The organism is Stenotrophomonas sp. Ste96, from assembly GCF_024519495.1.
GTDB lineage: Bacteria > Pseudomonadota > Gammaproteobacteria > Xanthomonadales > Xanthomonadaceae > Stenotrophomonas > Stenotrophomonas bentonitica_A.
This window is the reverse complement of record NZ_JALJRX010000006.1, coordinates 36193-151535: the sequence shown is the minus strand read 5'-3', so window position 1 is coordinate 151535 and position 115343 is coordinate 36193. Positions and strand designations below refer to the sequence as shown.

Here is a 115343-nt window from a genome sequence, read left to right as displayed (position 1 = left end):
GCGGTAAGATGCGCCGCGCGCCGCTTTCGCCTGGCTGACTCGATGCCCCTGGATTTCCCCACCATTGCCGTGCTCGGCTTCCTGCTGTGCCTGGGCATCGCCATGGGTTTTTCATTGCTGCTGCTGGTGCTGCGCCGGCAGCCGGCGCTGCGGTTGTGGACGGCCAGCCTGTGGATGCTCTCGGTCAGCCTGACCCTGGTCGCGCTGCGGCCGTACCTGCCCCATGTAGCCGGAATCCTGTCCGGTAATGTCGCGGTCGCGCTGTCCGGTGTGCTGATGCTGTACGGCGTGGCGCGTCATCTTGGCCGTCGGCTGCCGGCGTGGCAGCCGGTGGCATTGGCGGCCACCTATCTTGGCGCGATCGCATTATTCCTGGTGGTCCATCCCAGCCTGGTCATCCGGCTGCACGTGTTCAGCGTGTTCGCGGTCCTGCTCAACGGATGGATGACCTGGCTGCTGCTGCGCCACGCACCGCCGGCGCAGCGCACCAGCTGCCGGCTGGCGGCGGTGGTGTTCGCCGCGCAGACCCTGCTGTACCTGGTCCGCCTGTTCCTGCCGGTGGCCCCGGATGCGGGTGACGACCTCCTGCGCGCGGGTGCGCCGGTCTTTGCCACCTACCTGGTCGGGCTGATCCTGGAGCTGGCGCGGTGCTTCGCGCTGGTGCTGCTGCTGGTGGAACGGATGCTGGTGGACCTGCAGCGACTGGCACGCACCGACGTACTGACCGGCCTGCTCAACCGCGGGGCGGTGCTGGCCGACGGCGCCAGCCTGCTGGAGCTCAACCGCCGCCCCGGCCGACCCCTGGCGTTGCTGCTGCTGGACGTGGATCACTTCAAGCAGATCAACGACCGCTGGGGACACCTGGCCGGCGATGCGGTGCTGCGGCATGTCGCCGACGTACTGAGCACCTGCGTCGCCGATCGCGAGCATCTGCTGGGCCGCTATGGCGGGGAAGAGTTCGTCCTGCTGCTGCCGGCGGCCGATCAGGCCCAGGCGCGGCAGTGCGCCGATCGCCTGCGCCAGGCGCTGCGTGAGTCGCCCGCGCGGCTCGACGGCGTGCCGGTGCCGGTGACGGCGAGCATCGGCCTGGCGATCGATCAGGGCACAGGCGACATGGCGCGCCTGCTCGGTGAAGCCGATGCCGCCCTGTACCGGGCCAAGGCCGACGGCCGCGACCGCACCATGAGCGCGGTGGCCTTGACGGTGCAGTGAGGTGTACGGCGACGCCGCCGCCTTCCCCGGCACGGGGCCAGCCGTGTAAGTTGGGTCACATCGGCCACGCCCACGCGTCGTGGTGGCATGATCTTCAACAAGGGGAAGCACGGAAGATGTCTACACACCACCTGAGGCTGGCCGGTGCGCTGGTCGCCGCCCTGTGTGCCGGCTGTGCGCCGGTACCGGACGATGCATCCGGCGCGGCCGCCGCTCAACGCCTGTACGGCACGCTCGCGTTCCAGCCCTGCACCCTGACCAGCGCGCAGGCCAGCGCGAACGTGGAGGCACAGTGCGCCACGCTGCAGGTGCCGGAAAATCCGGCCGAACCCGACGGTCGCAGAATCGGCTTGAACATCGCCTGGCTGGAGGCCGGCAATGACGGCGCCGGCAAGGCCGACCCGGTGTTCTTCCTCGCCGGTGGCCCCGGCCAGGCCGCGACCGAGGTCGCCGCACCGGTGAACATGGCGCTGCGCGATGTGCGCAAGCAGCGCGACATCTTCCTGATCGATCAGCGCGGCACCGGCAAATCCAATCCGCTCACCTGCCTGGATGCGCAGGGCAAGGAGCTGCCGCTGGACGAGAACGCCGCGCCGAGCGCGGGCCTGATCGAAGACTATGCCCGTCGCTGCGCGCAGTCGTTGACCGGCCGCGCCGACACCCGGTTCTACACCACCACCGAGGCCATCGGCGACCTGGATACGGTGCGCAAGGCGCTGGGCGTGGACAAGGTCAACGTGATCGGCGGCTCCTACGGTACGCGTGTGGCACAGCAGTACGCCGCGCATTATCCGCAGCACACCCGCACCGTCGTGATCGATGGCGTGGTGCCGAACGACCTGGTGGTCGGCGGCGATTTCGCCAACACCTTCGAAGATGCGATCACCCTGCAGTCGGCACAGTGCCGCCAGGATCCGATCTGCGCCCAGCGCTTCCCGGTCGATACCCGCACCCAGCTGCGCAACGTCATGGCCACGCTGGCCAAGGCACCGGTCGAGGTCGAGTACCGCAATCCGGGCACCGGCCAGGCCGAACGCGATGTATTGACCGCCGATTCGGTGACCGGACTGGCCTTCATGTTCTCGTATATGCCCGAGCTGTCCTCGCTGCTGCCGGTAATGCTCGATGAAGCCGCGCAGGGCCGCTATGCGCCGCTGATGTCGCTGAGCAAGATGGCCAGCCGTACGCTGGGCGTGCAGATGAACCGTGGCATGCAGTGGTCGGTGCTGTGTGCCGAGGATGCCGACCGCTATCAGGAAAGTGCGCAGGGCGACCGCGTGCTGGGCCCGGAAGTGGCGCGCATGTTCTTCGCGGCGTGCCCGGCGTGGAACGCCGGTTCGCGGCCGAAGGATTTCACCACGCCGTTCGCTTCGTCGCTGCCGGTGCTGCTGCTGTCGGGCCAGTTCGATCCGGTCACGCCGCCGCGCTATGCCGAGCAGGTCGTCAAGCAGCTGCCGAACGGGCGACACCTGCTGGCCAAGGGCCAGGGCCACGGCACGATCAACGCCGGCTGCATGCCGCGCATCCTTGGCCAGTTCATCGACACCGCCGATGCCAAGTCGCTCGATGCCACCTGCCTGGACACCCTCAGCCCGGTGCCGGCGTTCACCTCGTTCAACGGATGGGCCCCATGAACCGTTCCTCCCACCGCACCGGGGAGGTGCGCGCATGATCGTCGCCGAGAACCTGCATAAAGCGTTCAAGACCAAGACCGGCCTGATCCACGCCGTCCAGAACGTCGGCTTCCAGGCCGAAGACGGCCGCATCACCGGCCTGCTCGGGCCGAACGGTGCCGGCAAGACCACCACCATGCGCATGCTGTACACGCTGATGAAGCCCGACCAGGGCCGCGTGCTGGTGGATGGCATCGACGCGGCGGTGGACCCGATCGCCGTGCGCCGCCAGTTGGCGGTGCTGCCCGATGCCCGTGGGGTCTACAAGCGCCTGACCGCGCGCGAGAACATCGCCTACTTCGGCCAGCTGCACGGCCTGAGTGCCGCGCGGATCCGCGAGCGCACCAAGGTGTTGTCCACGGCGCTGGAGATGGAGGACATCCTCGACCGCCAGACCGAAGGGTTCTCGCAGGGCCAGCGCACCAAGACCGCGATCGCCCGCGCCCTGGTGCACGACCCGCGCAACGTGATCCTGGATGAGCCCACCAACGGGCTGGACGTGATGACCACGCGCGCGCTGCGCGGCTTCCTGCGCGGGCTGCGCGACGAGGGGCGCTGCGTGATCTTCTCCAGCCACATCATGCAGGAGGTGGCCGCACTGTGTGACCACGTGGTGATCATCGCGCAGGGCACGGTGATGGCCGCCGGCAGCGCCGATGAGCTGCGCGCACAGACCGGGGAAAGCAACCTGGAAGATGCCTTCGTCAAGGCGATCGGTACCGAAGAAGGATTGCACGCATGAGTTCGTTCGCCACGCTGTTGACCGTGATGCGCAAGGAACTGCGCGATCTCTCCCGCGACCGCCGCACCCTCGCGCTGACCCTGCTGCTGGGGCCACTCCTGTATCCGGTGCTGATCCTGGGCATGAGCAAACTGGCCGAAAGCCGGGTCAAGACGCAGATCGAGCAGCCGCTGGAAATACCGATGATCGGCGGCGAGCATGCCCCCAATCTGGTGCGTTTCCTGGCATCGCAGGGTCTCAATGCGACCGAGGCACCGAAGGACCTCACCGAAGCGATCCGAAGCCAGCGCATTGATGTGGCGCTGCGCATCAGCCCGGACTTCGGCAAGGACTGGGCCGACGGCCGCCCGGCGCTGGTGGAGATCATCAAGGACAGCACCCGCCGCGCTGCCGATATTCCCAGCAGCCGTCTGGAAGCGGCCTTGGGTGGCTACAGCCAGCAGGTCGGTGCCCTGCGCCTGCTGGCGCGCGGGATCGATGCACAGGTAGCGCGCCCGCTGGACGTCGCCGCGCAGGACCTGGCGACCGCCGAAGCCAAGCGCGGGATGATGCTCTCGGTGCTGTTGCCGATCCTGCTCACCATCACCTCGTTCCTGGGCGGTGCCTACCTGGTGATGGATACCACGGCCGGCGAACGTGAGCGGCAATCGCTGGAGCCGCTGCTCGCCACCCCCGCACCGCGCAGCGCGATCGTCAGCGGCAAGATCGCCGCGGCCTGCGCCGTGGGTGTCGCATCGCTGCTGCTGACCCTGGCGGCCTTCAAGATCAGCGCGCAGCTATCCTCCGGCGGGGTAGGCCGGCAGCTCAACATGGGCTTCCTGCCGATGCTGCAGATGCTGCTGATCATGCTGCCGATGCTGTTCATCGGCACCTCGCTGCTGACCTTCCTGTCGGCGGCGGCCAAGAGCATGAAAGAAGCCCAGAGCCACATGACCTGGCTGATGCTGCTACCGATGCTGCCCGGTTACGCGCTGATGGTGTACCCGATCAAGAGTGAGCTGTGGCAGTTCGCGGTGCCGTTCCTGGCGCAGAACCAGATGCTGCTCAAGATCATCCGCCACGAAACGATCAGCGCGCAGATGTGGGCGGTGTATCTGGGCGCGGGCTTCGGTCTGGCGGCGCTGTTCTGGTATGCCGCGGTGCGGCGCTACCATCAGGAACGGTTGGCGATTTCGGGTTGACGGCAGGCGGGCAGGACGCCGAAAGGCGTTCTGCCTCGCGACCGACGAGCTCGGGGCGCGGTAGGGAAGGGCACTCCGGGAGATGAACGCAATGCTCCCTGAGGGGCGGTCGAATAGCGGTTCATCCAACGTCATGCCGCGATGAACCGCTTCCCTGCACGAAGAGGAGTGCGGGGCTCCGCTCAGGGGTCAGGACGTTCCGCTCGATCCGGCGGGACAAAATAGATCCACCAGGTAATCAGGCAGGCCGTGGCGGAGAACGCCATGACCGAGACGTAGCTCCAGCGGATGGAGATGTACGGCGCTGCCGCACCCAGCAGAAGATAGGTCGCCAGGATCAACACGCTGGAGGCGGCATTTCCGGCTGCTTGAACACGCCCCTGCATGGCGGGGTCGGTCAGCTCCTGGGCAGCCGTCGTCACCACCGGCCAGGTGGCCAGTCCACCCCCGATGAGGAAGTACAGGAGCAGGGCACTGGCGAAGGACTCCGCCATCGCGAACAGCGCAAAACAGATGGTCATCGCCAACGTGGCCATGACCAGTGCCGGACCGTAGCCCCAACGTTGCGCCGAGGCCGGAAGAATCGACGCGCCCACCACAACGCCCAGGGACAGTGCCGCTTCGATGGCACCAAACTCGCCGGCGCTGAGATTCAGGACCACCTTGGCGAAGGGGGCCAGCAGAATACTCGTCGTCATCAATGTGACGTACATCAGCGCCTGCACGCTGTACATGAGCAGCAGGCGACGATGGCTGAGGAGATAGCGCAGCCCCTGCACAAATGCGGCGTGCCGCGTCACGTCACGGGTCGGGCTGATCCCGGCGTCATCGCCCAGCCTGACGCCGATCAGGCACATCAACGCCAATCCGAAGAGGCCCGCAGTCACCACCAGTACCACGGGAAGCGGCGCCAGCATCAGCAGCGCTCCGCTGACCGGCATGCCGATGATGAAGCCGATTTCGAAGGCCACATCCACCGCTGCATTGGCGTCCAACAGATGCTTGGCAGGCACGAGGTCGCGCACCATCGCCAGCAGCGCCGGTGTATACAGCGCGGCGCAGGTCCCCATGCAGAAACCGAGCACAAGCAGCGCGGGTACACCGGGGTAGCGTGCATAAATGACTGCGGCCACCAGCAGCACCACGATCCGCACGGCCTTGGTGATCATGACCACGTACCGCCGATCGTATCGATCCACCCATGCACCAATGGCCGGTGCGAAGATGAGCGAGGGAATCCAGTAGCAGGTCATCAGCCATGCCAGTGCGGACACCGAGGCCTGTTGACCCACGACCGTCCAGGACATGGCAAGCAGGATCATGCCTGCGCCGATGTTGGCAAGCAGGCAGCTCAGCACCACGCGCCGCACCGAAGGGATCTTCAGCAGCTCAAGGCGCCGGGCCAAGTGACTCACGTGGGTGGCCTGTGGGCTGCCGCGGCGTGTATGGCCCCGGCTTTTTCAAGAACAGCGATGTCCATGCGAGGACATGCTGCTACAGATTGTTCACGCCGTTAAGAGGCATTGCTGACAGCCTCTCTGAACAACATGTCGTGAGCCATGAGCGAAAGGCAATACTGCGCGCGGTGTAAAGCAAAAAGGCCCGGATCACTCCGGGCCTTTCGTCCTCCCACCTTACGCTGCGATCAACCGCCTTCCGGTGCGAAGGCAAGCGTGCGGCGCGTGGTGACCGGGGCGCCGACCGGCTCGAACTTCCAACGCTTGACGGCGTTGAGCGCTTCGCGGTCGAACACGCGCGCCGGGGTGGCGCGCAGCACGCGGGCGGCGGTCACCGAACCGTCGGTGCCGACGGTGAGCTCGACCAGCACTTCGCCGGAGGTGCCCGAACGCAGCGCGTCGGCCGGGTAACGGGGGGCCGGGGTGCTGACCGGGCGCAGGCTCGGCGCCGCGGCGGCCTGGCGGGTGGCCGCGGCCTGCTGGGCGGCGGCCTGCTGCTGGCGTTGTTCGGCCTCGCGGCGGGCGGTGGCCTGACGCTCGGCATCCTGGCGGTCGGTGTCGCGGCGCGCGGCTTCCTGCTGCGCGGCGATCTGCCGCGCGGCCTCGGCTTCGGTGCTCTGCTGCTGCGCCAGGCGCTGCTGTTCAACCAGCTGCTTGGCGCGGGTCTCGGCGTCTTTCTTGACCTTGTCGGTCTCTTCCTGGGTGCGCTTGAGCGCAGTCTGCATGCTGCCGCTGATGCCTTGTTTCAGGCGCGGCAGTGCGGGGGCGGCCGGGTCGACCTTTTCGATCAGCGCAACCAGGCGCTGGGTTTCGGCGAAATCCTCGCGGCCCAGGTTCTGCTCGGCGGCGATCAGGGTATAGGGCAGCAGATCGGTCAGCGCGCTTTTGACCGAGGCGTCATCCGGGGTCTTGTCGCGCAGCGCCAGGTAGTACTCGATGGCGTTGTCGCCGGCCGGGGCGTACATGCGGTTCTCGCGCAGGGCCTTGCTGGCCAGCTCACGCAGTTCCTCGGTACCCAGCGACTGGACCTTGGCCGAGACCGCCGGTGCGGCCGGCGCAGCAGTGGGGGTGGCGGGTGCCGCAGGCGCGGCCGGTGCGGTGTCGTCCTTGCCCGAGCAGGCGGACAGGGCGACCAGCAGGATCATCGGCGCGAACAGGCGCGCCGGGCCATGAGTCTTGACGTGCGACATCCAACTCCCCTTTGAAGACGACGATACGTAGGGCCTGATGCGGTCAGGCCGACCGAAGGCCATGGACGTTTCCCGACGTCCATGGCGGATCCGCAGGTGTGCAATCTAGCATCACCCCGCCCGGCCCGGGGGCCAGGCGGTCAGGGCAGGGGGCATCCTCACCGATGCCGCCGCTGCCGGGCAAGCGTCAGTGCGACAGCGCCTTGCTCGGCGTGCCGTTCATCAGCTTGTCGGTGTAGGCGATGCCGATCGCCGAGAGGATGAAGGCGCAGTGGATGATGGTCTGCCACATCACCCCGGTCGAGGTCATGGCCGAGCACTTGAAGGCCGCTGCAGCGCTCGGGCCGATGCTGCTGATCGCCGTCTGCACCGCCAGGATGTACTCCGGGCTGTTGCACGATGGCAGCCCATCCAGATTGCCCGCCGCAATGAACGTCTTCAGCAGGTGGATCGAGGAGATGCCGATGATCGACAGCGCCAGCTTCACCTTCAGCACGCTCGCGTTGACGTGGCTCAGCCATTCCGGCTGGTCGGGGTGGTTTTCCAGGCGCAGGCGCGATACGAAGGTCTCATAGCCGCCCACGATCACCATCACCAGCAGGTTGGAGATCATCACCACGTCGATCAGGCCCAGCACCAGCAGCATGATCTCCTGCTCGCCCATGGTGTTGGCCTTGTGCAGCAGGTGCCACAACTCCTTGCCGAACAGGAACACATAAACGCATTGGGCCAGGATCAGGCCCAGGTACAGCGGCAGCTGCAGCCAGCGCGAGGCGAAGATCAGGGAGGACAGGGGACTGATGGGAGTCTGGGTCGAGCTCATGCTGGGATGCTGCGTTGCGGGGACGGCGCAGCGTAACGGTCCGGCTTGACCCTGCCAAGCCGAATGACGGACTAGACTCGGTATTCCCAATCCGCGAGCCGTCGCCATGATCGACCTGTACTACTGGCCCACCCCGAATGGCCACAAAGTCACGCTGATGCTGGAGGAGACCGGCCTGCCATACCGGATCCAGCCGGTGAACATCGGCGCCGGGGACCAGTTCACGCCCGACTTCCTGGCGATTTCGCCCAACAACAAGATGCCAGCGCTGGTCGACCACCAGCCCACCGACGGCGGCGCCCCGCAGAGCGTGTTCGAGTCCGGCGCGATCCTGCTTTACCTGGCCGAGAAGACCGGCCGCTTCCTGCCCGCCGACAGCCGCGGCCGGGTGGCGGTGCTGGAATGGCTGTTCTGGCAGATGGCCGGGCTTGGCCCGATGAGCGGCCAGATGGGCCATTTCAACGTCTACGCGCCCGAAAAGATTCCCTATGCGATCGAGCGCTACGACAACGAAGTGCGCCGCCTGCACGGCGTGATGGACAAGCGCCTGGCGCAGACCGCCTATCTCGGCGGTGAGGCGTACAGCATCGCCGACATGGCCAGCTACCCCTGGATCGGGGCCTACGACAAGCTACCGGTCGATTTCAGCGCCTTCCCGAACCTCAAGCGCTGGCATGACGCGATCGCTGCGCGCCCGGCCACCCAGCGGGCCTACGCCCTGCGCGAGAAGGTGAACCCGCAGGCCGGCAAGCCACTCAGCGAAGAAGAGCGCAGACACCTGTTCGGCCAGCGCTGAACGGATGCTCACCTGCCCGGTAGTGCCGGCCGCTGGCCGGCTCCACGCAGCGGCGCGCGCGGCCGGACGTCCGCCAGCCTCGGCACGATCAAGACGGTTTTGGTTAGGATGAGGCGTTCCCCGTGCCGCGCCAGCGGCCGGGGACTGCCCAGACGCTGCCGGAATCCTTCATGCGCCACCTGTTTGCTTCGCTCGCCCTGATGCTCGCCTCGACCTCGATCGCCCACGCTGAAAAACTGACCCTGGATGCCATCACCGGCCCGCTGCCGTTGTCCGGCCCGACCCTGATGAAGCCCAAGGTGGCCCCGGACGGCTCGCAGGTCAGCTTCCTGCGCGGCAAGGATGCGGACCGCAACCAGCTGGACCTGTGGGCGTATGACATCGCCAGTGGGCAGACCCATCTGCTGGTCGATTCCAAGGTGGTGCTGCCGGGCGAAGAGACCCTGAGCGATGCCGAGAAGGCCCGCCGCGAGCGCCAGCGCATCGCCGCGATGACCGGCATCGTCGATTACCAGTGGTCGCCGGATGCACGCACCCTGCTGTTCCCGCTCGGCGGCGAGCTGTACCTGTACGACCTGAGCAAGCAGGGCAAGGCCGCGGTGCGCCAGCTCACCCACGGCGAAGGCTTCGCCACCGATGCCAAGCTCTCGCCGAAGGGCGGCTTCGTCAGCTTCGTGCGCGCTCGCAACCTGTGGGTCATCGACCTGGCCAGCGGCCAGCAGATCCAGCTCACCGGCGATGGCAGCGACACCATCGGCAACGGCGTGGCCGAGTTCGTGGCCGATGAGGAAATGGACCGCCATACCGGCTACTGGTGGGCGCCGGACGACTCGGCGATCGCCTTCGCCCGCATCGATGAATCCCCGGTGCCGGTGCAGAAACGCTACGAGATGTATGCCGACCGCACCGAGATGATCGAGCAGCGCTACCCGGCCGCCGGCGACCACAACGTCACCGTCAAACTGGCGGTGATCGCGCCGCGCCGGAACGCCGCGCCGCGCTGGATCGACCTGGGCCGCAACCCCGACATCTATCTGGCCCGCGTCGATTGGCGCGACCCGAAACACCTGACCTTCCAGCGCCAGTCGCGCGACCAGAAGACGCTCGAACTGGTCCAGACCGAGCTGGCCAGCGGCCAGCAGCGCACGCTGGTGACCGAGACCTCGCCGACCTGGGTGCCGCTGCACAACAGCCTGCGCTTCCTCAAGCAGGGCGGTTTTGTGTGGTCGTCCGAGCGCAGTGGCTTCGAGCACCTGTACCGCATCTCCGACGACGGCAAGACCGTCACCGCGCTGACCGCCGGCACCTGGCCGGTGGACGAACTGCTCGCCGTGGACGAAGACGCCGGCAAGGTCTACTTCCGCGCCGGCATGGACAGCCCGCGCGAAAGCCAGCTGTATGCCGTGTCGCTGCAGGGTGGCACGCCGCAGCGCCTCTCGCAGGCGCCGGGCATGCACACCGCCAGCTTCGCGCGCAACGCCAGCGTCTACGTGGACAGCTGGTCCAACACCACCACGCCGCCGCAGATCGCGCTGCACCGTGCCAACGGCGAGAAGATCGCGACCCTGGTCGAGAACAATCTTGACGACCCGGCGCATCCGTACGCGCGCTATCTCGATGCGCAGCGCCCGGTCGAGTTCGGCACCCTGACCGCCGCCGATGGCAGGACCGAACTGCACTACAGCCTGATCAAGCCGACCGATTTCGATCCGGCCAAGCGCTACCCGGTGGTGGTGTACGTCTACGGCGGCCCGGCCTCGCAGACGGTCACCAACAGCTGGCCCGGCCGTGGCGATCACCTGTTCAACCAGTACCTGGCCCAGCAGGGTTACGTGGTGTTCTCGCTGGACAACCGTGGCACCCCGCGTCGCGGCCGTGATTTCGGTGGCGCGCTGTATGGCGTGCAGGGCACGGTGGAAGTGGCCGACCAGCTGCGCGGCGTGGCCTGGCTGAAGCAGCAGGCCTGGGTCGACCCGGCGCGCATCGGCGTGCAGGGCTGGTCCAACGGCGGTTACATGACCCTGATGCTGCTGGCCAAGGCGTCCGACAGCTACGCCTGCGGCGTGGCCGGTGCACCGGTGACCGACTGGGGTCTGTATGACACCCACTACACCGAGCGCTACATGAACCTGCCGGGCAACAACCCGAAGGGCTACGAAGAAGCGCGCGTGCTGGCGCACATCGACGGCCTGCGCTCGCGCCTGCTGCTGATCCACGGCATGGCCGATGACAACGTGCTGTTCACCAATTCCACGGTGTTGATGAGCGCCCTGCAGAAGCGCGGCCAGCCGTTCGAACTGATGACCTACCCCGGCGCCAAGCACGGCCTGTCGGGCAGCAATGCGCTGCACCGCTACCGCCTGGCCGAAGATTTCCTGGGGCGTTGCCTGGCGCCCTGATGCCGCGTTTCCGCCACCGGCCTGACAAGGAGTTTGCCGATGACATTGCCGCCCGCGCTTCCTGGTTCGACCGTACCCACCGGCTGGTGGCGTCGCCACTGGCGCTGGGCGATGCCGCTGGCGGTGGTGGTCGGTATGGCGGCGGCAGCGGGCGCGGTAGGGTTCGCGCTGTCCCAGTGGGCGTACTGGAGCAAGTCCAGCACGCCCTACCAGGAAGCCATGCGCCGGGCGCGCTGCAACATCGAACTGGTGGCGGCCCTGGGTGAGCCGCTGCGCGATGGCTACCTGCCCGCCGGCTCGATGCATTCCAACGGGCAGAGCCAGTTCGTGATCGCGGTGTCCGGCCCGCAGGGCAACGGCCGCATCTTCCTCAATGCCAAGCGCGCCGGCGAGCACTGGGACTACCCGATGCTGTACGTGGTGACCGACGGCAAGGAGGCGATCGATCTGGCCGCCCTGGACGACCTCGAAGCCGCGGACAGTTGCGCGCTCGAAGAGTGCCGGGCGAAGGGGGACTGCCCGCCGGCACCGGAAGCCTTGCAGATCTGAGTGGCGCATGACCTCCGGCCAATTGCCCCGGACCCGCCAAGTGCGTAGGGTCGCAGGCATCCTGCCCTGGAGTTCCTGCATGAAGCCGCTTGTCCTCGCTGTCGCGCTTGCGCTGTCCGTTCCCGTCGCGCTGTCGGCTCCCCCGGCCCTGGCCGCGCCGGCAGCCGCCAAGCCCGCCGCTTCGCCGGCCTGGGTGACCCGCAGCAATCAGCTCGCGCAGATCCTGCTGGATGCGCAGGGCCCGTTCCAGCCGGAAGAAACCGGCTTCTTCGGCGTGCCGGGCTACGACGACAAGGTGGCCGACTTCGGCCCGGACAACGGCGCCCGCTACCGCGCGGCGATGGCCAAGGCGCGCAGTGAACTGCAGGCCAAGCTCGCCACCGAGCGCGATCCCAACGTCCGCCAGGACCTGGCGATCATGATCGCCGCCGCCGACCAGAACATCGAAGGCAGCGAACTCAACGAGAAGTACCTGCTGCCGTGGAGCGATACCCCGCAGACCGTGTTCAGCGGACTCAACCTGCTGCTGTCCGACCAGGTGCCCGCCGAACGCCGCGCCAAGGCGCTGGATCGCCTGAAGGCCTACGCCGGGCTTGCCCCGGGCACGCAACCGGTGACCACGCTGTCGCGCCAGCGCTATGAAGAGCGCCTGGGCGACAAGAGCCTGCTGCAGCCGACGAAGATCGAAGTCGAGCAGTCGCTGGCCAATGTGGATACCTACATCAGCGGCATCGAGCAGCTGTTCGGCAAGTACAAGGTGGCCGGTGCCGAGCAGGCGCTGCAGACCATCGCCAGCCAGCTGCGCGAGTACCGCGACTGGACCCGCCGCGACGTGCTGCCCAAGGCCCGCACCGACGCGCGCCTGCCCGAGCCGCTGTATGCCTATCAGCTCAAGCGCGTGGGCATCGACATCGCCCCGGCGCTGCTGATGCAGCGGGCCCAGCTGGAATTCATGGAGACCCGCTCGGCGATGCGCCAGCTGGCACCGCTGGTGGTGCAGGCCAAGGGCCTGAAGGTCACCGATCCCACCGATCCGGTTGCGGTGGTGCGTGCGCTCAAGGGCGACAAGATTGCCGATGACCAGCTGGAGCACCACTACCGTGGCGTGATCGATGCGATCGACCCGATCATCCGCCGCGAGAAGATCGTCGACGTGCCGCAGCGCCCGATGCAGATGCGCCTGGGCTCGGCCGCCGAAAGCGCCGCCTCGCCGGCCCCGCATTTCCTGCCGGCGCCGCTGGTCGGCAACACCGGCCAGCAGGGCACCTTCGTGCTGCCGCTGGGCAACCCGGCGGCGGGCGACAAGGCCGCGCAGTACGACGATTTCAACTTCGGCTCAGCCGCCTGGACGCTGAGCGCGCATGAAGGCCGCCCGGGCCACGAGCTGCAGTTCACCGCGATGGTGGAGCGCGGCATCTCGCTGGCGCGCACCATGTTCGCCTTCAACTCGGTCAACGTGGAAGGCTGGGCGTTGTATGCCGAAGCGGAGATGGTGCCGTACGAGCCGCTGGACGGGCAGCTGATCGCGCTGCAGTTCCGCCTGCTGCGTGCCGCGCGCGCGATGCTGGACCCGATGCTCAACCTGGGCCAGATCGACCGTGCCAACGCCGAGCGCGTGCTGATCGACGAAGTCGGCCTGTCCAAGGCGATGGCCACCCAGGAACTGGACCGCTACATGGTGCGCATGCCCGGCCAGGCCGGCAGCTACTTCTACGGTTACACCCGCATCCTTGAGCTGCGCATGCAGACCGAGCTGGCGCTGGGCGATCGCTTCGACCGGCTGGCGTTCAACAACTTCCTGCTGGACCAGGGCCTGCTGCCGCCGGACCAGCTGGCCAAGGCAGTGAACGAGGTGTTCGTGCCGAAGTACAAAGGCGCGGCCAAGCGCTGACACGGTTCCGGTAGGCGCGGGGCGTTTTCCGCTAGGCACCGACCGTTGGTCGGTGCGCCGGCCCAGCCGCCACGACCCACGGTCGTGGCCTACCGCGGCGCCGGTTAGCGCTGCGGCGTGATCGTCTGCGTGGGCAGGCGCGGCGCCGGCGGCGGGTTGGGTACCCAGATGGCCACGCCGGCCGCGCGCTTCTGCGTGGTCGGAATGCCGATGCCGACGCCACCGCCCACGTGCGAGCCATAGCTGCCCGCACCGACGGACATGCCCACCGGCGAACCGCTGGAGCCGACGCCCATCAGGATCACGCCATTGGCACCGAGGGCGGCCGCTTCACGCTTGAGCCGCATCACGGCCGCATCGGTCTGGCCCTGCGTGCCGAAGCCGACCGCACTGGCCGACTCGAGCTGGGCGATTTCCTGTGAGCCGGCCGGCGGCGTGGAGTAGATCTGGACCGTGGCCGGATCGACCGGCGCACGTGCCTGGCCGAGCATGACCTTGGAGGTGCTGGCACAGCCAGCGCTGAGCAGCGCCAGGCCCAGCAATGCGGCGCATCGGATGTTCATGGCGTTACCCCTGTGTGTGATGGCTGGGATGATCGGCGCTGGCGACTGAATCGGTGCCAACCCCTGCCAGTGCACCCTAGCACCGCCGCGGTGAGGCCCCCGCCAACGGCGTCTCGCTGCCGCTTGCGCCTGCGCCCGGAACCGCTATGGTGGGCCACGCATTCACCTCAAGGAGCCGGGCATGGGATTGATCAGTCTGTTGTGGGGCATCGTGGCGCTGCTCTGGATGATTGTGGCCCTGATCCCGCTGCTGGGCTGGGGCAACTGGTTCCTGATCCCCTTCGCCGCCGTGGGCGCGGTCATCGCCGCCATCGGCATCCTGTTCACCCACGCCAGCAAGCGCGGCCGGGCCTGGACCGGGCTGGTGCTCAACGGCATCGTGGTGGTGGTCGGCATCGTCCGGCTCGGGCTGGGCGGCGGCATCATCTGAGCCATGCGGGTGCGACCGACCGTCGCAGCTCACGGCCGCCCGGCACCATCGGCGTAGAATGACCGGCTGCCGCATCCGGCTCCGCCGGCGGTCCACGCCCGTCCGGGCGCTCTCCCTGCACCGATGATCATTCGTCCTCGTCCCCACGGTTGGCAACTGCTCTACATCCTGCGCGGCTCCATCGTTCCGGCGGTGGCCCCGAAAGTCGTGGCGATCCTGCTGCTGTCCATTGCCGTCGCCGCCCTGGCCGAGCTGTGGCACCCGCCGGGCATCGAGCGCGTCTCGGTAGCGCCGTTCACGCTGCTGGGCCTGGTGCTGTCGATCTTCCTCAGCTTCCGCAACAACGCCTGTTTCGAGCGTTGGTGGGAAGGCCGCAAGCTGTGGGGCCAGCTGATCTATGAATCGCGCAGCCTGGCGCGGCTGTGCCAGGCCGTGCTGGTCGACGATGCGGCGCTGCGTGACCGCGTGTGCCGGCTGTGCATCGGCTTCGCGCATGCCCTGGCCGCACGCCTGCGCGGCCGCGACGTGGCGTTGGCGGCGCTGCCGTGGGTGGCCGAGGCCGACCGCGTGCGTTTCGGCCAGCGCCGCAATGCACCGGATCAACTGCTGGCGATGATCGCCTCCGATCTGGCCCAGGCGCTGCGCGCCGGTCAGCTCGATCCCTACCTGTACACCCAGTTCGAAACACGCCTGCATGCGCTCTCCAGCATCCAGGCCGGTTGCGAGCGCATCCTGACCACCCCGCTGCCGTTCGCCTACACGCTGCTGCTGCACCGCTGCGCGTGGCTGTTCTGCGTGCTGCTGCCGTTCGGCCTGGCCAGCTCGCTGGGCTGGGCCACGCCGGTGGTCTCGGCCGTGTTGGCGTATGCGTTCTTCGGCCTGGACCAGCTTGGTGAAGAAATGGAGGAGCCGTTCGGGCTGGAATCCAACGACCTGCCGCTGGATGCGATGGTGCGCACCATCGAAATCGATCTGCTCGACAGCCTGGGCGTCCAGCCGCTGCCCGAGCCCCTGCAACCGCGGCAGTACCTGCTGCAGTAATTCCTGCCTTCCGTTCCGGAGCACCTCATGGCACACCCCGACTATCGCCCCCGCCGCATGCGTCACGACGAGTTCTCGCGCCGCCTCATGCGCGAAAACACCCTGACCACCGACGACCTGATCTATCCGGTGTTCGTGCACGAGCTGGCCGGCCGCGCGCCGATCGCCTCGATGCCGGGCGTGGAACGGCTCTCGATCGACGAGCTGCTCAAAGTGGCCGAAGAGGCGCTGGAACTGGGCATCCCGGTGATCGACCTGTTCCCGGTGATCGATCCGGCCGGCAAGAGTCTGGACGCGGCGGCGGCGTGGGACGGGAACGGGCTGGCGCAGCGCGCGGTGCGTGCACTCAAGTCGCGCTTCCCCGAGCTGGGCGTGATGACCGATGTCGCGCTGGATCCGTACACCACGCACGGCCAGGACGGCATCATCGATGAGGCCGGCTACGTGCTCAACGACATCACGGTCGAGGCGCTGGTCAAGCAGTCGCTCTCGCATGCCGAAGCGGGCGTGGACATCATTTCGCCGTCGGACATGATGGACGGCCGCATCGGCGCGATCCGCCGCGCGCTGGATGCTGCGGGCCACGTCAACGTGCGCATCATGGCCTACTCGGCCAAGTACGCCTCGGCGTTCTACGGTCCGTTCCGCGATGCGGTGGGCAGCTCGGCCGGCCTCGGCAAGGCGGACAAGAAGACCTACCAGATGGACCCGGCCAACGGCGATGAAGCCATGCGCGAGATCGCGCTGGACCTGGAAGAAGGTGCGGACATGGTCATGGTCAAGCCGGGCATGCCCTACCTGGACCTGGTGCGCCGGGTGAAGCAGCAGTTCGGCGTGCCGACCTTCGCGTATCAGGTCAGTGGCGAGTACGCGATGATGAAGGCGGCCTTCGCCAATGGCTGGCTGGATGAACGGGCCTGTGTGATGGAATCGCTGATCGGCTTCAAGCGTGCCGGCGCCGATGGCGTGCTGACCTATTTCGCCCCGCAGGTGGCGCGTTGGCTGCGCGAGCGCTGACAATACGCGCCCACCCCGATACAGGACGAGGATGATGCAGACGATGGGATGGCTACAGTGGGTGACCTGGACGGCCGGCGTGCTGGCCTTCGCAGCGGTCATCGGGCTGGTGATCCGTGGCGTGCGCCGCGCCGCGCGGCAGGCGCCGGAGCAGCCTTCCGCCGCCGCGCGCATTGCCCGTGAGGCGCAGCTTTCGCCCGCCTTGCAGGCACAGCTGGCGGCGTTGAACCAGCGCAAGGATCACGGCGAGATCAGCGAAGCGCAGTACGAGCAGCTGCGCGCGGAGCTGCTGCAGGGCTATTGACGCTGGGCGGCGCCGCCTCCACGGGTAGAGCCACGCCACGCGTGGCTGCCTTGCGGCCCCGCGGCGTCAACCGCAGCCCATACCCCGCGGCGCTGACGGCGCCTTGATCCGGTACAGATCCAGCCCGCCGGCACGCGGTGCGCGTGCCATGCCAGCCAGCACCATCTCCGTGGGCTTGGACGCGTCCACCACCGGCGCGCCGGTCTGGCCGTCGGCGGTGTTGAACGACAACGTCAATGGCACCGCCGCCTGGCGGTGATCGCAGCTCGCCAGCAACACCTGCGAGCGCCCGTCGCTCGCCCGGGTGAACGCCAGTGCACCCTCGTTATCCAGCCAGGCCGCCCCGAGTTCGTCGGCGGCCGTGTTGAGCGGGGCGGGCAGGGCCTGCGCGGTGCCGAATCCCTCGCCCTGCACGGGCGCCAGGTACAGATCGAAGCCGCCCTGGGTGTGGTTGCCGTTGCGCGAGAACAGCAGCATGCGGCCGTCCGGGCGCAGCGCGGGGGCCCGTTCGTCCGCGCGCGTGTTGAGCGCCCCCGGCAGGGTCTGCGCGGGCCCGACGCTGCCATCGGCGGCCACCGGGGCGCGGTACAGGTCGAATCCACCCTGGCCGCCGCTGCGGTTGGAGGCGAAGTACAGCCAGCGCCCATCGTGGCTGAAGTAGGGGTCGCGCTCGTCGCTGGCGCTGTTGAGCGCGAGCGGGGCAGGGCCCTGCCAGCGGCCGTCGCGCAGCACCGCCTGCCACAGGTCCCAGCCGCCCTGGCCACCGGCGCGGTCGCTGGCCCACACGATGCGCTGGCCGTCCGGCGCGATCGTGGCCTGGGCTTCGTTGGCCTTGGTCGAGACCACGCCCATGCCCTCGATGCCGAATTCGGAAAGCGCCATCGCGGCGGGCGTGCAGAGTAAACTGGCGCTCAGCGCGAGCAGAGACAATGGAATGCGCATCATCGCGTCCGTTGGGGTTTGCGTTCCATTCTAGGCCCGGAGCAGGACAACCCATGACCGACCGTTACGCCGTATTCGGCCAGCCCATCGCGCACTCGCAGTCGCCGCACATCCACGCCACGTTCGGCCGGCAGGAAGGCCTGGCGCTGGACTACCGTGCGATCGAAGCGTCGCCGGCCGAGTTCCTGGCAGCGCTGGAGGCCTTCGCCGCCGAGGGCGGCGTGGGCGCCAACATCACCGCGCCGCACAAGGAAGCCGCCTTCGCACTGTGCACCACGCTGACCTCGCGCGCGCGCCGCGCCGGTGCGGTCAACACGCTGCTGCGCAAGGGCGACCGCTGGCATGGCGACACCACCGATGGCATCGGCCTGGTCCGTGACCTTACCGACCGCCACGGCCTGGACCTGCGTGGCCGCCGCACCCTGCTGATCGGCGCCGGCGGCTCGGCCCGCAGCGTGGCCCCGGCGCTGCTGGATGCCGGCATCCTGGAGCTGGTGGTGGTCAACCGCACTCCGGAGCGCGCCGACGCGCTGATCGATGCGATGGGCGAGCCGGGCCGCGCGATCACCCGCTACTGGGAAGACATCCGCGAGCTGGGCGATTTCGAGTTGATCGTCAACGCCACCTCGGCCGGCCGCGACCGCACCGCGGAATTCAAGCTGCCGCTCTCGCTCGTCAACAGCATGACCACCGCCGTGGACCTCAACTACGGCGAGGCCGCGATCGCCTTCACCGCGTGGGCGCGCTCGGCCGGCTGCCGCAACATCGTCGATGGCCTGGGCATGCTGGTCGAACAGGCCGCCGAGAGCTTCCTGCAGTGGCACGCGGTGCGCCCGCAGACCGACGCGGTCTACACCGAGCTGCGGAACCGGCTGGCGCCGCTGGCCGGCGAGGACTGAGCCGGTGGACATGGACCTGCTGGTCTCGATGCTGACCATGGTGGGCGTGCGCCTGCCGGTGCTGATCGCGCTGGCGGTCGCGGTGGTCTGGGTGGTGGACACCCCGCGCGGGGCGATCCGCAGCGTTGCCCTGGGCGCGCTGGGCCTGCTGGCGCTGACCACGCTGGCCGGCCTGGTGCTCAACCTGGTGCCGATGTGGATGGTGCAGCAGGGCAACTACGAAAACCTGCAGCTGATGTCCAAGCTGCTGGGCGCTGGCCACTTCGCGCTCAACCTGTTCGAGGCGCTCGCGCTGGTCCTGCTGGTCTGGGCGATGACCCGCGCGCTGCGCAGCCGCGCCGTTCCGCCCGCTGCGCCGCTGCCGCCGCGCTGAGCGGATGCAGCAGGCTGTCGCGGTCCACAGTGTTGGCGTGGGTCGCGTCACGGAGATGAACCGGCGCGGAAAATGGCGCCGGTCACGACCGCCGGGTCGTGAGAAAATGGGGACCGTGATCCAGTCAGGCAGTCCTCCGGCGTGACCGAAAAAGTTGAAGCCCCCCGCGCCCTGAACGACGAACTCAAGGCCGGCATCCGCGACGCCTACGCCAAGCTGCAGGCCAATACGCCCGGCTTCAGTACCCGGCGTTCACAGAGCCAGATGATCGGCGTGGTGTCGCGTGCGCTCTCGCACAGCGGCGGCGTGGGCGTGGTTGAAGCCCCGACCGGCGTCGGCAAGTCGCTGGGCTACCTGACCGCCGGCGTGCCGATCGCGCTGGCGACCAAAAAGAAGCTGGTGATCAGCACCGGCACCGTGGCGCTGCAGTCGCAGCTGGTCGAGCGCGACATCCCCAATTTCCTCAAGGCCACCGGTATCGAAGCCACGGTGGCGCTGGCCAAGGGCCGCACCCGCTACCTGTGCACCCGCAATGCCGCCGAAGCGCATGGCGATGGCGCGCAGGAAGGCATGTTCGAAGACGAGCAGCCGCTGTTCGATCGCCCGTTGGCGCCGATCGAGATGGACCTGGCGCAGTCGCTGAGCAAGGCCTTCCTCGAAGGCCGCTGGAACGGCGACCTGGACAACGCCCCGGAGACGATCAGCAACACCCTGCGCTCGCGCATCACCACGCCGGCCTCCGGTTGTGCCGGGCGCAAGTGCGCGTACTCGGCGCAGTGCGCGGTGCTGCGCTCGCGCAATACCGTGCGCGAGGCGCAGATCGTGGTGACCAATCACGCGCTGCTGCTGTCGGCCCTGTCGATCGGTGAGAGCGACAACGGCCAGCCGCTGATCGCCCCACCGTCGGACATGCTGCTGGTGCTCGACGAAGGCCACCATATCGGCAATGTCGCCATCGACCAGGGTGCGGCCAGCCTCGCGCTGGACGAGATGGCCAAGCGCACCGGCCGCCTGCAGATCCTGATCGCCGCCGCCTACCGCGCGGTGGACAAGGACAAGCTGGGCAACCTGCTGCCCAACGAGGCGATCGAGGTCGCCGCCAAGGTCAGCAAGCAGCTCAAGGCCTTCCGCGATGTGATCGACCGCAGCTGGCGGCCGGACCCGTCCGCACAGGAGCCGATGTGGCGCGCCCCGAATGGCCGCCTGCCGGAGATCTGGATGCCGGACATCGAGGCCATCGCCGACGACACCCGCGCACTGTTCAACTGGGCGCATGCCGCGTTGACGCAGGTCGCCAAGGGCAAGCCCGAGGATGCCGCGCGCGAACGCCTGCAGCGCAACCTCGGCATGGCGCTGGAGATGATCGAGCAGCAGCACAACCTGTGGACCGGCTGGCGCCGCGAAGACAAGGACGGCCAGCCGCCCACCGCGCGCTGGATCACCCTCTCGCGCGATGGCGACCTGGTCCTGCACGGCTCGCCGGTGTCGGCCGCCAACGTGCTGCGCAAGCTGCTCTGGGATGAAGTGGATTCGGTGGTGATGACCTCGGCCACGCTGACCGGCGGCGGCGACTTCCAGGCCTTGGCGATCGACAACGGCATTCCGGCCGAGGCCGAGATGGTCTCGCTCGCCTCCCCGTTCGACCTGCCCAACCAGGCCCAGCTGATCGTGCCGGCGTTCCCGGTCACCCCGGATGACAAGGAAGGTCACCCCAAGGAAATCGCCAAGTACCTGGTCAAGGAGCTGGACTGGGGCAAGGGCAGCATCGTGCTGTTCACCTCGCGCTGGAAGATGGAAAAGGTGGCCGAGCTGATGCCGGCCGCGCAGCGCAAACAGGTGCTGGTGCAGGGCGAGACCGCCAAGCAGAAGATGATCGACGAGCACCTGCGGCGTACCTCGGCCGGTGAGGGTTCGGTGTTGTTCGGGCTGAATTCCTTCGGCGAAGGCCTGGATCTGCCCGGCGAAGCCTGCACCACCGTGGTGATCACCCAGGTGCCGTTCGCGGTCCCGACCGACCCGCAGACCTCCACGCTGAGCGAGTGGTTCGAAAGCCGCGGCCTGAACGCCTTCAACCTGATCGCGATCCCGCACGCCCTGCGCACGCTGACCCAGTTCTCCGGCCGGTTGATCCGCACCTCCACCGATACCGGTCGCGTGATCATCCTCGACTCGCGGCTGCTGACCCGCCGCTACGGCAAACGCATCATCGATTCACTGCCGCCGTTCAAGCGGGTGATCGGGTAACACGGGCAGCTCCTGCGACCCGATCAGCGTGTGCGGCCCTCGGGCGTGGTCGTAGTGTCGGGGTGGCGGCAGGACTGAGCGGAATACGCCTGCCGGTAGCTCTGGCCGAAGCACCGGACGAACGCATCAACCACATCGAGGTTGGGCGGCCAGGCGACCTGCACCACCTCGCCGTTCGGCATCGCGAAGCTGAAAAATCCATCCTTGACGTTCACCTCCGGCGGCGCTGGCAGGGCTGCCAGCGCCGTGCGGGCAGCGGCCAGGGCCGGCCGGTCCTTCTCGATGAAGGCGATGCTGGCATCCACGTAGGGATTCCAACCGCCAGCGTCGGGCGCGGGCTTGTAGGTCTGCCGCATCAATGCGACCGCCTGTGCGTCCTGCCCGGCCTGTGCACGCATCTGCGCTTCATGCCAGATCATCGTGGTATTGCCGGCGGCCTTGGGCTGCGCACGATAGGCCGCGATGAGATCGGCGGCCGCCAGCTGGCACTCCGCCTTCTCCGCCATGGGGCGCCAGCCGCCCCCCAGATCCTGATCGAACTGCTCCGGCGTCAACGCCAGCATCGCAGTGAGATCCACCGCGCATTCGTCGGCAACGGCGGGACAGGCGGCGGCCGACAGGGCCAGAGCCAGCAGAGAGCGCGAGCCGTGCATCGTCACATCCTTGTGCAGAGGTCTGGAGCGAGTGTTGGCCTACGGCACATCGCCGGTCAAGCCGGGCGGCGCCTCCAGGCGCTCTCAGTCCTCCAGCTTCGCCAGATCCCGCACCGCGCCCTTGTCGGCACTCGTCGCCAGCAACGCATAGGCTTTCAACGCGCCGGTGACCTTGCGCGGGCGCGCCTCGCGCGGTTTCCAGCCCAGGGCGTCCTGCTCGGCACGGCGTGCCGCCAGCGTGGCGTCATCCAGCAGCAGATCGATGCGCCGCGCCGGGATGTCGATGCGGATGCGGTCGCCGTTGCGCACCAGGCCGATGGTGCCGCCCGAGGCCGCTTCCGGTGAGGCATGGCCGATCGACAGCCCGGAGGTGCCGCCGGAGAAACGACCGTCGGTGAGCAGGGCGCATTGCTTGCCCAGCCCCTTGGATTTCAGATAGCTGGTCGGGTACAGCATTTCCTGCATGCCCGGGCCGCCGCGCGGGCCTTCGTAGCGAATCACGACCACGTCGCCGGCGACGACGTCATCGGCGAGGATGCCCTGCACGGCGGCGTCCTGGCTCTCGAACACCCGCGCGTTGCCTTCGAACACATGGATGGATTCATCCACGCCGGCGGTCTTCACCACGCAGCCATCCACGGCCAGGTTGCCACGCAGCACGGCCAGTCCACCTTCTGCGGAGTACGCATGGGCGACATCGCGGATGCAGCCATCGGCGCGGTCCACGTCCAGCGTCGGCCAGCGCGTGGCCTGGCTGAACGCGATCTGGGTCGGGATGCCTGCCGGCCCGGCGCGGAAGAAATCGTGCACTTTCTCATCGGTGCTCACCGCGACATCCCAACGTGCGATCGCCTCGGCCAGGGTGCGGCTGTGCACGGTCGGCACGTCGGTGTGCAGCAGGCCGCCACGCGCAAGCTCACCGAGGATGCCGAACACGCCGCCGGCGCGATGCACGTCCTCCATGTGGTACTTCGGCGTGTTCGGGGCGACCTTGCACAGCTGCGGCACACGGCGCGAGAGCGCGTCGATGGCATGCAGGTCGAAGTCCACTTCCGCCTCCTGCGCCGCCGCCAGCAGGTGCAGGATGGTGTTGGTCGAGCCGCCCATCGCGATATCCAGCGTCATCGCGTTCTCGAACGCCTGGCGGGTGGCGATGCCGCGGGGCAGCGCACCGATCTCTTCGCCGCCATACCAGCGGTGGCACAGTTCCACGATCAGGCGGCCGGCACGGCGGAACAGCTGCTCGCGGTCGGCGTGCGTGGCCAGGGTGGAGCCGTTGCCCGGCAGCGACAGGCCCAGTGCCTCGGTCAGGCAGTTCATCGAGTTGGCGGTGAACATGCCCGAGCACGAGCCGCAGGTGGGGCAGGCGCTGCGCTCGTATTCGGCGACCTTCTCATCGCTGGCGCTTTCATCGGCGGCGATCACCATGGCATCGACCAGGTCCAGCTTGTGCTCGGACAGGCGCGTCTTGCCCGCTTCCATCGGCCCGCCGGAAACGAACACCACCGGGATGTTCAGGCGCAGCGCAGCCATCAGCATGCCGGGGGTGATCTTGTCGCAGTTGGAGATGCACACCAGCGCATCGGCGCAGTGTGCATTGGCCATGTACTCCACCGAGTCGGCGATGATCTCGCGGCTGGGCAGCGAATACAGCATGCCGTCGTGGCCCATGGCGATGCCGTCATCCACCGCGATGGTGTTGAATTCCTTCGCCACGCCGCCGACCTGCTCGATCTCGCGCGCCACGAGCTGGCCCAGGTCCTTGAGGTGCACGTGGCCGGGCACGAACTGGGTGAACGAGTTGGCGACGGCGATGATCGGCTTGTGGAAGTCGCCATCGGTCATCCCGGTGGCGCGCCACAGGGCGCGTGCGCCAGCCATGTTGCGGCCGGCGGTGGAGGTGCGGGAGCGGTATTCAGGCATGGTGGCTGGCAGGATCTGGCGGGCCGTGGTGGCGCGTTTCGCCTCGATTCTGCCGAAAAATTCCGGTTGCGTTTGCAACCACCTTCGCTGCTGCCGCGCGATCGAATCCTGAAACGCTGTTCATGTTTTCGACTTTGCCGGTTTTGGTTGTTCGCGCCGATCAGGCATGATTGGGGAGATAACCGCATTAGGGGGCATGACGCCATGAAACGTTCCAGGACCACTGCGCTGCTGCTGATGAGCGCTGCGCCGCTGCTGTTCACCGCCTGCCAGAAGAACGAGGCCGTGCAGATGCAGGAAGGGCTCTATACCTCGGTGCAGGCCTGTACCGAAGCCACCGGCGATCCGTCCAGCTGCCGCAATGCCTTTGCCGAAGCGCAGAAGCAGTCGGCCGATGCCGCCCCCAAGTACGCCACGCGCGAAGCCTGTGAGGCCGAGTACAACGCCGAGCAGTGCGTGGAACAGAAGACCTCCACCGGCCACTCGTTCATCGGCCCGATGATGATGGGCTTCTTCATGTCGCAGATGCTCAGCAACCGGGGCGGCGCGGGCCTGGCCCAGCAGCCGGCGGCGGCGCCGGCCTACCAGGACAAGGCCAAGGGCTGGGCCCGTCCGGGCCCGTCCACCGGTGGGCTGAACACCGCCAGCGGCATCGGCGCCGGCAAGGCCGGCCTGGCCCCGGTGACCGCCACCCCGAACCGGGCGGTCACTGCCAGCCGCGGTGGCTTCGGCAACTCCAGCAGCAACCGCAGCAGCGTCGGCGGCTGATCGATGCAGCGCGTGCGTATCGCCGAGCGCAGCCAGTGGCGCGCCCGGGCCGAAGAGTCGGGGTTCCGTTTCCACACCATCGATGGCCTGCCGTACTGGGATGAAACCGCGTATTACGCCTTCACCCTGCGTCAGATCGAGCAGGACATCGAAGATCCCAGCGCCGAGCTGCATGCCATGGCGATGGACCTGGTGGACGAGGTGGTGGGCAGCCAGCAGCTGATGGACCAGCTGGCGATCCCGCCGCAGTTCCGCGACTGGATCGCCGACAGTTGGCGCCGCCGCGAGCCGCACCTGTACGGGCGGCTGGATTTCGCCTACGACGGCAGCGGCCCGGCCAAGCTGTACGAGCTCAATTACGACACGCCCACCTCGCTGTTCGAAGCCTCGTTCTTCCAGTGGCAATGGCTGGAGGACCAGCGCAACCAGAACCGGTTGCCGCCGCACGCCGACCAGTTCAACGCGATCCATGAAGCCCTGGTCGAACGGTTCGGTGAACTGGCCGCGCAGCTGCCGCCGCCGCTGTATTTCAGCGCGGTGGGTGCGTCGGAAGAAGACCAGGGCACGGTCGCCTATCTGCGCGACTGTGCCGCCCAGGCCGGCCTGCGCGGCGAAGCGATCGCGATCGAAGATATCGGCCTGTCCGAAGACGGGCGCTTCACCGCGCTCGACGACACCGTGATCGGCAGCCTGTTCAAGCTGTACCCGTTGGAAGACCTGATGACCGAGTCGTTCGGCCAGGCGCTGCCCGCTTCAGGGGTGCAACTGCTGGAACCGGCATGGAAGGCGATCCTCAGCAACAAGGGCGTGCTGCCGCTGCTGTGGCAGCGCCACCGGGGCCACCCGAACCTGCTCGCCGCCGAGTTCGACGATGGCAGCGAGCTGCCCCGCGGCTGGGTGCGCAAGCCGCTGTTCTCGCGCGAGGGCGCCAACGTGGCCATGCACCTGGCCGATGGCAGCTGGCAGGAAAGCGAAGGCCCGTATACCGGCCCGGCAATCCGCCAGGCCGCGCATCCGCTCACCGCGTTCGATGGCGGGTATCCGCTGATCGGCAGCTGGGTGGTGGGCGACCAGGCCTGTGGCATGGGCATCCGCGAAGACAACAGCCGGATTACCCGCGACAGCGCCCGCTTCGTTCCGCACGCGATCATCGACGAAGCGCCGACGCGTATCTATCTGTAAGGGTTACAGCAAGCCATCCCGCTTGACCGCCAGGTAACGCTCCACCAGCGCGCCGGGCAGAGCCTCGGCGGTGACATCGAGCACCATCACCCGATGGCTGCGCAGCGCATCATGCGCATCGCTGCGCTGCTGCAGGTAACGGGCGATCGCGCCGGCCTGGGTGGCGTCGTGCAGGGTCTCCACCGGCTGGGCCAGCGCATCATCCAGCTCGCGCTCGCGCAAGCTGGCCACGCATACCAGATGCTGGCGCTGCAGCAGGCGTACCGCCGCGAGCAGGTCCTCGATGTCCTCATCGCGCACGTTGGTGACCAGCATCACCAGCGACCGCCGGCGCTGGCGCAGCGAGAGCTCGGTGGCGGCGGCGAGATAGTCGGTGGCGACCGGCTGCGCCTGCAGGTCGTAGCTGGCGCGCAGCAGGGTATCGATCGTGCCCATGCCGCGCTTCGGCGCGACCCAACGGCTCTCGCCCCCGGCCGCGAACAGGCCCACACCGTCGCCCTGGCGCAGCGCCAGGTAGGACACCACCAGCGCCGCATTCAACACATGGTCGAAGTGCGACAGGCCGCCTTCGCTGGCCATCATGCGCCGGCCGGTGTCGATCATCAGCACCAGCTGCTGGTTCTTCTCGTCCTGGTACTCGCGCGACACCAGCTTGCGCGCACGCGCGGTGGCCTTCCAGTCGATCTGGCGCAGGCTGTCGCCGACGCGGTACTCGCGCATCTGGTGGAAGTCGGTGCCTTCGCCGCGGCGGCGCTTGAGGTGCGCACCGACCAGCCGCGAGGCCTGTTCGGCACTGAACAGCGCAAAGCGGGTGAGCGGCACGAAGTTGGGGTACACGCGCACCGTCATCGCCGGCGGCAGCTGCCGCCGCTGGTGCCACAGGCGCCAGGCGCTGTGCATGCGCAGATGCACGCCCTCGAACACAAAGCGGCCACGTGTGGTCGGGGTCAGCCGGTACGCCACGCTGCTGGTCACCATCGGCTTGAGGGCCAGCCTGCGCGGCAGCCCCTGCAGGCTCCACCCACCGGGAATCAGATCAAACACCTCCACGCGCTGGTGGCGGCTCGACTCCAGACGCAGCGTGGCCTCACGCTCGACGTTCAACGCCAGCGACTCGGGCAGTTCGCGATGCACGCTGGGCGAGGGCTGGGCACGCAGGCGCAGCAGGTCCACCAGCGCAATCAGCGCCACGCCGCCGCCGATCGCCCACCAGACTGCGTGCGGCCAGGCACCGAGTACCACCGGCACGCCGAGCAGGCCCCAGCCGGCCAGCAGCGCCAGCAGCAGTAGGCCCGGCCTCATGCCGCCTGCCCGCGATGGAAAACGCGCCCCCTCATTTGCGCGGTGCGTCCACCTTGGCCAGCAGCGCGGTCAAGGCATCGTCGGCGCTTTGTCCTTCGATCTGCAGTTCCGGTGCCAAGGCGATGCGGTGGCGCAGCGCCGGTCTGGCGATGTCGCGCACGTCATCGGGGGTGACGAAATCACGGCCGGACAGCACCGCCTGCGCACGCGCCGCACGCACCAGCGCGATGCTGCCGCGCGGGCCGGCACCGAGCGCGATGCCCGGCCACTGCCGCGTGGCGGCGACGATCCGCACCGCGTAGTCGATCACTTCCGGATCGACCGTGATCGCCGCGGTGGCCTGCTGCAGCGCGACCACCTCGGCCCCGCTCAGCACGCGCGGCACCTGCGAGAGATCGAAGTCGGCCGCGCTGCGGCCGGTGGTGATCGCATCGACCATGCGTTTCTCGTCTTCCAGCGCCGGGTAGTCGATCAGCACCTTGAGCAGGAAGCGGTCCAGCTGCGCTTCCGGCAGCGGGTAGGTGCCTTCCTGCTCGACCGGGTTCTGGGTGGCGAGGGTCAAGAACGGCGGGGTCAGCGCGAACGCCTTGCCTTCGATGGTGACCTGGCCTTCCTGCATCACTTCCAGCAGGGCCGACTGGGTCTTGGCCGGCGCACGGTTGATTTCATCGGCGAGCAGCAGGTTGGTGAACACCGGGCCGCGGCGGATCTTGAAGCTCTCCGTCTTCGGGTCGTACACCGCGTGGCCGCTGACATCGCTGGGCATCAGGTCCGGGGTGAACTGCACGCGGCCGTAGTCCAGCTCCAGGGCCTGGGCGAGGGCGCGCACCAGCAGGGTCTTGCCCAGCCCGGGGACGCCTTCGATCAGCACGTGGCCGCCGGCCAGCAGCGCGATCAGGATCTGGTCGAGTACCTCGGGCTGGCCGATGAAGGCACGGCCCACGGCCTCGCGCACGGCATCGACGCGCTCGGACAACGGCGACGGTGAAGGCGTCAAGGCAGGAGGGGACAGCGGCGGCGGAAGCGTCGGCTCGGTCATAGCAGGTTTCTCATCTGGATCAGCAGGCGGATGCGGTCGCGCAGGCCGGCGACGTCGTGGGAAGCGGGTGGGGTCAACGCGGTCTGCACGCGCTCGTGCGACCACTGCAGCAAGGTGGCGACGGCCTGCACCCGGGCCTCGCCGGTCAGGGCGGCCGCACTCGGCGAACGCCGCCGCAGGCGGGCCAGGAACGCGCGCCGGACCGCGTCGTACAGCAGCGGCGCCTTGCCGAAGCGCAGCAGGTGTTCGCCGCTGGCGCGGATGTGTTCGAGCAGGGAACGGCGTTCGGCCGGCGGCGAAGGCAGTTCGCTGCCCAGGCGCTGCGCGCGCTGCCAGAGCCAGCCGAGCAGGGCCAGCAGCAACGGCGCCCACACCGGCCAGCCGTGGTAGAACACGCGGTTCCACAACGACGGCGGGCGCGAGGCGTAGACCAGCCACATCGTGCCCTTGCCGTAGTTGGGTGCGAGCACGTAGCGGGTCAGGTCGCGATGGGCCTTGTCGTGCAGGCCGTCGATGGCGGGGTTGGCAGCGTTCTGCGCAACGGTCGGATTGGGCCGGCCCTTGCCGTCCATGAAGGCCATGTCCGCCAGCACATCGATGCGGCCCTGGCCGTGGCGCAGGCGGGCGAACACCAGATCGCCCGTGTCGCCCCACTGGCGCTCGACCGCCATGCCCCTGGGCGGTTGGACCGCGAAGCGGCGCCCGTTGCAGAACTCGATGTGCTGCGGATCATCGCGCACGTGGAACGGCTGGCAGTAGTTTCCGTAGTCCTCGCTGTCCACGCCGAGCGCGTCCAGCAGCGGACCATTGCGCGCGGCCTCCTTGCCTACCGGTGGCGTGCGCACGATCAGATGGCCGCCACGCGCCACCCAGGCCATCAGCGCCGTGGCGGCAGGCGCGGGCACTTCCGCGCTGTCCTGCAGCAGCACCAGAGTGTCGCCCGGCTGCAACGGCATCCGGGCCAGGTCCAGGCGCGGCTGCGACTGCACGGTAAGCCCGTCCGCGCGCAGTGCCTGACCGAGCACATACAACGGGTTGTAGCTGGCTTCACCCTGCGGCGGCAGGTGCTCGAGCTGGGTCACCCGCTCGTGCGTGCGCAGGAACAGGATCGCCAGCGGCACCCCGATCACCAGCAGCACGAGGCCGACCAGCAGCCAGCGCAGACGGGTGCTCATGCGCGCCACCCGAACTGGCGCTGCAGGGTGGTGGCCAGCGCTTCGAAATCATCATCGGCCGGCAGCCGGCCGGCATACGCAGCGTACTGCCAGACCCGCACGATGCGTTCGAACAGGCGGCGGTCGGCCTCGACCGGCATCCGTCGCGAGGCCCGCAGGCACTGCGCTTCGGTGGCGCCCGGCGGCAGGCTGATCTGCGCGCGCTCGCTCATGGACTCCACGCTGGCGCGATACAGCAGCGCCAGCGCCTGCCGTGGGCGGCCCTCCTGCCACAGTGCACGCGCACGCGCGGCGGGATCGGGTGGCGCCACGTCCGGTACCCGGATCGGCTCTTCCACGACCGCCACAGCCTTGGCCCGGCGGCGCTGGCCGGAGCCACGCAGCCACGGCAGCCAGCGCGGCGCGGTGATCAGCAGCAGCACCACCAGGACGCCGACCACGGCCCACAGCGCCCACTCGGCGATCTGGGCCGGCAGCAATGGGCCCTTGTTGCCACGTTGCCGGGATCCGTTGGCGGCGGCCGCGCGTTTTGCCTTCTCGGCCTCGGCCGCCTCGCTATCCGTGCGCTTCCACTCAGTGACCTCGCGGGTCGGGCTCTGCAGCGGGTCTTCATACGCGCGCTGCACCGCCTGACGGAAGCCGGCGGTGTCCACCGCCTCGTTGCCGAAGACGCCGACCGCAGTGTTGTCCGGGTCATTGTCGAACGTCCGGGTGGGAGCGTCCGGCGCCTCGTCTTCGGCGTCTTCATCCTCAGGCACATCGGACCCCGCGTCGGCCGCGGGCGCCAGACCGTCCTCCAGCGCCGGCGCGGCAGCCGGTGCAACCACCGCCCCCTTGCTGTTGGACGACGGCGGTGTCTGCTGGGCGTGCAGCGCCGCGCCCGGCCAGATCAGCACCAGGGCCAGCACCAGCAGCGGCGCGGCCTGCTGCAGCCGGGCGTGCAGGCGGCGGAAGGCGATCTCCAGATCCCACGCTTCCATCTGCGTGCGCCGGTCCAGGTACAGGCCGAAGCCGGCGCCGACGTAGAACGGACCGATTAACGTCGCAGCGGCCCAGAACAGCAGGTTCACGCCCAGCTGCATCCACGCCGGCATGTCCTGCTTGGCCAGCTCCCACGCCGCGCGCCAGGACTCGGACAACAGGTCCACCGGGATGAACAGGAACACCGCCGCGATGCCGCCGACCACCAGCACGAGCTCGAAGACCATGCACACCAGCGTCAGCAGCAGCGCGTGGCCGACCGCGCCGCCGGCGATCACACGCCGACGCTGGCGGCGATGCGCAGCGTCCGTGCCCTCGAGCAGATTCACCGGCAGCAGCACCGGGCGCAGCGGGCTCAGGCGCCGCCAGCCGAGGTAGCCCCAGAAGCCCTGCCAGCCCCACGTGCGCTGCGCGCGCAGTGTCTGCGTGGTCGTCGAGGCATCGCCGAACACCCCACGCGAGATCACGTACAACGCGATGCGTTCGAACAACGGCTTGAGCCACCACATCGCCAACCAGGCCCAGCCGAAGCTGTCCGTCCACCAGGCCAGCGCGTTGAGCAGCACGAACACCGGCAGCGACACGCTCACCCACGGCGCCCAGATCGCCGCCGCGTGCCGTCGCACCAGGGCCATCCCCAGCTCCATGGCCTCCCAGCCCGAGCGCGCGCGCAGCACGATGTTGAGCCGATCAATCTGCATCGGCCGCTCCGCGCCCGCCGCGCCACAACCACACGAACACCGCGGTCCACAGCACCGCGGCCACGCTGTATTTGCCCCACGCCGGGATCGCGGCGATCGAGGACCAGAACGCTTCGATGAAGGCGGCCACCAGCAGCATCGCGGCAACGCCCACGCACAGCTTGGCCCCGATCACACCGCCCTCGACCAGCGCATCGATGCGCCGCCGGCGACCGGGCGCAAGCAGTTTCATGCCCAGCTGCAGCCCAGCGCCGCCGGCGATCACGATCGCGGTCAGCTCGAATGCACCATGGCCGGCCACGAAGCGCCAGAACGGATCGCCGTGGCCGATATGCTGCAGATGCCCGGCCACCGACCCGATGCCGACGCCGTTGAACAGCATCACGAACACGGTACCGACGCCGGCGATCAGCCCGAAGGCGAACGTGCGCAGGCCGATGCTGATGTTGTTCATGATGTAGTAGCCGAACATCGTCCAGTTGGTGCCGCTGTCGCGGCCCAGGTTCGGCGAGGCCGGATCGTACATGCGCTCGAACTCGGCGATGCGCGCGTTGTCCAGCAGCAGGTGGATCAGCTCGGGGCGCCACAGGATCAGCGCGAAACTGCCCACCAGCGGCACCACGAACAGCGCCGCAGCGACCCACATGCTGCGTGCCTGGCTGCGCACCAGCTGCGGGAAATCGGCGAACAGGAAGGCGAGCGCGCGCTGCCACTGCGGGCGCGGGGTGCGGTACAGCAGGGTATGGCCCTGCTGCATCAGCTGCTGCAGCCGCGCTACCAGCTGCGGGCTGTAACCGCGCCGGCGCGCCAGCGCGAGCTGCTGGCACAGGCGGCGGTAACGCTGCGGGAAGTCGCCATCGTCCAGGCCCTCGTGTGCTGGCTGCCGGCGCGCCTGCCGCGGGTGCTCACCGCGCTGGGCCAGCCAGTGCTCCAGCGCCTGCCATTCGGCCTGGTAGCGGGCGACGAACTGTTCCTGCCTCATCGCCGCCCCAACAGCCAGTTGGCCATCGCATACAGGCGCAGCACGCCGACCTGGCCGTGGCTTCCGGTGAGCGGCGCGGCGATGTCGGCCAGTTCCTGCTGGCGTGGCGCCGACAGCCGCGGCGCACGCTCGGCGAAAGCGACCACGGCGGCCTGTTCGGCCGGCTGCAGCGGTTGCGGTGGTACCAGCACACTGCCGACCGGCACCGTGCCGCCCAGCGGCGCGGCGCCCTGATGGATCACCACGGTGCCGGCGACCAGATCGCCGAGGCGGCGGCCATGCGCATCGAACAGGCTCGACAGCAGCCCCAGCGCATAGCCGAACGGCAGCATGTCCACGGTGCGCAGCAGGTTGCGGGTGATCGCGCTCATCCAGCCGATCGGCCCACCATCGCGCGCGACCACGCGCAGGCCCATCGCGCGCTTGCCCAGGGTGCGGCCCCAGCACGCCTCCTGGACGATCGTGTAGGCCCACATCAGCAGGAACATCAGGCCGAGGTAGAGACCTTGGCCGAACCCGCCAAGGAAGGCCAGCGGAATACTCAGCATCATCAGTGCGCCGACCCGGATCACGAAGTCGATCGCCCACGCCAGCGCACGCGGCAACGGACCAGCGACGGGCAGGTGCAGGGGCACGCCTTCGGGGGTGATGACCTCCCGGTAGGTATCCAGCATGGGCGCACTCATGGGCGGCGCGTCACGGTGGGCCGTAGGGAAGGCCACAGGGGATGCCGGATTCCTCTCCGGGCTGCCAGCGGGGGCATGCGGGTCTCGACTGCTTCCTGGTCGGCTGAGGACTTTACCGCGCACCGATCCCGATGCACAGCGGCGCGACCACCATCACCCCCGGTACTGGTCCTTCAGGCGCACGTAGTGATCGGCCGAGTAATGCAGCGATTCGATCTCTTTGTCGCTGAGCGTGCGCGCCAGCCGTGCGGGGTTGCCCAGCCACAGCTCGCCTTCGCCGACCACCTTGCCCGGGCCGAGTACTGCACCCGCGCCGAGGAAGCCGTGCGTGCTCACCGTCGCGCCATCGAGAATGCACGCGCCCATGCCGATCAGACAGTAATCGCCGATCGTGCAGGCATGGATGATGGTGCCGTGGCCGACCGTGACGCCCTCACCGATGATGGTGGGGTAGCCGCCCTTGTTGAACGGGCTGTGGTGGCTGACGTGGATGATGGTGCCGTCCTGGATGTTGCTGCGCGCACCGATCCGCACGTGGTTCACATCCCCGCGGATCACCGTGCCCGGCCAGACCGAAACGTCATCGCCCAGCACCACATCGCCGATGATGGTGCTGGCCGGATCGATGTAGACGCGTTCGCCGAGCACCGGCAGTTTGTCGAGGAAGGGGCGGATCGGGGACATGCATGAACTCCGGCAACGCAGGGACTGGGACGCCGCCTGCCGCGGTGCCCCGGCCCCCGATTATAACGCGGGTGTGCCTGCCAACCGCCGCTGGCGCGCAGACCATCGTCCGCACGACTGCACGACTGCGCGACTGCGCGACCGCCGACCGCCGACCGCACGACCGCGCGACGGCGCAACCGCACGGCATCGACGGTAGAGCCGACCGTTGGTCGGCTGCCCCGAATCCCCCGGCGGTGGCTGTGCAGCCGACCAACGGTCGGCTCTACCGGGTTGTCGTGCGGCCGCCCAACGGTCGGCTCTACCGGTGGGGTGCGGCGTTACGCGGCGCGGATGCGGCGCGCGCGTTCCAGATGGACCAGCAGCAGCGAGATTGCCGCCGGGGTCATGCCGGGGATGCGCTGGGCCTGGCCGATGGTCTGCGGCCGCACGCGCTCGAGCTTCTGCTGCACTTCGGCCGAGAGACCGCGCACGCTGGCGTAATCGAAATCGGCGGCGATGGCGGTGTTTTCATGCCGCTGCTGGCGTTCGATCTCGTCGCGCTGGCGGTCCAGGTAGCCGGCGTACTTCACGCCGATCTCGACCTGTTCGGCCACCTTGGCGTCGGCCACGGCGGGGCCGAGCGACGGCACCTGCATCAGCTTGGCGTAGTCCAGTTCCGGGCGCTTGATCAGGTCCAGCACGTTGGTTTCGCGGCTGACCGCCACTCCCAGCGTGGCTTCCACCTCGCGGCCGAGCGCATTGCCCGGCGTGGCCCACAGGGCGCGCAGCCGCGCGGTCTCCTGCGCCACCGCGTCCTGCTTGGTCTGGAATGCGCTCCAGCGGCGGTCATCGACCAGCCCCAGTTCGCGGCCGAGGCCGGTCAGGCGCACGTCGGCATTGTCCTCGCGCAGCTGCAGGCGGTACTCGGCGCGGCTGGTGAACATGCGGTACGGCTCGTTGGTGCCGTGGGTGATCAGGTCGTCGACCAGCACGCCCAGATAAGCCTCGTCGCGGCGCGGGCACCAGCCGGCGTCGTCATGGGTGAAGCGGGCGGCGTTGAGGCCGGCCAGAAGGCCCTGCGCGGCGGCTTCTTCATAACCGGTGGTGCCGTTGATCTGGCCGGCGAAGAACAGGCCGCTGACGGTCTTGGTCTCCAGCGTGTTCTTCAGCCCGCGCGGGTCGAAGAAGTCGTATTCGATCGCATAGCCGGGGCGGGTGATGTGCGCGTTCTCGAAGCCACGCATGCTGCGCACCAGCTCCAGCTGCACATCGAATGGCAGCGAGGTGGAGATGCCGTTGGGATAGATCTCGACCACGTCCAGCCCCTCGGGCTCGACGAAGATCTGGTGGCTGGCTTTTTCGGCGAAGCGCACCACCTTGTCCTCGATGGAGGGGCAGTAGCGCGGGCCGATGCCTTCGATCTGGCCGCTGTACAGCGGCGAGCGGTGCAGCGCGTTGCGGATGATCTCGTGGGTGCGTTCGCTGGTGTGGGTGATCCAGCAGCTGACCTGCGCCGGATGCTCGTCCACGCTGCCCAGGAAGGACATCACCGGGCGCGGGTCGTCGCCGGGCTGTTCTTCCATCAGGCGGTAATCCAGTGATCGGCCGTCGATGCGCGGCGGCGTGCCGGTCTTCAGGCGGTCGATCACGAACGGGCGCTCGCGCAGGCGCGCGGCCAGGGTGGTCGCCGGCGGGTCGCCCATGCGGCCGGCCGCGTACTGGGTCTCACCGACGTGGATCTTGCCGGCCAGGAAGGTTCCGGCGGTCAGCACCACGGCGGTCGCGCTGAAGCGCAGGCCGGTCTGGGTGATCGCGCCACGCACGGCATCGCCCTCGATGACCAGGTCATCGACCGCCGCCTGGAACACGGTCAGGTTGGGCTGGGCCTCGACGATCCGGCGGATCGCCATGCGGTAGAGATTGCGGTCGGCCTGGCAGCGCGTGGCGCGCACGGCCGGGCCCTTGGAGGCGTTGAGCGTGCGCCACTGGATGCCGGCGCGGTCGGCGGCATGGGCCATCGCGCCGCCGAGGGCGTCGATCTCCTTGACCAGGTGGCCCTTGCCGATCCCGCCGATGGCCGGGTTGCAGCTCATCGCACCGATGGTTTCGACGTTGTGGGTCAGCAGCAGGGTGCGCGCACCGCTGCGTGCGGCCGCCAGCGCGGCTTCGGTGCCGGCGTGGCCGCCGCCGATGACGATCACGTCGTAGCGGTAGAAGGAGTCAGTCATGGCGGAGGAGCTCGGGACGGGGCCGGGCGGCCCGGATCAGCCCTGGAGGCAGGGCGCGGGTGGCGATTTTAGCGCCATTCGTCGGGGGCCATGAAATCCACCCTCAAGTTGGCACGTTTTCTGCAGATAACCCAATAGCACCCAGGATGGCATGCGCCTTGTGCGCAACGGACCGGAATTGGAACAGGGGCCGGTCCAAGCGCATCGTGGGGAAGCAGAGGGGCCGGCAGTCGGGGGACTGTCGGCCCTGTTTTTTTGCCGGTTCCAGCGCGAACGCGCCGCCCAAATACAGAAGGCCCCGCCAGTAGCGGGGCCTTCTGCGTTTAAGGTGCCGACATCCGACAGGGCCGGAACAGGGGGGATCCAGATGTTCCTGGCGGATATCGACATAGAGCCGAATGTGACGCCACTTGTCGCTTTTGGCACTTTGTGACCGTGGCTGTCACCGCCCGGCTAGAGTGAACTGCCGGGCGCGTGAAAATCAAGCCATCTCAGGGCTCAACTGTGCGTTGGTTCGCATTGTTGAGATTCCGCCACGGGGAACCGTTCATCCTCGGCGAAGACGGACGCGGCGCCTGGGCCGGGCGTGCCTGCGGCGGCGACGGACGCTGCTGTTGCTGCCGTTGCTGCTGCGGCGGCCGGCGCGGCCCACCGAGCGAATCCATGTTCCGCCACGGCGAGCCGCCGTTGTTCGGCCGCGGGCGATCCGGCGGACGGGTCGGGTTGCCGTTGCCATGGCCGGGGCGCGGCGGTGGGCGATGATTGTGCGGCGGGCGATAGTTCGGATACGGGCGATACACCGGATAGCCGTAGCCACCGCCATAGCCGTAATACCCGCCACCGTAGTAGCCACTGCCGTACCCATAGGGATATCCGGCCGGGTAGCGATACTCGACCGACGGTGCGCCGTGGTAGTAGCCGCTGCCGCCGCCACCGCCGACATAGTCGTACGTCGCGCAGCCGGACAGGGCCAACAACAGGCCACCGGCAAGAACAAGGCGCATTTTCATGATGGGTCCCCCCAACGGGCTGTAGGGCCAGCTTCGGCCCAAGGCATTGAATCAGCCCTTAACTCGGCCCGATCCGAATGAATGGTTGCCATGCTGACACGTTCATCAAGTCGGATGTGGGCAGGGGGCATACGTTAATCTTGCGTCATGAGCGATTCACCCTTGCCCTGTGTTGACGACGTGCTGGCGGCGGCGGCGCGCATTGCCGCGCACGCCTGCGTGACCCCGGTGTTGCGCTCGCGCACCCTGGATGCGCTGACCGGCGCCACCGTGGTCTTCAAGGCCGAACACCTGCAGCGCAGCGGCGCCTTCAAGTTCCGCGGTGCCTGCAATGCCGTGTGGGCGCTGACCGAGGCGCAGGCCCGGCGCGGGGTGGTCACCCACTCCTCGGGCAACCATGGCGCCGCCCTGGCGCTGGCCGCGCGTACCCGTGGGATTGCCTGTCACGTGGTCGTGCCCGAGGGCGCGGTGGCGGCGAAACTGGCCAACATCGGCCGCCACGGGGCCACGCTGTGGCGCTGCGATGCCTCGATCGCCGCGCGCGAAACCATGTGCGCCCAGGTCCAGGCCGAAACCGGGGCGACCCTGGTCCATCCCTATACCGACCCGTGCGTCATTGCCGGCCAGGGTACGGCCGCGCTGGAACTGCTGCATGCCAGCGAAGGGCTGGAGATGATGGTGGTGCCGGTGGGCGGCGGTGGCCTGGCCGCGGGTACGCGGCTGGCACTGCAGGCCGCCGCCCCGCTGGCCGAGCTGGTCCTGGCCGAGCCGCTGGGCGCGGCCGATACCGCGCGCTCGCTGGCCGCTGGCGAGCGCCACATCGATTTCACCCCCCACACCGTCTGCGATGGCCTGCGCGGGACGCTCGGCGCGCCCAACTTCGCGCTGCTGCAGGGCGCGGCCCAGGTCATCACCGTCGCCGATGAGGCGACCGTCGCGGCGATGCGGCTGATCTGGCAGGTGCTCAAGCAGGTGGTGGAACCGTCCTCGGCGATCGCCCTGGCGGCGATCCTCGCCGAACCGGCACGCTTTGCCGGCAAACGGGTGGGCGTGGTGCTTTCCGGGGGCAATGTGGATCTGGATGCGCTGCCGTGGGGCGCGGTATGAGCCGGCACACCGGGGTGGGCGTGTTCGGGTGGCTGTGGCGGCTGTGCATCGTGCTGGCCGTGTGGCTGCTCGGAGTCACGGCGTGGATCGTCTGGATCGGCGAGCGCGACCAGGCGCAGAAGGCCGACGCGATCATCGTGCTCGGCGCGGCAGCCTATGACGCCAAGCCTTCGCCGGTGTTCGAAGAGCGCATCCGCCACGGGCTGGATCTCTACCAGCAGGGCTATGCCCCGCTGCTGATCTTCACCGGTGGCTATGGCGGCACCGGCGCGCGTTTTTCCGAATCGCAGGTGGCGCGTCGCTACGCGCTCAAGCAGGGCGTGCCCGATGACGCGATCCTGATCGAGACCGCCTCACGCACCACCCGGCAGAACCTGATCGAGGCGCGGCGCTTGATGGAGCAGCGCAAGCTGCATCGCGTGATCATCGTCAGCGACCCGCTGCACATGGCGCGCGCGCTGCGCCTGTGCCGCGAACTGGGCATCGATGCGCTGGCCTCGTCCACGCCGAGCACGCGCTTCCGCAGCTTCCACACCAGCTGGCGGTTCCTGGCGCAGGAAATCTATTTCTTCCACCGCGATCTGTTCCCGTCGTAGCGCCGACCGTTGGTCGGCTGGCCAGGGCCGCCGTGCGGCCAGCCGACCAACGGTCGGCTCTACGGGATCACCGTGATCACCGCGGCCGGCGCGATCACCGCGGCCGGCGCGATCACCTCGATCAGCGCGATCGGCTCAGGGCGTTCTGCGGCGGATCGGAATCGCCGACACCGGCACCGTGGCGACATCGTGCCCGCGCTCGCGGATCGGGGCGCCACCTTCCGGCGCCCAAGCGTGTGCGTAGATCACTTCCCAGCTGCTGGGCAACTTGCCGTCGTCGCGTCGCAGCGGCTCGTAGGCGGCACGCGCGGCATCGAAACGCCCGCGCCCGGTCAGTGTGTGGCGGCGGTCCTGGCGCGCGTTGGTGGCGCCGATCGCCTGCAGCTCGCGCATCAGCGCGGTCAGGTCGTCGTAGGTCAGGGTGAACAGGTCGCGGTCCAGCACCGGATCGCGGAAGCCGGACATCATCAGCGCATCGCCGAACTGCGCGATCGGGGCGAAACGACTGACATGCGGCACCGCGTCGGCGGCGGCGAACGCATCGCGCAGTTCGATCAGCGTCTCCGGCCCGAACGTGGAGACCAGCAGCAGGCCGCCCGGCTTGAGTGCACGGCGGAACCCGGCGAACACCGCCGGTAGATCCTCCACCCACTGCAGGCACAGGTTGCTGAAGATCACATCCACGCTCTGGTCCAGCACCGGCAACGCCTGCGCGTCGCCGCACACGCGCGAGAACGGCTTCCACCAGCCGGCCTGCTTCTTTGCTTCGCGCAGCATCGGCTGGGCCAGGTCCAGCGCGATCACCTGCGCCTTGGGCCACCGCTTCTTCATCAGCGCGCTGGCGTGGCCGGTGCCGCTACCGACATCGAGCACCACCTGGGGCTGGCGGTTTTCCAGGTAGTCCAGCGATTCGAGCAGGCGCTTCTCCACCTCGCGCTGCAGCGCGGCGGCGGCGTCGTAACTGCGGGCGGCGCGCGAGAAGGCGCGGCGGACGTGATGCGGATCGAAGCTGGACGTCATGGGGTACTCACGGCTCAAAACGGTGGTGCGGGTGGAATCAGAAGGTGCCCGGGTAAGCGCCGCCATCGATCAGCAGGTTCTGCCCGGTGATGTAGCCGGCCTGCGCGCTGCACAGGAACGCGCACGCGGCGCCGAACTCGTCAGCGGTGCCGAAACGGCCCGCGGGAATGTGGGTGCGTTTGCGTTCGGCCAGCTGGCCGGCGTCGATGCCCTGCTGCTGCGCCAGGTAGGCGAAGTTGCCGCGCAGGCGGTCGGTATCGAACTGGCCCGGCAGCAGATTGTTGAGGGTGACATTGTGCGCGACGGTCTTGCGGGCCAGTCCGGCCACGAACCCGGTCAGTCCGGAGCGTGCGCCGTTGGAGAGCCCGAGGATGTCGATCGGGGCCTTCACCGACGAGGAGGTGATGTTGACCACGCGGCCGAAGCCGCGCTCGATCATGCCGTCCACGGTGGCGCGGATCAGCTCGATCGGGGCCAGCATGTTGGCATCCAGCGCGGCGATCCAGTCTTCGCGGCTGAACTGGCGGAAATCGCCTGCCGGCGGCCCGCCGGCGTTGTTGACCAGGATGTCGATCTGCGGACAGGCGGCCAACGCAGCGTCGCGGCCTTCAGTGGTGGCGATGTCGGCGACGACCCCGATCACCCGGCGCGCACCCGGCAGGGCCTGCAGCTCGAGCACGGCGCGGTCCAGGGCCGCTTCACCGCGCGCGGCGATGACCACGTTGACGCCTTCGCGTGCCAGTGCGCGCGCGCAGCCCAGCCCGAGGCCTTTGCTGGCGGCGCAGACCAGGGCCCAGCGGCCGGCGATTCCAAGATCCATGGGTCAGTCCTGTGGGGAAAGGCAGGCGTACATGATCGGCGATGCGTGGCCGGAACAGGTCAAGACAGTGCGGCAACGAAGTGTTGCAGCTGCGTGGCGACCTCGTCGGTATGGCCCAGGAACGGCGCGTGCCCGCCCTGGGCGACCACGTGGGCCTGCGCGCCCGGCGCCCGTGCCGCGGCGGCCTGCATGGCCCGCGCCGAGACCAGGCGGTCGCGCTGGCCGGCCAGCCACAGGCTCGGTTTGCCCAAGGTGGCCAGGGCGCCGCGCAGGTCGGTGTTCTCCAGCAGGCGCAGGCCTTCCTGCAATGCGCGCGGGGCCGGTTCACCGCGGGCGACCAGCATTTCGCGCAGCGTGCGCAGTTCCTGCCGCGCGTGCTCCGAGCCCATCGCATCCAGCGCCAGGAAGCGCTCCAGCGTGCCGCGGTAGTCCTGCGCGAGATCCTGGCCGAACTGCTCGAACACCGCCGGCTCCACTGCGTGGGGCCAGTCATCGCCGCGCACGAAACGCGGCGTGGCCGCGATCATCGCCAGGCCGCGTACCTGCGGCAGCGTGGCGGCGGCATGCAGGGCGAACAGGCCACCGAGCGACCAGCCGCACCAGACCGCTGGTGGCGTGGCGGCGGCGATGGCATTGACCACGTAGGGCAGGCGCAGTGGCGTGGTGTCGTCACGGCTGGCGCCGTGGCCGGGCAGATCCACCAGGTGCAGCTGGACGTGCGCGGACAGGCGCTCCACCAGCGGCGCGAACACACCGCCATGCAGGGCCCAGCCGTGGATGAGGACCAGTGCCGGGCCCTGGCCGATGACCTCGATATGCATGCTCAACGCTGCGGCATCACGCGGTCAGGGCATTCAGTGCGTGCTGCTGGACCGCAGTGTCGCGTGCATGGGCGATCGCATCGACCAGCGCGTGGACCTGTGCCGGCGCATGCAGCGCGGACAAGGTCACGCGCAGGCGCGCCTTGCCCTCGGGGACGGTCGGCGGGCGGATCGCGCTGACCAGGAAACCGGCTGCTTCCAGCGCGGCCGACATCGCCATCACGGTGGACTCGGCGCCGCACAGCAGGGGTTGGATCGGGGTATCGGATGGCATCAGTTCCAGACCGTGCTGGCGGGCGCCGGTGCGGAAAAGGCCGATCAGTTCGGCGAGCTTCTCGCGGCGCCAGTCATCGCGGCGCGCCAGCTTCACCGCGGCCAATGCGGCGGCGGCCTGGGCCGGCGGCACGGCGGTGGTGTAGATGTAGGGGCGTGCCGTTTCGGCCAGGTGCTGGATCATCGCCTCATCGCCGAGCACGACCGCACCGCTGCCGCCGAGCGCCTTGCCGAGTGTCGCCAGCTGCAGCGGCACATCGTTGACGCCCAGGCCGGCCTCGGCCACGCAGCCGCGGCCGTGTTCACCGACCACGCCGATGCCATGCGCGTCATCGACGTACAGCAGCGCGTCCTGCATGCGCGCCACCAGCGACAACGACCGCAGCGGCGCGATGTCGCCGTCCATGCTGAAGACGCCGTCGGTGGCCAGCATCGCCGCGCCGCTGGGCGCGTGCTTGAGCTGGCGCAGTGCGCCTTCGGTATCCAGATGCGGGTAGCGGCGCAGGCGGCAACCGGCCAGGCGCGAGGCATCAAGCAGGCTGGCGTGGTTGAGGCGGTCCTGCACGCAGACATCGTCCTCCTCGCTGAGCAGCGCCTGTTGCACGGCGAGATTGGCGGCGAAACCACTGCCGAACAGCAGGGCCCGCGGATAGCCGAGCCAGTCGGCCATCTCCCGTTCGAGCGCGTCATGCAGCGCGTGGTGGCCGCAGATCAGGTGCGAGGCGGTCGCGCCGGCGCCTTCGCGCGCGGCGGCATCCTGCAGTGCGCTGACCACGCCGAACTGCTGCGACAGACCCAGGTAGTCATTGCTGCAGAAGTTGGTCAGCCAGTGGCCATCCACTTCCAGCTGCACGCCATCGCGCCGGCTCACCACGCGGCGCACCCGCAGGCGCCCCTGCGCGTCGCGGAGCTTGCGCTGGGCCTGGATGCGGTCGTGCAGATCAGGACGGGCCATGGTCGTCAGGGGGTCCGGGTGGGCCGTTAGCGTACCCGGTTGCCGGGCCCGCTGCTCGGGGCTCAGGCCGCGCGCCCGCAGGGGCCGCCGGCGGTGATGTCGGCATGGACCGTACCCGGGTGGTCGTGCCCGGTGGCATCCACCGTGACCGCCATCGGGCGCAGGCCCAGCCGTTCGAACAGGGCCAGGTCGCGTTCGGTGTCCGGGTTGCCGGTGGTCAGCAGCTTTTCGCCATGGAAGATGGAATTGGCCCCGGCCAGGAAGCACAGCGCCTGCAGCTCATCGCTCATCGCCTCGCGCCCGGCCGAGAGCCGCACCATCGAACGTGGCATGACGATGCGGGCCACTGCGATCATCCGCACGAACTCGAACGGGTCCAGCGCGGCAGTGCCGTGCAGCGGGGTACCGGCCACCTGCACCAGCCGGTTGATCGGCACCGAATCCGGATGGGCGGGCAGGGTGGCCAGCGCCAGCAGCAGGCCGGCGCGATGCTCGCGCGTCTCGCCCATGCCCACGATGCCGCCGCAGCAGGTCTTCAGCCCGGCATCGCGGACATGCGCCAGCGTGTCCAGACGGTCCTGGTACTGGCGCGTGTGGATGATCGAATCGTAATAATCCGGCGCGGTGTCCAGGTTGTGGTTGTAGTAGTCCAGCCCGGCCTCACGCAGCGCGGTGGCCTGCTCGCCGCTGAGCATGCCCAGCGTAGCGCAGGTCTCCAGGCCGAGCGCCTTCACCTCGCGGATCATCGCCGCCACCTTGGGGATGTCGCGGTCCTTGGGCGAGCGCCACGCCGCGCCCATGCAGAACCGCGAGGCGCCGGCCGCCTTGGCCTGGCGCGCCTTGGCGACCACCTCGTCGGTGGCCATCAGCTTCTGTGCGTCCACGCCGGTGCTGTAGCGCTGCGCCTGCGGGCAGTACGCGCAGTCTTCCGGGCAGCCGCCGGTCTTGACCGAGAGCAGGGTCGAGATCTGGACGTCCGCCGGGTCGAACTGCTCGCGGTGCACGCTGGCCGCGCGATGCAGCAGGACCGGGAAGGGCAGCGCGAACAGGGCCAGTACCTCTTCGCGGTGCCAGTCGTGGCGGATGACAGAAGCCATGGGAGTGTCCTGACAGATAGTGGAACGAAAGGGCGGCAGTCTGGTGAGGCTGCCACCATCTGTCAACCATATGATTCTCTCTAAAGTTTACGGTGCGCTGGGTTGGCTGGGCTGGCAGATCCTGCCGTTGCGCTGCCTGGTCTGCGATTGTCCCGGCGAGGACGGCATGGACCTGTGCCGCGCCTGCCATCGGGCGCTGCCGTGGAACGACCGTGCCTGCCGGCGTTGTGCCCTGCCGCTGGCGGTGGACGACCCCGGGGACGTCGACGGCGATCACTGCGAGCGATGTGTGGACGACTGTCCCCGCCAGGCGGCGGCCAGTGCCGCGTTCCTGTACGCGCCGCCGATCGACAGGCTGCTCATCCGGTTCAAGTTCCACCAGGATCTGGCCGCGGGACGGTTGCTCTCGCAGCTCATGCTGCAGCGCGTGCCGTCGTTTCTGGCCGGGCCGCTGCAACCGATGCCACTGCACCGCCGCCGCTTGCGCCAGCGGGGCTACAACCAGGCGCTGGAACTGAGCAAGCCACTGGCACGCGGGCTGTGCTGCCCGCTCTGGAACGGGCTGCAGCGCACCCGCCAGACCGCCGCGCAATCGACGCTGGATGCGGACGCCCGGCGCTGCAACCTGCGCGATGCGTTCGCCGTGCGTGGGCATCCGCCCGCCGGGCTGACCATCGTCGATGATGTGATGACCACCGGGGCGACCACCGATGCCGCGTTGCGCGCGCTGCAGTATGCCGGCGCCGGGCCGATGCAGGTCTGGGTCTGCGCGCGGGTGCCGTAAGCCCCGTTGCCGCGCCCTGCACGGCGCGGGGTCGTACCATCGGCCCGTCATCATCCCCGCAAGGACGTCACATGAACCTGCCGCCGGATTCGCGCACTTCACCTCTTCTCACTGCCATCGGCCGCAGCTGGTGGGTGCTGATGCTGTACGGCGTGGTTGCCGTGGTCTTCGGGCTGATCGCGATCACGCGGCCCCTGTCGGCCGCCACCGCGCTGGCCTGGGCGATTGGCGTGATGGCCCTCGTGGAAGGCCTGATCAGTCTGTTCGCGCTGTTCGGCCGCAGTGGCGTGCCGCGCGGCTGGCTGCTGGTCTATGCGCTGGCTTCGCTGGTGTTCGGCGCGTTGGCTGTGCTCAACCCACTGGCCACGGCCAGCGTGCTGATCCTGCTGCTGGCGGCCTGGCTGATCGTCGCCGGCATCTACCGCATCGTGTTCGCGGTCCGGGTGCGCAAGGAAATCCAGGGCGAGTGGCTGCTGATCCTCAGCGGCGTGCTGGCCATCGTGCTCGGCGCGATGATGGTGGCCAACCCGATGGCGGGCATTGCCGTCACCACGCTGTGGATAGGGATCGGCAGCCTGCTCTATGGCGTACTGCAGATCGTGGTGGCCTGGCGCATCCGCCGCCTGCGCTGAGCACGCGCAGCGGCGATACTCGTGTCCCCACACAAGGAGAAACAGGCATGCGCAGTTGTCTGCTGATCGCCACCATGATGCTGGGTGCCGGACTGAGCGCCTGTACCCAGGCACCTCCTGCGCCGGCGGCGATCGAGACACCGGCGGGCGTCGCACCGCTGGCGAACGCACGCATCCAGATGCGTGAGGTGGCCGAGGATGCCCGCCACCGCGGCGTCACCCCGCTCAAGGACCGCGACGGCAACGTGCTGCCCCTGATCGAGCCGGCCTTCATCACCACGGCCGACATCGCCTCGGTGGCCGTGGGCAGCGACGGGACCACCGGACACGGGACGCTGATCCTGCGCTTCACGGATGCCGCGGCGCCGCGGATCCTCGCCGCGACGGAAGCGCGCGTCGCCAAGCGTGTGGCGTTTACCGTTGGCGATCAGGTCATCAATGTCGCCGTCATCGCCGGCCCCTTCGCACAGTCCATGCAGGTGAGCGGACTGGACAGCACCGGGGAAGCCCACCGGCTGTATACCGAGATCACCGGCAAGGCGCCCTGAGCCTTTCGCGATCCGCCGAGGGGCTCAGCGGAAATTCGCCTCGATCTGCTCCAGCGATTTGCCTTTGGTCTCCGGCAGCCAGAATGCGGCGATGAGGAAGTACAGCAGCGTACAACCGGCCCAGAAGAAGAACATGCTGGCGTAGCCGTGGTGGCCGACCGTGGGCAGGAAGATCGCGGCGATCACGGTGGAAACGAACTGGTTGATCAACAGCGCGATGCTCATGCCGTTGGAGCGGATGCGGGTGGGCATCAGCTCGGACAGCGCGAGCCACACGCACACGCCCGGGCCCACCGCGAAGAACGCCACGAACAGCAGGATGCAGCCGGCGACCAGCCAGCCGTGGGTGGGCGAGGGCACCGGGCCGATCACCGCACGTTCGATCACCAGCGGCGCGTTCGCGGCCTGCGCCGGGTCCGGGAACGGGTTGAGATGCAGCGTGCGGAAGAAGCGGCCGATCACGCTGTCGGCGGAGACCGCATCTTCGCGGCGGATCTGCAGCGTGGCGTCGATCGGGTTGTCGCTGCGCAGTGAGCGCACGTTGCTGAAGCCACCGTAGGCATAGGACACGGTCAGCTGCTGCGGTGCGGTGCCGGCGTTGCCGTCCAGGCGCTGCCATTGCGCGGCATCCAGTGGCAGCGACAAGGTGGTGCCACTCACCTGCTGCTGCAGCGCGGCCTGCACATCCAGCCGCCCGCGTTCGCTCTGCACGAACAGCAGCGCCGCAGCCAGAAGCGACAGCGTGATGCCGCCACTGCCCAGCATCAGCAGGAACTTGCGGCCTTTGCGGTCCACCAGCAGCAGCGCGACCACCGTCATCACGGCATTGAGCAGCTTGATCGCCACATCGGCGCCATTGGCCACCGAGCCGGGCAGGCCGGCCTGGTTGAGGATGTTGACCGCGTAGGCCAGCACCGAATTGATGCCGGTGGCCTGGGTGAAGGCCAGCACCAGGCAGGCCAGCACGAACGGCCACACGTAGCGGCGGCTGAGCAGCGGGTCGCGCTTGCCGTTGCGGCCGGTCTGCATCTCTTCCGGGGCCTGCATGCGCTGCAGGGTCGGCTCCACCTCGTCCGCGGCCACGGTGCGCTGCAGAGCACGGCGCGCCTTGGCGATGCGGCCACGGCGCACGAGCCAGCGGGGGGATTCACTGATCAGCAGCACGCCCCCGGTGAACACCAGCCCAGGCAGCAGGCAGCTCCAGAAAATGGTGCGCCAGGCGTGATCCTTGACGTCGAACAGCAGGCGCTGCTGCTCGGCACCGGGCAGATGGCGCACCGCGGCCGTCGCCGCATCCACTGCATGCGCGTGGTACAGCCCGATCACGGCCGCCAGCACCAGGCCGATGGTCAGCAGCAACTGGAACATCGCCGCGCCACGCCCACGTCGTTCCGGGCTGAGCACTTCGGCCAGGTAGAGCGGCACGACGACACCGATCAGGCCGCCACTGATGCCCTGCAGCAGGCGCCCCATCAACAGCGCGCCATAGCCATCGGACAATGCCATCACCGGAATGCTCGCGGTGAACAGCACGCCGGCCAGCAGCATCGCGCCACGGCGGCCGATCAGGTCGGCGACCATCCCGGCGAACAGCGAGGACAGCACACTGCCCAGCAGCACCGCGGCGACCACGAAACCCAGCTGCTGGCTGGTCAGGTGCCAGCTCGCGGTGGCGGTGGCCTCCAGATAGGGCAGGGCGCCGGCGATGATGCCGATGTCGATGCCGTAGAGCAGCCCGCCCATGCCACCGATGAACAACAGATAGCGTACCGGCCAGCGTGGCGCGGAAGCGCCGGCGTGCACGGGCATGGCTGCGGAAACGTCGTTCATCGTGCCGGTCCTGTCTGCTGCTGCGTGCGCCATGGCGGCGCGGGAGTCCACGCTCAGTCGAGCGCGATGTCGTCGCCTTCCACCACCACGCCGCGCACGCGCAGGTCGTGGTCGAGCACCACAAGGTCCGCCCAGGCACCGGTCGCGATACGGCCGCGGTCATCGATGCCGAGGTAGTCGGCCGGGTAGCGCGACAGCCGGTTGGAGGCATCGGCGATGTCCAGGCCGAGCGAGACCAGGTTGCGCAGCGCCTGGTCCATGGTCAGCGCGCTGCCGGCCAGCGAGCCGCTCGACAGCCGCACGCAGCCCAGGCACTTGTGCACGCGCTGCACGCCGAGCGCGTATTCGCCATCGGGCATGCCGGTAGCGGCGGTCGCATCAGTGACGCAGTACAGGCGCGGAATCGCGCGCAGCGCGGTGCGGATCGCGCCGGGATGCACGTGCTGCAGATCGGGAATGAGTTCGGCGTACTGCGCATGCGCGAGTGCGGCGGTGGCGATGCCCGGGTGGTAGTGGTCCACGCCGGTCATGCCGTTGAACAGATGGGTGAAGCCGGCCGCACCGGCGTTCAATGCGGCCACGCCGTCTTCATAGCTGCCGGCGCTGTGACCGAGCTGCACGCGGATGCCGAGCGCGCTCAGGGCAGGAATCAGCGCGAGGTGCTGGCCGATTTCCGGGGCGAGGGTCAGCACCTTGATCGGGGCGATTGCGTGCAGGCGCTTAACGTCGGCCAGGGTGGCCTCGACCACCAATGGTGGCTGCGCGCCCAGGCGCTGTGCGCTGATGAAGGGGCCTTCCAGGTGGACGCCGAGCACGCGCGCCATGCCGGGTTCGCGCGTGGCGATCGCAGCGGACAGGCCTTCAAGCGCCCGCGTGATGTCGTCTTCCTGCGCGGTCATGGTGGTGCCCAGCAACGCGGTGGTGCCATGCCGGGCGTGCGCACGCGCCACCGTCCGCGCGGTCGCGCCGCCCTGCATGATGTCCACCCCGGCCCCGCCATGCACATGCAGGTCGATGAAGCCGGGCAGGATCAACGGGACCTCCGCATCGTCGCGCGGGTCGGCGTGCTCGGTGTCGATGGCAGTGATGCGCTGGTTGAAATGGAGATCGCCGCGGACCCAACCGGTGTCGGTGAGCAGGCGGCCGTGCAGGGAGCGGGACTCGGTCAAGGCGGGGACTCGGCGATGATCACTTCGACGCCCAGCCGCTGCAGCCCTTCCAGGTACTCGGGCTCGATGCTGGCGTCGGTGATGATGGTATGGACCTGGTCCAGCCGCGCGATGCGGTGCAGGCTGACCCGGCCGAACTTGGAGGCATCGGTCAGCACCACAATGCGGCGCGCGCGCTCGACCATGCGGTGGTTGAGGCTGGCTTCGGCCTCATGGTGGGTGGTCAGGCCGAACTGCAGGTCCAGGCCGTCCACACCAAGGAACAACGTGTCGAAGCTGTAGGTATTGAGGCTGGCTTCGGCCTGGCTGCCATGCAGCGACAGCGACTGCTTGCGCAGCAGCCCGCCGGTGAGCAGCAGCTCCACGCCGGGCGCATTGGCCAGCTCCCAGGCGATGTTGAGCCCGTTGGTCATCACCGTCACCTCGCGATGCCCGCGCAGGTGCCGCGCCAGGGTCATCGTGGTCGAGCCGGAATCGATGATGATGTTGTCGCCGGCCTTGACCAGCTTGGCCGCCTCGATACCGATGCGGTCCTTCATCGGCAGGTTCAGCGCATCCTTCTCGTGGATGTCCTGTTCCTGCGGCGGCGTGCGCACCAGCGTGGCGCCCCCGTGGGTGCGCGTGGCCAGCCCCTGCGACTCGATGTGGGTCAGGTCGGCGCGGATCGTCACTGCCGACACCGCAAAGCGCTCCACCAGCTCGCTGACCTGCACGTTGCCGTGCTCGACCAGGGTCTGGAGGATCTGTTGGCGGCGCTGCCGGGTGTTTCGCATGGGGGCGATTCCGTTCGAAAGGGAAAGCCGAAGCTTACCGTTCCGAAAGCTCCTTGGCCTGCCGGGTTTCGTTATGCGTGCCCGACACGTTGCGATTGCAGGCCCGGGCGTACTCGGCCAGGCGCAGCGCGACCTTGTGCTGGATCAGCGCCAGCGGCTCGGGTTGCAGCTCGCCGGCTTCGATCGCCTTGAGCTGTTCGGGCATGAACTGGCTGAGCAGCATCTGCGGCGGCGCGTGCGCGGTGAGATTGGCGATGAGCGTATCCAGCGCGGCCTGCACCGCCGGCTCGCCCCAGTAATAGCGGCTGCGGTCGCTGAGCGAATACGCGCGCAGCAGGCGCAGTTCGTGTGCATCGCCCTGGTAGTAGCTGCGCCAGCTGCCGGGCTTGTCGACCATGCAGCGGTCCAGCACCTCGATCAGCTGCGAACGCTGCGTGGCCGGCAGCAGCTCGCGCTCGATCATGGCCAGCGCGAACACCGCTTCGCGGAAGGCATAGGTTGCCGCCGGGCCGACTTTCAGGATCGCGAAGTGATCGCGGACCAGCGCGTGCAGGCCGGCTTCGGTCTGGTAATCGGTGGAGTGCGCTTCGAACACGATGCGCGGCTGCTGTTCGACGAAGGCCGACAGGTCCGCGGCGGCGGCAGGGTCGTAGTAGTGCACGCTGCTGTGGTCGAAATCCACGCCGGGCTGCACCACCATCGCGATCACGCGCTCCCAGGCGGGCAGCAGGTCCGGGGCGGAAAATGCTTCGCGGTGGATGGCCAGGGTGGTGGCCGCGGCCGCCGGCGTCGTCACCTGCAGGCCACCGGCCAGCGAGGCCTCGCCGCCGGGAATCGGCACTTCGGTGCCGATCACGTAGACCGGCGGCGGCAGCCCGTGCTCGGCAGCGGTGCGCTCGGCAATCCGCGCCAGCTCGGCCGAGCGCGCCGCGACGATGGCGTCCGGCAACGGGGTCGGGTCATCGGCGCAGGACATGCTGCAGTCCAGGTGGATCTTGTGGAAACCGGCGGCCACATAGGCGGCGATCAGCTCGCGGGCGTTGGCCATTGCGGCCGCTGCGGGGCCTTTCTGCCAGGCATTCGGACCGAGGTGGTCGCCGCCGAGCACCAGCCGCTCGGCCGGGAAGCCCGCATCGCGCGCCAGCTGCAGCACGTAGTCGCGGTACTGCGGTGGGGTCATGCCGGTATAGCCGCCGAACTGATCGACCTGGTTGGAGGTCGCCTCGATCAGCAGCAGGGTGTCGTAACGCTGCGCCACCTGCATCGCGGCCAGCAACACCTGCGCGTTGCTGCAGCAGACGCTGTACAGCCCGACGGGGGCGCCCTGGCGATGGGCGGCGATCAACGATTGGACGGCGGACATGGCAACTCCAGTAACAGCGGTGTTCAGGGGGAGGGATGGTGCTGGCGCGCGAGCAGGGCGGCGCCCCGCGCACCGCCGGCATCGCCGAAGGTGGGCGGCAGGATCGGCGGCACGCGCACGCCGGTGAACAGGTACGGCGCGATCGCGGCCGGCAGATCGCGATACAGCTGCTCCAGCTTGGACAGCCCACCGCCGAGCACGATCACGTGCGGATCGAGCGCGAGAATCAGGCTGGCGAAGCTGTAGCCGAGCAGGTCGCGGTGGATGGCCAGGGCCTGCTGCGCGATCGCATCGCCGGCCTGCGCGCGTGCGACCACCTCGGCAGCATCCAGCGCTGTACCACCGCGCCGCGCATGGATCATCGCCAGGCCGCTGCCGGACACGTAGCGCTCCAGGCAGCCGCGCAGGCCGCAACCGCAGTCCAGCAGCGGCAGATCGTGGCGCTGCTGCAGTGTGGCGGGCAGGCTCCAGTGGCCCCACTCGCCGGCGATGCCGTTGTGCCCGGCGATCAGCCGGCCGCCGACGCAGAAGCCACCGCCCGCACCCGTGCCGAGGATCGCCCCGAACATGCTGGGGTAGCCGGCGGCGGCGCCGTCATGCGCTTCGGACAAGGCAAAGCACTGCAGATCGTTGCCCAGTTCCAGCGGGCGCTGCAGGAGAGCCTGCAGGTCCGCCCCGACTGTGTGACCGGTCAGGCTGGGCACATTGGCACTGAGCTGGCGGCCGCTGGCGCGATCACGCACGCCGGGCAGGCCAAGGCCGACGGCGACCCCGCGCTGGCCGAGCGCGGCATCCGCCGCATCGACCAGATCGACGATCGCCTGCAGGAACGCAGCGTAGTCCCGGGTCGGCGTCGGTACGCGCTGGCGATGATGCACCGCCAGCGCGGCGTCGCACGCGACCAGCTCGATCTTGGTGCCGCCGATGTCGATGCCGTACCAGGTCTGCATGCGTGCTCAGCCGTGGGGGTGGATGGTCACGCCCTGCACCACACGGTTGACCGTGCCGTCGGGGAAGGGATTGTCCGGGGTCATGCCGAGCGCGGCCGAACGCTGCAGCGCATAGCACTGCGGCGCCAGCAACCACAGCGGGGCCAGCCACGGATCGGGCAGTGCAGGTGCGGCGAGGACGAAGTCGCCGTCGGCGCGGTCCGCATCGTCCGGCCCGATCGACAACACCCGCCCGGCGATGCCGTCGCGGCGCAGTTCGTTCAACAGGTCCTCCTCGTAGCTGCGGGCGAGCGGTTGCGCGCTGCGCAGCATCACCACCAGGGTTTCGCCGTTGAGGGTGGACTTGGGACCATGGCGGAACCCCAGCGGGGTATTGGCCAGCGCCAGCACCTGGCCGGCAGTGAGTTCGAGCACCTTCAGCGCGGCCTCGCGGGCGACCGCTTCCAGCGGCCCACTGCCGAGATAGATGACGCGCGCGTATGGCGCCTGGGCCAGCGCGGCCACCGCCGCATCCCAGGCATCCAGCGCACGTTCGCCGTGGGTGGCGAGGGTGCGCAGCCGCTCCAGGCGCTGCGCCCACGGGGCGCTGTCGAACGCACTCAGCGCGGCCAGCAGCATGCAGCTCAGGCTGCTGGTCATCGCGAAGGCGCGGTCGCAGCTGGCCGCCGGCATCAGCAGCGACAGCGTATCGCTGCGGCCGTGACCACGCTTGGCGAGTTCGCCTTCGGCATTGCAGGTGATATCCACGAAGCGTGCGCGGTCGACCTGGTCGCGGACCAGATCCACCGCCGCCACGCTTTCCGGGCTGGAGCCGCTGCGCCCGAACGACACCAGCAGGGTCGGGCGGTCGCGGCGCAGGTACAGCGCCGGATGGGTCAGCAGGCTGGTGGTATGCACGGCGCGGACCTCGGCAGGCCACTGCGCATTGATCTGGTCGGCCACCATCTCGGCAATGAACCCCGAGCTGCCGGCGCCGGTGAAGATCACCAACTGGCCGGGATCGCGCAGGGCTTCCCCGAGGAAGCCGTCGATGCGCGCCCGCGCTGCGTCCAGCTGGCCGGCCAGCGCGGCCCACAGCCGGGGCTGCTGAGCGATTTCTTCGGCGGTATAGGCGCCACCGAGGCGCTGCCACGTGGGCAAATCAGGGAGCAGAGAAGCGTCCATTCGCAATTCCTGTTGGGCGACCGCACCTTCTGCGTTTTCTTTCGAAATGTCAAATATCGAAAGATAAAGAAAAGGTAGTTCGGTCACAGTTTTCGTCGTCTTCTTGGCGGGCTCCCGTCAGCGCTTCACCGGAATGCCGCGCCGCAGCAAGGTTTCGAGCGGTCAAAAACGCGTATTCAGGCGCCGTTTGGAAAGCAGGGCCGCACAGTATCTTTCGTTTTATGTAAATTATCCTTCCTTTTTCTTTGCAATTTGTTGACATCTTTCGAGACCCTGCCCTAGAGTCGGCCGCACTGGTTTCAGTTTCCCGCTGACCGCGGGCTTGGGGGCAAGGTGGACTTCCGGTTACGACGCACTGGTCTGACGATTGCACTGCTTGCCGCAGTGGCGCTGGGCGGCACCACCAGTGCCGCTCCGGTGGGCAACCTGCGTGCGATCAGTGCCACCCCCGCCAACGACGGCACCGCCGGCTGGACGCTCAGCACCGATACCGGCGCCACGGTGCGCGTGGACCTGTTGCGCGATGACGTCCTGCGCGTGCGCGCCGGCCGCAACGGCACGCTCACCGGTGCCGGCGACAAGGCCGCCCCGATCGTGCTGCCGCAGCCGGCCGCGAAGGTTGCCGTCCAACTGGAAGAGGATGCCAACGAGGTGCGCATCCGCACCGATGCGCTGGTCCTGCACATCCAGCGCCAGCCACTGCGCCTGGCGCTGGTCCGCCGCGAGGGCGACCGCGATGTCGCGCTGTGGCGCGAACTGCAGCCGCTGGACCTGGACAGGGACCAGAGCGTGCAGGTGCTCTCCAGCGAAAGCGATGAGCACTTCTACGGCGGTGGCCAGCAGAACGGCCGCTTCGAGTTCAAGGGCCGCGAACTGGAGGTGTCGTACTCCGGTGGCTGGGAAGAAGGCGATCGCGCCAACCCGGCGCCGATGCTGTTGAGCTCGCGGGGCTGGGGCATGCTGCGCAATACGTGGAGCGACGGCACCTACGATCTGCGCCAGGCCGACCAGGCCACGCTGCTGCACCGCGAAGACCGCTTCGATGCGTACTACTTCGTCGGGCCGAGCCTGCATACGCTGCTGGACCGTTACACCACGCTGACCGGCCGCGCCGGCCTGCTGCCGCGCTGGGCGTTCTCCTATGGCGACGCCGACTGCTACAACGATGGCAACAACATCAAAAAGCCGGGCAGCGTGCCCGACGGCTGGAGCGACGGCCCGACCGGCACCACGCCCGACGTGGTGGACAGCGTGGCCAGGCAGTACCGCGAGCACGACATGCCCGGCGGCTGGATCCTCCCCAACGATGGTTACGGCTGCGGCTACAAAAAGCTGCCCGAGACCGTGCAGGGGCTGGCGAAGTACGGCTTCAGGACCGGCCTGTGGACCGAGAACGGCGTCGACAAGATCGCCTGGGAAGTCGGCACCGCCGGCAGCCGCGTGCAGAAGCTGGACGTGGCCTGGACCGGCAAGGGCTATCAGTTCGCCATGGATGCCAACCAGTCCGCGTTCAACGGCATCATGGACAACTCCGATTCGCGCCCGTTCCTGTGGACGGTGATGGGCTGGGGCGGCATCCAGCGCTATGCGGTGGCCTGGACCGGCGACCAGAGCAGCAGCTGGGATTACATCCGCTGGCACATCCCGACCCTGATCGGCTCGGGCCTGTCCGGCATGGCCTACGCCAGTGGCGACGTGGACGCGATCTTCGGCGGCAGCGCCGAGACCTTCACCCGCGACCTGCAGTGGAAAAGCTTCACCCCCGTGCTGATGGGCATGTCTGGCTGGTCGGGCAATGCACGCAAGCACCCGTGGTGGTTCGATGAACCCTACCGCAGCGTCAACCGCGACTACCTCAAGTTGAAAATGCGCATGACCCCGTACATGTACGGACTGGCGCATGACGCGGCCACCACCGGCGCACCGCTGCTGCGCGCGCTGATGTGGGATTACCCGCAGGACCCGCAGGCCTACACCGAGGCGCACAAGTACCAGTTCCTGCTCGGCCGCGAACTGCTGATCGCGCCGGTGTACCGCAGCCAGGCCGCGAGCCGTGGCTGGCGCCGCGACATCCACTTGCCGCAGGGCCGCTGGATCGACTACTGGGATGGCCGCCAGCTGCAGGCCGGGGCCGAGGGACGTTCGCTGGACCGCCCGGTCGACCTGGCCACGATCCCGGTGTTCGTGCGCGCCGGCGCGATCATCCCGATGTACCCGGACATGCTCTACGACGGGCAGAAGCCGCTCGATGAAGTGACCTTCGACCTGTACCCGCAGGGTACCTCGCAGTACACGCTGTACGAAGACGATGGCGCCACCCGCCGCTATGAGAAGGGTGAATCGAGCACGCAGGCGATCACGGTGCAGGCCCCGGCGCAGGGCAGTGGCCCGGTGCAGGTGCGCATCGATCCGGTGCAGGGCAAGTACGCCGGCCAGCTGCCGCAGCGGCGCTATGCGCTGCGCGTGCTCAGCCGCCAGCGCCCCGCCGCCGTGACGCTGGACGGCCGTGCGCTGCCGATGCTGGCCGACCAGGCAGCATGGCAGGGCGCCAACGAAGGCTGGTACTTCGACGCGGCCGAACGCCGCGGCACCCTGCACGTACGCACTGCGCCGACCGACATCCGCCAGCCACTGGCACTCCAGCTGGACCTGCCGGTTGCCGCCGCGCCGGCCGACGATGCCTTCCCGGCCGCACCGGAACTGGGCCGCGCGCTGCCGTCGGACAGCCTGCTGGTGGTGAACCGCCCGGCCGAGGAGCAGGGCTATGAGATGGAGAAGGCGTTCGACGACGATCCGGCGACGTGGTTCCGCACCGTGCGCAACCAGGCGGTCAAGACCGGCGCGCACGAATGGGTGCTCGGCTTCGGCGAACGCAAGCTGATCGACGGCATCGAAATGGCGCCGCGCAACGACCAGCACTGGAAGAACGGCCAGATCCGCGACTACGAAATCTACATGGCCGACAGCAACGGCGAGTGGGGTGAGCCGATCAAGCGCGGTCGTCTGACCCTGCAGCAGGGGATGCAGCAGATCGACTTCCCCGCCCATGCCGGCCGCCTGCTGCGCTTCCGCGTGCTGAGCACGCAGAACCCGGAAGGTGATAGTGCCAGCGGTGCCGATCCGATGGTGACGGCTGCGCAGGGCAGCGTGGCACGTGCGGTGGATGCGCTGCAGCCGCGCGATGTCGGCCCGATCGTACTGTCCACCTTCCACGTGCTGGAGCATCCGCAGCCGGACGGCCCGGCGCAGCAGCTGTACCTGTCCGCGCTGCCGCTGCCGGTACCGTTGCAGGCCAGCGTTGCTGCCGACCACGCCTTCGGTGGGCAGGCGGAAATGCGCATGAACGGCCTGCATTTCCGCCGCGGCCTGGGCGTCAACGCCAGCAGCCGGATCGACCTGAAGCTCAACGGCAGCTGGCGCCTGCTGCGCGCCGATCTGGGTATCGATGATCAGTGCCGGACCGCCGGCGGCATGCAGTTCCAGGTGTGGGGTGACGGTCGGCTGCTGTATGACAGCGGCCTGGTCAACGCACCCGGCGTGGTCAAACCGGAGCTGGACGTGCGCGGCCTGCAGCGGCTGAGCCTGCGCACGCTCGGGGCGCAGGGCGACCACCCCGCGCAGGTCTGTGGCAACTGGGCCAATGCCGCCCTGATCGGACAGGAGGGCGATACCGCCAGCATCGTGTCGCCGTAACCGAAGAAACACGCTTTCAGAAAAACAGCTCTCTCCCGTTTCCCGTCTGCGGCCCTCTGGCCGCGGCACGGGGGACGTTTGCCCGAACACACCCATCCACCGCCAGCCCCACGCTGCGGATCGAACAAGGAGCCCAAGATGTTGACCGAACGCCATCGCCATCGCCGCATCACCGCCACCCCCTTGTCCATCGCACTCGGCCTGGCCGTTGCGGTGGTCGGCAGTGCCGGCGCGCAGGACGCAGCGCCCGATACCAACGCCACCGAGCTGTCGCGCATCGAAGTAACCGGCTCCAACATCCGCCGCAGCGATGTGGAAACCGCCTCGCCGGTGCAGGTGATCAGCAAGCAGGACATCGAGAACATGGGCGCGCGCACGCTGTTGCAGGTGCTCGACAACCTGCCCGCCGCGCGGCCGGGCCAGCAGGACGCACGCTCACTGTTCACCGGCTCGGACGGCGCCTCGCAGGCCAACCTGCGTGGCCTCGGCGCGCAGGGCACGCTGGTGCTGCTCAATGGCCGTCGGCTGTCCTACTACGGCGCGCCCGCCGGCTTCCAGACCCAGTTCGTCAACATCGATGCGATCCCCGCCGCGGCGATCGAACGCATGGAAGTGCTGACCGACGGTGCCTCGGCGGTGTACGGCACCGACGCGGTGGCCGGCGTGATCAACGTGATCACCAAGCGCTCCTACCAGGGTGCGGAGATCAATCTCACCACCGACAAATCCTCGCGGATCAGCTCCTACGGCGAGCACCAGGGCAGCATCACCGCCGGCTTCGGCGACCTCGATGAAGACCGCTACAACGTCTATGCCTCGGTGAACCTGTACCGGCGCGATGCGATTCCGCTGAGCGATTTCTACGACAAGCGCCCCGACCAGTACTACGTCAACAACCCCAACTACCTGCCCAACCTGCGCCTGGGCACCGGCAGCAAGCCGGGTGAGTTCAACCCCGGCAGCTACTTCGCCTTCGACCCGGTCACCGGCCGCCGCGTGCAGGAAGCCGCCCCGGGCTGCAACAACGTGCTCACCAGCGAAGCGGCCGGCCCGCGCTGTATCTGGGAGACGTGGATGAACAACGAGATCGACGCCGGCGCCAAGTCCGAGCGCAACACCGCCTACGTCAACGCGCATTTCCTGATCGGCGACAGCACCGAAGCCTTCGCCGAGGCGACCTACACCGACATCGACCTGACCGCCAATGGCGGCACGCCGCGCGCCTACGGCACCACCACCGGCAACCCGACCAGCTGGTTCTCGCGCAACACCGGCACCACCGTCAACCAGTTCCTGTATCCGTACCTGGGCCCGAACAACGAATACAACCACGCCTCGCCCGAACTGAAGGCACTGATGGGCGGCGTGGTCGGCCTGCAGTACCTGCTGCAGGACGTGGGCGCCAACCACTTCGGCCAGCGCAACACCGACCAGAGCTACCGCGTGGTGGCCGGGCTGCGCGGTGACATCGGCGACTGGAACTGGGAAACCGCCTTCGCCACCGCCGGCAGCCATTCGGTCACCTACCAGACCACCAACGTGAACCTGGCCGGCTTCGAAAAGGCCTTCGGCCCGTACTCCGTCGATCCGGGTACCGGTCGCGTCATCATCTCCGACCACCCGGCGTACACGTTCGGCGAGATCAGCGAGGCCAACGCCGCGCTGATCCGCGAAGCATTCCCGACCTTCGACATCCAGTCCTGGACCCGCCTGCATACCCTCGATGGCAAGATCGAAGGCCCGCTGTTCCAGATGCCAGCCGGCGAAGTACGTGCGGCCTTCGGCTTCAACGCCAGCCGCGAGACCTTCTACACCCCGGGCAACCCGGATGCGGCCAACGGCCTGATCACCCAGCAGGGTGGTTCGTGGTTCGACGGCAAGCGCAACACCTATGCGCTGTTCGCCGAGACGGTGGCGCCGCTCACCGAGAAGCTGGAACTGGACGCCGCGCTGCGCGTGGACAAATACCCGGACTTCAGCGCCAACCTGGCCCCGAAGATCGGCCTGAAGTACCAGATGTTCGACCAGCTGATGCTGCGCGGTACCTACTCCACCGGCTTCCGCGCGCCCAGCCTGGCCGAGTCCGGCAACGGCGGCGTGTTCGCCCAGCTGGGCGGTTACCGCGACGAGGTGCGCTGCAACGAGACCAACGCGATCGCCAACCTGCTGTTGCGTTCACAGCGCGGTGGCGATGTCGACCTGGGCAAGACCCTGCTCAACACCGATTGCAGCCGCACTGTGGCGCGCATGACCCAGCCGAACCCGGACCTGAAGCCGGAAAAGGCCAAGATCACCACGCTGGGCTTTGTCTACGAGCCGACCCAGTGGCTCTCGGTATCGGCCGATTACTGGTTCATCTACCGCAGCAACGAAATCGTCGCCCCGGATTTCACCCGCGATGAAGACATCATCTCCTCCACCCGCTCGCCGATCACCGACAGCGACCGCGCCAACCTGGCGGCGCTGGCGGCGATGTGCGCCGATCCGGCCAGCGGCGTCGCGTGCCCGGGCACGCTGCCCGGTTACAGCGTCGGCAACGTGGCCAGCGTGGTGGGCCAGTACAAGAACCGCGGCAAGACCCTGATCGACGGCTTCGACATCGACGCGCGCAGCCGCTTCTCGCTGGGCGAATGGGGCAACCTCAACATCGGCGTGGCTGCCACCCTCGCCAACCGCAACCGTTCCTACCTGGATGACGAAAGCGGCTGGTACTACGGCGACCTGGTCGGCTACTACAACAACCCGCGCCTGCGCGCCACGTTGAACGCGGACTGGAGCTACAAGCAGGTCACCACCAGCGTTTTCGTCAACTACGTCGGCGGCACCAAGTGGGCGCTGCAGCAGATCGACGAGGAAGACAACAACCCGCAGACGTGCACCGCCGGCTACCTGCCGGTGGAGCAGAGCAAGTGCGATGGTGCGCCGTCGTGGTGGACCGCCAACCTGAGCGTGGCCTGGCGCCCGGACGAGCACTGGAACGTGGGCTTCACCATCAAGAATCTGTTCGACCGTCTGCCGTTCTATGACCCGAACAGCTTCCTGGGCGACTCCAGCGATTACGCCACCATCTTCGGTCGCGGCTACAGTCTGACCGTGGGCTACAAATTCTGATGCAACCCTCGCGCCGGTCCCGGCCGGCGCGATCTTCACACGAGGTACTGTCCATGAAACGCAGAGAATTCATCGCCGCCAGCGCGGCCGTCGCCGCCAGCAGCCTGCTGCCGAACACACCCGCCTGGGCCCGCGCACGCAAGGTGCGGCTGGGCCTGATCGGCACCGGCATGCGCGGCCAGGTGCTGCTGAAAGAACTGGTCCGCCGCGATGACGTGGAGGTGGTCGCCCTGTGCGACATCGAGCCGATCATGCTCAAGCGCGGCATGGACATGGTCGCCAAGGCTGGCAAGCCTGCGCCCAAGGCCTATGGCCAGGATGGCGATGTCAACGCGTGGAAGCGGCTGATCGAGCAGCGCGGGCTGGACGGGGTGGTCATCGCCACGCCGTGGGAATACCACGCGCCGATGGCGATCGCGGCCATGCAGGCCAAGGTCGCGGTGGGCTGCGAAGTGGTCGCCGGCATCACCCTGCAGGACCACTGGGACGTCCTCAAGACCCAGCTGTCCACCGGCACCCCCTACATGCTGCTGGAAAACGTCTGCTATCGCCGCGACGTGATGGCCGCGCTGCAGATGGTGCGGCAAGGCCTGTTCGGCGAGCTCGTGCATCTGCAGGGCGGCTACCAGCACGACCTGCGGGGCGTGAAGTTCAACTCCGGCGATCCCAGCCAGCCCTATGACAGCGGCGTGGAATTCGGTGCCAAGGGCTGGTCCGAGGCGCGCTGGCGCACCGAACATTCGGTGCAGCGCAACGGTGAGCTGTACCCCAGCCACGGCATTGGCCCGTGTGCGATGTATACCGGCATCAACCGCGGCAACCGCTTCACCCACATCAACGCCTTCGCCAGCAAGGCGCGCGGTCTGCATGAGTACACCGTGGCCAAGAGCGGTGGCACCACCCACCCCAGCACCAAGGTGAACTTCAAGCTCGGCGACATCGTCACCACCACGCTGGCCTGCGAGAACGGCGAGACCATCCTGCTGCAGCACGACACCTCGCTGCCGCGGCCGTACTCGATGGGCTTCCGTGTGCAGGGCACCAAGGGCCTGTGGATGGACGTGAACCAGTCCATCCATATCGAAGGTCGCAGCCCGCCGCACAAGTGGGAACCGTTCCAGGCCTACCAGGATCAGTACGAGCACCCGCTGTGGAAGCAGCACGCCGACACCGCCGCCAGCGCCGGCCACGGTGGCATGGACTGGTTCGTCATCCATGCCTTCGTGGAGGCGCTCAAGGCCCGGGCACCGATGCCGATCGACATCTACGACGCGGTCACCTGGAGCGCGATCACGCCGCTGTCCGAGCAGTCGATCGCCAACAGTTTCCAGACGTTGGAATTCCCGGATTTCACCGCCGGGCTGTGGAAGCAGCGCAAGCCGATCTTTGCGTTTGATGGGACGTACTGAGGAAGGTTGACGTTCAACGGCCGGTACCGATGCGTACCGGCCATTCCTTGCGCGCATTGACCCGGTCGGCCAGCTGATGGCGCGGCCCAGCCTGGGCGATCAGCGCAGGCAAAGCAATGAACACGGGGAAGCGTGGCAAGGATGGTGCGCCCGGAGGGATTCGAACCCCCGACCAATGGCTTCGGAAGCCACTACTCTATCCGGCTGAGCTACGAGCGCGTTGTATCCTGCATCCCGCCGGGCCGCCTGATGGGGCCACGGACCGCCGAAGCGGCGCGGGAGGAGCATTCTATCCGTAAACGCCGCGCAGGTCTGCCCCCTGCATCGATGCACCGGGCGACGGCGCGCCCGGCCAGCCCAGGCGGTATCCTTTACCGATGGCTTACGAACGTTTTGAAGCGCCCGAGGCGGCGCCCCCGTCGCGCTGGCGGCACTACTGGAAGTTGATGCGCGCCGACCGCCCGATCGGCACCCTGCTGCTGCTCTGGCCCACCTGGTGGGCGCTGTGGCTGGCCTCCGGCGGGCTGCCCCCGCTGTGGACGCTGTTCGTGTTCACCGCCGGCGTCTGGCTGACCCGCTCGGCCGGCTGCGTGATCAACGACTACGCCGACCGCTGGCTGGACCCGCACGTCAAGCGCACCAAGGACCGCCCGCTGGCCAGCGGCGCCGTCTCCGGCCGCGAGGCGCTGGCCCTGTTCGCCGGGCTGATGATCGTCGCCTTCGCGCTGGTGTTGACCCTGAACTGGCTCACCATCGGCATGAGCTTCATCGGCGTGTTCCTGGCCGCCAGCTACCCCTACCTGAAGCGCTACACCCACCTGCCGCAGGTGTACCTGGGCATGGCCTTCGGCTGGGGCATCCCGATGGCCTTCGCCGCGGTGCAGGGCGAGGTGCCGGTGATCGGCTGGCTGCTGTACGGCGCCAACATCCTGTGGTCCACCGCGTACGACACCTGGTACGCCATGGTCGACCGCGATGACGACCTGAAAATGGGCTCGCACTCCACCGCGATCCTGTTCGGCGATCTGGACCTGGTCATCCAGGGCATCCTCTATGCGCTGTTCCTGGGCACGATGGCGCTGGTCGGCCTGCGCGCCGGGCTGGGGTTCTATTACGGCCTGGGCGTCGGCGTGGCCGCCGGGCTGATCGCCTACGAGTTCTGGATCGCCCGCAAGCGCGAGCGTGACCCGTGCTTCAAGGCCTTCCTGCACAACAACTGGGTCGGGGCGGCGCTGTTCGCCGGCATCGCGGTGTCGCTGGCGCTGCGCTGAGGGGCGACCCGACCAACGGTCGGGTGCTACCGGTAACGCGCACTACGACCATTAGGCGACTGACAGCGCCGTGGCCAGCGCCCAGAATCCCTCCCATCGAATGGTCGGGGAGGGTAGGGGCAATGAACACGTCGACGGTGGTGCAGGACGGCTGGATGGCGCGCGCGGCACTGCGCTCGGCCGCCTGGGCGGAAAAGTGGTTCCCTGATGCGTACGTGTTCGCGGTGCTCGGCGTGGTCATCGTCGCCGCGGCCGCGATGGGCTTCGGCGCCACCCCGCAGGCCACCGCCACGGCATTCGGCGAGGGCTTCTGGAGCCTGATCCCCTTCACCATGCAGATGGCCTTCGTGGTCATCGGCGGCTACGCCGTCGCCACCGCGCCGATCGTCGCGCGTTTCATCGATCTGCTGGCCCGCGTCCCCAAGACCGGCCGTGGCGCGGTGGTTTATGTCGGTCTGATCAGCATGCTCGCCTCGCTGCTGAGCTGGGGCTTCTCGCTGGTGTTCGGTGGCCTGCTGGTCCGCGCGCTGGCCCGCCGCGAAGCACTCCACATGGACTACCGCGCCGCCGGCGCCTCGGCGTATCTCGGCCTTGGCGCGGTCTGGGCGATGGGGCTGAGCTCCTCGGCCGCCCAGCTGCAGGCCAACCCGGCCAGCATGCCGCCCGGCCTGGTCGAGATCACCGGCGTGCTGCCCTTCACCGAAACCATCTTCCTGTGGCAGTCGATCGCGCTGACCGCCGCGCTGATCCTGGTCTCGCTGCTGATCGCCTGGCTGACCGCCCCCGGGGCCGCCTCCGCGCGCACTGCCAAGGACTTCGAAGGCGCCGCCCGCGCCGAAGCCGAGCCGCTGCCGCCGCGCACCCGCCCCGGCGAGTGGCTGGAGTACAGCCCGCTGCTCACCGTGCTGCTCTCGCTGCTCGCGTTCGGCTGGCTGTTCGGCGAGTTCGCCAGCAAGCCGGTGGTGACCGCCATCGCCAACCTCAACACCTACAACTTCCTGTTCATCTCGCTTGGCCTGCTGCTGCACTGGCGCCCGCGCAGCTTCCTCAACGCCGTGGCCAAGGCCGTCCCCAGCACCACCGGCGTGCTGATCCAGTTCCCGCTGTATGGCGGCATCGCGATGATCCTCACCCACGCCACCGGCAGTGGCGATGAGACCCTCGCGCATCGGCTCTCCACCCTGTTCGTGCATATCGCCACCACCGACACCTTCGCGCTGGTGATGGGCGTGTACTCGGCCGTGCTCGGCTTCTTCGTGCCCTCCGGTGGCGGCAAGTGGATCATCGAAGCGCCGTACGTGATGCAGGCGGCCAACGAACTGAAGGCCCATCTGGGGTGGGCAGTACAGGTCTACAACGCGGCCGAGGCGCTGCCGAACCTGATCAACCCGTTCTGGATGCTGCCGCTGCTGGGCGTGCTCGGCCTGAAGGCGCGCGACATCGTCGGCTTCACCTTCATCCAGCTGCTGGTGCACATCCCGCTGGTGCTCGGCCTGCTGTGGCTGCTCGGCATGACGCTGACCTACGTGCCGCCGGTGATGCCGTGATCGTCATCTGCGCGTCATCTGTAGACGTTGGCTCAGCGATGCCCTGTTCAGTCGCACGACGAGGAGTTCTGTGGGAAGCGGAATAAGGGAATTCGAACCGTTCATATGCGGGTCAACGCCTACTGCGACATGGGGTCTGCACTCGTTGAAAACGTTGGCGGGGAGACGTTGACGAATTCGTATACAAACCCCCACACGTCGTTAACCTCGCGCTGCAGAGGATGGCCCGGACCGCGACATTCCGTTTGCGGCAACCGGAGAATCGAGATGGCTCAGCAGAACCAGCAGAACCCGAATCAGCGCGGTGAGCAGCAGGAAGGTGGTCGCGGCCAGCAGCAGCAACAGCAGCAGGAACAGCAGCAGCGCAACCAGAACCAGCAGCAGGGCGGCCAGCAGGACGAGGAAGAGTGAACCCAGCCGGCTGTTGTGTGAACTGAAGCCCCGCTCCGGCGGGGCTTCGTTCGTCCGGGCCTGCTCAGGCCGAGCGCAGGTGCCAGCCCAGTGCTGCGTCTTCGACCACCGCGCCCGGTACCACGTCATGCAGCACCACGCGGATGCCGCGCGCATTCGGCAGCACCTTCTGCTCGGGGAACCAGCGGCGGGGGGCATCGACCACGATCAACAGGCCTTCGTCATCGCCGAGTGGTGCGAAGTGCGGCGTGGGCTGTGACAGAGGCTCCAGCCCGAAGGCGTTCTGTGCGTTTGCCTGCACTTCACCGACGTGTTCAGCGGGCAGGCCGACCTCGCTGATGCAGGTCATCTCGCTGCCGTGGAACCCGCCCTGGCACTCGCCCGCAGGCAAGCGTCGCCGCGCGATCAATTCCAGGATCAGGCCATCCGGCCCGGTGAAATAGATCGATTCGGAATCCCAGCGGCCATCGAAGGTGAAGTGGTCATGGCCTTTCTGATCGCGCTGCAGGGGGGCGCGTGCTTTGAGCCAGTCGGTGGCCGCCTCGAAGCGATTGGCGGGCACGTTGAACGCCAGGTGCACACCGCCGACCGGGTTCGATCCTGCGGGTTGCAGCTGCAGGGTGCTCCAGCCGATGCGCACGGCTGAGCCCTCGACCGGCAGCTGAAGTTCATCGCGGAAGTACGCCACGGTGGCGGCGACATCGGACACAGGGAGATCGATCTGATGGATGCGCATGGTGCGGGAGGCCTCGCGTAGATACGTCGACATTCTGCCGCAGATGCGTGTGCCTCTGCGATGAACGCGATGAAGCACATGCCGATTGCATGCGCCCATCACCAGGCAATGCAGGCGCATTTGCTACAACGTTGTTCCAGACGCCGAGATGCATCACCGGCTCACCACACACCACTATCAGAGGAGTACTCCCGCGATGGGCATGCTGGTCGATGGAACATGGCAGGAAGGCACGGCGGGTGCCGCCGATGAGGACGGTCATTTCAAGCGCGAGGAATCCACGTTCCGCGATTGGCTGAGCGCCGACGGCAGTGCTGGCCCGAATGGCGAGCCTGGCGTCAACGCGGCGCCTGGGCAGTTCCGCCTGTATGTGAGTCTCGCCTGCCCATGGGCCCACCGGACGTTGATCGTCCGTGCGCTGAAAGGCCTGCAGGATCTGGTGCCGGTCTCGGTGGTCAACTGGCACATGGGTGATCAGGGCTGGACGTTTGAGCCCGGCCCGCAGGTGACGCCGGAGCCTGAACGCGGTGCGCGCTATCTGCATGAACTGTACGCGGCCGCCAAGCCGGGAATGACCGGCAAGGTGACCGTGCCAGTGCTGTGGGATCGCGAGCGCGGGAGGATCGTCAGCAATGAATCGGCGGACATCATCCGCATGTTCAACACCGCCTATGACCAACTGGGTGCGAAGGCCGGTGACTTCTACCCGGTTGCGCTGCGTGCCGAGATCGATCAGGTGAACGAGCGTGTGTACGCGACCGTCAACAACGGTGTGTACAAAGCGGGCTTTGCGTCAACGCAGCAGGCGTACGAGGAGGCGGTTGGGCCGTTGTTCGAGACGCTCACCTGGTTGGACGAGCGCCTTCAGCAACGCGGGTGGCTGGTGGGCGATGCCATCACCGAAGCCGATATCCGTCTGTTCACTACGTTGATCCGCTTTGATCCGGTGTACTACGTGCACTTCAAGTGCAACGTGCGGCGCATTGCCGACTTCGCCGGCCTGCATGCGTTCGTGGCGCGGATGATGGCGATTCCCGAGGTGGCGGATACGGTGAATTTCCAGCACATCAAGCATCACTACTACCGAAGCCATCGGCATCTCAATCCGTCGGGGATCGTGCCGGTGGGGCCGGAACGGGCCTACTGAGGCTGCTGGCAGTCAATCAAGGCTGGGGCCGAGCATGACCAACGGCACCGACTCCACCAGCCGCTCGAACTCGCGGTGCTGCTCCACGTCCATTGCCCGGAAAGGAATAGGCATCGCGCCGCCCTCCACCAGCTCGATCACATACGCCGCACTCAACCGCTGGACGCTTTTGACCTGGTCCCAAGATCGAGAGGCGGTCAAGCCTTTGCTGGTCCGAGAGATACCTGCCGCACTGAAGACAAAGAGGCAACGACCAACACGAAGCATCTTCCATGCAAAGACTGGTGGGATGAGGATGGCCAGAAAGGCGTTCTGGACGATTGGCCAGTTCCACGGATGGGCCCGATTTACCGGCACATTCTGGGTAGCCAGTTCCATAGCGATGACCTCGCGCAAAAGCTGTCGGTACTCAGTTAGTCGATACGAAACGTCTATCTGGATGCGCGGATTCGGATGCTCCATGCGGACGCCTGTTTATCTAGGACAATCGATCATAGCGTTGCCCAATCGGCGGAGTTCCACGCGTGTCGCAAAATCATGCTGCCAACGGCACTGCATCGTCCGGGAAGCCTCTTCTTGTTTGAGCACAGGTGAGTACTAGGAGACGCCACCCCGATCCAACTGCCGATACCCGATCGCCTCCGCCACATGCGCGGTCTCGATGTCTTGGGCATGCCCCAGATCCGCCAACGTCCGCGCCACCCGCAGGATGCGATGCATGGAGCGTGCTGACAGCTGCAGTCGCTCCACGGCGTCCTCCAGCAGTTGCTGATCCTTCCGCGACAGCCGGCAATGCGCGCTCAGCTCGAACGGCAGCAGCTGGGCGTTGGCCTTTCCGCTGCGCAGCAGCTGCACGTCCCGCGCGGCCACCACCCGGGCGCGAACACTCGCGCTGTCTTCGCCCAGCGGCGCGTCATCGCGCAGCTCGCGCGGGTCCAGCCGCGGCACCTCGACATGCAGGTCGATGCGGTCCATCAAGGGCCCGGAAACCCGCCCCCGGTAACGCTGGATGACCTCTTCGCTGCAGAGACAGCGGCCACTGCGATCCCCCGCCCAGCCGGCCGTGTACCTGTGACATGACATGGATTGAGTTAAGCAAAAGGCCGCAGAAACGTGAGAATTCAAGGAACGTCCATTGTCCATAGTGACATGACACCTAAGTTCGGCCTCATGACAACTGAGCTAGGTTGGGGGCAAGAAGCCACGGCCCAATGGTGGACCTGATATTTGGACGCGCGAGGATGATTTGAGGGCGATGCTAGCGCTTAGGCATGCGCAACATGGTCACCTGCGGGCGAACCACTCCAGGGGAAGTCTCTTCGATGTGCCTCTCCAAGTCCCGTACTCTGAGCATTAGCCTCAGAACCTCGCTGTCCGCGCTGGCAAGAAGCGCGGCGGCATGATCACGTTGACGCTTCATGTCCTGATAGCGCTGTTTCTCGTTGCGGCGCTCCTCGCTTCCCGGACGATGCGGCTTCTGTCCCATGCGCACCACGTCTGCCCTTGCGATATCAGCCAGGTCTCGAATTTCCGTTACCAATGCAGGGTAGCGACTGGCTCTCAATGCGGATGGATCGACCCCCGCTTCACGCGCAACGTTATTCTGAGTGATCCTTGCATTCCTTTCGACGTTAAGTGTGCTTCCATCGATGATTCTGGCTAGCGCCGCCCGAAACTTGCTCTCCGCAGATACTTTGGAAGAGGGCGTGACGCCCTCTCCAACTGGTTTTTTCTTTTTCATCTAGATGGAACCCAAATTGTTGAAACTACAGTTGTCCTGTCGATTTTGACTGGCAGAATGGAGATGATGTGGCGCGGAATCACGTGAACGAGTGTCTCACCTACCATCACCCGTGAGAGAGTGCTGGTATTTGAATTTCAGCAGCAAGTTAACGCGAGCAATCTTCCACTCGCTCAATAGCGGCTACTTGAGCTGTGAGGCTGGCATAGAGTGGGCTGTCAGGGTTGGCTTCTCTGGCAGTTCGGCGCAGGTCAGCCTTAAGTTCGCCCAAGGCGGGAATTTTCCTGCGGTCTAACAGTACGAACGCGCAGAAATCTGAGCGGCCAGCACATTCAACCAAGGCATCTACTCCGCCGAATTGGCAGGGTGAGGGATTGGTGCAGGCCCCGAGCAATGTGGTCCTATAAGGTATGTCCTGCTGGCGAGCGAGATTGACCAGCTGATTATGCTTCTTTTCGGAAACAAGGTTCAGAAGAGATGACTTGTGATTGTCGCCGAATGGGCTGGAGAAGTACGGCTCTTGTAAGGCTGTCATGTCCTTCGCTACACCATCATAAAGTGCCAGAAGGAATTCTTTCCTCGAACCCTCATCTAGAACCAAATCAAGATGATAGTATCCTTGTGTGTAGTATCTTGTCATAGCTTCAGCAGAGTGTTTGAGCTGAAGTTGGAGGGACTTATCGCTGACGAGCGACGAACTGTTCATGTTGACTGCTCCAGTCCGACGAAGCTGGTGCCATGCGAAATGCCATCTCTTGCCGATTGCGAACTTCTCAGGGTCCAATCCAGGGGTAACGGACAGAGCGATGCTAAGGTCTTCGGACGTGATCTGGAGCTCCCTGTCATCCAGTAGGTACTCGAAATCATCCAAGGCTTTCCCCAGAGCCTGTGCTCCGGGAAGCGAGTCGATAGGAAGGCCCACATCTCCGGAATTGGGTATCCAGGGTTCATACGCGCGAAGTCTGAGCGGTCTGGTGTCGAGGTCTTCCTCCGTAGCAGGAGACCGGGGGTCTTCGATTGCGCACGACATCCGTAGAAGGCTAACCCGCTCCATTGCGACAACCGCGTTCTTGCAAAAATCTGATCCGATCCAATAAGTATCCTCCTCGATCGTCTTGGTCGTCTGCCCCTTGATCAGAGTTAGGGGAAGCCCGAGGCTGTCGACTCTTTGTTCAATGCAGCCTGCGCGTAAACTCCTCCCCTCATTCACTCGCGCCAACGCGAAGCACGAGATGTACACCTCGCCGCAAAGCGTAACAAGGGACAGGTACTTAGACAGATCGCTGACCTTTAGAGCCACGTTCTCTGTCGGCATTCCCTTTATCCACTTTGATAGCAACTTGCGTACGCCAAACTGCTCAGCACAATGTTGGAATGGTCCGTGTATCACTACAGACGTGCGAGTGCCGCGATTCCCCGATGGAGTGGAGAACGGATTCCTGCCGGCTGAGAAAGAATCGACATAGAGATTCTTGCCTTCCATCAAGTTTGCCCGATAGGATTCAATCGAGAACTTGAAGAGAGCCTCCACTCGACTAGAGTTGTCTATAAAATCCTCTAGGCAGGACTTGCATCTCTGCATCAGGTGCACCCATATTCTCGGTGGGATGTATGGTGTCTGGATGCGTTCGTGCCTAGGAATGTTCCTTGCAAGTTCGTTGATCTGCTCAGGCAGTAGGATGAAGAACCCAGTCTCCCGGCGAAGTAGATATATTTGATGAAGGATAGTAATGCTCTCGCGGGCACGGGCACGCGAAAAGCAGTCTTTGACTCTCGAAACGATGGCCGGAAAACGCCAGAGATCCGCCGCAGAAATCCCTGTTTGCGTGCAGAGGACAAACAGCGGCCTCATGAGTTCAAACTTTCCAACCACCGAACTTGGCTTCTGGGCCCTGTTGGGACCGAAGAGCCACGTTAGTACCACATACTTGAAGATCTTGGCGTTGGCTTGATCCAACGGAACCGAGCGCCTTCTGCTGGAGACGCTCTCAAAGCTGAGCCGGGTAGGAGTGCGCGTCCAAGGAGTGAAGTTCCAATAAGGATCTCCGATCCGAGAAACAACGGACCCAAACTCATCAACGACCAGCGGGTAGTCATCTGGTGGCGGCCAAGATTCGATAGCACTGTTTGCTGCATCGTGCGATCGAGAGGCGAATTCAGACTTGATCTGAAAGAAGTTTCTAGAGTTCATCCGAGTTCCATTAGTCTTATGAATCCAGCCCATTTGGGATGAAAGTTACCTTCCCGGACTCGTTCCTCTGCCTCCTTCGCCCAACCTGCGGCCACTAGGCTGACGGCGCTAAGTTCTATCAGCTTCTTTGACGCCTGATCGGCGGCCTGCACAGCAGGTGGCCTGTCTTCACTTGGAGGGACGCTCGACGGGAAAGGAGCATTCCGATGGTTCGCTACTTCGAGTACTTTAAGTGCTCTGTAACTTGCGAGTGACCACATGTAGTCAAGGCTTTCGATGTCCTGATGGTTGACACAGAACAAGCAACCGGCAGGATTGACGCAGTCAGGGATGGGGGCATTCGCCGCCGACGTCTGCATCTGCCAAGGCTGAAACGGGACAGTACACTGGCCTGGACCAGCGGAATCCAATGCCTGCTCGATCATCCTATTGAATTCGGATATCTCGCCCATCGCCCTCGACAGATTTGGGCGCTGATAGGCAGCGTTCGTCGATTCAAGGTGCTGGATTGCCTCCACGGATACAGATCGGTTCCCGATCCTCTCTGCAAGCCAGTTTGCCTTCACTCTCCTCAGGATCATGGGTCCAAAGAAGGGGACGCCAATTCCCAGCAACTCTTCCTTCAGTTTTTGAAATCCTTGGGATTTCCATGTGGTTCGCTTTTGCAGACCGACAATAGGAAACAACAGTTCCTGCCGATCAGGGAAGCAAGCGTCAAGCCAATCCAGGTAGCGAGAGAAATGTGTTCGATAGGAGCGAAACGCGCGGAAGACAACTTCACCTCGGCGGCGTCCCTTGTATGCTCTGACATAGGCCACCATTTCCCCTTCCACATAGCTGCGAAGCTTTTCGCGCTTCAGTGCTTGGGCTTGGGCCAAGTTCATGGATGTCTGAGCTATAAAAATCAACATTTCTGCACGGATTCGCATGTTGAAGACGGTGAGCCGCTTGAGAGGGTTCGGATCGAGCTCCCAAGCAAGCCGAGCTCGGTCTGACTCGGCTTTCTTGTAGCTGTTCGCAGGCATACTTTGCGCAGCCACATTCTCCGGCGGCAGAAGACCGCACCAGTGTGAGATGGATCCGCTGTCGCCAACACTTACAACAACCGGAAGGCGGCCAAGAGTCGACTCCGGCGTCAAGGAATCGCAGATCGCCACCAAGGATCTGCCAAAGATCTCGAGGGATCGCATGTCCTGCCTATCAGCGAGGAATGTTTGTCGTGGAGGGCGCTTTGAAAGACTGGTCGCGGCTAGTAAAGAGCGGTTAAAGCCAAGCGAGCGCACTAATACGGTGTCCAGCCTGCCGACCAAACTATGGGCGGTATTCAGGGATATCCTCATTTCACTCCCTTTGAGAGTTCTTTGATGGACGTGTTCGCACCAGTCCAAAAAACTGTCGGCGGCTGTTGATAGATCGACGCGGCGCTGCTCGTCATCGGCCCATTCATAGAATTTGAAAGCGGCCCGAAGCCTCGAGTAGGTGGTCGGACTTGCATCCCCGGAAGCAACGCCGCGTTTCATTGTCTCGTATAACTTCAAGAGCAGAGGTAGGCGGTGCGGTAAGAACTGACCAAGCAGTCCCTTGGACTTTGCTTGATCGAAAGTTCTGAAGCGGAACGCGACGCAGTCTAGTGACGCCCCGTTTCTGTACGCCAGGAAGCGGAGGTCGAAGAGTCGCTGTGAAGAGCTCTGACGGATCTCAGGGAACTCCATAGGATGCATTTTCATTGTCATGGAAGCATCCCAAAGAACTCGTGAGAAAACTGGTCGGAAGTCTCTTCGAGAATTGAAATAGACTGCACAAATTTGATGTATCTGATGGTGTCCTTCTCGCTCTTGTGCATGAGCGCACTTTTCACAAGCCAGATCGCGAAAGTTATGCCGCCATGCTTGAGGGCAGCTTTGGCCAACTCGGTTCCAAAGGTGGCGCGCGCGCGATGAAAGTTGAAACCGACGAGGCAGCTTTCTCCTATATCGGACGCCTTCTTGCGAAGTCGGCTAATCTGGGTATTCATAGCCATACTCTTGCTGGAGTTGTTGCCAAATGGGCGCCCTGACTTCGTGAGGAAGATCAGGTCGCGATCCTCAGCTTTGGCCAATGCCATACGCAGCAAGCGCCTTGGGGATCGGATGTAGCCCCTCAGGGCCTCAATCGCTGCGCCCGGGACGAGGATCTCGCCGCTTCTGCCGAACTTGGTGTCTACGGGCACTGCACCGGTTGGGCCCACGGCGATTGTGAACCACCCTCGAAACGAGGGATGGGGCGCTGCCCTTTCTACTGTCCTTTCTCTTAGTGACAGGACGGTTCCTACACGCATGCCCGTACCGAAGCCGGTGCGAAGCAGAAGGGCAATTTCGGGTGAACCATGTCTGGAGGCGAAGCTGACGATTCTCTGGCTGACTTCTACCGAGACTGGGAGGACGCCGCCTTCAAGTGTCAGGAGGTTTGCTCTTGAATTTGGGATGCTAAGTTCGCTCGATGTGACAAGAACACTGCGCCGCATTCCGTACTTTTGATCGAGCTGCACAAGTACCGACTTGTCCTTCCATAACGGCTGGTCGGCCACTATCAGGCCATTCCCCATCACCCATCGATAGAAGCGGAGTACCGCAGTCATCCGGGCAGAGACTGTGGAAGGCATGAGTTGTTCCGTGTCGCGCTGTCTAATCAGGTGACCCCGGTATATCGTCAGACAACGCTGATCCTCCCTCTCGGGAAAGTGAGTCCATGTCATCCCGTTTTCTTCAAGCCATGCGGCAAAGGCTCGCAAGTGACCTATTGCGCTGTGCGCCGTCTCTACTTTCTTGGAGCCACGCGTGATTTGCCATATGACCCACATGTTGGCTTCGCGCCACGGAGTGCTGTCACGCCAGAAGATCTGTGGAATGTACACGGTTTGGCCCTTGACACCTTCGCACCAGGTGATGGTCTCAAGCTTCGCATCCACGATAGGAGATGGGTGCGTGTAGGCAATTCTTTCTACAGTGGCCACGAGCTGCCCAATCCGTATTTGCTGTCATTCGTTAGAGTTCGCAAAGGCCCGATTTGACACGGATCTCGCCAGAGTGCTTACGAAAAAGGCTAAGACACGCACGGCGATATTTCGACACCGTAACCTCAGTCTTTTGAGTATTGGTTAGGTTGTTGACGCTTTCCGGGAAATGTGGCAGCCAGCGACGGAGATGATCACGTGCGCGGGTTGTTTCTGGTCGAAACGCATCTAGCGTGATGACAAGGTGTGATCCATCGGACGCGGCCTATGCCGCTACATTAACCGCATGATCTGAGCAGAAGGCGGTCGGTCATTACAAATGTGGCTTGGATCCCTTCTCAGAACTCGGGGGACCGTGAGCTGCTTCCGGCACTCAGCCAGGTGCTAGCTGCACCACTAGGCTCACGGTTGGACATTCAGTTCAAAAGCGGGCAGCGTTTGCTTCCCGCCCTCAGTGGCAATCGATTTCGGAGAGCGCAGATGAGCAGAACAAGTGTCTCCCACCCACTGCAGATTGCGACCTTGCCCGTCGGGATGAACGGCGGCGGGATCGGTGTCACCTTTGCACCGGGAAAGCATCAAGAAGTCGCAATGACGGGGTCTTGGGCTCGAGATTTGGACCTCGATCTAGCGTCGATAGTTAGGTGGGGAGCCCAGCACCTGATAACGTTGATTGAGCCATGGGAGTTCCAAGAGCTGCGAATCTGCTCGTTGGCAGAGCGTGCCCAAGCGCACGGGCTGAAGTGGCACGGCCTGCCGATTACGGATGGCGCGGCCCCAGACGCGCGACTACTTGAGCCATGGAAGTCCCTAGGACCTCAGCTCGCAGCCGAACTCTTGTCCGGAAGCAGGATCGTAGTGCACTGCAAGGGAGGCTTGGGTCGGGCGGGGACCGTGGCGTCGATGCTTCTCATTGAAACAGGCTGCGCTTCGGACGGCACCGATGCAATTTCTAAAGTGCGCGCAGTGCGACCTGCTGCGGTGGAGACTCCGGAGCAGGAGGAATTCATCCTGAACTGGCCTGATCGCCGAGCCCGACGTGACTGGTAGCCGCAACGCTGTCCGCTTCTGGCCGAAACGGAAACCGCCTGCCGTATTAGCCCAACCCTAGAACTTCAGCCTCACGCCACCGTTCACCACAAACCCTTCCAGCGGCGCCCATGCGTCCACGGTCCACTGGCCATCGTCGGCACGGCGAGGACGCAGCATCGGGTTGTAGCCGCTCTGGCGGACGTTGAGGATGTTTTCCAGGTTGAGGAACAGGCTGACTCTTCCCAGCACGATCTCTCCCAGTGCACCGACTTCCAGATACGGTCGGCTGCGTCGGCGCCAGGGATTGTCATCAAGCGCCTGGATGCCGGTGTAGTAGGCTTCCAGACCTATGCGGCCACGGTCATGCTGTTCCCACATGGCAACCAGGCCTGCGCTATGCCGGGGTGTGAGTGAGACCAGGCGGCGGCCGGTGCCCTCCTCATCAGGTTCGCGCGCATCGGTGTAGACATAACTACCGGTCACCGTGATGTCCTGCCAGCGATAGCGCAGCAGCAACTCACTACCCCGGGTGCGGGTGACGCCCGCCACATTGACCAGTTGCACACGTTCACCCGGCGCGTTCGCAGATTCCACAAGGCGTACCGCATGGTCGATATCGGATGCGAACACGCTGAGGTTCATCTCCCAGGGGCCATGCACATAGCCTGCATCGATGGACCCGGTTGTAGCGATTTCCGCGCGAAGGCCGGTGAGCGGCTCCAGGCGTGACAGGCCAGCGGCCTCGATCTGTTCGACGAAGGGTGTAGGCGCATAGAAGCCTCTGCCGATCGACGCGCGCAGGGTCCACTCGTCAGGGCGGAACAACAGTGACACGCGGGGGCTGAAGTGCCCGCCATAGACGCTGTGGTCATCCCAGCGAGCACTGCCGGAAAGCGTGAGGTCATCGCGCAGCGCCTGCTCGGCCTGCACGAACAGGGCGGGCAGGGTGTAGCGGTAATCAAACTGCGGGTATCGGGCGGAACGGAACAGGTCCTGCTGCGCGGCAATGCCCGCCAGCCAGCTGGTGGCGCCTATGCCGGACGCATAGCTGATTTCCGCGAATCCGGTCTGATGGGTGTCGTTGTCCTGGTCAGGGCCATACCCGTGGTCGTGATCGGTGGACATGGCCGATGCGCGCAGCTGCAGGCGGTCGCTCTCGCGCACCGGAACATCGATCACCGCGCCGGCATCAACGCGCTCCGTGCGCTGCGTGAGAGCGAAGGGCTGCCCGTCGGGCGCCCGTTGACCAGGCAGTGTTCCGCCAAGCCGACTCTCGCGCATTGCGCCTGCCGTCAGCAGTGCGCGCGCTCCGTTTTCCGATTCCCAGAACAACCGCGGCCGGACCGTGGCACGCTCGTAGCCGGGAATGTCAGCCCAGCCGTCTCCGTCCAGGTCCTGGCGGTCCTGGCGATGGTAGCCACCCACCACCGAGAGGCCCCAGTGCTCGGCCAGCGGCCCTGCTGCGTAGCCGGTTACGTCCTGCCCGCCACGGCTGGTGGCATTGAGCAGCATTTCGGCCTCGGCGGTTTCCTTGGGCCGGCGCGATATCAGGTTCACCACACCGCCCAACGCTGCCGGACCGTACAACGCCGACGCGCTGCCCTTGATGATCTCGACACTGCCAAGATCGGTCGGGGGAATCTGCAGCAGGCCGATGGACGATGACTGGCCGCCGTACAGCGGCAGACCATCGGCCAGCAGCTGGGTATACCGGCCGCGCAGGCCCTGGATGCGGATGTTGGATGCGCCCATGCCAGGCGAAGTGTTCTGCACCCGCACGCCCGCCGTCTCCGCCACAAGCATGGAGACGTTGCCCGGCGACATCAGCAGCTTCTCTTCGATCTCTTCCTGCGATACGACGTCTACCCGGATCGGTTCGTCGGAAACGCGGCGCCCTGACCGGGTTGACTGCACCGCCACCGCATCCAGCTCCACGGCCTCATCGTGGTGGTCGTCGTGCGCGGCGGGCGGTTCATGTGCATTGGCCGGGGCAACGGCGGACAGCAGGGTGGCGCTCAGCGCCAGGGCAAGCGGATGGGGCAGCAGGGTCATGGGTCGTCAGGGCGGCAAGGCCGCGCGGTGGCGAAGTAGCCGGGCGTTGTAAACCTTGATGCGGCTACAAGGTCAAGCGGCAGGCTGCGGCTGAAGGGCTTCCAGCACCCTGCAGTCGGCCACGCGGCCGCCCGGGCAATTGCCGATCATCCGCTCCAGCTCGCCCTGCAACGCCTGCAGGTCCTGGATCCGGCGCGTGATGTCTGCGATGTGCGCTCTCACCACATCGTCCACCGAACTGCACTCGTGCTCCCGCTGTTCACCAAAGGCAATCAACTCGCGGATCTGTTCGATGGAGAAGCCAAGCTCGCGGGCGCGGCGCACGAACGACAGGCGCCTCTGGTCCTGCGCGCCGTAGTAGCGGTAGTTGCCCTCCGAGCGCAGCGGCGGCTGCAGCAGGCCGATCTTTTCGTAATAGCGGATGGTTTCGGCCTTGGTGCCGGTCTGGCGGGCCAGCTGGCCGATGGTGAGGTGGCTGGGCATGGGCTTGACCTTGTAGGGGCTACAGGGTTGATAACGACTCTCCCACCCTTTTTCAAGCCCGGCCACAGCCTGGAGGGAGACATCCATGGACCACTGCTGCGGCCACAAGCGCCAGGAACTGGAAGCGCTGGCCCTTCACAGTGCGCAGCGGCGCGTACTGGTGGCGGTACTCATCATCAACCTGACGATGTTCTTCATCGAGTTCGGCGCGGGCATCGTGGCGCACTCCAGTGCCCTGCAGGCCGATGCCGTGGACATGCTGGGCGACGCGATCGTCTACGGCCTGAGCCTGTGGGCAGTGAACCGGGGGGCGCGCTGGGAGGCCGGTGCGGCCCTCGCCAAGGGGCTGCTGATCCTGGCCTTCTTTGTCTTCATCGTGGTGGAGGTGCTCAGCAAGCTGATCCACGGCGTGCCTCCTTCCAGCGGCTTGATGCTGGGGTTTGGAGCCATCGCGCTGGTGGCCAATCTGGTGTGCCTGGCATTGTTGTGGCGGTTCCGCGCGCTCAACATCAACATGAAAAGCACCTTCGAGTGTTCCCGCAATGATGTCGCCGCCAACATCGGTGTGTTGGTGGCTGCCGGTGGCGTAGCGCTGACCGGAAGCGGCTGGCCGGACATCGCAGCAGGCGCGGTGATCGCACTGCTGTTCCTGAAATCCGCGCTGGGCGTGATCGGCGAGGCGTGGCCCGCGTGGCGTGCAGCGGTGAAGTAGCAAGGCGTTGGGGCAAGTGCTGGTTAGGACTTTGCCGAGCGGATGTCGGCTTCTGGCCGGAAGCGGACGTCGCTCTCTAGCCGAGCAGGCATGGTCTCTAGCGTGGCAGTCCTTGCGGGCTAGGAACCGAGTCAGCGGTAGCGCCGCATGCATTAGGCTCATTGGCACCTTTCTCTTCGCGTACGTGATCAGCTTGGACTGTCTAATAGGCTATATGAACTGCCTAGAAGATGTGGGGACACAAGAAAAGCCCGCAGCTTGGCGCATACGGGCTCTCCATCACGGCGTTACTTCTCCCCTTGGGGAGTGTTACGAATTCACTTCGGCGCGGAAGGCAATCTCGATCAGCTGTTCAGGGAAGGCGAGCGCGGACACTCCGATGAGGTTGCTGGCCACCTGGGGGACAGCCTGACCGTAGACGGCTGGCCTGACCTTGCCGCTAGCGGCAAACGCGGCCGGTACATCGATTACGAAAAGGGTTTCTTCCACCACATCCGCCAGCGATGCACCCAGCTCGGCCAACAACACCTGGGCGTTCGCATAGGTGCGCTTCATCTGCGCCTCTATGGTGTCGAAATTGGCAGGCTTCCCATCAGCCCCCAGAGCAGCCGGAGCTACCAGCTGACCCTCCGGCGTGTGCGAGAGCTGGCCCGAGACGAATATCGAATTGTTCACGCGAACGGCCTGCACGTATCCATAAGCCGATTCCCACGGCACGCCAAAGCTGGCCGTCTTGCGGTTGGAGGCGCTCATTTCGTTGTCCTTCCTGTGTAGAAGGCACCAGTCTGCCGGTAGGCGAGGTTGCCTACCTGCCCCGAAAGGGTGATACGAGAGCGTCTGCTCAGGCGGCGGGTGTCCGCTTCTGGCCGGAAGCGGACACCTTGCCCGGCGGCTTCCGGGAGGCATCTGTCTGAGGGATACGCTATCTCTAGCAGTCCACCCGAGAGATAGATGCTCGACACCGCCTCGGAATCTCTGTACGCGACGGCTGACTTCGCGATCTATGCTTTGCTCTTGGCGGAGAAAAGCTCTGCAGCCCATGCTATGAATGCTTGGACGATGGGCGATCCATAACGGTGGTGCGGGTAAAGGATCGAAACCGGCACCGACGGCGGACGCCACCGCTGAAGCACCTCAACCAGGCTGCCATCCTGCAACTGCTTCTCGACCAGTACGCCTTGCAACTGTGCCAGGCCGTATCCCTTCATGCACAGCTTGATGTACAGCTCGGTCTCATTGACGGCGACCGAGCCCTCCACTGGTACTACCTGTCTCTTCCCATCAGCTGAGAAGAGCAGGCTGCCACCGCCCCTCGAACCAGAGGAAAAATGGTGGACTGCGCGGTGCCCGGCGAGGTCTTCAAGTGATTGTGGGACGCCATACACCTCCAGATAGCTTGGTGCGGCGCAGGTGATCCAGCGGAAGTTCCCCAGCGGCCGGGCTACGAGGCTGGAGTCTTCCAGCGGCCCGGTCCGGATCACGCAGTCCACACCCTCCTGGACGAGGTCGACCGGCCGGTCACCCACGCCGATCATCAGATGGACCCCGGGATACTGACGGCGAAAGCTGTCCAGGTTCGGGAGGAGTATCGAGTGCGCGAGGCCGCCTGGCATGTCGATCCTCAACCGCCCCCGCAGGCCCTGTGGCGACGACTTCAGGCCGGTTTCCGCCTGTTCGATCTGGTTGAGGATCTCGCGGCACTGCAGGTAGTAGCGCTCGCCTTCCGAAGTGGGGCTGACGCTGCGCGTGGTCCGGTTGAGCAGGCGGACGCGCAGGTGCTTTTCCAAGCCCTTGATCAAGCCCGTGACGGTGGAGGGGGGCATGGAGAGAGCCTCGGCGGCACGCACAAAGCTCTTCGCTTCTACCACCCGCACGTACGCCTGCATCGCCAGAATCCGATCCATTTCGCTTCCACCCTACAGTTGACGGTCACCTCGATCCTGATTATGCGCGTTCTACGAATAATAAAAACGAAGAGCATGGATTTTTCGCAGGGTCAGCGGGGCATAGAGTTCACGCCATTCCAGAAATCGACCTTGCCCCAATGAGCACCCTCCCGCGAGACATTCTTCAGCAACCGACAACCGCAGCGGCCGAAAAGACGCTCATCTGTGGCGCAACCATCATCAGCATGGACCCGGCTGTGGGCAGCCTCGTGAAGGGCGACATCCTGGTCTCCGGTCGGACCATCACTGCCGTTGGCGAGAACCTCAGCGCCGAGGACGCGTTCGTCATCGATGCCAAGGACATGATCGCCATCCCGGGCATGGTGGACTCCCACCGCCACGCCTGGGAGGGTCAGCTGCGCCGGATCAACTCCAACGCCGAGACCTTGGAGCACTACTCCAACGCCACGCATTTCTCGTTCGCCAAGCATTACCGTCCGCAGGACATGTATGTCGGCACCTTGCTGTCCGCGCTGGGCGCAATTGATGCTGGCATCACTACGGTCATCGACAACTCCCACAACAGCCGCACAGCCGCGCACTCCGATGCATCGGTTGAAGCTCTGCTCGATGCCGGCATCCGTGCGCTGCATGCATCAGGCGCTCCCGTGTCCGGCACTTGGGACCGCGCGCATTGGCCGGGAAACCTCGCCCGCCTGCAGGAAAAGTACTTCAAGGACCCGGCCAACGACCTGGTCACATTGGCGACCATGGCCAACATCGAGCCGGAGCTCTGGGCCGAAGCACGCCGCCTGGGTATCCCGATCGTCACCGAGTTCTTCGGTGAACAGATGGGCGCCCAGCTCCCTCAGTTGCATGCGCAAGGGCTGCTGGGCCCGGACAACATCTTCAACCACTGCACCTGCCTGAAGGATGAGGGCTGGGAGATCCTTCGCGATGCCGGTGTGCACATCAATGTCTGCCCGCGCTCGGATGCCCACTACGGTATCGAGGATGGCATGTTCGCCTGGGATGCGGCGGTTCGGCACGGGCTGCGACCCGGCTTCAGCGTTGACAACGAGACGTCCTACAGCGGCGACATGTTCATGGAAATGCGCGTGGCCTATTACCTGGAGCGCGTGCTGCGCGTCAATGCACGTCCCCCGCGTAGTGCCGGCACCCCACAGGATCCGCTCAATTCCCACCGCCTGCTTGAAGCCGCCACGCTTGATGGCGCGGCCTGCGCAGGGCTGCAGGACAGGATTGGCAGCCTGACGCCGGGCAAGCAGGCCGACATCGTGCTGTTCCGCACCGGCGACATCAACCTGTATCCGTCCAACAATGCGTTCGGAACAGTGGTGCATGCGGCGGAGCGCAGCAACATCGACACCGTGATGGTCGGCGGCCGGGTGCTGAAGCGGGGCGGCGAAATGTGCGGCCTGGACATGGGCAAGTTGCGCGCTGCGGTGGACGAATCCTGCGCGCACCTGTTCTCGGCTGCCGGCTACACGCCGGACGTGTTCGGCACTTCCTTCCCCGTTCTAACCAATCACTGAGAGTAAACATGAACAGCTTCGGTGCCTGGGCCTTTCCACTGGCAATGGTTGCGGGAATGGCCGTCACATTGCAGACCACGTTCAATGGTCAGTTGGCAAAGGGCCTGGGCGGCGATCCTGTTGCAGCCGCCATCTTCTCCTTCATGGTGGGGCTGTTGTCGCTCACTCTCGTCGGTCTCGTACGGGGCAACACCCTCGGCCTGCTTGCAGGCATCCCGGCGCAGCCGGCCTGGGTGTTGCTGGGCGGAGTGATGGGCGCATTTGCGCTGCTCAGCAACGTCATCCTGGTGCCCCGTATCGGCATGGCCGCCCTGGTGGGGCTGGTGATCGCCGGGCAGCTGCTGTCTTCGTTGGCCATCGACCATTTCGCATTGATGGGTTCTGCCCATCGTCCCGTCTCCCTCATCAAGCTTGCAGGCGCGCTGGTCATGCTGGCCGGACTTGCAATCTCGCTGTTTGGAGATCGCTGGTCCAGGTTGCTTGTGTGATTGCTCGAGGAACGGTGCAGGCGGCCGCGCGCTCGAACCCTGGCTTGACCGAAAACGTCCGCTTCTGGCCGAAAGCGGACATTGGTGCGGCCGCCGCGCCAAGTGCTGGGTTCGGCTGTTTGCTGGCTCGTGCGGCGGACCGAACCGCACTAAGATCGTTTCGTATCAAAGGTGAGCCTGGGTCACTCCGCCCAGCGTGGGGATTATCAACGTGCAGATTCTTAACTATCCCTCTCTCGCCTGCCAGAATGCCGAGACGACGTCTTTCCTTAGGGCGTCGAGATCCCTGGCGAGCTTATCCCGTGGCAGGAATGCGACCATCAGCGAAGCGAACGCCACCACCAGTGCGAGAACAGTCAGCCATTCCATACGGCGTTGGGCTTTGATGCTCTCGCGAACGCTGAGGACTGCAGATACTTGCTCGAAATGCTCACGTATCGAAACCTCCTCCTCGGTTAGTCGATTCGCCAAGTAATTGACTCCGCCGCGAATTTTCTCAGGCAATTCTCGCGGCTTGTCACCATCCCTCCAGCCTGGTGTGGTGAATGATGGGCAATCGTGATTGTACCAGCCCAGATCTTTGGACTTCCGAGCAAGCTCCCTTGCGACTGCAGGTGATCCCAGTGTTCTATCGAAGAATTGGCTGATCTCGCGCAGCGAGCGCTTGACGCTACGTCGACCTGATCGTGCCTTCTTTAGGTTCTCGCGCGTAACGTTGATGTCGCGGAGTTGCTCCTTGAGATATTCGAGCGTCGATGCATGAATGAGAATTCCCTGAAGTTCCTCGTGGCACACATAGAGAACGGCATTCATGGTCTTGCCGCCGTAGAACTTCACCCTCTCCTCGGGGAAGGCCGCGACATCCAAGGCAGTCAGGATATGCAACCCTTCCTCTTCCGCCCTGAATCCTCCCATCGATAGCTGAAGCCCAGGCAAGTCCTTGTAGGTCCATGTTTCATGCCGAGAAACATTGGCCAATGCCCAGCGCCAGTTAGGAAATCCGTTGTTTGGCGAATGCTCTGGTTCATGAAAGATTGGCCCGCTCTGGGAGGTCAGCAATTCCATTGTTGGAAACCTCTCGCGGCGATTCAGTCCGCTGAAGAAGCCTGGAATGTGCTGCCCGAACCAGTTCCCGACCATGCGGCGAAGGTCCCTCCGGGCTACCTCGATAGCTTCGCGCTTCTGGTTCTCTGGGCCTATGGATTCGATCCATCGGCGAGACCGAAAGCTGCGCCGGCGGTAGGTCGTGCGGTCCCGGTTGAGCTCTGTCGCATAGCGCTGGGCCAAGGACTCATCCAGCTCGAATCCCACGACCATCGCAGTGAGGGACGAGGTGATCTGATGGACACGAACCATCAACGACTCCACTCCCGGCGGCAGCGTTGCGAAGTTGTGGATCAATGAGGTGTTGCTGCGACGTTCTTTTCCTAGCACCGACCCCACGTTCAACCAAGCCTCTGCACCAAAGGACCGCCTCTCGCGGACCCACCTCAGCACGCTGTCCTTCTCGTTCCAGGCACCCGCGCCTTTCCAGCCAAGCTTTTCCAGTCCGCTATACAGGCCCTCTACTTCCGCTGATCCATAGAGTTCGACGCCCCAGATCACGTTTACCCTGAGATCCAGCTCGAGCGGCACGCGGATGCGTTCGTTCTGCTTCCGGTCGTGGTCGCGTTCGTAGTCACGATGCGACCGGTATGGACCCGGGATCAGATTGGGCAGAAGCCAGTGGGCTTGCCAGTGCAGTTGTCGCAACCACTTCCGCTTGGGGGAACCATTGGATGGGGGAAGCCCCGACGGACTATTCGTAGGATCGTTCTTGGATAGGAGATTAGGTTGTTCGGATTCAGTCGGGGTGGCCATGTTCGACGGGCTAGCTCAGGCGAAAGGGTGAAACTGCCTTGACACGATGCCCTATCAGTATCCGAGACGCCCTTGGAGCAGGCAAGCTGGAGCTATTTGGCTATGGCCCCAGCTGCACCGTAGCCAGCGTTTCCCGGAACCTTGCATCAATGTCAGGAATCGGAGATTGGACCTGGCGGCGTCTGCAACGAATCTGAGAAGACCTTAAGGGCGACCGCATCGTGGTGGCCTCCCGATGTTTGGAGTTCAGTGCTAAGCCCGCTGAGCAGTTAGGTCAAGAAGGACCGCTCTTGGCTGGAAGCGGAGCCTGGAGCGGCTTGGCGGCTGGGATGGCCGGCTGCCTGCAGGAACCTATAAGGACTCCATCGCGGTAGAGTTGTCTTTTTGATGGCGCCGCCGGGGTTCCATTCGAACCCGCTCGACCTGCAGGCACTTTTCGCGATCTTCGACGACGAGCGGTACCCGTTCTATGAGCAAAAGATCGCAGCCTGAGCCGGTACCAAAGGAGTCACCTTCTCATACAGTTTGAAGTGGACAAAAAAGGTGCAGCAAGCTGCGTCTCTTGTCCGGTTGGCACATCATGCTGCTGCAACAGCTCGCGCGCGGCGCAACGCCCACGCAACAGCTCGCCATATCACCAGCCGGCTGATCGCGGCGATCAGCATCGGTACGCAAGCCACAAGCGCCGGCAGCACGGGACCGAAGACAAAGGTCATCCCCACCACGAAGCCGAACAGGTACTCCGCCCGGTAGACCGGGAGCAGTACAGCAGCCACGAGCAGCGCCATCATTACCTGCGTTGCCGCCGCTTCACCGCCGGCTACGAAGGCCACCGATAGCGCGATACCTCCAAGCAGCGAGCCTAGGAAGCCGGCCAGGGCCGGAATGAGTAACCCCTGCCGCTCGCGTGCTCGACGGGTAACGCTCCAGCCTGCCAATGCACCCAGCATGGGCATCACCAGGAGCGCCCACAGATTGGAGATCGCCGGCAGACTCGCATCATTGAGCAGATGGTGGCGCAGAATGCCGCCGTGAGTGTGCTCCCAACCCAGCTGCAGCGCAGCGGCGACCGTGCCAAGGATGAGGGCGCAGAGCGACAGCCAGTGAGACTTTTGAATATTCATCATCAAATCTCTATGAGGAGCGTTGTGGCTATAGGAGTCAAAGCATAGGAACGGCAAAGGCGGCACACAATGTGACTGGCGGCACCATGACGAATGGCTGCAACGTCTAGGCAAGGTTCCCCGTGATGCGGCGCTATGGGACATATCCATCGCCTGCTTAGCAAACCAAATCTGACGGACAACACTGCGATGGAAGACCACCGGGTGACCTTCTGCACCGTGAACCTGGTCGTTGGCCGGCTGGTAGCGGACGAGATCTTTGTCAAGAAGGCGGGCCGTCGGTGCAATCGCGTTCTCTACGCGGCGCAAGTGATTGAGGCCCTGTCCAGGTCGTCTTCCGAGTGAGAGCGTGTGTAGTTCTTCGTGTAACAGAATCGCCCCCGCTTTCGTGCGCTACCGACATTCGGGGGGATGTCCGCTTGTGGCCGGAAGCAGACGTGCCGGCGGTAGAGAACGCGAATAGGAATTCCGGAGTCAGCTATCGACCCAAAGCGAACGGTCTAGCAGCATAGTAACTTCGTACTTGTGTCTTAACCCTTTGGGAGGGGCAGGACGCCCCAAGCACTCAGAACTCGTACTTCTCCTTGCGCTGGATGAAGGCGTCGCGCCCACCTTCTAAAATGATGGCTACTTGATCGCGAATTACCGACACATCGATCGATCCCTGAGCGTCTTGACTGAGTTTCCCTTGGCCTTCCGCTGCTGTAAATACGCCAATCCACTCGGCATCGCCAAACACCGGAATATTTGCGTTGTGTGTCGCGAACAAGAACTGCCGGCTAGTTTTTGCCTCCCTTAATTCGGCGACTATCCGGTCTGCGATGAAGGCGTTGTCTAGATTGTCTTCCGGCTGATCCATCAGAAGGGGGTCGACGTTCTCAAGAAGCAGCATGTGGAGGATTGCTGTGCACTGCTGGCCCGTGGAGAGCTTGTTGAGCGGCCGGAAAACCGGGGCGACTTGGCCGTGCGCGACATTCAAGTTGATGTCCACACGATGCTCCAGCTCCAGGGCCTCCAACTCCATGAGTTGAGACGATTGGAGCTTGGTGAGTGCATCGGCCACCATCTGCGTGACGCCCCACTCGTGTTGCACTTTGGCAGACCCATTCTGTATCGACTGGGCGAGCGACAGCGGGCTGATCGTCTCAGTCTCCTCAATGAACGCTAAGCGCTTCTCGCCGACACCTTCTAGCTTGCAACCCAATAGGAAGTTCATCAAGGGCGCGCGGTCAGCCTCCGGCACGATCTCGACCTTGAGCTTGCCCTCAAGTCGTCTGTTTAGCTTCTTTGCGGCCTTCTGCAACGCCTGGATACGTTGCCCGCGCAGATCGGACAGCTCGGCCAGCAGGTTGCGACGCTCCTGACGCAAAGTTTCGCGTAGTGATTCGTGAGCAGCGGCCTGCGATTTCAAGGGCTTGATACGCTCGATCTCCCCCAGCAGCTTCTGGTAGGCGACGCCGACCTCTTGCCCGCTCTTTCCAGCAGTGGTGGGCAACGTCCGTAGTGCTTTCTCCAACTCAGCATCGTGTGCCTGAAGTGCCTGCTGCCATGCTTCATGCTGGGTGGTGAAAATTTTTTGCTTGTCATCAAGCAAGGCCTGCATGGCGGTCAGATGGTCGATGACCCCCTGCTTTAGTGAATCTAGCGTTGTGCGCATGGCGAGCAACTGGGCAGCGTCAGGCAACCCCTCCAAAGCCTCATCGTTGATGAAGTTAAGATCAGGCAGGCTGCCACGCAGGTCCGAAAGCGCGTCGTGAAAGCTCTGCATGCCATCAGTAGCAGACCTTGCAATCTGTCGCTCGCGTGCGAGCAATGAGGTCTTGGCCAGCTTCGCCTTGATCCCCAGCTCATCAAAGCCGCGAAGCTGCTCTTCAAGCTTGGGTAAGCGTTCAACCTGTTCATTCAGTTGGTCAAGATCGGCCAGGGACTTCAATAGCTTCTGGTGGTTTCCCTTCAATTGCCTATGCACGCCGGCGCTCTTCGCCTCGTACTCCCCGTCTCGAGGCAGAAAGCGATCCAGCAACTGCACCCGGCTGGCTTCATCTTGAGCCAGCTCATAAATCTCGTTCTGACCATAAATGTCAATGCCCGGCAGCAAATCACGCGGGAGCAGGGTGGAAACATTGCCATCCATCTCACGCACCATCGGCGGATCGCCGTAACGGCGCGAGATGGTGTACTGCTTACCGTTCTGAGCTGAAGACACAACTGTCAGCTCAACCCGACCAGCCGAGCGGCCAAGGTTCTCCTTAATGATCTCTTGATGGAGCTTCTGCGACTGTTTGCTTTTGGGTGGCAAGTCCAGGGCGAAGCGCAGGCATTCGAGCAAGGTTGACTTACCCGTTCCTCGGCCGCCGATCACTGTGTTGAGATGGCTGGAAAAATCTACCCGGACGCCGTCAAGGTAACCACCGGCCACCGTCATGTGTACTAGCCTTCCAATCGGGCTTTGGGCCTGCTGCGAGTTGAGCCGGACACGCGATTCTGGATCGAGGAAGGCCACCTTGAACGCAGCGAAAGTGGGCCGTGTCATCTTGATGAGGCACGTTGCGCTCCGGTGATCTAAATCATCAGGCTTGGCAACATCTTTGGCATTGATCGCTGCCATGGGGCGTTCGCGCCGGTAGCTGTCGTCCTTGTTCAAGAGCACCTTGCGATAGAAGTCACCCTCGATGCTGGTGAGGTCGTCTATCGACGCCGGAATCTGGGCCGCACGCAGCTTGGGATGCTTCCAAACGTGGTTCAGGCGGTTCTTCAGCAGCCCGCTCTCTTGCGTGCAATGTGCAGCGTAGATGAACCCGCCCAGTTGATCGACTTCTTCGATCAGTTGTTCTGAGCTCAGCCGAGAAGGCCGGATTCCATCTGTTGGGTCATGCAGCTTGAGGTTGCCGAGGTAGCGATCAAGCTGCTGCACCGTGGTGTCCTCGGGGAAGAGACAGACGTAGTGGGTCTTGTCATTTGACGCGATCTCGAAGCCGGGGAACACCACGATCTCGTGCGGCAGTAGTACCTGACGCACAGCATCGACGCTAGCTACGCTGCCGTGGTCGGCCAATCCGATTACCTTGATGCCCAGCTCAAGGCACTTTTGAAGCAGCGCTTGGTTGTAGCTGCCTTCATCCAGCCCGTGATCGCCCCCCCTGTAGGTGCCGTTGTAGCCGACAGGATTTACCTGCAGCGCGCAACGCCAGAATTGGGCATATGTGAAATGCTCGGTCATTTTCTTATGCACAGATTTCGCCCAGTCCCTAATCTTATGCCATTAGTAGCATTCCGCTTGCAAATACACTTAAGCGACTGAGGATTACTGGTCAGCTCCTGGCGCATGTGGATATTGCGTAAATGACCGCCTTTGGCCGTAAGCGGACAACAACCACCGGCTCTATTCCATGCTGGGCTACGGCTCGCCCGCTGGCTACAAACGGGGCGCAGCTTGAAACGCCCCATCCGGGTGTCTACGGAAACTTGACAGCGGCCCCTCCTTCTGGTGCGGCGATGGCCGTTTGGCGGTCGGCATTCCACTTTCGTTGGTTGCCTTGGCGGCGGTTCTCTCCAGCGATTCAATCTCAAGCGACGTAGTAGTGTGCCTGGGTGCCCTGCTAGTGAGCGTAGTGGTTGGGGGCGTGGCCAGAGCCGTTGGTTACCAGCTCGACTCGACCGCCAGTGCCTTCGACGGTGTACTGCAAAGTTTTCGGATGCGCGCCAACGAAGTTGGCGAGGTTGCCGGGACTATCAAACAGTTGGAGACGACTTTTCTCGACAGGCTCACTTTCGCCAGGAGGGCTGTAGCAACGTTCCATGTGCTTGCATGGATACCTCCGTGCATCGGAACGGCGCTCATCGCCTGGAAGTTTCCGCCGGGTTGCTTCGGATCGGTGGGCGCCGTACTTGCTCAGTGGCTGGGGTACTAGTTCGCGGCCCACTGATGCGTGTACCAGGACTTCGCTTCTATTTTTCAGCCTGCGGGACCGCCGATTGCATGGCGACGGAGAGGGTCATCTCTCGCGGAGGAGTTGATCCCGTCCAGACCAACCTCATGGCCCGGTAGGCACTGAGGCAAGGACGCGGCAATGACCTGCCGGCGAAACTGCCACCGATCTGATCCTTCCGGAATTGATCGGCGGGACCGGATGGATTTCTACCTTTGCCTTACCACGCAAATGCCGTGGCCTGGATGCGTGCTGAGGGGGCGACACTGAGAGCACTTCAATCGCAACCTGACACCGCTTGGTGACTTTGCACTACTGCCTCTATTTGATCTGGCTCATGCGTAGACTTTGCACCATCTTCAGGACGTGATCCGATATTTCAGTAGAGGAGAACCCTAGTGCTGATGCAACGAGGCAGAATTCCAGCACGTCCAAGCGTCTGGCTCCAGACTCGACGGCTGAAATCCTTTGTTGGGGCCATCCCAGATGTGAGGCCAGCTTGGTTTGACTAATGCCCAGTGACTCACGTCGCTCACGGAGTTGGCCGACCAACCGCAGGTACACACTTTGGTAGATCGTTTTCGTAGCCATCGGACCCGCCTGTAGGAGCGGAACGAAATCTATGGCGGAGTCCGGGACTACATGAAAATTGTGTAGACGGCACCTCAGGAGCTTGCTAGCATCAGCTTTGGTTGAACTGCCGGGGATCGAGTGATCTATGGGCGTGACCAACAGACCCTCATCCCCTCGTGGCCAGCGCTAGATGCGCTGCTCGTGTCACTTGGCCCGTTCTACGCATGTGCGTGGTGCGCTCTTGAGCGCTCGATCTCAGTCTCTGCTCCCGTGGCGGCTGATCCAGCGATTGCGCAGCACTTGCTGTTGTTCCTTAAGGCAGCTGGCGTCCTTGCCGAGGGCGAGTCATCGAATGGTGCAACAAGGCGCTCCCTTTACGATCCCATTAGCTGGAGCTACAAGGACGGCGCCGGGTTATCAGGCAATCTAGGCGCCTTGCTCACCCAAGCACTGAGTGCTTGGCGCCCCCTGCTTGATTCAAATGACCAAGAGTGGCTCTGGCGTCAACTATCTGACCGTGAAGCTGGTGCCTACCTCGGAGCGCTACTCCGCAGACACCGAATTGGCGTTCGAAACGTTGAAGAGCTTCTAAGGTTTGAGGAGGACGACTGGAATGAGTTGAGCTTGGGGCGCAAGCGGTACGTACTCTGGTCATCCGTTCGTGGCGCCGCAAGTGAGTTCCTGAGCACTGGCGGTGACGAGGCAGCGACACTGGCCGTATTGGGCCGCGAGATTCGACGGCGGACTCATTGGCTTTCTCTTAAGCAAGCGTCAGGTTCGCTTGGAAATGCTGAGTACTGCTTCCTGCCAGATCGCTCGTGGAGGCGCCCGCTAATGGTCGATGTCGCTCTCGAGTGCCTATTGCCGATCGGCGACGAGTACTGGCTTGCCCCACCTGTCCTCGGCAGTAAGTAAGCGAAGCTTCGAGCCAGAGCACCAGCCCGGCAACCTACTCTACCCTGGAGGCACCCAACGTATGCGCCCGACTATCCTTGCACTCGATTTGGAGGGGACACTGATATCTAACGCGGTCAGCCAGATCCCTCGGCCCGAGTTGCTTAGCTTCCTTCAATTTGCTCGCGACGCCTTCAAGGAAGTTGTCCTCTTCACAACGGTACCGAAACCCAGTGCGCTGAAAATCGCGTCGCTCTTGGCAAGCGAAGGGCACGTGCCGCAGTGGTTCGCAGAGGTCCGCTACATCGACTGGACAGGATCTACAAAAAATCTGCTACTAGTGTCGCCGCAACTGGGCGAGGCTCTCCTGCTAGACGACCATGAGCCGTATGTCCATCCTGGCCAACACGCCCTGTGGGTCGAGGCCCCGCTGTTCGCGTCGCCGTATCCTGCTGAAGACGCAGGTATGCGGATCTCGCAGAGACGCATCGAGCAGAGATTGTCCTTGCTTTCGAGCTCGCGGAGTGAGCCGCCGGCACCAAATCACCTCAGCTGAAGAGAAAGCGGCTTGAGCACGGTTGAAGTGGCTTGCGCCTAGGACGCCTGCCCCTCTGTGATCCGGACAGTTGGCGTTTCCCTTGATATTCCTGCAACTCTAAGTGAGCCGTATGCAGGACCCGGAGCGGATCAGCAATCAGCAGCTCAGCCGGGGGCGCGTCATCGAGCAGCGTGTGGGGTGACAGGAAACACTCGACCTTACCCCAACCAGTGGTGCGACGAAGATCACTCAGTTCACGCTGAAATGGACCTAACTCGCGCATCAGTTCCAGTATCCTTGCCAAGTGGTCTACGGGTCGCTCAGCGGGCTGGAGCTGCCAAGTCGGATATCTGTAACTAGGCACTGGCTGCTTTACATAACCCCTAGAAGCCTGTCCTCACGGCGTAGTTGGCTAGCGGCGTGATTGCTTCCCAGGGCTGGGCACCCAACTCTACGCCGATCCGGAACGCACTCAGCCACTCGGACGCCAGCGCCTCGCGTACGGTAGCGGAGTCTTGCAGGATCCGCTCAGCGGCGTTGGAGCCACCAACTTCAACTATGAGGTTCGACAGGATGCGCATCGCTAGTAGTCTCCGCTATGAGAAGCCGTCCGTTGGAAGTAGTTACGATCATCGACGCGTCAGAACACGAGCTCAGGCGCGGGTCTACCCGCTTAGAGGGACCTCCTCCAATAAAGCGTTAAATGCTACCCCTGCCATCGGTCGTCTCACGTTGTCGTCTTAGCTGTCCGGTGTCTATCGTGTCAGCCTACTGGTACGCGGCCTGATGACGTCGCTAATTCAAGCCTGGGCTACCTCTCGGCGCCGCCTGCGTATACAACCAGAGCGTGGTCCTAGACCAAGTTCCCAACCAAGTGATCTGAATGTCTCTTAGATAGGCCCCCAATGTCACGACACTGTGTCACGTCAGGTGTAGCAAGCAGCAACTTCATGTCATAGGTACAAGGGCAGGGGTTCATCGCCGCAACCAGCTGGAACCGCGCGGGAAAGCGCTCGGTCCTTGCCGCGCGGCTGACCACGGCCACCCCGGATTCGATCGGCTCGCGCATGACCTCGAGCGCGTGCCGGCTCCACTCCGGGAGTTCGTCCAGGAACAAGACCCCGTTGTGTGCCAACGAGATCTCGCCTGGCCTGGGATGCGAGCCGCTGTCACTTCTAGCTAGATCATAGACACGTCTCGCGAAAAAGGGCCGGTTAGCGCCCTAGAATCAGGCGTTCCTCGTCTATGCTCAACACCAGAGAGCTCGACTACACACATCAAATAACGAGACTGCATTGCAGGGCACATCAAATGAGCAGACTGCGTACCCATTCCCCCGTTCGAAAACTGAAAAATAGCCACCGGGCCCTTACCGGAAAGGTCAATTTGGAAGGTGGCGGGATGGCAGGCTTCGAGTCCTCACTGGAGCGGGACCTGCTTCTCATCCTGGATTTTGATCGGACAGTGATGTCCGTAAAGGAGCAGCCTTTTTCCCTTACGTACATTCATGAGGCTTCAGTGCGTCGCTACACCCCCGACGTGATGGCCGAGTACGATCGAGATGTCCTCTCAACGGTCGTATTTGAGGTCAAACCGATCGAGAAGCTGCGGGCTGATTGGGTGTCTTTGCGCCCGGGCTTCAAGGCGGCGGTGGCCCACTGTCGCCTGCGGGACTGGCAGTTCAAGATCGTCACTGAGCTGCATATCCGCACGCCCTACCTGGCAAACGTGAAGTTCCTGAGGCGCTATCGGGATCTGGCACCTCTTCTACTGCGGCAAGCGCAGTTGAGGTACACCGCCACCGCAGTGGGTCCCACAACACCCCAAGGCCTGCTCGCAGCCGCCTATTGGCCGAAGGAAGAGCAAGCGCAAGCGATTCCCGCGCTTTGGCAGATGGTAGCCGCGGGCGAGTTCGATATCGATTTGACCAAGCCGCTCAGCATGCGGATGCCGATTCAGTTGGTGGAGTAAGACATGGTCTCCTCAAATTTCATCAACATCTCGCCTGGCGTAGAGGTCATGGTTGGCCAGCGCCGGTACCGGATTACCCGTTCCTTGGACATCAACAGTGTCTTGGCCGAAGACGTCGAGACCGACAAGGTTGCCAGGCTTCGAATCGAGACTATGTCCCGAGTTCTGGAAGTGGAAGACGGGGATGAGACACCCAACTTCCCCGTTCACCACTTCTCGGATGATCTATGGGCAGTGGCGCAACGGCGTTTTGAAGCAATCAAGCCCCTTCTGGACAATCCTCGCCGCAGCAGGTCATCAGTTGCCGCAGCGGCGTTGAGTGCCGGCGTCAACACTTCCACGCTTTACAAGTGGCTGGCGCTCTATCACGACCATCAGCACGTAGCGGCCTTGGTCCCCACTCGACGCGGACGGAATAGGGGTACACGCTTTCTGCAGGCGGACCAGGAGTTAGTGATCGCCTCGGTTATCGAGGACTTCTACCTCCAGAAGCAGAAGCCGAGCCCGAAGTCGGTCGTGGATGAGGTGATGCGCCGCTGCCGCGTGGCCAAGATTGATCCGCCGCATCCCAACACTGTTCGCAATCGCATTGCCGATATCCGACCAGCTACAGCACTCCGTCGCCGTGGCCAGAAGGACAAGGCGCGTGACAAGTACGAGCCCATCCGAGGTTCCTTCCCTGGTGCTGACTTTCCTCTGGCAGTGGTCCAGATCGACCACACGCCGTTGGACGTGATGGTCGTCGACGAGGAGCACCGCAAACCCATCGGCCGTCCATACCTCACTTTGGCCATTGACGTATTCAGTCGAGCCGTTGTTGGTCTGTACGTCACCCTGGACGCACCCTCTGCAACGTCAGTCGCGATGTGTATATCGCATGCGATGAACACGAAGAATGAGTATCTACGCGAACTAGGTGTAGAGGGAGACTGGCCCGTGTGGGGTCAGATCGGAACCCTGCATGCTGACAACGCTAGGGAGTTCAAGTGTAAGGCGGTGAACAGGGGCTGCGAGGCCAACGAGATCATCATGCAGTGGCGGCCGGTCAAGAAGCCAAACTATGGCGGTCACATTGAGCGCTATATGGGGGTAGTTGCCACTGAAATGAAGAAAGTGCCGGGGGCAACATTCTCCAACATCCAGGAGAAGGGCAACTATGACTCCGAGAAGGAGGCGAGCTTGACCCTGAGGGAAGTGGAGCACTACTTGGTGAACTTTATCGTCAACAACTATCACCAATGCGTGCACAGTCAGCTCGACGCAGCCCCCATCAAGGTTTGGGAGGGCGCGATCTTGGGCGATGAGAAGCCTGGTGTGGGTCGAATGCTGCCGGCGGATCCAGATCGGGTTCGTATGGACTTCCTTCCCTACTTCCAAGTCACGGTGCAGCGGTACGGCGTGCGGATTGAGAATGTCTTCTACTATGACCCGATTCTTGATCGCCACATTGGGGCGACGGATGAGGACAACCCGAAGCTGAAACGCAAGTTCATCTTCGCAAGAGATCCTCGAAACATCAGCGAGATCTATTTCTTGGATCCAAATTCCGAAAGATACATTGCTGTTCCCTATCGAAACATGGCTCATCCGGCGATCTCTGCCGGCGAACTACGTGAAGCAAAGAAGCGAATCAAGGCTGAAGGTAAGGATGCTGTAGACGAGGAACGCATCTTCCAGAGCATTGAGAGCAATCGAAAGTTGGTCGAAGAGTCCAAAGCCAAATCCAAGGCTGCTCGCCGCCAAGCGGCGAAAGCTCCAAAGGCAAAGCCCAGTTCGATTGCATCCCAGTCCGCGCAAAGCTCGCAAGCCACGCCGCCGCCGCACCAGTCAGCAGCGAAGGCCCCTGACCGCAACATCTTCTCGCAGCCGCTCGAAGTCCTTGAAATTGGAGAGATCAACTGATGAGTAGCTATCCCCATCTGCATGATCAGGTCGCTGCTTACATGGGCGCATCCAACGAGGAACGCATCGCAGTTGCACGTAAAGATCGTTGGATTGGCTACCCGAAGGCAATGACTGTGCTGGATGAGTTGGATCAACTCATCGTGTACCCCTCCACACAGCGGCCGCCGTGCAGGCTGATTGTGGCTCGAGGCGACAATGGCAAGACGGCACTCCTCCGGCAGTTCCAGTTGCGCCATCCAGCCGTACAACTGGGCGACGGGGGTACTAGCCTCCCGGTGCTCCGGATCAACATGCCTGCTCAGCCGGACCTATCCCAACTATGGTCAGAGGTGCTCACTCGCTGTGCGACTACTCACCGTAGAGGCGACCCGGCCAGCGCCAAGTACACCATGGTGGTCTCCGTCCTTCGCGTACTGAAGGTTCGAGTGCTCGCAATCGATGAGTTCAATGACGTCGCTCTTGCCAGGAAGGGAACGTCGGATGTTCTGGCAGGCATCCGTAAGCTCAGCAATGAGCTGAATCTAAGTATTGTTGCCGCCGGCACGGAGGCGGCAGTTCATGCTTTGGCCTTCGATGCCCAAATGCGATCGCGATTCAGCGCCTTGTCCATGCCCAAGTGGGCCATGGACTTGCCGTATCTGAACTTCCTCAACACCTATGAGCGCCTGCTCCCCCTGGCCAAGCCCTCTGGGCTGGCGGGAGAGACGCTGGCGCCGGTCTTGCATTCCGCGGGCGGGGAGGCCATTGGTGGGACCGTGACTCTGCTTCGTAGCGCAGCAGCCATGGCGATCAGGTCTGGCGAAGAGAGGATCACTATCGAGATAATCAGGGCCGCCCAAGAGAGCGCTTCTCATGCTAGCGCTCTAGCCGAGATCTGATCATGCGCATCGTCTGGCCGCCGCATGTGCCAGACGAACTGCTTTCCAGCTACTTGGCTCGACTCGCAATCGACTACGGAATCTCGTCTCACAAGCTCATGGCGCTCCATGCGCCTGGCTTTCAGGTCTGGACCAGGGATGTTGATGTCTGCGCCTCCGAAGCCCTGTTAAAGCGGCTGACGTATCCGTCAGGAAGATCTCTACAGATGCTCAATGGACTCACCCTTGGCGAATGGAATGCAGTGACACGGCGCACCTGCGATCCGCCCCAAGGGGTCTACCACTGGATCAACAGCATGGGCGTGTATCACCGGACTCGCCTCAGACACGGTCTAACTTTCTGCCCGGAGTGCTTGGAGGAAAATGGAGCGTATCTACGCCAGTGGCGACTGTCATTCTGGACCGTTTGCCCGCTGCACCAAAGGGTTCTGCAGGATGCATGCCCCTATTGCGGGGCGGTGGTTCAACCCCATCGACATGGATTTGATCTTCGTAGATGTTGGTACTGCAATCGATTCCTAACTACTTCCGCCACGGCAGCAATGCGCGCTTTGCCCCTGCAGTCATTCCTCTTCAGATGCCTGATGGATCCCAGCAACGAAGTTGAGTTCAACGGTCATTGCTGTTCTGGGGCTGAGGTGCTTTGGGGGAGCGATGTACTTCTCCAATCACTCAAGCCGGTCTGCAGGTCGATGGGGATGGGGCCAGAGCGGGGGCTGAGGATCGAACTGCGCAGGGTGCCGGATCGTCACGCCGACATGGAGTTGCTCTCGCACCTGCTCGGTCTTGGACCCGCTGGCCTGGTAGCGATGGGTGAGTCTATGGGAGTGACCCAGAGGTGCTTTCGCCAACAGATGCCCCCCTGGATAAAGCGGTTAGCGGAGCAGCTTTCTGCGGGACGCGTCAATCGCGGGCCGATATCCAATCGGGCCGAGTTGAGGTTCGCAGGTGAGGCTCAGCGAAAGCGCGTCAGTGGATGGCGCGAGATGAGAGCAGATGTGTTGTTCAAGATGATTGGAAGAAGCAATGAGTACAGATAAACAGGGGCGCCGAACCTGCGATGGCTGTTACGCCCCGATGATCAATGCCCATAAGCTGTACAAGGTTAGCGAGTACTGCGGGACATGCTATAGCAGTCAATTCGTGAGTTGCAGTTGCCCAACATGCAGCGGGACAGTGGTGTATCACGCGTCAGAGCCACAAGCACCATCCTGTGATGCTTGTCTTCGTAACCAGAGGCGCTGTATCAGGTGTGACAGGCCCGCGCCCGAAGCGCGCATCATCCGGGATACCACGCCTGGCCCCGACGGTGGATCACCCATCACTTATGAGCATTTCGTGTGCCCATCGTGCTTCCCGTACACCACGCCCGAGATTCAATGCCCCATCTGCAAGCGGTCAAGTCAGCGTCTGGCAGGTGCTGCACACCTGCCAGACAACCTAAAGGCCTGCCCATCGTGTTTGAACAAGCACACGCATGCCACCTGCGTGCGATGCCGGAGGTACAGGAAGGTGGTCTCGGTCACTGAAGAGGGTAGGCCACTGTGTATCGGATGTGGCGGTGACCAGCCAGCCGAGCACACATGTCCAGACTGTGGTTCAACGGTTAAGGGCGCCGGAGCGGCCCGCTGTGATTCATGCTCGATCGCCGCACGCCTCAGGCGAGAAGTTGCGCTGTGCGCGGCAACCATTGAACGCGAGTGGGTCGCTTCCCTGTACACCGCATTTGGCGAATGGCTGCTCGCGAGGAACGTGGCTACTGGCGGACTTCCCAAGAAAGCTGTCCAAGCTGCACCATTCTTTCGTGCCATCGACCTGGATGCTGGCACCCATCAGCCGATAGTAGCGGCCGATCTGCTCCGTCTATTCGACTCCAAGCAACTGAGGGCCAATCTGAACGTGACCCGCTTCATCTGTAAGCGCTACGGGTTCCAGATTGACGAGAATGCTCGTGCCCGAGCTCGTGACATCGCGCTGATCGAACTTGGTCTGGAGGAGAGTGCATCCAAACCCTGGGCCAGATATCTGACTGATTACAGGACATGGCTGGCAGGTAAGCCAACTCGGACCCAGGCCCAGTATCTGAGGACGGCACAGGCGTTCTGTGAGGCCGGCGATCTCGGAGGCCCCTTTGCGCAAGAGCATCTAGTGAGGTACTTGGATTCGGCACCTGGCTCGCGCGCCAACCTGAGCGTCTGGGTCGGATTCGTTCGGGCGCGTTACGGATGGGCTGTGACTATGCCCCCAAAGGTCGCCAAGAGGGCAAGCCTTAGGCGGGATGCGCAGACACTGATGGATCTACTGCCACGGGTACGCGTTCCAGGCACTGCCTCGGATGAGGACCTGGCTGCGACCATCGCCCTCGCTTACGGGTTTGAGTTGAGCACCCTACGTCGCCAGGTAACTGGGGTGACGGATGTAGGAGACTTGATCACCAGAGACGGAATCGTCGAGGTGAAAATGGAGCTGAGGGGTGTTGTTGCCGAGTGGTCGAGGCGCGCGTTCTAGAGTTGTTTTCTGGAAGGACACGAGAGCCAGCCTGGATAGGCCGGCTCATGCTTCTGGAGGCAGGTCGTCCGGATGGGGAGGTAGGCCGAGCAACTGCCGGGCATCTGCACTCAATGGATTGGCGATGAGGTCAGCGATCTTGCGGCTGCACCAGTCATAGAACTCCGGATGATCATGCATAAGGTTCGCCTGACCTTGTTCGCTGTAGCTGACGCGGAAGCAGTAGCGTACCGGCCCAACCGTAAGCGTCGAATAGAATGACGTAGGGGCTAGGGTATCCTTGTCTCCAGTGACAATCAGCCCGCCATGTGCAGCGTAAGGTGTCGCTGAAAGCTCGTTCTGCAGACGTTTGTATGCCTCATCCAGATCAACTCTCAGTTCCACGATATTGCGATCACTAAGACCGATTGCGAAGTCCGCAAGCTCATCCTGGAACGGCGCGCCCATCTCCGCGAGATGGCAGCACATCAACTTGGCGAAGTATCTGAATACGTCTAAGTAGAGTTCCCCAGAGGCGTCCCTGAATCGAGGGTCATGCGTGACATCGGCTGGGTCATGACTACGACTGGCGAGGTGGGATGCCACGGCATGGAACTCGTCGAAGGCAAGGTCTGCCGGCCGCGTTCGAGCGCTGTTACATGGCTCGCAGACTCGCGCTTGAAAGTGATAGGCCTTTGACCTCGAACTCTGAGCGTGCCGGAACCCTCCTCCGTCGCGAGCGATCACCGCCTTCTGATCGCCAAACACAGATCGCAATGCCGATGCCTTGATTTTATGCTCTCCTGAGAGTGCCTCTGTTGATCCACACAGGCAGCAGCGATCAATGAGCGGCGGGGCATACGAGTCCATCTGTTGATCTCTGCGTAGTCGGCGGAGAGGGGAGGATGTCCTGACCCCGTCTATCAATCCCGTTCGAAACAGCGATTCAGTTCAGGTCTGAGCCCAAGTAAGACACGCTCGCAAAGTTCGGGCCGGCTGCTACCTTGCATCCGGGCGCTCGAGTTGGCGGATTCCTTTGCGATCCAGTGAGAGTTCCTGATCGCCGATCTTTAGCCGAGCCGACGCAGCGGACCCCAACAGAGCCTCGGCAAGCTGGCTGGCCGGGGTCTGCGGGTCTTCGACATCGTCTTTTGTCGATTGGAACAGACCAGTAGATAGGCGACTGGCCAAGAGTTCTGGGAACGGCTCCTTAGAGCTTTGATTCCATTCCAAGACCGTCTCGGTCAACCAGGATGCTCTCTCAATGTCCAAGCGGAACTGTTGCAACTTGAACTCGGCGTCGGCGATCCTCTGAAGCCATCGATTCAACCACTTCAAGTACCACGCACCCAAGGCGATTGCAGCCGCACCGGCCAGCAAGGAGCGCGCGGCAGAGAGCGCAAATGCAGTTGGCGGTAGAGTACTGTCGAACTTGACGGCGGTGACCGCCGCGAGTCCAAGCAAGAACACGATTCCCGCCGAGCAAACCGCGTGCACCAGAATGTACTGGGTTCGGGTCTCAGGTGAAACGCGAAAATTCAGCAGTCGCTCCTTAGTAAGGTCAAGGAGGCTGGAGCGGATCTCGCGTCTAACGTGAGTGTTGTTGCGATCGTCCAGAGTCTTCTTCAGCGAGTCCAGTTCACCTTCGCGAAGGTCTAGGGCGGCTACTCGCTCTGCATGGGCGACCTGCGCGGCTTCTCGCTCCTGACTGAGGCGCTCTTCATCCTGCTGACGAACTTGGCTGAAACGTTCCTCCCGCGCGGCTTCCCTGGCCGCGAAGTCGATCTCCAGCTTGGTCCGATGCTCCGCCGTCTCTGTGAGCAGTCTCTGAGACGCCGTCTGTAGCGCCTGTAGTACCTCGCGACCGGTAGCCAGACTCAATGGCGAGGACGGGTCGATTTCGGTCAATGGCAACTGCAGTGCTAGCTTAAGAGTTCGATCGATGGCAAGAGCAACCGGTCTCTGCTGTGGAGTTAAGCCATTGTACTGGTTGCCTCTAAACTCAATTCTGTCGTACTCGGCGGCCTGCGGGTAAGTCTTGGAGTCAGGAGGTCCAAGTCGATACCACGTCCAGGAGCATTCGGTGAAGTCAAGTTTGACCTTTATCAGCGAGAGGCTGCCCGATTCCCGGTAGGCGGCAATTTCCTCACCATGCACTTCTCCAAACTGGCCGATGAACTGAACCTCAAGTTGATTCGGGAACTCCTTCCGGACCTTCTCAACAGCCTCAATGATTGCTCTATCGTCCAGCTTCGCTATGAAAATCGAACCGTCTGACATCTCTGTCTCACTACGTCCCCTGTAATTGGCAGAACTCTATGACGGGAACCGCCCAAAATCCAGTCCGAGTGGATCGTCCGTACGGCGGAGCTCCAGCGTCGGGTTCTGACGATTTGGGCGTCCAAACGGCGGTAGTTATGTCAAATGAGGGATGTCAGAACGTACTGAGTTGGTGATATACAGGCGGTTGTCGATGCCGACATCGAGTGGCAATAAGCGCTACCTCACCGCAACTGGAGGAACGTCATGGCCCTGGCACTGCTGGAACTTACCGAAACCTCGACTGGGGACGTACTGGAGCAGTTGCTCTCGATCCCAATCGCTGAAGCGAAAAAGTGTCAACAAGCGGTGTCAGGCCGGGTGGTCAGTACCGTCCGCTTGTATGCGGAGATCGGTAGTAATCTTCTTGGTGTGACTCCGATCATCCGCTCGCGGTTGGAATGCGCCGCCATGTCCTGCCTGGACCAAGTCGCGGGGCGCCAAAGCAACGCCCTTCAGGGGGCATCCGTCACATTCACGGCACTTTGGCGGGATGGCGTACTCCAGCAACTGCAGTCTCAGTCGCTGGCAGACAGTATTGCGGTTTGGTCGCGGCAGCCGAATCCCAGAGAGGCATACGTGCTATTCGATCTTCGCAGTCTGGCGCCGACAGAAATGTCTACCGCGGAGGGCCAACTTGAGTTGCTCTACGGCCGACTGCGCGACAACGTGACCAGGCACATACAGTTCTGCCGTGGTCATCGTAGTTCACTCAGTCTAATCTGACACTGGAGCAGTTGGCTCCCGCTTGCTCTGGACGCCACTCTATCTGTTGCGTGCCGCACATATTGGTATTGCGGGATGCCACCCATGAGGAACCCGGGCCCTTCACTCAGAAGTTGCACCACTGCTCGAATGGCACCGAACTCGAGACAGGCTGACCATGGTTGGTGTACAGCGTCCACTGCAGTTCCGGCGCTCGATGTACCAAGCTGCGGAAGATTCGGTGATTGAACTCGACGACTATGGGGGGGAGGGGGGCTTGAGTGTGGAGCGAGTCGTTGTTCGACCCGAAATCCAGTGACTGCCCTGGGTGGAGAATGTAGCGATCGCCATCGAAGAAGGGGTCTCCCCACGAGAACCTGATGAAGTCGAAGCCGCCCTTATCCACTTCGCGCACAACTTTGCCGAAACGTGGGTGGGTTCGCAGTTCCGATTGTGGATACGTCAGTCCAGCGAGGCATTCCTTTGGAACATCAATGGAAATCCACCACTTCTCCATTGAAACCATACCGGTGTTCAGCAGTTCGACTCTCAGCCGGTAGACATGGTTGTCGCGATTGATGGTAATGCGTTCGAGACGAACCCGGACTTCGCAACTTGGTGATGAGCGACGAGACATCAGGTCGCGGATCTGGAAGTCCGCCATGCAGCGGGACACCGTGTTGACCCGTTGATGATAACGGTAGTCCAGGAGATTCTGGTGAGCGGTGGAAGCCTCTTCTACCTTGATGACAAGGACCCTGCCGCCATCCACTGGGAACTCGAAGACCTCAAAATCAGTGAGGCTTGGCGAAGTGTTGTCGGTAATGACCTTGGTCACCCAGTCCTTGTTGAGCTTCTTGTCAGTGACTGGACGGAGTCGTACTGCAGCCGGAATGTCATTGACCGGCTCTTCTTCAATTCCGTAGACCAAGTGCCCACCACTGGCATGCGCGAGCGCAGTGACGTCCTTGATCATCTCTGTCTTACTGTTGTTCTGAGGCGAGAGGGCATCGCCTCTCTTGAACTCCAGATACAGTGATTCCTGCACTTGGTTGTCGACCAATGACTGTACCCAGCTCAGTTCCATGTTCTCTCCTGGCCGATCACTTGTACGTGGCGCTATGTCCGATCGCGGGCCCGCTAGGCCAGCCTTGCCCAGTCCAAGAGTTCCTTGGCCCGGTCGGGGTCCTTCAATTTGACACGATACAAGGGACGAGTGGATGCAAGTTTGGTGGAGACTCGACGCAGCGCGCTTGATGGCTCATCGTCGTCCTCGTAGATGACCAGGTCATCGGGGTGATAGAGCCCAGCAGGCGGCATCTTAGCCAAGAAAACGGAGCACTTTTTGACTGTGCGTGGGTCGAAGGCGACCTCAGTTCCCGTGTCGAAGCGATAGCTGACTAGGTAGTCATTTGCGTCGCTCAGGTGATGTTTGGCATTAGGGTGTGCTTCAAGCAAATCTCTCAGATCCTTCCCTTGCAAGTACCTTCTCCTGGATGCCGGTCGGTCGGCTGTTGGTGGCTGGCCTGAATACACAGGCTAGCCATGCTCCCATTGGACGTTTCGCTTGATCTGGATGAGATTCTTGGGCGGATGAGGCCCGACGTAGAGCAGGAATAGACGGAACTGCTGATCGCGGTCGAGATGCTGGAAGTAGATGCGAGGGCATGCAATTGGCGTTGTCGCATCGCCTTCCTTAAGGTGCATGTTCGATGAACTCTTATCGATGATGCGATCTGCCTTCATGAGGTAGATGGTCGTCTTGACACCGCCGGTGGTCGCAAGATCTACACCGTGATCACCGAAGTAATTGGCCAGTCCCATCTGGATGGCACCGCGCTTCTTGCAGAACTTCTCCAAGAGTTGCGCCGAGGTTTTGAGAAATCGGTGTCTTGTGTGGTGGATTTCATCACACTTGTCCAAGGCATCCCCCAGGATCTGATAGTCGCCATACTTCTGAGCTGACCTGCGGAATTTCTCGGCGGGGGATGCCGTTGTAGTCGCCCAGCCAAGTTGCTCCACCAGCGCCTTGTACACCTCGCCAGTGAAATCGTCGTCTGCCTCTTGGCTCACAAGTCGAAGAGGCCAGCCGTTCTCGCCACGAACAGGTCGAATGATCCTGACGCCTTCATCGGCCAGCACCTGAAGTTCGGGCTTCATCTCCGGGGGGAGGGCTACGTATGGCAGAACTACGACCGTAAGGTCAGGCCAGGCTTCCTGCATGGCAAAGTTGTTCAGGTCCGCAACGCACTGGCCGTTCGGAGGACTGAATTCATAACGGTACTGCTGCTTCACAACCAAGCTCAGTTCTGGCCTCTGCCCCTGACGAGCGGCTTCCGCGATGAAGCGTGCTCTGAGATTGCTTGGTAGTCCGATTACGAAGATTGCCATCCTTGGATCTCCTGCTAGCGCTGTGCCTTCACCATGATGATCGAAGCCATGAGCGGTACCAGAGTGCTGGATATCTCTTCGTCGGTGAGGGCATCCATGAGCTTGAGCGCCCGCGCTCTGGCGGACAGGCCAGAGGTGACTGCTTCCAGCTTGGGTGTCTCAACCGCAGTCGCCTCTAAACGATTGGTAGCCGCAGGGGTGAGTGTTGCCAGGGCGATGTTGACCCTTGCTGACCACTTCTGAATCGCTTCGACCATCTTTGCAGTTCGGAACTTGGTCCACTGCTTGCCTAGCGGGCCGAGTTCCTTTGCAAAGATGGCGCTGGCGTAAGTCCTGTACGACTGTCTGAGTACTGCATGGTCCTCAGGATTGACGCCCTCAGTCTGTGCTGCAAACTCGCGCATCCAGGAGGCTTGGACGTCTGCAGCCACCGGCTCAATCTGAACCCAGTCCTGGCCCGGGCGGATGCCATCTACCGTTTCGCCGGCAGCCAAGACGTGGTGCATGACCTCGCCGGTAGTGCGATTGATGAACCTGATGCGATTGGGATCGGGGTTGGAGAATGCTATCCAGACGTCACTTCGAATTGAGGAAGGAGCCGGACGCACTGCCTCCGAGCGGGCATCAACTGTGGTTCCGCGGAGCGAGACCAGCATGTCGCCATGAGCGCTGATGTGCTGATCTAGAACGTCGGAGCAGGCATCCAAGAAATTCTTGAACCGCGGAAAGCCCATCCGCTTGTAGTCAAAGCCTCCAAGTGCCTTGGCCTCGGGGCTCTTGGCCAACCGCTGAAGGAGCCGAGCTGCAGGTTCGGGAGGCTGACCTCTCAGCATCTGCTGGAGGAGGGGTTTCCAAATGGCTACGCTTTCCACACCAAATTCCTTGTTGGATGCCAAAACGAAAAGGCCGTTACCCATAGTAAGTAACGGCCTTTCCAACATCAACGTTCATTTTTGTAAGCTAAGTTCCAACCTTCGATGACGTCGTCCGGACGAGAGAACCTAGCAGCACTCTTCCGGCCCTTGGGCGCCATAAAAGTTCCATCAGTGCAGCATCGATCGATTCGGTGCACTGACAGTCAGTCTCGGCGAGCGATGCATCACTCGAGCCGAGTGGTGGCAGTATCGGACATCGGGAACGGGGTGTCAATTTGTGACCTAGGCCCAGTTAGGGGCCGTTTGCCTGCCCAAAAAATTTGGCTGGTTTGAGAAAAATATTGAAAATTCAATAATTTGGGACGATTTCGGGCGCCTTCTTGGGCCTTGATCCGGAGCTGCCTAGCGCTAATCGACGGGCGGATCTGACCCTGAACTGACCTTTGAGTCGATCAAGCCTGACAGACTCGTTGGGGCCATGGCCCTATCGGCCACGCAAGCTCTCATCTACCTGATGCATTCGGTGGCAATGGTCGTGATCGATGGGCAGGCGCCTTAGCGGAAGGGGCGGCTTTGGTGCATGGTGCGACCAAGCTATGGTTGGGGCTGACCGTTGCCTATCGATTTCAGGAAGGCCTCCAATGGCGCCAAGCTCCACTTTTCGCTACCTGGCTTCTCCATGTAGTGAGGGTGGGTGTAGCAGACGCGTCCTTTCCTCTCAAATGCCTTGCCTAGCGAGACACCCTGAACCGATCGGATGATGCTGAGTGCAGCCTGCGTCTCTGCTCGGATAGCGAGATCGTCTGAAACGACAAACGCCGACGCAATGGACTCATTGCTCTTGTCTCTCTTGCTTCTTCTCTCGACCTCAATCCATAGGCCCGCAAGGCCATTGGGCAGCAACAGTCTGATTACAAATGCTGTGCGAGCGAGGGCTCTGTAGTGTGACTCTGCCTTCTGAAGGTACATCCAAGATCGCGTCCCCCAATCAGCTTTTCCAATGCGGACTGCCTTGCGTTCGTCCTCGCCCAGGAAGTTCCAACAAGGGTAGGCGCCAACTTGGACGCGTTGCTCGGAGTCAACGGGGGCGACGACCCGGTACTCGGCAATGGTCCCCTTCGTCTTGAGTACCTTCAGAATCGCCATCAGTTCAGTCAGCAACTCCGATGCCTCGCGTTTTTCATGAGTGCTGTGGGCGTGGCTGAGATCCTCTTGCTTACCGGCTTTTCGGCCGCCAGAAATCTCTGTGGTGGGCTCCTGACTGTCCTTCTTTCGCTTGGAACTGTACTTGAAGCTCTGATCCTTTTTGAGCCGGATGATCTTTGGCTTCGGATGGAAAGCGAAGGAGATGGAGGGCATATCAAACCCTGGCCTCCGCTCGGTTGCCTCATGCGCGTCTACCGTCGGCTTGCCATTAGGACGAGGCGATCGAGGTCTATTTCCATTGTTGTGTGGCCTAGGTCCTCCCGTATGAATGACCTTCTCACCCTCGGTGGCATCATTGACCAGGATCGTAGCGATTGCCGGTAGCCGCTTTGAGAAGGACATCTGGTGAATCGCTGTCACCAAGAAGGTCCTGCCGGCGAAACCGCCGTCTTTGCGGCGGTTCAAGAAGTAGCCAGATACGGTGCCTTGGTAAGGTCCCAAGAGCGGGTTCAACGGGATCTCGGCATTGGAGCACCAATGCGAGTCCTCGGCGCCCCAAAGGGCAGCGTCCAACTGGGCTTTCAGAATGGGCTCGTGAATGCGCTTGGCTCGGGCCTCGGCATAGTGATCAAACCGGAAGAGGGCCATCATTGGGCCATCATCCAACGTCATGCCCAGCGCAAGCACGATCTTCCAGTAGCCGCTGTGCTCATCGATGCCGGTAACGTGTCCGGCGAACTCCTGCTCGGAAATGGCCTTGGACCTGACGGTACTCCACGGCCCCGCGGTGAAGATGTCTGCAATGGTGGAATTGAAAGCGTAGAACGCCCGGAAGATCACGGTCCTGGGGATGATGTACTCAACCTGATTTCGCTCGTCACGGCTCCTCGTGTCCCTAGCCACCAGGATTCTGGAGCCGTAACTCAGTGCTTCCTGAAGGTGCAACTGGGACTGGGGAAGTGCGACAACGGCCTCGCCCGTGGAGCGCTCTCCAACTTTGGTAGACGGGAATAGCCCGCTTTCGTGGTCTTCCTCGTACTCCTTGTACAGCCTGGACTCCTCGCCGAAGGCCAAGGCATTGCCCAGCTTTCGCTGCTTCGGAATCAGCATTCCGGCATAGACGCCCCTGCCATCCTCTCCGCGGATGAAGCATTGCCCTGCAACGTAGGTTGCTAGTGACCCCGCGAAGATGGTGCTGATGAAACCCTCAGGATTTTTGTCGGAGAACAGACGCGCGATCTGACGATCATCGAGTTTGGATGGATCTGACCCCCACCCATGTGGAATGGGCGCCAAATAGCACCTGACAGACGTGGACTCCGTTCCCTTGTGTGGCTGGGTATACCCGTCGATGTGACGGATGAAGTACACGCGGGTGTCATCGGGGAAGTCGGTTAGATCAGTCATGCGGCCAGTACACGGGGTGCATCTCCATCATTAGCGGCACGCAGTCTCGTTAATTGAGTTTTCGTTCTTCATGGCCAGGATGGCCGCTCGTTCATGAGAGCCAGCGATCGGGTGGCCGTCGTCCCTTCAATGTGGGCAACTGATCTAACCAATCGGCGGTAGCATGTGCGCAGTGACTTCACAGGCTGAGCGAATGAGCATGCGACTTGTAGGCATCGATCCTGCCCTTGCTGGGCCGGCCCTGCGATCATTCAGCCAGATCGCCAACGCATGGTCCCTGAGCGCAGTTGAGCAGTGTGCAGTTCTTGGCCAGCCCGAAGATTTTGTTCTTGTATTGGCACAGACAGGGGTTGTCGAGGGACTCCAGCAGGAGACTCTCGAAAGGATTAGCTACGTTCTGGGCATCTATCGAGCGCTACACACAATCTTTCCAAACCGGACACAGGCTGATGGCTGGATCCGTCGACCCAATAAGGCAAGTATGTTCAACGGTGCCCCAGCTCTGACACTCATGTGCAGTGGAAGTGTCGAGGACCTGGCCGCGGTCCGTGAGTATCTGGAAGCTGGAGGACGGCTAGACGCCTAGCTCCTGCAGGCGAAGGGCCGGATCAGATTGAAATGCTCTGAGAGCAGATGGGCAAGGTGCTTGCGATAGAAGCCGCTGAGATCGAAGTCACCTCTTCACGCAGAGCCGCTGAGTCGGCAATGCACTCACTGAGTGTATCTGGACGCTTTGGGAGGGGGCGTACCAGTAGGCTCACGACGTGGACAGAGGGCGGCGGGTGGAACATCATTCGGAAGACCGACCAGACAATTAGTCTCAGTCTGGGCGACTGGCCACGGGTAGGGTGGATACGCCCAAATCGAGGAATACCACATGCGCCCAACTATTCTGGCTCTCGACCTAGAGGGCACCCTGATCTCCAATGCTGTCAGTCAGATCCCCCGGTCGGGACTGTACGAGTTCCTCGAGTACGCGCAGGGACAGTTCGATGAGCTTGTCATGTTTACGACAGTGGACGAAGTGCGTTTCCGTCGGATTGCCGCGTTACTGGTCTCGGAAGGCAAAGTGCCGGATTGGTTCGCCCAACTTGCTTACACGGCCTGGAGCGGTCGAACTAAGGATCTGACGTACGTGTCGCCAACTCTGGGAGAGGCCCTGCTGTTCGATGACCACGCGGCCTATGTCCATCCAGGCCAGGAGCCACTGTGGGTCGAAGTGCCATTGTTTGACTCTCCCTATCTGGCTGAGGACGAAGGTCTTCTGGTTGCGAAGCGACGCCTAGAGGAGAGAATGGTGAGCCTGGCTTTAGAGTCTTTTCCGACCGGCCGGCATGAGGATGCGCAGTCGTGAGGCTGCTGGTCATCTCCGATCTGCATCGCGAGTGTGGTCGGACGCGCCTGCGGTTGCTCGCAATCCGTTAGGCGTGGCTCTTCCCAACCTTAAGCGTAGTCGACCAGGCGTTTTCGTCGCTGGGAGAATCCGAGCCTCTATCCCAGCTTCGTTGTTGAGGTCTGAGATCGCATCAGCCGCAATCGTCTTGGCAGCTTGGTCAGGCCGCGCAATTCATTAGTTCACCAGAAGGTACCAGTACCCATGTGAAGCATTGATCCCCAGCGCGTCGCGCTTGTGCATCAGGTCAGGTCCCCCTCCAGACTAGCCAAGTAGCCTCGAGCAATCCGAGACATGGACGATCTCTCTACGAGACCGATCCTTGGTGCCATGGAGTCGAACAGATCAATACACTTCCTGAAATCTGACGAGCTCTTTCGCAGGAGAGCGAGGCTGAAGATCGCCTGTGTAGCACCGCAATGCCCTCTGAGGACCAGGTTCTCAAGGTGACGACACACTGAGAAGAACGCAGCAAGCCTCTTTGAGTTCGACATGAAGCCGATACTGGGCATAGAGTGCAAGGCGGTCTGGGCAACGGGAAGGCTCTGGTCATACATGATCGCGACCTGCACAAGGTCCTGAGCCGATGCGCCTGTCAGCATGGAGTACTCAATCAGAAATTCCCTCTTCCCAACCATCGTCTCGGTCACGACCCACTTCCTTTGTGTGAAGCTCTATAGCGTTGCATACATACAGTGTGACCGCAAAACATGTGCAACTTGTGCTCAGGACTTCCTTCGATCCCGTCGATAGGGGCGGTTGGCTGCGGTAGCTAGTGCTCTTTAGCCATCGGAAGAGGGTCTCATGACGGCGGCTGATTCCCCTTCTATGTGAATTCTGCACCGCTTGGCCCCGATCGGCTCACCAGTTTTTCTCTTGAATAAATAGACATGACAATCAAATAAGGAAACTGTCATGTCAAACAAAAAATCAAGTCGATTCCAGCCTATCTTCAAGAATTGCTTCAACGGCAACAACTTCATCCTCAGCAAGCAGCTGTCAGTCACCATTGTGCTCGGTGTCACTATCGTGGTCTCCATTGCCCTGGCGTTGACGCTTGGTGCCGGCGCGTTGGTCATCTGCGCGCTGATGTAGGGGCAGCAAAGTTCCTGCCCGGCATTGTGCAACACGAGCAACTGAGACTTCGTGGATCCCAACCAAGCTGAAGCCTGGAAGAGCCAATCAAGGCGGACTCGATCCGCCTTAGGTGGCTTGCCACCCAAAGCCAGCGTTGCGGTATGCCGAAGCGCCTTGATTTAGCCCACGTGCGTACCAAGCTCTGCTACAACTTCGACATTGGCGCCAGCCGGGCTGGGGGTGTCAATTTGAGCCTTTATCGACAAGAAAGTGAACTACGGCAATAGTGAGGCGGCCCCACACGGACCTCCGCCTTGAGCATCCTCAACGTACTGCTGCGGCCTGACCAGCTTCTTGTCGGGGTCGACACTCTGGCCGAGGACGCGCTAACTGGGGCGGCCTCCTCAGCGGCCAAGGTACTCCTGATTCCCCAGCACAACTTGGTACTGGCATCTCGAGGAACCGCGCAGTTCTTTCTACGCATCTACGAGTTGGCTTTGCAGGCCAGTTTCCGTGCTGACTTTACGATGGAGCAGTTGGGCAGGGAACTGTGACTGGTAGTCGACCCGTTGTGGCCGGCTTACGAGAAGGCAGCCCGCGCGGCTGGACTGGCCACGGAGTCGATAGGAACTGAGCTCGTCCTGGGTGGATGGTCCCCCCAGGCTGGCGATAGCGGTATCGCCTGCCGGGCAGTGTTCAGCGGCCGCGATACCTCGTTCAACGCCTGGTTCAACGTCCTCTCCGGCACCGAGTTCGACGTCGCTGGCCAGCAGGTTTCCAAGGACAACGTTCGGGTGTTCTTCGGTGCCACCTACACCGCCAGCCCCGTGTTGACCGTATACGGCAATGTCACCGCCGAGCGCGGCGGTACGGGCCAGTCGAACGCAGCAGGCAACGTAGGCTTCCGCTGGGCGGTTCTAAGCTCCGAAGCAATGCAGAAAAGAAAAGGCCCCGCAGTACGGGGCCTTTTCACCTAAGGTAAGTACCTCGGTCAGGTATTCACTGAGCTGGATGAGCTCTCGCGTGCACAGCCGCGCAGATTGGCTCTGTAGGGTTCATTCGATGCGCTTCGGAGCGGGCTAACAACTACTTCGCTCTTCGCGACAATTGCTCGTAGGAAGGCATCATGTTCCACGATTCCTCTGTGGATGCTCTCAAGACCTGCACGCGGCTTTCGTGGGCTTCAATCATGTGAATGATTTCTGCATCCCTAGCATTGACTGCGTGACGAACTTTGCCTGGTCGCTCGTCAAATTTGAGTTGGTCGGGCAAGAATAGAATTGACTTTTCACCTGAAGCAACAAATGACACGTCACGGAGCACGCTGCCGTCGGTCCAAACCATATGGCGTTCCGCTTCAACGTACAGTTGATCGGTGTACCAAATGATGTACCCACAAACGGCGCTTCCGCCATTGAGTTCAATGTATCGGAAGACATTCCCGTCGCAACTCTGTTGGCGGCTCCACGGCTCTGGCTGACACTCAAGCATCACAGGCATGTGGTCGCTCAGTGAGGCGCAGAAGTCTTTAACAATTGCATCAATTTCCGACGGAGTGGTGAGGGGATCGAACATCGCTTTGGTTCGATTAATGTATTCAATCTGTCCGATCGGTTCTTGGCGCTTCTTGCCACTCTCAATTGCGTGACTCACCCTGAACTCCTTCGATCCACGACGTTTCGCTTCGCCCATGTGTACTCCTTGGTGTGGAGGGACTGCCCCATGTTCACAACGATAGCGGCAGCATTACTGATTTCTTCAGCTTCATTGAAAAATTCGCCCAAGCAGCCCTGCCAGCACTCTGTTACTCAGTGCTGCAAATGTGACCCTAGCTGTAGGGGTTGATGCAGATAGCAAGTACATGCAACCTTTACGTCTGAGCCAAGCGTCGCATCGATGATGCGCTCACCCCGACCAGCTTGCTGACCAAGTTACAGTTGCAGAGAGTAGACCGACTCTCTCTCTAAGCGGTGGGCTCCCTTAAAAATAACGGAGCTGCATCTGTATTCCGAAGCCTGGGTGGCGGTTACTACAAGAGTTGCGCCGATCTCCAGTTGGACTGGACTTCACAGGACGATCCGGAGGTAGTCCCAATAGTGACGGAGGAGTGGAACAAGCTTCTTCTTCACGACCTCCAGTTCCTCATGGCTCGAGATCATGATCTCGAACTGGCCGACCCGCCGTGATTCCGTTACACCCTCAATCCACTGGGCATCCGAAGCCATGGCTTCCATGCGAAACTCAAATTGTTCATCGTCCGGGGCGGCGTCTGAGGCCCAATTGACATCAGCTTGGGTGGTTCTTCGGAAAGTGAATCGATGTTGCATATCGCTCCGTGTCAAGACGATCTAGATAGCTGGCAGGACCGGTGCTTATGGCAGCTGGGGCCAACAGTACATCACTGTGGTGGGCGTAAGGGGGTGTGCGCTATAGGCTGGTGACCCTCTCGGCGCCGCCACCTTCAGCGATTGCTTCGTTCATAATTGGCTGCAGAAATTCTGCGCGATAAATGGAGATAGCGTAGTGGCGAGAAAGAACAAGCGGGTACCGCGGTCGGATTTTGAGACGGGTGCGAGAGAGCTACCAAAGAGCCTCAGCTTCCTGAATGGTGAGCGCTACGTTTCGGTGATTGAAGTCACGGAGACCGGAGTGCTCAACCGGACTGTAGAGCTCAAACCGACCACCTTGAAGAAACTCATTCAGGCCAAGAGTAAGGTCAGTCAACTTGAAGTGCTGCTCGCAAAGGCAGCAGCTGAGAATTGTAGATTGCAGCACGATCTTGATCGTGCAAATGCGGCGTTGAGAGATGCGGAGCTGCGGGAGAGTAAGATAAGAAGCGTGGCTGACGTGCTGAAGCAGAAGGTGGACGCAATGCCTGAAGTTTTGCCTACAGAGCGTAGCCCCAAGAGCCACCACGACAGGATCAATGAGGTCGGGGGGATGAGGGGCTACGTGCGCGGGGCTAATGGCGGGGCTCCTGGGCTCGGCAAGCGTAGGTAGTTCGGCGGATCAGGTTGCATTCCCGGTAGGGCACACCCTTTTCGCTCTTGGGGAAACAGGCGAAAAGGGGAGTGTCCCGCTTTGGGGCCAGCCCTTCCACGTGCGATCTTTGAAGCCGGCGGGCAGTCTTACCTATGTAGATGGCGCTTCTCGCGAGCGTCCTCGCTGGATCTCAACCTGCCACTGCCTAGTGCTGCTTTTTCTCTAGTAATTCGGCTGTAGAGAACAGCTGGGCCAACGAGATGCATAGCCCTCGAGCGACCCGACTCAGGGTGCTGACTGTTGGGTTCTTGGTGCCCCGCTCGAGAGCGCTGTAGTACGCCCGATGCATCCCTATGCTGTCAGCGAAGCTCTCCTGACTGATGCGGAGGCGACTCCGAACTTCCCGCATAGCGCGGCCAATGGCCCTGCACGCCGAACAGCTCACCCTGACGTCGGCGGCAGTGGAGAAAACCAGTGTATCCGCCTACGCCATGCTGGCGCACGCGCTGCCCCTCATTCGCGCGAAGGCGTTGAATACGGGAAACGTCGACTGGCCCGCCGAAGAGGCGGCGCTACTCACGGACGATCAGAAGGAGCTTCCCGCGCAGGAGGCATATGCGGGGTTGCGTAGGGTGCTGGACGCGCTTGCAGACCGCCACAGTCTGCTTCAAACACCGAAGGAGGCCTCGACATATCGCGCGCAGGCCGTTCGCAGCCGACCGATGGAACCCCGATCCATCACGGACATCGGATACATACTAGTGCCGGGGCTGCGCGGGATAGGAAAGGACGACAGGGGCGCGTTCACCGCGGAACTCTGCAACCGCATCGCCACCCTGGCACCGACCTCAACCAAGGGCTGGATCGTTGATCTTCGCCAGAACAACGGTGGCAACATGTGGCCCATGCTCAATGGACTGCACTCCCTGCTGGGTGACCGCGATGCAGGCGGCTTCCGAGATAGGCAGGGAAAGACGAGGAAATGGCGATCACGCGCCAGCCCTGCGTGCAGCGCCGATCTGTCCGACAGCCGCGTCGCCGTGCTGGTAGGGCCGAGGACGGCGAGTTCCGGCGAGGCCGTGGCCGTTGCCTTCAGGGCGCGACCCGGAACCCGGTTCTTCGGACAGCCAACCGCAGGGCTTGCGACGTCCAACACGACCTTCCCGCTTCCCGATGGTGGCGCGCTGTTGCTGACGACCGCGGCAATGGCTGACCGTGAGGGTACTGAGTACCCCAAGGGGATCGTGCCGGAAAGCAATGTTCGCGGGGATCAGGATGCGATCGAGATGGCGCTGGACTGGCTCCGTTCGGCGCCTTAGGTTTCGTATCGCCTTCTGATTCGATGTCCGCTCTTGGCCGTTAGCGGGCATCGGCCGGGTAGGGCGCTATGGACGCTTGTCGAAGCTGGGGGCATGGCAGTTTTCGACCGAAAGCGGACATTGGTGCGGCCGCCGCGGCAAGTGCTGGGTTCGGCTGTTTGCTGGCTCGTGCGGCGGACCTAACTGCACCAAGATCGATTCGTATCAAGGGTGAGCCTGGGTCACACCGCCCAGCGTGGGGATTATCAACCTGCAGATTCTTAACTATCCCTCTCTCGCCTGCCAGAATGCCGAGACGACGTCTTTCCTCAGGGCGTCGAGATCCCTGGCGAGCTTGTCCCGTGGCAGGAATGCGACCATCAGCGAAGCGAATGCTACCACCAGTGCGAGAACAGTCAGCCATTCCATACGGCGTTGGGCTTTGATGCTCTCGCGAACGCTGAGGACTGCAGATACTTGCTCGAAATGCTCACGTATCGAAACCTCCTCCTCGGTTAGTCGATTCGCCAGGTAATTGACTCCGCCGCGAATTTCCTCAGGCAATTCTCGCGGCTTGTCACCATCCCTCCAGCCTGGTGTGTTGAATGATGGGCAATCGTGATTGTACCAGCCCATATCTTTGGACTTCCGAGCAAGCTCCCTTGCGACTGCAGGTGATCCCAGTGTTCTATCGAAGAATTGGCTGATCTCGTGCAGCGAGCGCTTGACGCTACGTCGACCTGATCGTGCCTTCTTTAGGTTCTCGCGCGTAACGTTGATGTCGCGCAGTTGCTCCTTCAGATATTCGAGCGTCGATGCATGAATGAGAATTCCCTGAAGTTCCTCGTGGCACACATAGAGAACGGCATTCATGGTCTTGCCGCCGTAGAACTTCACCCTCTCCTCGGGGAAGGCCGCGACATCCAAGGCAGTCAGGATATGCAACCCTTCCTCTTCCGCCCTGAATCCTCCCATCGATAGCTGAAGCCCAGGCAAGTCCTTGTAGGTCCATGTTTCATGCCGAGAAACATTGGCCAATGCCCAGCGCCAGTTAGGAAATCCGTTGTTTGGCGAATGCTCTGGTTCATGAAAGATTGGCCCGCTCTGGGAGGTCAGCAATTCCATTGTTGGAAACCTCTCGCGGCGATTCAGTCCGCTGAAGAAGCCTGGAATGTGCTGCCCGAACCAGTTCCCGACCATGCGGCGAAGGTCCCTCCGGGCTACCTCGATAGCTTCGCGCTTCTGGTTCTCTGGGCCTATGGATTCGATCCATCGGCGAGACCGAAAGCTGCGCCGGCGGTAGGTCGTGCGGTCCCGGTTGAGCTCTGTCGCATAGCGCTGGGCCAAGGACTCATCCAGCTCGAATCCCACGACCATCGCAGTGAGGGACGAGGTGATCTGATGGACACGAACCATCAACGACTCCACTCCCGGCGGCAGCGTTGCGAAGTTGTGGATCAATGAGGTGTTGCTGCGACGTTCTTTTCCTAGCACCGACCCCACGTTCAACCAAGCCTCTGCACCAAAGGACCGCCTCTCGCGGACCCACCTCAGCACGCTGTCCTTCTCGTTCCAGGCACCCGCGCCTTTCCAGCCAAGCTTTTCCAGTCCGCTATACAGGCCCTCTACTTCCGCTGATCCATAGAGTTCGACGCCCCAGATCACGTTTACCCTGAGATCCAGCTCGAGCGGCACGCGGATGCGTTCGTTCTGCTTCCGGTCGTGGTCGCGTTCGTAGTCACGATGCGACCGGTATGGACCCGGGATCAGATTGGGCAGAAGCCAGTGGGCTTGCCAGTGCAGTTGTCGCAACCACTTCCGCTTGGGGGAACCATTGGATGGGGGAAGCCCCGACGGACTATTCGTAGGATCGTTCTTGGATAAGAGATTAGGTTGTTCGGATTCTGTCGGGGTGGCCATGTTCGACGGGCTAGCTCAGGCGAAAGGGTGAAACTGCCTTGACACGATGCCCTATCAGTATCCGAGACGCCCTTGGAGCAGGCAAGCTGGAGCTATTTGGCTATGGCCCCAGCTGCACCGTAGCCAGCGTTTCCCGGAACCTTGCATCAATGGCAGGAATCGGAGATTAGACTTGGCGGCGTCTGCAACGAATCTGAGAAGATCTTAAGGGAGACCACATTGTGGTGGCCTCCCGATGTTTGGAGTTCAGTGCTAAGCCCGCTGAGCAGTTAGGTCAAGAAGGACCGCT

97 protein-coding genes, 1 tRNA gene and 1 pseudogene are annotated in these 115343 nt (G+C 63.8%); 43 read left to right on the top strand and 56 right to left on the bottom strand.

All coding sequences use genetic code 11. The features are described from left to right. Positions 1–42: 42 nt before the first annotated feature. The 4 genes from OC373_RS15610 to OC373_RS15595 all read left to right on the top strand — a co-directional run bounded on the left by OC373_RS15610 (position 43) and on the right by OC373_RS15595 (position 4808). Complete coding sequence (locus tag OC373_RS15610; protein WP_261998021.1) at positions 43–1212, top strand: GGDEF domain-containing protein; 1170 nt, start codon at positions 43–45, stop codon at positions 1210–1212. Positions 1213–1328: 116 nt separating this feature from the next. Continuing rightward, positions 1329–2846: an alpha/beta hydrolase gene (locus OC373_RS15605; RefSeq protein WP_102788667.1), complete on the top strand. Its 1518-nt coding sequence runs from the start codon at positions 1329–1331 to the stop codon at positions 2844–2846. A 34-nt stretch (positions 2847–2880) separates the two neighbouring features. After that, complete coding sequence (locus tag OC373_RS15600) at positions 2881–3627, top strand: ATP-binding cassette domain-containing protein (RefSeq protein ID WP_046273991.1); 747 nt, start codon at positions 2881–2883, stop codon at positions 3625–3627. Continuing rightward, positions 3624–4808 (top strand): ABC transporter permease, encoded by a 1185-nt coding sequence (locus tag OC373_RS15595; RefSeq protein ID WP_019185451.1) that lies wholly within the window; start codon positions 3624–3626, stop codon positions 4806–4808. Before OC373_RS15600 ends, OC373_RS15595 begins: the two co-directional genes overlap by 4 nt. Positions 4809–4990: 182 nt before the next feature. On the opposite strand, the gene OC373_RS15590 is transcribed toward OC373_RS15595, so the two are convergent. The 3 genes from OC373_RS15590 to OC373_RS15580 form a co-directional block, all read right to left on the bottom strand. After that, entirely contained in the window at positions 4991–6223 is a 1233-nt protein-coding gene (locus tag OC373_RS15590) for an MFS transporter (protein ID WP_261998020.1), read from the bottom strand. 230 nt (positions 6224–6453) lie between these two features. Then, positions 6454–7455, bottom strand: coding sequence for an energy transducer TonB (locus OC373_RS15585; RefSeq protein WP_019185449.1), 1002 nt, complete (start codon positions 7453–7455; stop codon positions 6454–6456). Positions 7456–7642: 187 nt separating this feature from the next. Then, a complete protein-coding gene (locus OC373_RS15580) occupies positions 7643–8278 on the bottom strand; it encodes a TIGR00645 family protein (RefSeq protein ID WP_070426178.1) in 636 nt (211 codons plus the stop codon). A gap of 106 nt (positions 8279–8384) precedes the next feature. On the opposite strand from OC373_RS15580, the gene OC373_RS15575 reads away from it, so the two are divergent. The 4 genes from OC373_RS15575 to OC373_RS15560 all read left to right on the top strand — a co-directional run bounded on the left by OC373_RS15575 (position 8385) and on the right by OC373_RS15560 (position 13913). Further along, positions 8385–9074 (top strand): glutathione binding-like protein, encoded by a 690-nt coding sequence (locus OC373_RS15575; RefSeq protein ID WP_070426177.1) that lies wholly within the window; start codon positions 8385–8387, stop codon positions 9072–9074. 170 nt (positions 9075–9244) lie between these two features. After that, positions 9245–11473, top strand: coding sequence for a S9 family peptidase (locus tag OC373_RS15570; protein ID WP_261998019.1), 2229 nt, complete (start codon positions 9245–9247; stop codon positions 11471–11473). Positions 11474–11512: 39 nt separating this feature from the next. Beyond that, positions 11513–12022: a cytochrome c oxidase assembly factor Coa1 family protein gene (locus OC373_RS15565; RefSeq protein ID WP_046273032.1), complete on the top strand. Its 510-nt coding sequence runs from the start codon at positions 11513–11515 to the stop codon at positions 12020–12022. Positions 12023–12101: 79 nt separating this feature from the next. Then, positions 12102–13913, top strand: a complete 1812-nt coding sequence (locus tag OC373_RS15560; RefSeq protein ID WP_261998018.1) for a DUF885 domain-containing protein — start codon at positions 12102–12104, stop codon at positions 13911–13913. 104 nt (positions 13914–14017) lie between these two features. Here OC373_RS15560 and OC373_RS15555 read toward each other — a convergent pair whose 3' ends face one another. Continuing rightward, entirely contained in the window at positions 14018–14476 is a 459-nt protein-coding gene (locus tag OC373_RS15555) for a hypothetical protein (protein WP_019185443.1), read from the bottom strand. Positions 14477–14657: 181 nt separating this feature from the next. Between OC373_RS15555 and OC373_RS15550 the strand changes: the two genes are divergently transcribed. The 4 genes from OC373_RS15550 (at position 14658) to OC373_RS15535 (ending at position 17268) form a co-directional block, all read left to right on the top strand. Beyond that, the gene (locus tag OC373_RS15550; protein ID WP_019185442.1) at positions 14658–14906 is read left to right on the top strand and encodes a hypothetical protein; all 249 of its coding nucleotides are present in this window, start codon (positions 14658–14660) and stop codon (positions 14904–14906) included. A 123-nt stretch (positions 14907–15029) separates the two neighbouring features. Further along, a complete protein-coding gene (locus tag OC373_RS15545) occupies positions 15030–15947 on the top strand; it encodes a bestrophin family ion channel (RefSeq protein WP_261998017.1) in 918 nt (305 codons plus the stop codon). Positions 15948–15974: 27 nt separating this feature from the next. Continuing rightward, a complete protein-coding gene (gene hemB, locus OC373_RS15540) occupies positions 15975–16964 on the top strand; it encodes a porphobilinogen synthase (protein ID WP_070426174.1) in 990 nt (329 codons plus the stop codon). Positions 16965–16995: 31 nt separating this feature from the next. Further along, positions 16996–17268, top strand: a complete 273-nt coding sequence (locus OC373_RS15535) for an SHOCT domain-containing protein (protein ID WP_261998016.1) — start codon at positions 16996–16998, stop codon at positions 17266–17268. A gap of 66 nt (positions 17269–17334) precedes the next feature. Here the strand turns inward: OC373_RS15535 and OC373_RS15530 are convergent, their stop codons facing one another. Then, complete coding sequence (locus tag OC373_RS15530; protein ID WP_261998015.1) at positions 17335–18210, bottom strand: TolB-like protein; 876 nt, start codon at positions 18208–18210, stop codon at positions 17335–17337. 53 nt (positions 18211–18263) lie between these two features. On the opposite strand from OC373_RS15530, the gene aroE reads away from it, so the two are divergent. The 3 genes from aroE (at position 18264) to dinG (ending at position 21726) form a co-directional block, all read left to right on the top strand. After that, entirely contained in the window at positions 18264–19109 is an 846-nt protein-coding gene (gene aroE / locus OC373_RS15525) for a shikimate dehydrogenase (protein WP_019185437.1), read from the top strand. 10 nt (positions 19110–19119) lie between these two features. Next, positions 19120–19482 carry a hypothetical protein gene (locus tag OC373_RS15520; protein WP_019185436.1) on the top strand — a complete coding sequence of 121 codons (363 nt, stop codon included), beginning with the start codon at positions 19120–19122 and terminating at the stop codon, positions 19480–19482. 141 nt (positions 19483–19623) lie between these two features. Beyond that, entirely contained in the window at positions 19624–21726 is a 2103-nt protein-coding gene (gene dinG / locus OC373_RS15515; RefSeq protein WP_070426172.1) for an ATP-dependent DNA helicase DinG, read from the top strand. A 23-nt stretch (positions 21727–21749) separates the two neighbouring features. Here dinG and OC373_RS15510 read toward each other — a convergent pair whose 3' ends face one another. Further along, positions 21750–22379: a hypothetical protein gene (locus OC373_RS15510; RefSeq protein ID WP_019185434.1), complete on the bottom strand. Its 630-nt coding sequence runs from the start codon at positions 22377–22379 to the stop codon at positions 21750–21752. An 84-nt stretch (positions 22380–22463) separates the two neighbouring features. Continuing rightward, entirely contained in the window at positions 22464–24302 is a 1839-nt protein-coding gene (ilvD, locus tag OC373_RS15505; protein WP_261998014.1) for a dihydroxy-acid dehydratase, read from the bottom strand. Between the two features lie 204 nt (positions 24303–24506). Here ilvD and OC373_RS15500 point away from each other — a divergent pair, with 204 nt between their 5' ends. After that, positions 24507–25070: a DUF1190 domain-containing protein gene (locus OC373_RS15500; RefSeq protein ID WP_261998013.1), complete on the top strand. Its 564-nt coding sequence runs from the start codon at positions 24507–24509 to the stop codon at positions 25068–25070. A gap of 3 nt (positions 25071–25073) precedes the next feature. Continuing rightward, positions 25074–26252: a glutathionylspermidine synthase family protein gene (locus tag OC373_RS15495; RefSeq protein ID WP_070472522.1), complete on the top strand. Its 1179-nt coding sequence runs from the start codon at positions 25074–25076 to the stop codon at positions 26250–26252. 3 nt (positions 26253–26255) lie between these two features. On the opposite strand, the gene OC373_RS15490 is transcribed toward OC373_RS15495, so the two are convergent. The 9 genes from OC373_RS15490 to OC373_RS15450 all read right to left on the bottom strand — a co-directional run bounded on the left by OC373_RS15490 (position 26256) and on the right by OC373_RS15450 (position 37022). Beyond that, positions 26256–27554, bottom strand: coding sequence for a DUF58 domain-containing protein (locus OC373_RS15490; RefSeq protein WP_261998012.1), 1299 nt, complete (start codon positions 27552–27554; stop codon positions 26256–26258). 31 nt (positions 27555–27585) lie between these two features. Next, positions 27586–28593, bottom strand: coding sequence for a MoxR family ATPase (locus tag OC373_RS15485; protein WP_261998011.1), 1008 nt, complete (start codon positions 28591–28593; stop codon positions 27586–27588). Then, a complete protein-coding gene (locus tag OC373_RS15480) occupies positions 28590–29768 on the bottom strand; it encodes a DUF4350 domain-containing protein (RefSeq protein WP_261998010.1) in 1179 nt (392 codons plus the stop codon). The genes OC373_RS15485 and OC373_RS15480 overlap by 4 nt, the downstream gene beginning before the upstream one ends. Continuing rightward, positions 29765–31450: a DUF4129 domain-containing protein gene (locus tag OC373_RS15475; RefSeq protein ID WP_261998009.1), complete on the bottom strand. Its 1686-nt coding sequence runs from the start codon at positions 31448–31450 to the stop codon at positions 29765–29767. Before OC373_RS15475 ends, OC373_RS15480 begins: the two co-directional genes overlap by 4 nt. Further along, positions 31440–32432, bottom strand: a complete 993-nt coding sequence (locus tag OC373_RS15470) for a stage II sporulation protein M (RefSeq protein WP_070426168.1) — start codon at positions 32430–32432, stop codon at positions 31440–31442. Before OC373_RS15470 ends, OC373_RS15475 begins: the two co-directional genes overlap by 11 nt. Next, the gene (locus OC373_RS15465; protein WP_019185424.1) at positions 32429–33118 is read right to left on the bottom strand and encodes an RDD family protein; all 690 of its coding nucleotides are present in this window, start codon (positions 33116–33118) and stop codon (positions 32429–32431) included. The genes OC373_RS15470 and OC373_RS15465 overlap by 4 nt, the downstream gene beginning before the upstream one ends. 153 nt (positions 33119–33271) lie before the next feature. After that, positions 33272–33802 (bottom strand): gamma carbonic anhydrase family protein, encoded by a 531-nt coding sequence (locus OC373_RS15460; protein WP_261998008.1) that lies wholly within the window; start codon positions 33800–33802, stop codon positions 33272–33274. 320 nt (positions 33803–34122) lie between these two features. Next, on the bottom strand, positions 34123–36012 hold the full coding sequence (gene mnmG / locus OC373_RS15455; protein WP_261998007.1) for a tRNA uridine-5-carboxymethylaminomethyl(34) synthesis enzyme MnmG: 1890 nt from the start codon (positions 36010–36012) through the stop codon (positions 34123–34125). A gap of 491 nt (positions 36013–36503) precedes the next feature. After that, the gene (locus tag OC373_RS15450; protein ID WP_261998006.1) at positions 36504–37022 is read right to left on the bottom strand and encodes a hypothetical protein; all 519 of its coding nucleotides are present in this window, start codon (positions 37020–37022) and stop codon (positions 36504–36506) included. 147 nt (positions 37023–37169) lie between these two features. Here OC373_RS15450 and OC373_RS15445 point away from each other — a divergent pair, with 147 nt between their 5' ends. Together OC373_RS15445 and OC373_RS15440 are read left to right on the top strand one after the other, a co-directional pair. After that, positions 37170–38129 (top strand): pyridoxal-phosphate dependent enzyme, encoded by a 960-nt coding sequence (locus tag OC373_RS15445; RefSeq protein WP_070426163.1) that lies wholly within the window; start codon positions 37170–37172, stop codon positions 38127–38129. Next, a complete protein-coding gene (locus OC373_RS15440) occupies positions 38114–38725 on the top strand; it encodes a YdcF family protein (RefSeq protein ID WP_070426162.1) in 612 nt (203 codons plus the stop codon). Before OC373_RS15445 ends, OC373_RS15440 begins: the two co-directional genes overlap by 16 nt. 135 nt (positions 38726–38860) lie before the next feature. Here OC373_RS15440 and bioC read toward each other — a convergent pair whose 3' ends face one another. From bioC to bioB, 5 genes are all read right to left on the bottom strand, one after another. Beyond that, on the bottom strand, positions 38861–39745 hold the full coding sequence (gene bioC, locus OC373_RS15435) for a malonyl-ACP O-methyltransferase BioC (protein ID WP_261998005.1): 885 nt from the start codon (positions 39743–39745) through the stop codon (positions 38861–38863). A gap of 37 nt (positions 39746–39782) precedes the next feature. Continuing rightward, the gene (locus OC373_RS15430) at positions 39783–40565 is read right to left on the bottom strand and encodes an SDR family oxidoreductase (RefSeq protein WP_261998004.1); all 783 of its coding nucleotides are present in this window, start codon (positions 40563–40565) and stop codon (positions 39783–39785) included. A gap of 59 nt (positions 40566–40624) precedes the next feature. Next, positions 40625–41386 (bottom strand): pimeloyl-ACP methyl ester esterase BioH, encoded by a 762-nt coding sequence (bioH, locus tag OC373_RS15425; RefSeq protein ID WP_070426159.1) that lies wholly within the window; start codon positions 41384–41386, stop codon positions 40625–40627. 16 nt (positions 41387–41402) lie between these two features. Further along, positions 41403–42614: an 8-amino-7-oxononanoate synthase gene (gene bioF, locus OC373_RS15420; RefSeq protein WP_070426158.1), complete on the bottom strand. Its 1212-nt coding sequence runs from the start codon at positions 42612–42614 to the stop codon at positions 41403–41405. 62 nt (positions 42615–42676) lie between these two features. Then, the gene (gene bioB / locus OC373_RS15415) at positions 42677–43711 is read right to left on the bottom strand and encodes a biotin synthase BioB (RefSeq protein WP_261998003.1); all 1035 of its coding nucleotides are present in this window, start codon (positions 43709–43711) and stop codon (positions 42677–42679) included. Positions 43712–43781: 70 nt separating this feature from the next. On the opposite strand from bioB, the gene OC373_RS15410 reads away from it, so the two are divergent. The 3 genes from OC373_RS15410 to OC373_RS15400 all read left to right on the top strand — a co-directional run bounded on the left by OC373_RS15410 (position 43782) and on the right by OC373_RS15400 (position 45675). After that, a complete protein-coding gene (locus OC373_RS15410) occupies positions 43782–44495 on the top strand; it encodes a ComF family protein (RefSeq protein WP_261998002.1) in 714 nt (237 codons plus the stop codon). Positions 44496–44566: 71 nt separating this feature from the next. Continuing rightward, positions 44567–45127, top strand: coding sequence for an HdeD family acid-resistance protein (locus tag OC373_RS15405; protein ID WP_070472478.1), 561 nt, complete (start codon positions 44567–44569; stop codon positions 45125–45127). Positions 45128–45174: 47 nt separating this feature from the next. Further along, entirely contained in the window at positions 45175–45675 is a 501-nt protein-coding gene (locus tag OC373_RS15400; protein ID WP_261998001.1) for a hypothetical protein, read from the top strand. Between the two features lie 24 nt (positions 45676–45699). Here OC373_RS15400 and OC373_RS15395 read toward each other — a convergent pair whose 3' ends face one another. Genes OC373_RS15395 through OC373_RS15370 form a run of 6 tightly spaced genes read right to left on the bottom strand, consistent with a single transcriptional unit; the run spans position 45700 to position 52924 of the window. Then, positions 45700–47505 carry a sugar porter family MFS transporter gene (locus tag OC373_RS15395; RefSeq protein WP_261998000.1) on the bottom strand — a complete coding sequence of 602 codons (1806 nt, stop codon included), beginning with the start codon at positions 47503–47505 and terminating at the stop codon, positions 45700–45702. A 53-nt stretch (positions 47506–47558) separates the two neighbouring features. Then, positions 47559–48674 (bottom strand): N-acetylglucosamine-6-phosphate deacetylase, encoded by a 1116-nt coding sequence (gene nagA / locus OC373_RS15390; RefSeq protein WP_261997999.1) that lies wholly within the window; start codon positions 48672–48674, stop codon positions 47559–47561. Then, a complete protein-coding gene (locus OC373_RS15385) occupies positions 48671–49447 on the bottom strand; it encodes a DeoR family transcriptional regulator (protein WP_261997998.1) in 777 nt (258 codons plus the stop codon). The genes nagA and OC373_RS15385 overlap by 4 nt, the downstream gene beginning before the upstream one ends. 34 nt (positions 49448–49481) lie before the next feature. Next, positions 49482–50810: a D-tagatose-bisphosphate aldolase, class II, non-catalytic subunit gene (locus OC373_RS15380; protein ID WP_261997997.1), complete on the bottom strand. Its 1329-nt coding sequence runs from the start codon at positions 50808–50810 to the stop codon at positions 49482–49484. Between the two features lie 23 nt (positions 50811–50833). Beyond that, positions 50834–51760, bottom strand: coding sequence for an ROK family protein (locus tag OC373_RS15375; protein ID WP_261997996.1), 927 nt, complete (start codon positions 51758–51760; stop codon positions 50834–50836). Positions 51761–51766: 6 nt separating this feature from the next. After that, positions 51767–52924, bottom strand: coding sequence for an SIS domain-containing protein (locus tag OC373_RS15370; RefSeq protein WP_261997995.1), 1158 nt, complete (start codon positions 52922–52924; stop codon positions 51767–51769). Positions 52925–53257: 333 nt separating this feature from the next. Here OC373_RS15370 and OC373_RS15365 point away from each other — a divergent pair, with 333 nt between their 5' ends. The 3 genes from OC373_RS15365 (at position 53258) to OC373_RS15355 (ending at position 61137) form a co-directional block, all read left to right on the top strand. Further along, a complete protein-coding gene (locus OC373_RS15365; protein ID WP_261997994.1) occupies positions 53258–56617 on the top strand; it encodes a TIM-barrel domain-containing protein in 3360 nt (1119 codons plus the stop codon). A gap of 138 nt (positions 56618–56755) precedes the next feature. Next, positions 56756–59728, top strand: a complete 2973-nt coding sequence (locus OC373_RS15360) for a TonB-dependent receptor (protein WP_261997993.1) — start codon at positions 56756–56758, stop codon at positions 59726–59728. Between the two features lie 53 nt (positions 59729–59781). Beyond that, a complete protein-coding gene (locus OC373_RS15355) occupies positions 59782–61137 on the top strand; it encodes a Gfo/Idh/MocA family oxidoreductase (protein WP_019185244.1) in 1356 nt (451 codons plus the stop codon). Between the two features lie 142 nt (positions 61138–61279). Here the strand turns inward: OC373_RS15355 and OC373_RS15350 are convergent. Next, positions 61280–61356: transfer RNA gene (locus OC373_RS15350), tRNA-Arg, on the bottom strand. A gap of 158 nt (positions 61357–61514) precedes the next feature. On the opposite strand from OC373_RS15350, the gene ubiA reads away from it, so the two are divergent. From ubiA to OC373_RS15335, 3 genes are all read left to right on the top strand, one after another. Beyond that, positions 61515–62408, top strand: a complete 894-nt coding sequence (ubiA, locus tag OC373_RS15345; RefSeq protein WP_019185245.1) for a 4-hydroxybenzoate octaprenyltransferase — start codon at positions 61515–61517, stop codon at positions 62406–62408. A gap of 122 nt (positions 62409–62530) precedes the next feature. Beyond that, positions 62531–63955: a TIGR00366 family protein gene (locus OC373_RS15340; RefSeq protein ID WP_019185246.1), complete on the top strand. Its 1425-nt coding sequence runs from the start codon at positions 62531–62533 to the stop codon at positions 63953–63955. Between the two features lie 267 nt (positions 63956–64222). Further along, a complete protein-coding gene (locus OC373_RS15335; protein WP_019185247.1) occupies positions 64223–64366 on the top strand; it encodes a hypothetical protein in 144 nt (47 codons plus the stop codon). A 64-nt stretch (positions 64367–64430) separates the two neighbouring features. Here the strand turns inward: OC373_RS15335 and OC373_RS15330 are convergent, their stop codons facing one another. Further along, the gene (locus OC373_RS15330) at positions 64431–65102 is read right to left on the bottom strand and encodes a VOC family protein (RefSeq protein WP_261998050.1); all 672 of its coding nucleotides are present in this window, start codon (positions 65100–65102) and stop codon (positions 64431–64433) included. 196 nt (positions 65103–65298) lie between these two features. On the opposite strand from OC373_RS15330, the gene OC373_RS15325 reads away from it, so the two are divergent. Beyond that, on the top strand, positions 65299–66249 hold the full coding sequence (locus OC373_RS15325; RefSeq protein WP_261998049.1) for a glutathione S-transferase family protein: 951 nt from the start codon (positions 65299–65301) through the stop codon (positions 66247–66249). A gap of 12 nt (positions 66250–66261) precedes the next feature. Here OC373_RS15325 and OC373_RS15320 read toward each other — a convergent pair whose 3' ends face one another. The 6 genes from OC373_RS15320 to OC373_RS15295 form a co-directional block, all read right to left on the bottom strand. Then, positions 66262–66711 (bottom strand): YcxB family protein, encoded by a 450-nt coding sequence (locus tag OC373_RS15320; RefSeq protein ID WP_261997992.1) that lies wholly within the window; start codon positions 66709–66711, stop codon positions 66262–66264. A gap of 135 nt (positions 66712–66846) precedes the next feature. Beyond that, positions 66847–67392, bottom strand: a complete 546-nt coding sequence (locus tag OC373_RS15315; RefSeq protein ID WP_261997991.1) for an ATP-binding protein — start codon at positions 67390–67392, stop codon at positions 66847–66849. 115 nt (positions 67393–67507) lie between these two features. Beyond that, the gene (locus OC373_RS15310; RefSeq protein ID WP_147299719.1) at positions 67508–67990 is read right to left on the bottom strand and encodes a hypothetical protein; all 483 of its coding nucleotides are present in this window, start codon (positions 67988–67990) and stop codon (positions 67508–67510) included. A gap of 148 nt (positions 67991–68138) precedes the next feature. Further along, positions 68139–70181, bottom strand: a complete 2043-nt coding sequence (locus tag OC373_RS15305; RefSeq protein ID WP_147299718.1) for a hypothetical protein — start codon at positions 70179–70181, stop codon at positions 68139–68141. Then, positions 70178–71701 (bottom strand): hypothetical protein, encoded by a 1524-nt coding sequence (locus tag OC373_RS15300; protein WP_147299717.1) that lies wholly within the window; start codon positions 71699–71701, stop codon positions 70178–70180. The genes OC373_RS15305 and OC373_RS15300 overlap by 4 nt, the downstream gene beginning before the upstream one ends. A gap of 209 nt (positions 71702–71910) precedes the next feature. Then, a complete protein-coding gene (locus tag OC373_RS15295) occupies positions 71911–73173 on the bottom strand; it encodes a site-specific integrase (RefSeq protein ID WP_147299716.1) in 1263 nt (420 codons plus the stop codon). Positions 73174–73653: 480 nt separating this feature from the next. Between OC373_RS15295 and OC373_RS15290 the strand changes: the two genes are divergently transcribed. Beyond that, positions 73654–74223: a cyclin-dependent kinase inhibitor 3 family protein gene (locus OC373_RS15290; protein WP_115875150.1), complete on the top strand. Its 570-nt coding sequence runs from the start codon at positions 73654–73656 to the stop codon at positions 74221–74223. 57 nt (positions 74224–74280) lie between these two features. On the opposite strand, the gene OC373_RS15285 is transcribed toward OC373_RS15290, so the two are convergent. Together OC373_RS15285 and OC373_RS15280 are read right to left on the bottom strand one after the other, a co-directional pair. Further along, on the bottom strand, positions 74281–76257 hold the full coding sequence (locus OC373_RS15285) for a TonB-dependent receptor (RefSeq protein WP_197576656.1): 1977 nt from the start codon (positions 76255–76257) through the stop codon (positions 74281–74283). Positions 76258–76329: 72 nt separating this feature from the next. Next, entirely contained in the window at positions 76330–76740 is a 411-nt protein-coding gene (locus OC373_RS15280) for a helix-turn-helix domain-containing protein (protein WP_115875147.1), read from the bottom strand. Between the two features lie 85 nt (positions 76741–76825). Here OC373_RS15280 and OC373_RS15275 point away from each other — a divergent pair, with 85 nt between their 5' ends. Further along, positions 76826–77452, top strand: a complete 627-nt coding sequence (locus OC373_RS15275) for a cation transporter (RefSeq protein WP_164124066.1) — start codon at positions 76826–76828, stop codon at positions 77450–77452. A gap of 309 nt (positions 77453–77761) precedes the next feature. Here OC373_RS15275 and OC373_RS15270 read toward each other — a convergent pair whose 3' ends face one another. Beyond that, entirely contained in the window at positions 77762–78205 is a 444-nt protein-coding gene (locus tag OC373_RS15270; RefSeq protein WP_261997990.1) for a Rid family hydrolase, read from the bottom strand. Positions 78206–78453: 248 nt separating this feature from the next. Next, on the bottom strand, positions 78454–79356 hold the full coding sequence (locus OC373_RS15265) for a LysR family transcriptional regulator (RefSeq protein ID WP_261997989.1): 903 nt from the start codon (positions 79354–79356) through the stop codon (positions 78454–78456). 140 nt (positions 79357–79496) lie between these two features. Between OC373_RS15265 and OC373_RS15260 the strand changes: the two genes are divergently transcribed. Next, positions 79497–80894 carry an amidohydrolase family protein gene (locus OC373_RS15260; RefSeq protein ID WP_261997988.1) on the top strand — a complete coding sequence of 466 codons (1398 nt, stop codon included), beginning with the start codon at positions 79497–79499 and terminating at the stop codon, positions 80892–80894. Between the two features lie 8 nt (positions 80895–80902). Then, complete coding sequence (locus OC373_RS15255) at positions 80903–81382, top strand: DMT family transporter (protein WP_115875139.1); 480 nt, start codon at positions 80903–80905, stop codon at positions 81380–81382. Between the two features lie 225 nt (positions 81383–81607). Here the strand turns inward: OC373_RS15255 and OC373_RS15250 are convergent, their stop codons facing one another. The 5 genes and pseudogenes from OC373_RS15250 to OC373_RS15230 form a co-directional block, all read right to left on the bottom strand. Continuing rightward, positions 81608–83134, bottom strand: coding sequence for a hypothetical protein (locus OC373_RS15250; protein WP_261997987.1), 1527 nt, complete (start codon positions 83132–83134; stop codon positions 81608–81610). 686 nt (positions 83135–83820) lie between these two features. Further along, positions 83821–84366: a hypothetical protein gene (locus OC373_RS15245; protein ID WP_261997986.1), complete on the bottom strand. Its 546-nt coding sequence runs from the start codon at positions 84364–84366 to the stop codon at positions 83821–83823. A gap of 565 nt (positions 84367–84931) precedes the next feature. Further along, positions 84932–87586 carry a TrlF family AAA-like ATPase gene (locus OC373_RS15240; RefSeq protein ID WP_261997985.1) on the bottom strand — a complete coding sequence of 885 codons (2655 nt, stop codon included), beginning with the start codon at positions 87584–87586 and terminating at the stop codon, positions 84932–84934. A gap of 1030 nt (positions 87587–88616) precedes the next feature. Continuing rightward, positions 88617–88886 carry a helix-turn-helix transcriptional regulator gene (locus OC373_RS15235; protein ID WP_115875109.1) on the bottom strand — a complete coding sequence of 90 codons (270 nt, stop codon included), beginning with the start codon at positions 88884–88886 and terminating at the stop codon, positions 88617–88619. A 2369-nt stretch (positions 88887–91255) separates the two neighbouring features. Further along, positions 91256–91465: pseudogene (locus tag OC373_RS15230) on the bottom strand (ATP-binding protein); the annotation flags it as partial. Between the two features lie 236 nt (positions 91466–91701). Between OC373_RS15230 and OC373_RS15225 the strand changes: the two are divergent. From OC373_RS15225 to OC373_RS15215, 3 genes are read left to right on the top strand one after another with little or no spacing between them, the layout of a single operon-like run. Beyond that, positions 91702–92271 carry a TnsA endonuclease N-terminal domain-containing protein gene (locus tag OC373_RS15225; protein WP_315985470.1) on the top strand — a complete coding sequence of 190 codons (570 nt, stop codon included), beginning with the start codon at positions 91702–91704 and terminating at the stop codon, positions 92269–92271. A gap of 3 nt (positions 92272–92274) precedes the next feature. Continuing rightward, complete coding sequence (locus OC373_RS15220) at positions 92275–94173, top strand: transposase family protein (RefSeq protein ID WP_261997983.1); 1899 nt, start codon at positions 92275–92277, stop codon at positions 94171–94173. Then, positions 94173–95054, top strand: a complete 882-nt coding sequence (locus OC373_RS15215; protein WP_224328748.1) for a TniB family NTP-binding protein — start codon at positions 94173–94175, stop codon at positions 95052–95054. Before OC373_RS15220 ends, OC373_RS15215 begins: the two co-directional genes overlap by 1 nt. Before the next feature lie 2553 nt (positions 95055–97607). On the opposite strand, the gene OC373_RS15210 is transcribed toward OC373_RS15215, so the two are convergent. Then, positions 97608–98147 carry a hypothetical protein gene (locus OC373_RS15210; RefSeq protein WP_261997982.1) on the bottom strand — a complete coding sequence of 180 codons (540 nt, stop codon included), beginning with the start codon at positions 98145–98147 and terminating at the stop codon, positions 97608–97610. Between the two features lie 393 nt (positions 98148–98540). Beyond that, positions 98541–99821: a hypothetical protein gene (locus OC373_RS15205; RefSeq protein ID WP_261997981.1), complete on the bottom strand. Its 1281-nt coding sequence runs from the start codon at positions 99819–99821 to the stop codon at positions 98541–98543. A 246-nt stretch (positions 99822–100067) separates the two neighbouring features. Between OC373_RS15205 and OC373_RS15200 the strand changes: the two genes are divergently transcribed. Continuing rightward, positions 100068–100586, top strand: a complete 519-nt coding sequence (locus OC373_RS15200; RefSeq protein WP_261997980.1) for a hypothetical protein — start codon at positions 100068–100070, stop codon at positions 100584–100586. 106 nt (positions 100587–100692) lie between these two features. On the opposite strand, the gene OC373_RS15195 is transcribed toward OC373_RS15200, so the two are convergent. The 5 genes from OC373_RS15195 to OC373_RS15175 form a co-directional block, all read right to left on the bottom strand. Further along, on the bottom strand, positions 100693–101652 hold the full coding sequence (locus OC373_RS15195) for an ATP-binding protein (RefSeq protein ID WP_261997979.1): 960 nt from the start codon (positions 101650–101652) through the stop codon (positions 100693–100695). A 53-nt stretch (positions 101653–101705) separates the two neighbouring features. Then, positions 101706–102047, bottom strand: a complete 342-nt coding sequence (locus tag OC373_RS15190; RefSeq protein WP_261997978.1) for a hypothetical protein — start codon at positions 102045–102047, stop codon at positions 101706–101708. A 57-nt stretch (positions 102048–102104) separates the two neighbouring features. Continuing rightward, the gene (locus OC373_RS15185) at positions 102105–102956 is read right to left on the bottom strand and encodes a hypothetical protein (RefSeq protein WP_180863472.1); all 852 of its coding nucleotides are present in this window, start codon (positions 102954–102956) and stop codon (positions 102105–102107) included. 14 nt (positions 102957–102970) lie between these two features. Then, positions 102971–103873, bottom strand: a complete 903-nt coding sequence (locus OC373_RS15180) for a hypothetical protein (RefSeq protein ID WP_261997977.1) — start codon at positions 103871–103873, stop codon at positions 102971–102973. Between the two features lie 552 nt (positions 103874–104425). After that, a complete protein-coding gene (locus OC373_RS15175) occupies positions 104426–106384 on the bottom strand; it encodes a hypothetical protein (RefSeq protein WP_261997976.1) in 1959 nt (652 codons plus the stop codon). Positions 106385–107261: 877 nt separating this feature from the next. Here OC373_RS15175 and OC373_RS15170 point away from each other — a divergent pair. After that, complete coding sequence (locus OC373_RS15170; RefSeq protein WP_261997975.1) at positions 107262–107738, top strand: NIF family HAD-type phosphatase; 477 nt, start codon at positions 107262–107264, stop codon at positions 107736–107738. A 281-nt stretch (positions 107739–108019) separates the two neighbouring features. Here OC373_RS15170 and OC373_RS15165 read toward each other — a convergent pair whose 3' ends face one another. Then, a complete protein-coding gene (locus tag OC373_RS15165; RefSeq protein WP_180863476.1) occupies positions 108020–108427 on the bottom strand; it encodes a hypothetical protein in 408 nt (135 codons plus the stop codon). Between the two features lie 265 nt (positions 108428–108692). Here OC373_RS15165 and OC373_RS15160 point away from each other — a divergent pair, with 265 nt between their 5' ends. From OC373_RS15160 to OC373_RS15150, 3 genes are all read left to right on the top strand, one after another. Continuing rightward, a complete protein-coding gene (locus OC373_RS15160) occupies positions 108693–108872 on the top strand; it encodes a hypothetical protein (RefSeq protein ID WP_049459169.1) in 180 nt (59 codons plus the stop codon). 296 nt (positions 108873–109168) lie between these two features. Continuing rightward, positions 109169–109408: a hypothetical protein gene (locus OC373_RS15155; protein ID WP_258014550.1), complete on the top strand. Its 240-nt coding sequence runs from the start codon at positions 109169–109171 to the stop codon at positions 109406–109408. Positions 109409–109546: 138 nt separating this feature from the next. Next, positions 109547–109831 (top strand): autotransporter outer membrane beta-barrel domain-containing protein, encoded by a 285-nt coding sequence (locus OC373_RS15150; RefSeq protein ID WP_261997974.1) that lies wholly within the window; start codon positions 109547–109549, stop codon positions 109829–109831. 109 nt (positions 109832–109940) lie between these two features. Here the strand turns inward: OC373_RS15150 and OC373_RS15145 are convergent, their stop codons facing one another. Beyond that, on the bottom strand, positions 109941–110546 hold the full coding sequence (locus tag OC373_RS15145) for a hypothetical protein (protein WP_261997973.1): 606 nt from the start codon (positions 110544–110546) through the stop codon (positions 109941–109943). Between the two features lie 374 nt (positions 110547–110920). Next, positions 110921–111181 carry a hypothetical protein gene (locus OC373_RS15140; protein WP_261997972.1) on the bottom strand — a complete coding sequence of 87 codons (261 nt, stop codon included), beginning with the start codon at positions 111179–111181 and terminating at the stop codon, positions 110921–110923. Between the two features lie 196 nt (positions 111182–111377). On the opposite strand from OC373_RS15140, the gene OC373_RS15135 reads away from it, so the two are divergent. Next, a complete protein-coding gene (locus OC373_RS15135; protein ID WP_180863480.1) occupies positions 111378–111854 on the top strand; it encodes a hypothetical protein in 477 nt (158 codons plus the stop codon). Between the two features lie 187 nt (positions 111855–112041). Here the strand turns inward: OC373_RS15135 and OC373_RS15130 are convergent, their stop codons facing one another. Continuing rightward, positions 112042–112245 (bottom strand): helix-turn-helix transcriptional regulator, encoded by a 204-nt coding sequence (locus tag OC373_RS15130; RefSeq protein ID WP_261997971.1) that lies wholly within the window; start codon positions 112243–112245, stop codon positions 112042–112044. A 10-nt stretch (positions 112246–112255) separates the two neighbouring features. Here OC373_RS15130 and OC373_RS15125 point away from each other — a divergent pair, with 10 nt between their 5' ends. Next, positions 112256–113155, top strand: coding sequence for a S41 family peptidase (locus OC373_RS15125; protein ID WP_261997970.1), 900 nt, complete (start codon positions 112256–112258; stop codon positions 113153–113155). A gap of 264 nt (positions 113156–113419) precedes the next feature. On the opposite strand, the gene OC373_RS15120 is transcribed toward OC373_RS15125, so the two are convergent. Continuing rightward, positions 113420–114946, bottom strand: coding sequence for a hypothetical protein (locus tag OC373_RS15120; protein ID WP_261997969.1), 1527 nt, complete (start codon positions 114944–114946; stop codon positions 113420–113422). Positions 114947–115343: the final 397 nt, after the last annotated feature.

Bases quoted from the DNA above. Each gene is read 5' to 3' on its own strand.
- OC373_RS15195 (WP_261997979.1), bottom strand. From the start codon at position 101,652: ATGGAACTGAGCTGGGTACAGTCATTGGTCGACAACCAAGTGCAGGAA.
- OC373_RS15560 (WP_261998018.1), top strand. From the start codon at position 12,102: ATGAAGCCGCTTGTCCTCGCTGTCGCGCTTGCGCTGTCCGTTCCCGTC.
- OC373_RS15175 (WP_261997976.1), bottom strand. From the start codon at position 106,384: ATGACTGATCTAACCGACTTCCCCGATGACACCCGCGTGTACTTCATC.
- OC373_RS15180 (WP_261997977.1), bottom strand. From the start codon at position 103,873: ATGGGTAACGGCCTTTTCGTTTTGGCATCCAACAAGGAATTTGGTGTG.
- OC373_RS15370 (WP_261997995.1), bottom strand. From the start codon at position 52,924: ATGGACGCTTCTCTGCTCCCTGATTTGCCCACGTGGCAGCGCCTCGGT.
- OC373_RS15305 (WP_147299718.1), bottom strand. From the start codon at position 70,181: ATGAACTCTAGAAACTTCTTTCAGATCAAGTCTGAATTCGCCTCTCGA.
- OC373_RS15460 (WP_261998008.1), bottom strand. From the start codon at position 33,802: ATGTCCCCGATCCGCCCCTTCCTCGACAAACTGCCGGTGCTCGGCGAA.
- OC373_RS15495 (WP_070472522.1), top strand. From the start codon at position 25,074: ATGCAGCGCGTGCGTATCGCCGAGCGCAGCCAGTGGCGCGCCCGGGCC.
- OC373_RS15610 (WP_261998021.1), top strand. From the start codon at position 43: ATGCCCCTGGATTTCCCCACCATTGCCGTGCTCGGCTTCCTGCTGTGC.
- OC373_RS15205 (WP_261997981.1), bottom strand. From the start codon at position 99,821: ATGTCAGACGGTTCGATTTTCATAGCGAAGCTGGACGATAGAGCAATC.
- bioF (WP_070426158.1), bottom strand. From the start codon at position 42,614: ATGGCCCGTCCTGATCTGCACGACCGCATCCAGGCCCAGCGCAAGCTC.
- OC373_RS15465 (WP_019185424.1), bottom strand. From the start codon at position 33,118: ATGAGTGCGCCCATGCTGGATACCTACCGGGAGGTCATCACCCCCGAA.
- ubiA (WP_019185245.1), top strand. From the start codon at position 61,515: ATGGCTTACGAACGTTTTGAAGCGCCCGAGGCGGCGCCCCCGTCGCGC.
- OC373_RS15140 (WP_261997972.1), bottom strand. From the start codon at position 111,181: ATGCAACATCGATTCACTTTCCGAAGAACCACCCAAGCTGATGTCAAT.
- OC373_RS15280 (WP_115875147.1), bottom strand. From the start codon at position 76,740: ATGCCCAGCCACCTCACCATCGGCCAGCTGGCCCGCCAGACCGGCACC.
- OC373_RS15470 (WP_070426168.1), bottom strand. From the start codon at position 32,432: ATGAGGCAGGAACAGTTCGTCGCCCGCTACCAGGCCGAATGGCAGGCG.
- OC373_RS15450 (WP_261998006.1), bottom strand. From the start codon at position 37,022: ATGAAAATGCGCCTTGTTCTTGCCGGTGGCCTGTTGTTGGCCCTGTCC.
- OC373_RS15320 (WP_261997992.1), bottom strand. From the start codon at position 66,711: ATGGAGCATCCGAATCCGCGCATCCAGATAGACGTTTCGTATCGACTA.
- OC373_RS15355 (WP_019185244.1), top strand. From the start codon at position 59,782: ATGAAACGCAGAGAATTCATCGCCGCCAGCGCGGCCGTCGCCGCCAGC.
- OC373_RS15580 (WP_070426178.1), bottom strand. From the start codon at position 8,278: ATGAGCTCGACCCAGACTCCCATCAGTCCCCTGTCCTCCCTGATCTTC.
- OC373_RS15430 (WP_261998004.1), bottom strand. From the start codon at position 40,565: ATGGATCTTGGAATCGCCGGCCGCTGGGCCCTGGTCTGCGCCGCCAGC.
- OC373_RS15605 (WP_102788667.1), top strand. From the start codon at position 1,329: ATGTCTACACACCACCTGAGGCTGGCCGGTGCGCTGGTCGCCGCCCTG.
- OC373_RS15480 (WP_261998010.1), bottom strand. From the start codon at position 29,768: ATGAGCACCCGTCTGCGCTGGCTGCTGGTCGGCCTCGTGCTGCTGGTG.
- OC373_RS15585 (WP_019185449.1), bottom strand. From the start codon at position 7,455: ATGTCGCACGTCAAGACTCATGGCCCGGCGCGCCTGTTCGCGCCGATG.
- OC373_RS15215 (WP_224328748.1), top strand. From the start codon at position 94,173: ATGAGTAGCTATCCCCATCTGCATGATCAGGTCGCTGCTTACATGGGC.
- OC373_RS15410 (WP_261998002.1), top strand. From the start codon at position 43,782: ATGATTCTCTCTAAAGTTTACGGTGCGCTGGGTTGGCTGGGCTGGCAG.
- OC373_RS15520 (WP_019185436.1), top strand. From the start codon at position 19,120: ATGGACCTGCTGGTCTCGATGCTGACCATGGTGGGCGTGCGCCTGCCG.
- OC373_RS15510 (WP_019185434.1), bottom strand. From the start codon at position 22,379: ATGCACGGCTCGCGCTCTCTGCTGGCTCTGGCCCTGTCGGCCGCCGCC.
- OC373_RS15360 (WP_261997993.1), top strand. From the start codon at position 56,756: ATGTTGACCGAACGCCATCGCCATCGCCGCATCACCGCCACCCCCTTG.
- OC373_RS15385 (WP_261997998.1), bottom strand. From the start codon at position 49,447: ATGCGAAACACCCGGCAGCGCCGCCAACAGATCCTCCAGACCCTGGTC.
- mnmG (WP_261998007.1), bottom strand. From the start codon at position 36,012: ATGACTGACTCCTTCTACCGCTACGACGTGATCGTCATCGGCGGCGGC.
- OC373_RS15315 (WP_261997991.1), bottom strand. From the start codon at position 67,392: ATGGACAATGGACGTTCCTTGAATTCTCACGTTTCTGCGGCCTTTTGC.
- OC373_RS15490 (WP_261998012.1), bottom strand. From the start codon at position 27,554: ATGAGGCCGGGCCTACTGCTGCTGGCGCTGCTGGCCGGCTGGGGCCTG.
- OC373_RS15270 (WP_261997990.1), bottom strand. From the start codon at position 78,205: ATGAGCGCCTCCAACCGCAAGACGGCCAGCTTTGGCGTGCCGTGGGAA.
- OC373_RS15185 (WP_180863472.1), bottom strand. From the start codon at position 102,956: ATGGCAATCTTCGTAATCGGACTACCAAGCAATCTCAGAGCACGCTTC.
- bioB (WP_261998003.1), bottom strand. From the start codon at position 43,711: ATGGCTTCTGTCATCCGCCACGACTGGCACCGCGAAGAGGTACTGGCC.
- OC373_RS15245 (WP_261997986.1), bottom strand. From the start codon at position 84,366: ATGAATATTCAAAAGTCTCACTGGCTGTCGCTCTGCGCCCTCATCCTT.
- OC373_RS15220 (WP_261997983.1), top strand. From the start codon at position 92,275: ATGGTCTCCTCAAATTTCATCAACATCTCGCCTGGCGTAGAGGTCATG.
- OC373_RS15500 (WP_261998013.1), top strand. From the start codon at position 24,507: ATGAAACGTTCCAGGACCACTGCGCTGCTGCTGATGAGCGCTGCGCCG.
- OC373_RS15290 (WP_115875150.1), top strand. From the start codon at position 73,654: ATGAGCAGAACAAGTGTCTCCCACCCACTGCAGATTGCGACCTTGCCC.
- OC373_RS15255 (WP_115875139.1), top strand. From the start codon at position 80,903: ATGAACAGCTTCGGTGCCTGGGCCTTTCCACTGGCAATGGTTGCGGGA.
- bioC (WP_261998005.1), bottom strand. From the start codon at position 39,745: ATGACGTCCAGCTTCGATCCGCATCACGTCCGCCGCGCCTTCTCGCGC.
- OC373_RS15170 (WP_261997975.1), top strand. From the start codon at position 107,262: ATGCGCCCAACTATTCTGGCTCTCGACCTAGAGGGCACCCTGATCTCC.
- OC373_RS15160 (WP_049459169.1), top strand. From the start codon at position 108,693: ATGTCAAACAAAAAATCAAGTCGATTCCAGCCTATCTTCAAGAATTGC.
- OC373_RS15555 (WP_019185443.1), bottom strand. From the start codon at position 14,476: ATGAACATCCGATGCGCCGCATTGCTGGGCCTGGCGCTGCTCAGCGCT.
- OC373_RS15545 (WP_261998017.1), top strand. From the start codon at position 15,030: ATGATCATTCGTCCTCGTCCCCACGGTTGGCAACTGCTCTACATCCTG.
- OC373_RS15260 (WP_261997988.1), top strand. From the start codon at position 79,497: ATGAGCACCCTCCCGCGAGACATTCTTCAGCAACCGACAACCGCAGCG.
- OC373_RS15375 (WP_261997996.1), bottom strand. From the start codon at position 51,760: ATGCAGACCTGGTACGGCATCGACATCGGCGGCACCAAGATCGAGCTG.
- OC373_RS15275 (WP_164124066.1), top strand. From the start codon at position 76,826: ATGGACCACTGCTGCGGCCACAAGCGCCAGGAACTGGAAGCGCTGGCC.
- OC373_RS15475 (WP_261998009.1), bottom strand. From the start codon at position 31,450: ATGCAGATTGATCGGCTCAACATCGTGCTGCGCGCGCGCTCGGGCTGG.
- OC373_RS15240 (WP_261997985.1), bottom strand. From the start codon at position 87,586: ATGACCGAGCATTTCACATATGCCCAATTCTGGCGTTGCGCGCTGCAG.
- OC373_RS15380 (WP_261997997.1), bottom strand. From the start codon at position 50,810: ATGTCCGCCGTCCAATCGTTGATCGCCGCCCATCGCCAGGGCGCCCCC.
- OC373_RS15600 (WP_046273991.1), top strand. From the start codon at position 2,881: ATGATCGTCGCCGAGAACCTGCATAAAGCGTTCAAGACCAAGACCGGC.
- OC373_RS15330 (WP_261998050.1), bottom strand. From the start codon at position 65,102: ATGCGCATCCATCAGATCGATCTCCCTGTGTCCGATGTCGCCGCCACC.
- OC373_RS15395 (WP_261998000.1), bottom strand. From the start codon at position 47,505: ATGAACGACGTTTCCGCAGCCATGCCCGTGCACGCCGGCGCTTCCGCG.
- ilvD (WP_261998014.1), bottom strand. From the start codon at position 24,302: ATGCCTGAATACCGCTCCCGCACCTCCACCGCCGGCCGCAACATGGCT.
- OC373_RS15200 (WP_261997980.1), top strand. From the start codon at position 100,068: ATGGCCCTGGCACTGCTGGAACTTACCGAAACCTCGACTGGGGACGTA.
- OC373_RS15335 (WP_019185247.1), top strand. From the start codon at position 64,223: ATGGCTCAGCAGAACCAGCAGAACCCGAATCAGCGCGGTGAGCAGCAG.
- OC373_RS15570 (WP_261998019.1), top strand. From the start codon at position 9,245: ATGCGCCACCTGTTTGCTTCGCTCGCCCTGATGCTCGCCTCGACCTCG.
- OC373_RS15225 (WP_315985470.1), top strand. From the start codon at position 91,702: ATGGCAGGCTTCGAGTCCTCACTGGAGCGGGACCTGCTTCTCATCCTG.
- OC373_RS15310 (WP_147299719.1), bottom strand. From the start codon at position 67,990: ATGAAAAAGAAAAAACCAGTTGGAGAGGGCGTCACGCCCTCTTCCAAA.
- OC373_RS15235 (WP_115875109.1), bottom strand. From the start codon at position 88,886: ATGGCTACGAAAACGATCTACCAAAGTGTGTACCTGCGGTTGGTCGGC.
- OC373_RS15565 (WP_046273032.1), top strand. From the start codon at position 11,513: ATGACATTGCCGCCCGCGCTTCCTGGTTCGACCGTACCCACCGGCTGG.
- OC373_RS15530 (WP_261998015.1), bottom strand. From the start codon at position 18,210: ATGCGCATTCCATTGTCTCTGCTCGCGCTGAGCGCCAGTTTACTCTGC.
- OC373_RS15265 (WP_261997989.1), bottom strand. From the start codon at position 79,356: ATGGATCGGATTCTGGCGATGCAGGCGTACGTGCGGGTGGTAGAAGCG.
- OC373_RS15445 (WP_070426163.1), top strand. From the start codon at position 37,170: ATGAGCGATTCACCCTTGCCCTGTGTTGACGACGTGCTGGCGGCGGCG.
- OC373_RS15595 (WP_019185451.1), top strand. From the start codon at position 3,624: ATGAGTTCGTTCGCCACGCTGTTGACCGTGATGCGCAAGGAACTGCGC.
- OC373_RS15285 (WP_197576656.1), bottom strand. From the start codon at position 76,257: ATGACCCTGCTGCCCCATCCGCTTGCCCTGGCGCTGAGCGCCACCCTG.
- OC373_RS15340 (WP_019185246.1), top strand. From the start codon at position 62,531: ATGAACACGTCGACGGTGGTGCAGGACGGCTGGATGGCGCGCGCGGCA.
- bioH (WP_070426159.1), bottom strand. From the start codon at position 41,386: ATGCATATCGAGGTCATCGGCCAGGGCCCGGCACTGGTCCTCATCCAC.
- OC373_RS15485 (WP_261998011.1), bottom strand. From the start codon at position 28,593: ATGACCGAGCCGACGCTTCCGCCGCCGCTGTCCCCTCCTGCCTTGACG.
- OC373_RS15575 (WP_070426177.1), top strand. From the start codon at position 8,385: ATGATCGACCTGTACTACTGGCCCACCCCGAATGGCCACAAAGTCACG.
- hemB (WP_070426174.1), top strand. From the start codon at position 15,975: ATGGCACACCCCGACTATCGCCCCCGCCGCATGCGTCACGACGAGTTC.
- OC373_RS15300 (WP_147299717.1), bottom strand. From the start codon at position 71,701: ATGAAACGCGGCGTTGCTTCCGGGGATGCAAGTCCGACCACCTACTCG.
- OC373_RS15405 (WP_070472478.1), top strand. From the start codon at position 44,567: ATGAACCTGCCGCCGGATTCGCGCACTTCACCTCTTCTCACTGCCATC.
- OC373_RS15550 (WP_019185442.1), top strand. From the start codon at position 14,658: ATGGGATTGATCAGTCTGTTGTGGGGCATCGTGGCGCTGCTCTGGATG.
- OC373_RS15125 (WP_261997970.1), top strand. From the start codon at position 112,256: ATGGCCCTGCACGCCGAACAGCTCACCCTGACGTCGGCGGCAGTGGAG.
- OC373_RS15400 (WP_261998001.1), top strand. From the start codon at position 45,175: ATGCGCAGTTGTCTGCTGATCGCCACCATGATGCTGGGTGCCGGACTG.
- aroE (WP_019185437.1), top strand. From the start codon at position 18,264: ATGACCGACCGTTACGCCGTATTCGGCCAGCCCATCGCGCACTCGCAG.
- OC373_RS15325 (WP_261998049.1), top strand. From the start codon at position 65,299: ATGGGCATGCTGGTCGATGGAACATGGCAGGAAGGCACGGCGGGTGCC.
- OC373_RS15130 (WP_261997971.1), bottom strand. From the start codon at position 112,245: ATGCGGGAAGTTCGGAGTCGCCTCCGCATCAGTCAGGAGAGCTTCGCT.
- OC373_RS15145 (WP_261997973.1), bottom strand. From the start codon at position 110,546: ATGGGCGAAGCGAAACGTCGTGGATCGAAGGAGTTCAGGGTGAGTCAC.
- OC373_RS15535 (WP_261998016.1), top strand. From the start codon at position 16,996: ATGATGCAGACGATGGGATGGCTACAGTGGGTGACCTGGACGGCCGGC.